111 protein-coding genes, 6 tRNA genes and 3 pseudogenes (2 of these 120 only partly in view) are annotated in these 115343 nt (G+C 64.1%); 53 read left to right on the forward strand and 67 right to left on the reverse strand.

What is annotated here, in order from left to right; genetic code table 11:
- The 4 genes from M9952_00545 to M9952_00560 form a co-directional block, all read left to right on the forward strand.
- Positions 1-431: the final stretch of a UvrD-helicase domain-containing protein gene (locus tag M9952_00545; protein MCO5311421.1), read on the forward strand. It extends 3100 nt beyond the left edge of the window; 431 of the gene's 3531 nt are visible here — the last part of the coding sequence; the start codon falls outside the window, past its left edge; the stop codon is at positions 429-431.
- The gene (gene recD / locus M9952_00550) at positions 428-2320 is read left to right on the forward strand and encodes an exodeoxyribonuclease V subunit alpha (protein ID MCO5311422.1); all 1893 of its coding nucleotides are present in this window, start codon (positions 428-430) and stop codon (positions 2318-2320) included. Before M9952_00545 ends, recD begins: the two co-directional genes overlap by 4 nt.
- Before the next feature lie 81 nt (positions 2321-2401).
- Entirely contained in the window at positions 2402-3694 is a 1293-nt protein-coding gene (locus tag M9952_00555) for an exonuclease SbcCD subunit D (GenBank protein ID MCO5311423.1), read from the forward strand.
- Positions 3691-6771 carry an SMC family ATPase gene (locus M9952_00560; protein MCO5311424.1) on the forward strand — a complete coding sequence of 1027 codons (3081 nt, stop codon included), beginning with the start codon at positions 3691-3693 and terminating at the stop codon, positions 6769-6771. The genes M9952_00555 and M9952_00560 overlap by 4 nt, the downstream gene beginning before the upstream one ends.
- 55 nt (positions 6772-6826) lie before the next feature.
- Here M9952_00560 and M9952_00565 read toward each other — a convergent pair whose 3' ends face one another.
- The 5 genes from M9952_00565 to M9952_00585 all read right to left on the reverse strand — a co-directional run bounded on the left by M9952_00565 (position 6827) and on the right by M9952_00585 (position 10819).
- The gene (locus M9952_00565; GenBank protein MCO5311425.1) at positions 6827-7126 is read right to left on the reverse strand and encodes a hypothetical protein; all 300 of its coding nucleotides are present in this window, start codon (positions 7124-7126) and stop codon (positions 6827-6829) included.
- 94 nt (positions 7127-7220) lie between these two features.
- The gene (locus tag M9952_00570) at positions 7221-8294 is read right to left on the reverse strand and encodes a DUF2804 domain-containing protein (protein ID MCO5311426.1); all 1074 of its coding nucleotides are present in this window, start codon (positions 8292-8294) and stop codon (positions 7221-7223) included.
- Between the two features lie 112 nt (positions 8295-8406).
- Positions 8407-8479, reverse strand: a tRNA-Thr gene (locus M9952_00575).
- Positions 8480-8553: 74 nt separating this feature from the next.
- Positions 8554-9519, reverse strand: coding sequence for a polysaccharide deacetylase family protein (locus M9952_00580; protein MCO5311427.1), 966 nt, complete (start codon positions 9517-9519; stop codon positions 8554-8556).
- Positions 9520-9628: 109 nt separating this feature from the next.
- On the reverse strand, positions 9629-10819 hold the full coding sequence (locus M9952_00585; protein ID MCO5311428.1) for a CoA transferase: 1191 nt from the start codon (positions 10817-10819) through the stop codon (positions 9629-9631).
- Between the two features lie 138 nt (positions 10820-10957).
- Between M9952_00585 and M9952_00590 the strand changes: the two genes are divergently transcribed.
- Both M9952_00590 and M9952_00595 read left to right on the forward strand, forming a co-directional pair.
- Complete coding sequence (locus tag M9952_00590; GenBank protein ID MCO5311429.1) at positions 10958-11371, forward strand: DUF3293 domain-containing protein; 414 nt, start codon at positions 10958-10960, stop codon at positions 11369-11371.
- Positions 11372-11384: 13 nt separating this feature from the next.
- On the forward strand, positions 11385-12218 hold the full coding sequence (locus tag M9952_00595) for a thioesterase family protein (GenBank protein ID MCO5311430.1): 834 nt from the start codon (positions 11385-11387) through the stop codon (positions 12216-12218).
- A gap of 4 nt (positions 12219-12222) precedes the next feature.
- Here M9952_00595 and M9952_00600 read toward each other — a convergent pair whose 3' ends face one another.
- The 3 genes from M9952_00600 to topA are packed head-to-tail and all read right to left on the reverse strand — an operon-like array spanning position 12223 to position 16750.
- Positions 12223-13290, reverse strand: coding sequence for a hypothetical protein (locus tag M9952_00600; GenBank protein ID MCO5311431.1), 1068 nt, complete (start codon positions 13288-13290; stop codon positions 12223-12225).
- A complete protein-coding gene (tmk, locus tag M9952_00605; GenBank protein MCO5311432.1) occupies positions 13287-13952 on the reverse strand; it encodes a dTMP kinase in 666 nt (221 codons plus the stop codon). Before tmk ends, M9952_00600 begins: the two co-directional genes overlap by 4 nt.
- Positions 13952-16750 (reverse strand): type I DNA topoisomerase, encoded by a 2799-nt coding sequence (gene topA / locus M9952_00610; protein MCO5311433.1) that lies wholly within the window; start codon positions 16748-16750, stop codon positions 13952-13954. Before topA ends, tmk begins: the two co-directional genes overlap by 1 nt.
- Before the next feature lie 136 nt (positions 16751-16886).
- Between topA and M9952_00615 the strand changes: the two genes are divergently transcribed.
- Together M9952_00615 and M9952_00620 are read left to right on the forward strand one after the other, a co-directional pair.
- Positions 16887-18092, forward strand: a complete 1206-nt coding sequence (locus M9952_00615; GenBank protein ID MCO5311434.1) for an acyl-CoA dehydrogenase family protein — start codon at positions 16887-16889, stop codon at positions 18090-18092.
- Between the two features lie 3 nt (positions 18093-18095).
- On the forward strand, positions 18096-20474 hold the full coding sequence (locus tag M9952_00620; GenBank protein MCO5311435.1) for an HAD-IC family P-type ATPase: 2379 nt from the start codon (positions 18096-18098) through the stop codon (positions 20472-20474).
- On the opposite strand, the gene M9952_00625 is transcribed toward M9952_00620, so the two are convergent.
- The 18 genes from M9952_00625 to M9952_00710 form a co-directional block, all read right to left on the reverse strand.
- A complete protein-coding gene (locus tag M9952_00625) occupies positions 20423-20881 on the reverse strand; it encodes an ATP-binding protein (protein ID MCO5311436.1) in 459 nt (152 codons plus the stop codon). The genes M9952_00620 and M9952_00625 overlap by 52 nt on opposite strands.
- The gene (locus M9952_00630) at positions 20878-21225 is read right to left on the reverse strand and encodes an STAS domain-containing protein (GenBank protein MCO5311437.1); all 348 of its coding nucleotides are present in this window, start codon (positions 21223-21225) and stop codon (positions 20878-20880) included. Before M9952_00630 ends, M9952_00625 begins: the two co-directional genes overlap by 4 nt.
- 74 nt (positions 21226-21299) lie before the next feature.
- The gene (locus M9952_00635) at positions 21300-21668 is read right to left on the reverse strand and encodes a pilus assembly protein (protein ID MCO5311438.1); all 369 of its coding nucleotides are present in this window, start codon (positions 21666-21668) and stop codon (positions 21300-21302) included.
- Positions 21669-21705: 37 nt separating this feature from the next.
- Positions 21706-21939: a hypothetical protein gene (locus M9952_00640; protein ID MCO5311439.1), complete on the reverse strand. Its 234-nt coding sequence runs from the start codon at positions 21937-21939 to the stop codon at positions 21706-21708.
- A 64-nt stretch (positions 21940-22003) separates the two neighbouring features.
- On the reverse strand, positions 22004-22702 hold the full coding sequence (locus M9952_00645) for a hypothetical protein (protein MCO5311440.1): 699 nt from the start codon (positions 22700-22702) through the stop codon (positions 22004-22006).
- Positions 22699-23448 (reverse strand): type II secretion system F family protein, encoded by a 750-nt coding sequence (locus M9952_00650; protein MCO5311441.1) that lies wholly within the window; start codon positions 23446-23448, stop codon positions 22699-22701. The genes M9952_00645 and M9952_00650 overlap by 4 nt, the downstream gene beginning before the upstream one ends.
- Positions 23445-24518 (reverse strand): Flp pilus assembly complex ATPase component TadA, encoded by a 1074-nt coding sequence (gene tadA, locus M9952_00655; protein ID MCO5311442.1) that lies wholly within the window; start codon positions 24516-24518, stop codon positions 23445-23447. The genes M9952_00650 and tadA overlap by 4 nt, the downstream gene beginning before the upstream one ends.
- Positions 24515-25180 (reverse strand): hypothetical protein, encoded by a 666-nt coding sequence (locus M9952_00660; protein MCO5311443.1) that lies wholly within the window; start codon positions 25178-25180, stop codon positions 24515-24517. Before M9952_00660 ends, tadA begins: the two co-directional genes overlap by 4 nt.
- Positions 25181-25344: 164 nt before the next feature.
- Entirely contained in the window at positions 25345-26283 is a 939-nt protein-coding gene (locus tag M9952_00665) for a sigma-70 family RNA polymerase sigma factor (GenBank protein ID MCO5311444.1), read from the reverse strand.
- A 205-nt stretch (positions 26284-26488) separates the two neighbouring features.
- Positions 26489-27055: a hypothetical protein gene (locus M9952_00670; GenBank protein ID MCO5311445.1), complete on the reverse strand. Its 567-nt coding sequence runs from the start codon at positions 27053-27055 to the stop codon at positions 26489-26491.
- A 45-nt stretch (positions 27056-27100) separates the two neighbouring features.
- Complete coding sequence (locus tag M9952_00675) at positions 27101-28102, reverse strand: PASTA domain-containing protein (GenBank protein ID MCO5311446.1); 1002 nt, start codon at positions 28100-28102, stop codon at positions 27101-27103.
- The gene (locus tag M9952_00680; GenBank protein MCO5311447.1) at positions 28099-29172 is read right to left on the reverse strand and encodes a PASTA domain-containing protein; all 1074 of its coding nucleotides are present in this window, start codon (positions 29170-29172) and stop codon (positions 28099-28101) included. The genes M9952_00675 and M9952_00680 overlap by 4 nt, the downstream gene beginning before the upstream one ends.
- An 83-nt stretch (positions 29173-29255) precedes the next feature.
- Positions 29256-31283: a Stk1 family PASTA domain-containing Ser/Thr kinase gene (gene pknB, locus M9952_00685; protein ID MCO5311448.1), complete on the reverse strand. Its 2028-nt coding sequence runs from the start codon at positions 31281-31283 to the stop codon at positions 29256-29258.
- Between the two features lie 79 nt (positions 31284-31362).
- Entirely contained in the window at positions 31363-32913 is a 1551-nt protein-coding gene (locus M9952_00690; GenBank protein ID MCO5311449.1) for a penicillin-binding protein 2, read from the reverse strand.
- Between the two features lie 11 nt (positions 32914-32924).
- Positions 32925-34301, reverse strand: coding sequence for an FtsW/RodA/SpoVE family cell cycle protein (locus tag M9952_00695; protein ID MCO5311450.1), 1377 nt, complete (start codon positions 34299-34301; stop codon positions 32925-32927).
- Positions 34298-35653, reverse strand: coding sequence for a Stp1/IreP family PP2C-type Ser/Thr phosphatase (locus M9952_00700; protein ID MCO5311451.1), 1356 nt, complete (start codon positions 35651-35653; stop codon positions 34298-34300). Before M9952_00700 ends, M9952_00695 begins: the two co-directional genes overlap by 4 nt.
- Entirely contained in the window at positions 35653-36204 is a 552-nt protein-coding gene (locus M9952_00705; protein MCO5311452.1) for an FHA domain-containing protein, read from the reverse strand. Before M9952_00705 ends, M9952_00700 begins: the two co-directional genes overlap by 1 nt.
- The gene (locus M9952_00710; GenBank protein ID MCO5311453.1) at positions 36204-36863 is read right to left on the reverse strand and encodes an FHA domain-containing protein; all 660 of its coding nucleotides are present in this window, start codon (positions 36861-36863) and stop codon (positions 36204-36206) included. The genes M9952_00705 and M9952_00710 overlap by 1 nt, the downstream gene beginning before the upstream one ends.
- A gap of 106 nt (positions 36864-36969) precedes the next feature.
- Between M9952_00710 and M9952_00715 the strand changes: the two genes are divergently transcribed.
- A tRNA-Leu gene (locus M9952_00715) sits at positions 36970-37056 on the forward strand.
- Between the two features lie 141 nt (positions 37057-37197).
- Here M9952_00715 and M9952_00720 read toward each other — a convergent pair.
- The 3 genes from M9952_00720 to M9952_00730 form a co-directional block, all read right to left on the reverse strand.
- Positions 37198-37884 (reverse strand): RES family NAD+ phosphorylase, encoded by a 687-nt coding sequence (locus tag M9952_00720; GenBank protein MCO5311454.1) that lies wholly within the window; start codon positions 37882-37884, stop codon positions 37198-37200.
- Entirely contained in the window at positions 37881-38471 is a 591-nt protein-coding gene (locus M9952_00725) for a DUF2384 domain-containing protein (GenBank protein MCO5311455.1), read from the reverse strand. Before M9952_00725 ends, M9952_00720 begins: the two co-directional genes overlap by 4 nt.
- Positions 38472-38947: 476 nt before the next feature.
- Entirely contained in the window at positions 38948-39640 is a 693-nt protein-coding gene (locus M9952_00730) for a hypothetical protein (GenBank protein MCO5311456.1), read from the reverse strand.
- A gap of 125 nt (positions 39641-39765) precedes the next feature.
- Between M9952_00730 and M9952_00735 the strand changes: the two genes are divergently transcribed.
- The 3 genes from M9952_00735 to M9952_00745 all read left to right on the forward strand — a co-directional run bounded on the left by M9952_00735 (position 39766) and on the right by M9952_00745 (position 42253).
- Complete coding sequence (locus M9952_00735; protein ID MCO5311457.1) at positions 39766-41469, forward strand: class I SAM-dependent methyltransferase; 1704 nt, start codon at positions 39766-39768, stop codon at positions 41467-41469.
- Positions 41470-41584: 115 nt separating this feature from the next.
- Positions 41585-41830, forward strand: a complete 246-nt coding sequence (locus M9952_00740; GenBank protein ID MCO5311458.1) for a hypothetical protein — start codon at positions 41585-41587, stop codon at positions 41828-41830.
- A gap of 48 nt (positions 41831-41878) precedes the next feature.
- Positions 41879-42253, forward strand: coding sequence for a type II toxin-antitoxin system VapC family toxin (locus M9952_00745; GenBank protein MCO5311459.1), 375 nt, complete (start codon positions 41879-41881; stop codon positions 42251-42253).
- A gap of 88 nt (positions 42254-42341) precedes the next feature.
- On the opposite strand, the gene M9952_00750 is transcribed toward M9952_00745, so the two are convergent.
- On the reverse strand, positions 42342-42758 hold the full coding sequence (locus M9952_00750) for a hypothetical protein (GenBank protein MCO5311460.1): 417 nt from the start codon (positions 42756-42758) through the stop codon (positions 42342-42344).
- 195 nt (positions 42759-42953) lie between these two features.
- Between M9952_00750 and M9952_00755 the strand changes: the two genes are divergently transcribed.
- The 4 genes from M9952_00755 to M9952_00770 all read left to right on the forward strand — a co-directional run bounded on the left by M9952_00755 (position 42954) and on the right by M9952_00770 (position 48716).
- A complete protein-coding gene (locus tag M9952_00755) occupies positions 42954-43760 on the forward strand; it encodes an ABC transporter ATP-binding protein (GenBank protein ID MCO5311461.1) in 807 nt (268 codons plus the stop codon).
- Between the two features lie 70 nt (positions 43761-43830).
- The gene (locus tag M9952_00760) at positions 43831-45087 is read left to right on the forward strand and encodes an ABC transporter substrate-binding protein (GenBank protein MCO5311462.1); all 1257 of its coding nucleotides are present in this window, start codon (positions 43831-43833) and stop codon (positions 45085-45087) included.
- A gap of 43 nt (positions 45088-45130) precedes the next feature.
- On the forward strand, positions 45131-47980 hold the full coding sequence (locus tag M9952_00765; GenBank protein ID MCO5311463.1) for an ATP-binding cassette domain-containing protein: 2850 nt from the start codon (positions 45131-45133) through the stop codon (positions 47978-47980).
- A gap of 232 nt (positions 47981-48212) precedes the next feature.
- Entirely contained in the window at positions 48213-48716 is a 504-nt protein-coding gene (locus tag M9952_00770; protein MCO5311464.1) for a hypothetical protein, read from the forward strand.
- A gap of 612 nt (positions 48717-49328) precedes the next feature.
- On the opposite strand, the gene M9952_00775 is transcribed toward M9952_00770, so the two are convergent.
- From M9952_00775 to M9952_00795, 5 genes are all read right to left on the reverse strand, one after another.
- On the reverse strand, positions 49329-50405 hold the full coding sequence (locus M9952_00775) for a beta-lactamase family protein (GenBank protein ID MCO5311465.1): 1077 nt from the start codon (positions 50403-50405) through the stop codon (positions 49329-49331).
- Positions 50406-50428: 23 nt separating this feature from the next.
- Positions 50429-51316 carry an endonuclease/exonuclease/phosphatase family protein gene (locus tag M9952_00780; GenBank protein ID MCO5311466.1) on the reverse strand — a complete coding sequence of 296 codons (888 nt, stop codon included), beginning with the start codon at positions 51314-51316 and terminating at the stop codon, positions 50429-50431.
- On the reverse strand, positions 51316-52461 hold the full coding sequence (locus tag M9952_00785) for a hypothetical protein (GenBank protein MCO5311467.1): 1146 nt from the start codon (positions 52459-52461) through the stop codon (positions 51316-51318). The genes M9952_00780 and M9952_00785 overlap by 1 nt, the downstream gene beginning before the upstream one ends.
- 231 nt (positions 52462-52692) lie before the next feature.
- Positions 52693-53391, reverse strand: coding sequence for an iron-sulfur cluster repair di-iron protein (gene ric / locus M9952_00790; protein ID MCO5311468.1), 699 nt, complete (start codon positions 53389-53391; stop codon positions 52693-52695).
- 72 nt (positions 53392-53463) lie between these two features.
- Positions 53464-53895 carry an Rrf2 family transcriptional regulator gene (locus tag M9952_00795; protein ID MCO5311469.1) on the reverse strand — a complete coding sequence of 144 codons (432 nt, stop codon included), beginning with the start codon at positions 53893-53895 and terminating at the stop codon, positions 53464-53466.
- 24 nt (positions 53896-53919) lie between these two features.
- On the opposite strand from M9952_00795, the gene M9952_00800 reads away from it, so the two are divergent.
- A complete protein-coding gene (locus M9952_00800) occupies positions 53920-54078 on the forward strand; it encodes a hypothetical protein (protein MCO5311470.1) in 159 nt (52 codons plus the stop codon).
- Between the two features lie 62 nt (positions 54079-54140).
- Entirely contained in the window at positions 54141-54578 is a 438-nt protein-coding gene (locus tag M9952_00805) for a group III truncated hemoglobin (protein MCO5311471.1), read from the forward strand.
- 18 nt (positions 54579-54596) lie between these two features.
- Here the strand turns inward: M9952_00805 and M9952_00810 are convergent, their stop codons facing one another.
- Both M9952_00810 and M9952_00815 read right to left on the reverse strand, forming a co-directional pair.
- On the reverse strand, positions 54597-55523 hold the full coding sequence (locus M9952_00810) for a M23 family metallopeptidase (GenBank protein ID MCO5311472.1): 927 nt from the start codon (positions 55521-55523) through the stop codon (positions 54597-54599).
- A 60-nt stretch (positions 55524-55583) separates the two neighbouring features.
- Positions 55584-56861 (reverse strand): class I SAM-dependent rRNA methyltransferase, encoded by a 1278-nt coding sequence (locus tag M9952_00815; GenBank protein MCO5311473.1) that lies wholly within the window; start codon positions 56859-56861, stop codon positions 55584-55586.
- 54 nt (positions 56862-56915) lie between these two features.
- On the opposite strand from M9952_00815, the gene M9952_00820 reads away from it, so the two are divergent.
- Positions 56916-57395 carry a CAP domain-containing protein gene (locus M9952_00820; GenBank protein MCO5311474.1) on the forward strand — a complete coding sequence of 160 codons (480 nt, stop codon included), beginning with the start codon at positions 56916-56918 and terminating at the stop codon, positions 57393-57395.
- Positions 57396-57423: 28 nt separating this feature from the next.
- Positions 57424-57678 (forward strand): pyrophosphohydrolase, encoded by a 255-nt coding sequence (locus tag M9952_00825; GenBank protein MCO5311475.1) that lies wholly within the window; start codon positions 57424-57426, stop codon positions 57676-57678.
- Between the two features lie 19 nt (positions 57679-57697).
- Here the strand turns inward: M9952_00825 and M9952_00830 are convergent, their stop codons facing one another.
- Together M9952_00830 and M9952_00835 are read right to left on the reverse strand one after the other, a co-directional pair.
- The gene (locus M9952_00830) at positions 57698-58729 is read right to left on the reverse strand and encodes an aspartate-semialdehyde dehydrogenase (GenBank protein ID MCO5311476.1); all 1032 of its coding nucleotides are present in this window, start codon (positions 58727-58729) and stop codon (positions 57698-57700) included.
- A gap of 69 nt (positions 58730-58798) precedes the next feature.
- The gene (locus M9952_00835) at positions 58799-60022 is read right to left on the reverse strand and encodes an aspartate kinase (protein ID MCO5311477.1); all 1224 of its coding nucleotides are present in this window, start codon (positions 60020-60022) and stop codon (positions 58799-58801) included.
- A 454-nt stretch (positions 60023-60476) separates the two neighbouring features.
- Between M9952_00835 and M9952_00840 the strand changes: the two genes are divergently transcribed.
- Entirely contained in the window at positions 60477-60962 is a 486-nt protein-coding gene (locus tag M9952_00840; GenBank protein ID MCO5311478.1) for a peptidylprolyl isomerase, read from the forward strand.
- A 9-nt stretch (positions 60963-60971) separates the two neighbouring features.
- On the opposite strand, the gene M9952_00845 is transcribed toward M9952_00840, so the two are convergent.
- Positions 60972-61664, reverse strand: a complete 693-nt coding sequence (locus M9952_00845; GenBank protein ID MCO5311479.1) for a Type 1 glutamine amidotransferase-like domain-containing protein — start codon at positions 61662-61664, stop codon at positions 60972-60974.
- 93 nt (positions 61665-61757) lie between these two features.
- Between M9952_00845 and M9952_00850 the strand changes: the two genes are divergently transcribed.
- From M9952_00850 to M9952_00860, 3 genes are read left to right on the forward strand one after another with little or no spacing between them, the layout of a single operon-like run.
- Positions 61758-62609 (forward strand): 3-hydroxybutyryl-CoA dehydrogenase, encoded by an 852-nt coding sequence (locus tag M9952_00850; GenBank protein ID MCO5311480.1) that lies wholly within the window; start codon positions 61758-61760, stop codon positions 62607-62609.
- A gap of 51 nt (positions 62610-62660) precedes the next feature.
- Positions 62661-63356 (forward strand): leucyl/phenylalanyl-tRNA--protein transferase, encoded by a 696-nt coding sequence (gene aat / locus M9952_00855; protein ID MCO5311481.1) that lies wholly within the window; start codon positions 62661-62663, stop codon positions 63354-63356.
- Positions 63357-63406: 50 nt separating this feature from the next.
- Complete coding sequence (locus tag M9952_00860; protein MCO5311482.1) at positions 63407-63961, forward strand: VOC family protein; 555 nt, start codon at positions 63407-63409, stop codon at positions 63959-63961.
- Here the strand turns inward: M9952_00860 and M9952_00865 are convergent.
- The 9 genes and pseudogenes from M9952_00865 to M9952_00905 all read right to left on the reverse strand — a co-directional run bounded on the left by M9952_00865 (position 63946) and on the right by M9952_00905 (position 72238).
- Positions 63946-64656, reverse strand: a complete 711-nt coding sequence (locus M9952_00865; GenBank protein ID MCO5311483.1) for a class I SAM-dependent methyltransferase — start codon at positions 64654-64656, stop codon at positions 63946-63948. The genes M9952_00860 and M9952_00865 overlap by 16 nt on opposite strands.
- 420 nt (positions 64657-65076) lie before the next feature.
- The gene (gene dnaB, locus M9952_00870; protein ID MCO5311484.1) at positions 65077-66432 is read right to left on the reverse strand and encodes a replicative DNA helicase; all 1356 of its coding nucleotides are present in this window, start codon (positions 66430-66432) and stop codon (positions 65077-65079) included.
- Positions 66433-66672: 240 nt separating this feature from the next.
- Entirely contained in the window at positions 66673-67125 is a 453-nt protein-coding gene (gene rplI / locus M9952_00875) for a 50S ribosomal protein L9 (protein MCO5311485.1), read from the reverse strand.
- A gap of 158 nt (positions 67126-67283) precedes the next feature.
- Positions 67284-67526, reverse strand: a pseudogene (gene rpsR / locus M9952_00880) (30S ribosomal protein S18).
- Positions 67526-68008, reverse strand: a complete 483-nt coding sequence (ssb, locus tag M9952_00885; GenBank protein MCO5311486.1) for a single-stranded DNA-binding protein — start codon at positions 68006-68008, stop codon at positions 67526-67528. Before ssb ends, rpsR begins: the two are co-directional and overlap by 1 nt.
- Positions 68009-68020: 12 nt before the next feature.
- Positions 68021-68356 (reverse strand): 30S ribosomal protein S6, encoded by a 336-nt coding sequence (gene rpsF, locus M9952_00890; GenBank protein ID MCO5311487.1) that lies wholly within the window; start codon positions 68354-68356, stop codon positions 68021-68023.
- Between the two features lie 212 nt (positions 68357-68568).
- The gene (panB, locus tag M9952_00895) at positions 68569-69450 is read right to left on the reverse strand and encodes a 3-methyl-2-oxobutanoate hydroxymethyltransferase (GenBank protein MCO5311488.1); all 882 of its coding nucleotides are present in this window, start codon (positions 69448-69450) and stop codon (positions 68569-68571) included.
- Between the two features lie 139 nt (positions 69451-69589).
- A complete protein-coding gene (locus M9952_00900; GenBank protein MCO5311489.1) occupies positions 69590-71689 on the reverse strand; it encodes a transglycosylase domain-containing protein in 2100 nt (699 codons plus the stop codon).
- 144 nt (positions 71690-71833) lie between these two features.
- Positions 71834-72238: a DUF5318 domain-containing protein gene (locus tag M9952_00905; GenBank protein ID MCO5311490.1), complete on the reverse strand. Its 405-nt coding sequence runs from the start codon at positions 72236-72238 to the stop codon at positions 71834-71836.
- Positions 72239-72364: 126 nt separating this feature from the next.
- Between M9952_00905 and M9952_00910 the strand changes: the two genes are divergently transcribed.
- The gene (locus M9952_00910; protein ID MCO5311491.1) at positions 72365-73162 is read left to right on the forward strand and encodes a class I SAM-dependent methyltransferase; all 798 of its coding nucleotides are present in this window, start codon (positions 72365-72367) and stop codon (positions 73160-73162) included.
- An 18-nt stretch (positions 73163-73180) separates the two neighbouring features.
- Here the strand turns inward: M9952_00910 and M9952_00915 are convergent, their stop codons facing one another.
- Positions 73181-74458 (reverse strand): CCA tRNA nucleotidyltransferase, encoded by a 1278-nt coding sequence (locus M9952_00915; GenBank protein MCO5311492.1) that lies wholly within the window; start codon positions 74456-74458, stop codon positions 73181-73183.
- A complete protein-coding gene (locus M9952_00920; GenBank protein MCO5311493.1) occupies positions 74455-75459 on the reverse strand; it encodes a histone deacetylase in 1005 nt (334 codons plus the stop codon). The genes M9952_00915 and M9952_00920 overlap by 4 nt, the downstream gene beginning before the upstream one ends.
- 96 nt (positions 75460-75555) lie before the next feature.
- Here M9952_00920 and M9952_00925 point away from each other — a divergent pair, with 96 nt between their 5' ends.
- The 10 genes from M9952_00925 to M9952_00970 all read left to right on the forward strand — a co-directional run bounded on the left by M9952_00925 (position 75556) and on the right by M9952_00970 (position 85026).
- Positions 75556-76266, forward strand: a complete 711-nt coding sequence (locus M9952_00925) for a GNAT family N-acetyltransferase (GenBank protein ID MCO5311494.1) — start codon at positions 75556-75558, stop codon at positions 76264-76266.
- A 71-nt stretch (positions 76267-76337) separates the two neighbouring features.
- Positions 76338-78326: a DUF6049 family protein gene (locus M9952_00930; protein MCO5311495.1), complete on the forward strand. Its 1989-nt coding sequence runs from the start codon at positions 76338-76340 to the stop codon at positions 78324-78326.
- A gap of 63 nt (positions 78327-78389) precedes the next feature.
- Positions 78390-79928: a protein kinase gene (locus M9952_00935; protein ID MCO5311496.1), complete on the forward strand. Its 1539-nt coding sequence runs from the start codon at positions 78390-78392 to the stop codon at positions 79926-79928.
- Positions 79925-80533: a sigma-70 family RNA polymerase sigma factor gene (locus M9952_00940; GenBank protein MCO5311497.1), complete on the forward strand. Its 609-nt coding sequence runs from the start codon at positions 79925-79927 to the stop codon at positions 80531-80533. Before M9952_00935 ends, M9952_00940 begins: the two co-directional genes overlap by 4 nt.
- Positions 80530-81399 (forward strand): hypothetical protein, encoded by an 870-nt coding sequence (locus tag M9952_00945; GenBank protein MCO5311498.1) that lies wholly within the window; start codon positions 80530-80532, stop codon positions 81397-81399. The genes M9952_00940 and M9952_00945 overlap by 4 nt, the downstream gene beginning before the upstream one ends.
- A 54-nt stretch (positions 81400-81453) precedes the next feature.
- Positions 81454-81765 carry a hypothetical protein gene (locus M9952_00950; protein ID MCO5311499.1) on the forward strand — a complete coding sequence of 104 codons (312 nt, stop codon included), beginning with the start codon at positions 81454-81456 and terminating at the stop codon, positions 81763-81765.
- The gene (trxB, locus tag M9952_00955; protein ID MCO5311500.1) at positions 81762-82718 is read left to right on the forward strand and encodes a thioredoxin-disulfide reductase; all 957 of its coding nucleotides are present in this window, start codon (positions 81762-81764) and stop codon (positions 82716-82718) included. Before M9952_00950 ends, trxB begins: the two co-directional genes overlap by 4 nt.
- Before the next feature lie 24 nt (positions 82719-82742).
- Positions 82743-83591 carry an enoyl-CoA hydratase-related protein gene (locus tag M9952_00960; protein MCO5311501.1) on the forward strand — a complete coding sequence of 283 codons (849 nt, stop codon included), beginning with the start codon at positions 82743-82745 and terminating at the stop codon, positions 83589-83591.
- Positions 83592-83676: 85 nt separating this feature from the next.
- The gene (gene trxA, locus M9952_00965; GenBank protein ID MCO5311502.1) at positions 83677-84003 is read left to right on the forward strand and encodes a thioredoxin; all 327 of its coding nucleotides are present in this window, start codon (positions 83677-83679) and stop codon (positions 84001-84003) included.
- 57 nt (positions 84004-84060) lie between these two features.
- Positions 84061-85026: a peptidoglycan-binding protein gene (locus M9952_00970; GenBank protein ID MCO5311503.1), complete on the forward strand. Its 966-nt coding sequence runs from the start codon at positions 84061-84063 to the stop codon at positions 85024-85026.
- Positions 85027-85221: 195 nt separating this feature from the next.
- On the opposite strand, the gene M9952_00975 is transcribed toward M9952_00970, so the two are convergent.
- From M9952_00975 to rpmH, 7 genes are all read right to left on the reverse strand, one after another.
- Positions 85222-86238, reverse strand: coding sequence for a ParB/RepB/Spo0J family partition protein (locus M9952_00975; GenBank protein MCO5311504.1), 1017 nt, complete (start codon positions 86236-86238; stop codon positions 85222-85224).
- Complete coding sequence (locus tag M9952_00980; GenBank protein MCO5311505.1) at positions 86120-86923, reverse strand: AAA family ATPase; 804 nt, start codon at positions 86921-86923, stop codon at positions 86120-86122. Before M9952_00980 ends, M9952_00975 begins: the two co-directional genes overlap by 119 nt.
- 1292 nt (positions 86924-88215) lie before the next feature.
- Positions 88216-88848 (reverse strand): class I SAM-dependent methyltransferase, encoded by a 633-nt coding sequence (locus M9952_00985; GenBank protein ID MCO5311506.1) that lies wholly within the window; start codon positions 88846-88848, stop codon positions 88216-88218.
- Positions 88849-88942: 94 nt separating this feature from the next.
- The gene (locus tag M9952_00990) at positions 88943-89791 is read right to left on the reverse strand and encodes a Jag N-terminal domain-containing protein (protein MCO5311507.1); all 849 of its coding nucleotides are present in this window, start codon (positions 89789-89791) and stop codon (positions 88943-88945) included.
- Entirely contained in the window at positions 89788-90873 is a 1086-nt protein-coding gene (locus tag M9952_00995) for a YidC/Oxa1 family membrane protein insertase (protein MCO5311508.1), read from the reverse strand. Before M9952_00995 ends, M9952_00990 begins: the two co-directional genes overlap by 4 nt.
- Positions 90874-91050, reverse strand: coding sequence for a membrane protein insertion efficiency factor YidD (yidD, locus tag M9952_01000; protein ID MCO5311509.1), 177 nt, complete (start codon positions 91048-91050; stop codon positions 90874-90876).
- Positions 91051-91447: 397 nt separating this feature from the next.
- Entirely contained in the window at positions 91448-91582 is a 135-nt protein-coding gene (gene rpmH / locus M9952_01005) for a 50S ribosomal protein L34 (GenBank protein ID MCO5311510.1), read from the reverse strand.
- Between the two features lie 243 nt (positions 91583-91825).
- On the opposite strand from rpmH, the gene dnaA reads away from it, so the two are divergent.
- The 11 genes from dnaA (at position 91826) to M9952_01060 (ending at position 104344) form a co-directional block, all read left to right on the forward strand.
- A complete protein-coding gene (gene dnaA / locus M9952_01010; GenBank protein MCO5311511.1) occupies positions 91826-93322 on the forward strand; it encodes a chromosomal replication initiator protein DnaA in 1497 nt (498 codons plus the stop codon).
- A 277-nt stretch (positions 93323-93599) separates the two neighbouring features.
- A complete protein-coding gene (gene dnaN / locus M9952_01015) occupies positions 93600-94694 on the forward strand; it encodes a DNA polymerase III subunit beta (protein MCO5311512.1) in 1095 nt (364 codons plus the stop codon).
- 4 nt (positions 94695-94698) lie between these two features.
- A complete protein-coding gene (locus M9952_01020; GenBank protein ID MCO5311513.1) occupies positions 94699-95793 on the forward strand; it encodes a DNA replication/repair protein RecF in 1095 nt (364 codons plus the stop codon).
- On the forward strand, positions 95790-96107 hold the full coding sequence (locus M9952_01025; GenBank protein MCO5311514.1) for a DUF721 domain-containing protein: 318 nt from the start codon (positions 95790-95792) through the stop codon (positions 96105-96107). Before M9952_01020 ends, M9952_01025 begins: the two co-directional genes overlap by 4 nt.
- Before the next feature lie 163 nt (positions 96108-96270).
- Positions 96271-98214: a DNA topoisomerase (ATP-hydrolyzing) subunit B gene (gyrB, locus tag M9952_01030; protein MCO5311515.1), complete on the forward strand. Its 1944-nt coding sequence runs from the start codon at positions 96271-96273 to the stop codon at positions 98212-98214.
- 14 nt (positions 98215-98228) lie between these two features.
- Positions 98229-100787, forward strand: coding sequence for a DNA gyrase subunit A (gene gyrA / locus M9952_01035; GenBank protein ID MCO5311516.1), 2559 nt, complete (start codon positions 98229-98231; stop codon positions 100785-100787).
- Positions 100738-101076 carry a hypothetical protein gene (locus tag M9952_01040; protein MCO5311517.1) on the forward strand — a complete coding sequence of 113 codons (339 nt, stop codon included), beginning with the start codon at positions 100738-100740 and terminating at the stop codon, positions 101074-101076. Before gyrA ends, M9952_01040 begins: the two co-directional genes overlap by 50 nt.
- 423 nt (positions 101077-101499) lie before the next feature.
- Entirely contained in the window at positions 101500-101892 is a 393-nt protein-coding gene (locus M9952_01045; protein ID MCO5311518.1) for a DUF3566 domain-containing protein, read from the forward strand.
- A gap of 38 nt (positions 101893-101930) precedes the next feature.
- Positions 101931-102004 (forward strand) — tRNA-Ile (locus M9952_01050).
- 235 nt (positions 102005-102239) lie between these two features.
- On the forward strand, positions 102240-103226 hold the full coding sequence (locus tag M9952_01055) for a hypothetical protein (protein ID MCO5311519.1): 987 nt from the start codon (positions 102240-102242) through the stop codon (positions 103224-103226).
- Between the two features lie 227 nt (positions 103227-103453).
- Positions 103454-104344, forward strand: a complete 891-nt coding sequence (locus M9952_01060) for a FliA/WhiG family RNA polymerase sigma factor (GenBank protein ID MCO5311520.1) — start codon at positions 103454-103456, stop codon at positions 104342-104344.
- Between the two features lie 2 nt (positions 104345-104346).
- Here M9952_01060 and M9952_01065 read toward each other — a convergent pair whose 3' ends face one another.
- Positions 104347-105111: a hypothetical protein gene (locus M9952_01065; GenBank protein MCO5311521.1), complete on the reverse strand. Its 765-nt coding sequence runs from the start codon at positions 105109-105111 to the stop codon at positions 104347-104349.
- A 213-nt stretch (positions 105112-105324) separates the two neighbouring features.
- Here M9952_01065 and M9952_01070 point away from each other — a divergent pair, with 213 nt between their 5' ends.
- From M9952_01070 to M9952_01090, 5 genes are all read left to right on the forward strand, one after another.
- Positions 105325-105621 (forward strand): hypothetical protein, encoded by a 297-nt coding sequence (locus tag M9952_01070; GenBank protein MCO5311522.1) that lies wholly within the window; start codon positions 105325-105327, stop codon positions 105619-105621.
- Between the two features lie 41 nt (positions 105622-105662).
- Positions 105663-106154: a DUF4395 domain-containing protein gene (locus M9952_01075; protein ID MCO5311523.1), complete on the forward strand. Its 492-nt coding sequence runs from the start codon at positions 105663-105665 to the stop codon at positions 106152-106154.
- A gap of 36 nt (positions 106155-106190) precedes the next feature.
- A complete protein-coding gene (locus tag M9952_01080; protein ID MCO5311524.1) occupies positions 106191-106943 on the forward strand; it encodes a carbon-nitrogen family hydrolase in 753 nt (250 codons plus the stop codon).
- Positions 106940-107458 (forward strand): type II toxin-antitoxin system PemK/MazF family toxin, encoded by a 519-nt coding sequence (locus tag M9952_01085; protein MCO5311525.1) that lies wholly within the window; start codon positions 106940-106942, stop codon positions 107456-107458. The genes M9952_01080 and M9952_01085 overlap by 4 nt, the downstream gene beginning before the upstream one ends.
- A gap of 129 nt (positions 107459-107587) precedes the next feature.
- The gene (locus M9952_01090) at positions 107588-108820 is read left to right on the forward strand and encodes a cytochrome P450 (protein ID MCO5311526.1); all 1233 of its coding nucleotides are present in this window, start codon (positions 107588-107590) and stop codon (positions 108818-108820) included.
- A gap of 31 nt (positions 108821-108851) precedes the next feature.
- Here M9952_01090 and M9952_01095 read toward each other — a convergent pair whose 3' ends face one another.
- The 8 genes and pseudogenes from M9952_01095 to pheA all read right to left on the reverse strand — a co-directional run bounded on the left by M9952_01095 (position 108852) and on the right by pheA (position 113676).
- Positions 108852-109841 carry a magnesium transporter CorA family protein gene (locus M9952_01095; protein ID MCO5311527.1) on the reverse strand — a complete coding sequence of 330 codons (990 nt, stop codon included), beginning with the start codon at positions 109839-109841 and terminating at the stop codon, positions 108852-108854.
- Between the two features lie 148 nt (positions 109842-109989).
- Entirely contained in the window at positions 109990-110859 is an 870-nt protein-coding gene (locus tag M9952_01100; GenBank protein MCO5311528.1) for a hypothetical protein, read from the reverse strand.
- A 190-nt stretch (positions 110860-111049) separates the two neighbouring features.
- Positions 111050-111238, reverse strand: a pseudogene (locus M9952_01105) (transposase).
- 211 nt (positions 111239-111449) lie between these two features.
- Positions 111450-111523: transfer RNA gene (locus tag M9952_01110), tRNA-Arg, on the reverse strand.
- 63 nt (positions 111524-111586) lie between these two features.
- Positions 111587-111820 (reverse strand): annotated as a pseudogene (locus M9952_01115) (transglycosylase family protein).
- A gap of 603 nt (positions 111821-112423) precedes the next feature.
- A tRNA-Ser gene (locus M9952_01120) sits at positions 112424-112514 on the reverse strand.
- Between the two features lie 54 nt (positions 112515-112568).
- Positions 112569-112656, reverse strand: a tRNA-Ser gene (locus M9952_01125).
- A gap of 60 nt (positions 112657-112716) precedes the next feature.
- The gene (pheA, locus tag M9952_01130) at positions 112717-113676 is read right to left on the reverse strand and encodes a prephenate dehydratase (GenBank protein MCO5311529.1); all 960 of its coding nucleotides are present in this window, start codon (positions 113674-113676) and stop codon (positions 112717-112719) included.
- 109 nt (positions 113677-113785) lie between these two features.
- Here pheA and M9952_01135 point away from each other — a divergent pair, with 109 nt between their 5' ends.
- Positions 113786-115036 (forward strand): aminotransferase class III-fold pyridoxal phosphate-dependent enzyme, encoded by a 1251-nt coding sequence (locus tag M9952_01135; GenBank protein ID MCO5311530.1) that lies wholly within the window; start codon positions 113786-113788, stop codon positions 115034-115036.
- Positions 115033-115343 carry the beginning of an MBL fold metallo-hydrolase gene (locus M9952_01140; GenBank protein MCO5311531.1) on the forward strand. It continues 409 nt past the right edge of the window, so only the first 311 of its 720 coding nucleotides appear in the window; the start codon lies at positions 115033-115035; the stop codon falls past the right edge of the window. Before M9952_01135 ends, M9952_01140 begins: the two co-directional genes overlap by 4 nt.

Here is a 115343-nt window from a genome sequence, read left to right on the forward strand (position 1 = left end):
TCGACCTCGCCGGCCACCTCACCGGCTCGATCGACGCCATCTTCCGCATCGAGTCCGCCGAGGGCTCGCGCTTTGTCGTGTCCGACTACAAGACGAACCGTCTTGGCGCCTTCGATGCCGAACCCGACCCGTTCGACTACCTCGGCACCAACCTCGATCGGGCGATGACCCAACATCACTACCCGCTCCAGGCGTTGCTGTATTCGGTGGCGCTTCACCGTTACCTGCGCTCCCGACTCGCGGGGTACGACCCCGATCTCCATCTCGGTGGCATCGCGTACCTGTTCGTACGCGCCATGATCGGGCCGAACACACCCGTTGTCTCCGGAGCCACCGCGGGCATCTGGACCTGGCGGCCATCCAGCGCACTGATCACCGAGCTGAGCGACCTGCTCCACGACGACGTTGCCAGCGCCGGAGGCACCCGATGACTCGCACCTCAAGAACCGTGGCACTGCCCAGCGGAGTTGGCTCGCTCGCACCCTTCGTCGACGCCGGCGTGTTCCTCGACAGCGAGGTGCAACTCGCTGCGGTCGTTCAACGCCTCGCTGTTCGCTGCGGTCACGAGGCTTCCGACCTCCTCATACTCGGCGTCGCCGTGGCGGCGCGCGGGCCCCGATTCGGCCACGTGCGGGTCGATCTCGACACGATCGCCGACCTGCACCTCGACGACCACGACGAGCCGGCCGAAGTTCCATGGCCGGATCCGCAGGACTGGCGCGACGCGTTGAACGCCGCCCCATGGGCGGTCGCCACTCCGCACGACGCGCACCTCGCCCCACTTCGTCCCCTCGTGTTCGACGGACGCAATCTCTACCTTCAGCGTTACTTCATTCAGGAGCAACGGGTCGGATCGGACCTTCTCCGCCGGGCCGGCACGGAAGGACTACTCGGGTGGAGCGAGCAGGCGATCGACACGGCGATCGACCGCTTCTTCAAGCCATCCGACCAGGACGCCGACGCCGAGACTCCCGATTGGCAGCGCAGCGCCGCGCGCGGTGCCCTCAGCAGCCCCTTCAGCGTTCTCGCCGGCGGGCCGGGCACCGGAAAGACCCGCACGATCGCACGCATGTTGGCCACGGCGCAGTCGCTGGCGCTCGATGCCGGCCGGCCGCTCCTGGTCGGTCTCGCGGCGCCATCCGGCAAGGCGGCGGCACGGATGAACGAGGCGATTTCGTCCGCTATCGCAGAATTGACCTCCGACGAACTCATCAGCGACGAGTTGGCCGAGGTGTTGCGCTCCGCTCAGGCGACCACGATCCATCGGATGCTCGGCGCGAACCCGCGCAAGGGGTTCGCTCGGGATCGATTCCACCCGGTGCCCTTCGACATCGTCGTCGTGGATGAGACGTCCATGGTGTCGCTGCCGCTGATGGCCCAGCTGCTCGACGCCGTGAGTGATCGCACCCATCTCGTCCTCGTCGGCGATCCCGATCAGCTCGCCTCGGTCGAAGCGGGAACGGTGATGGGCGACGTCGTGGGCCCCTGCGTGGACGACCCGACAACCGGGGGCTCGGGCACCGTCGCCGCGAACGGTCCGCTGCAACGCAACGTGACCGTGTTGCGGGTTGCCCGACGCTTCGGAACCGATTCCGGCATCGCCAAGCTTGCGGCCGCGGTTCGCCGGGGCGACCCTACAGAGGTCCTCGCGACGCTTCGAGACGACCGAAACGATGTGGGATGGATCGAACACGCCGACAGCCCGTCGCTCACGGCGCTGATCGACGAGGTGACCGACACCGCCCGCCAGGCGGTGCTCGCCGCCCAAGACGGCGAGGTGGAGGTCGCACTCGAAGCCCTGTCGTCGCTCAAGGTGCTCGCCGCCACGAACCGGCAACAACTCGGCGTCGCCGACTGGCGGGGCCGCATCGAGGAGCGTCTGATCGCCGAGGGACTCGACGTGCGATCCAACGAGCGTTGGTATGTCGGCCGACCGATCATCGTCACCCGGAACGATCGTCTCAACGGCCTCGCCAACGGCGACGTCGGCATCACCATCGCAACCGACGACAGCCTTGCGGTCGCCTTCGAGGGCAACTCCGGTGAACGCCGCATCATTCCGACCGCTCGCCTCGACCACATCGACACCTGGTGGTCGATGACCATCCACAAGAGCCAGGGATCCGAGTTCGGCCATGCGATCGTGTCGCTTCCGCGCCCGTCGGTTCCGATCCTGACCCGTGAACTGCTCTACACCGGAATCACCCGGGCGCGAGACCGGGTCACCATCATCGGTTCGGAGGAGTCGGTGGTCGCCGCCACCCAGCGACGGGTGGCGCGCGCCTCCGGACTGCGGGAGCGACTGTGGCCGGAGCCGTGACGCACACCGCCACCGTCATCGCCGCCACGATCGAGGACATAACCATTCTGAGTGTCAGCGGTCGCTTCTAGGTTGTGACCCATGCGGTTCCTGCACACCTCCGACTGGCATCTCGGCCGAACCTTCCACGGCGGCTCACTGCTCGACGAACAACGCGCCATGGTCGACGCGATCGTCGAGATCGCCGAACAGCACCATGTCGATGCCGTCATCATCGCCGGCGATCTGTTCGATCGCGCCATTCCCCCGGTCGAAGCGGTCGAGCTGTGGGAGTCCGCTGTCGCGCGGCTGCGTCTGACGGGCGCTGTCGTCATCGCCATCTCCGGCAATCACGACTCCGCCCGTCGCGTGTCGGTGCACAGCAGATTGCTTGAATCCGGCGGCGTGTTCCTGCGCGGATCCATCGAATGCTGCGACGAACCGATCCTGGTGGAATCGCGACACGGGGCCGCACCCGTCGCGGTGTACGCGGTTCCGTACCTCGACCCTGTGGCCGCTCGCTCCGTATTCGGCGAGGCCGCCTTTGAGCCACTCGAAGCGGGTTCGATTGTCGCAGACGATGCCAGCGCCAGCGACGGCGACGGCGACGGCGACGGCGACGGCGCCGACATCGACGCCGAGACCGACGCCGAGACCGATCGACCCATCCGGCGTCGACGCGTCACCCACCGCAGCATCACTGCCGCGGCGATGGCGAGCGTGCGCGCCGACCTCGAGACGCGCGAGGTGTCGGGAACGGTCGTCGTGGCGCACACGTTCGTGGGTGGTGGCGTCTCCTCGGAGTCCGAGCGCGACATCACCCTCGGCAACGTCGAGCAGGTTCCGCTCACGGTTTTCGAGGGCATCGGATACGTCGCGCTGGGCCACCTTCACGGACCCCAGGTCTTCGAGGGTGGGCGCATCACCTACTCCGGTTCACCGCTTCCCTATTCGTTCTCCGAGGAGCACCATCGCAAGTGCGTGCGAATCATCGACCTCGACGCCGATGGAGCCGTCGATGTGGAGACGGTCCAGTTACCCGCGATCATGCGTCTCGCCACACTGAGTGGCACACTCGACGACCTCCTCCACGACTCCTCGTTCGCAGACCACGAGGGGTCCTACGTTCGGGCACAGCTCACCGACGTGCACCTACCGCTCAACGCGATGGCCCGCCTTCGCTACCGGTTTGCCCGGGCCGTCGAGTTGCGCCACACCCCCACCGGCTCAGAGCTCACCGGTTCGGCGACCATCAACGCAGCACAACGGCGCGAGCTGCCCCCACTTGAACTCACGAGGTCCTTCTTCAACGATCAGGAGGGTCGCGACCCCACCGACGACGAACTCGAGTGGTTGGACGCCGCGCTCGCACAGGCGATGGGAGTGCAACGATGAGACCGCACCGACTTCAGGTCACAGCGTTCGGCGCCTTCGCCGAGCATCAAGATATCGACCTCGACCGACTCGCCGAGGAAGGGCTGTTTCTCATTCACGGTCGCACCGGCGCGGGCAAGACCACGCTGCTCGATGCGATCGTGTTCGCGCTCTACGGCGAGGTCGGGCATCGGGGCTCCGATCGCCTGGTCTCCCATCACGTCGAGATCGGCACGACGCCGAGGGTTGAACTGGAGTTCACCATCGCAGGTCACCGTTACCGGGTGACGCGATCGCCCTCCTACGTCGCACCCAAGAAGGGCGGAGGAACCACCCAGAAGGCGGCGTCGGCGACGTTGGTCCGCCTCGAACCCGACGGAACCGAGACCGTGCTCGGCTCAAAGCAGACCGACGTCAACCATGAGATCCAGTCGTTGGTCGGACTCAATCATCTTCAGTTCAGTCAGGTCATGTTGTTGCCCCAGGGCCGCTTCGAGCAGGTGTTGCGAGCCAAGTCCGACGAACGTCAGAAGTTGCTCGACACCCTCTTCGACACCTCGCTGTACGCGAGTGCCACGCAGTGGCTCGAAGCGCGAGCAGGAGAGCAACGCAAGATCCTCGAGGGCGCGGGCCGAGACCTCGAAGCCGTAATGCAGCAGGCCCTCGACCTTCGAACCGCGCTGCTTCAGCGCGAGGACCAGTTAGATCTCAGCGAGCCCGACGACTCGGGGCCCGACATCACCTGGCTCACCAACGTCGTTCACGAGGTCGACCAGGCCGCGACACTCGCGGTCGCCGACGCCGAGTCCGCCAGGGCCACCGAGGCCACGGCCGCCAGCATGCTGACCGACGCCAAGCTGACGCTCAGCCAGTGGGATCAGGCCGACCGGGCACGCAGCAACCTCCGCCAGCTCGCCGCAGCGCAGCCCGAGATCGATCAACTCGAGGTTCGACTCGCCGAGTTCGACGCCGCAAACGCCATCGCGGTTCCGCTTCGCGACGAGCACAACGCGAAGCGGCGCCTCGACACTGCCTGGCAACGACTCACCGAAGCGGTCGCCACCATCCGCACGGCACTCGATGAGGCAACCGTCCTTGACGAGGGTTTCGCGACGCTCTCGATCGACACCGCCGTCGACATCGCGAACTTCGAGGCCGGTCGAGTCGAGCCGTTTCATCAGCAGGTCTCCTCGATCGTCGCAATCGCTCGCGCTGGGCTCGAACAGCGGGCTCGGTTGAGTGCCGAACTCGAACAGGCGAACGCTGCACGAACGCACACGGCTCAGGAACTCGCGGATGCCGAACAGCGCGAACGCTCGACTATCGACACGATCTCCGACCTTGAGCAGCGTCACCGGGAACTGAGCGCACAGCTCGACACCGAAAGCGAGGTCGCCGCCCAACTCGAGCTACGACAGGCGGACCTGAGTCGCCTCGAAGCGCAACTTGGTGCCGCCAAGTCGATCGCCCGACTCGAGCAGCAGCGCCAGACCGCCGAGTCCACTCGTCAGGCGGCGGTCGACGCCCATCAGGCCGCGGTCGACGACGCTCAGGCATTGCGCGGGCGCTATTTCGACGGAATCGCGGCGGTGCTCGCCGCGTCGCTCACAGACGGAGAGCCCTGTTCGGTATGCGGTTCGCTCGATCACCCGTCGGTCGCGCAATCGAGCGACGATGCGGTCCGGCCCGACGATCTCGAAGCGGCCGACGGGGTCGTGGAAACACTCGCCGCCGAACGTGAGCAGGCCACGACCGTCGTGTCACAGCTCACCACCAAGATCGCCGAACAACGCGGCATCCTCGGCGAGGTATCCGAAGCGTCGTCGTCCGTCGAGGTGCTCTCCGACCGGCGAGCGGACCTTGAGGCCTCCGTTCAGGCCGCCGAGCGGGCGGGAGGCACCGCAACACGCGTCCAACGCGAACTCCAGGAGGTGGACGGCAGCCTGATAGCCGCCCGAGCGGAGCGCGCCGAGGCGACGGCGCTGCGAGCGGAACTCGCGGGGCGTCAAGCCACCGAAGGCGACCAGATCGCCCAGGCACAGGCGGCCCTGGATCAGCTCGGCGACATGGGAGGCCTCGATGCAACCCGGGCACAGCAGTTGCTCATCGGCGTCGACACCGCATCGCACGCACTTCGCAGTGCGGCGACGCAACACCGCGACGCAGCGAGCGAGCTCGATCGCGCCCGCATCGACGCGGAAAATGCCGTGCGGGGCTCGACCTTCGCCGACCGTGCCACCCCAACCGCGATCCTGTCGGCATATCAGCGCGAGGGCGGCGACCGCGACGTTTGGTTTGCCCGGATCAACGACCACCACCATGGCCTCGATTCCGCGACCGAACTGCTCGCCCATGACTGGGTGACCGCACTGCCCCAGCAGCGCCCCTCCGTCGCCGACGCCGAAAGCGCAGCGCGTTTCGCCACCGACGCCTCGCGGCGCGCCTCCACCAGAGAAACGCACCTGAAGGCTGCACGCGACGACCTGCGCAAGCTGTCAGAACGATTCGACACCCAACTCGCCCAGTACGAGGTTCAACGATCGACGGTCGAGTTGTTGAGCCACGTCGCCGATCGGGTCGCAGGCAAGCGCAAGCCCCGTGTCTCGCTACAGCGTTGGGTGCTTCGCAGCTATCTCGAAGAGATCTGCGAGTACGCCAACCAACGCCTTGTGACGATGACCTCAGGGCGCTTTCGCCTTGAGGTGCGCGAGACTCCGACCTCGGGCAACAGCCAAGCCGGACTCGACCTCGACGTGTTTGATGCCCACACCGGCCAGACCCGCAATGTCACCACGTTGTCGGGGGGTGAGACGTTTCAAGCGTCGTTGGCACTCGCGCTCGGTGTCGCCGACACGGTCTCGGCCCACCACGGTGGAATTCGACTCGACGCGCTGTTCGTCGACGAAGGGTTCGGGTCGCTCGACCCCGAGTCGTTGCAACTGGCGATGGACGAACTCGACCGCCTCCGCGAGGGTGGGCGCATGGTCGGTTTGATCAGCCACGTCGGAGCGCTTCGCGAGCGGATCGGTTTCGGCGTCGAGGTCATCGCGACGCCGAAGGGGTCGCTGGCCCGCCTGGGAGAAATCACCCCGGTCTGAGCGCGCTCGACCGCTCGGCCTGGCAGCGTCGGCGAGGCGACACACGCCGGGTGCGTCAGTCCGCTGAACGGTCCGCCACGATGTGGGCGGCCGTCGCCGCCGCGGCCGACACGGTCAACACCGACGGCCACGCGCCGATCTTCTTCGCCAGCGGATGCGAACCGCCGAAGCCAACGAGATATACCGCGAGCAACAGCAACGCCTTAGCGGTGCCCACCGACTTCACCCAACTGCGAAACGCCGTCACCCCACCCACAGCGAGGACGATCCCGCCGAGTTCACGCTTCTTCGTTTCCCGGGCGACAAGGTATCCGCCGACCAGTGAGGCGGCGACGATGGGTGCAGTGCGAGCCATCTCGTGAGCCTACCCACGCCCCGCGACCCTGCCGGGTCACGTCCGTTGCGGACTCCACGGAGCGGGCCGTGCGGCGCCTAGCCGCCACACAGACCTACAGGCGGATGAGCTTCTGCTCACCCATGCCAAAGAACCCGTCGAGTTCCAACCGGGCCGTACCGGTGTCGATCGCTCCTTCGAACCATCCGTACGGCGCGTAGTACTCGGCGAGGCACCGTCGAGGGCCGAGGTGCAGCGAGTTCCGCACGGTCGGGGTGAACGTCACGTCCACTGCGCCCGAACGATCGCGGGCGTGCCATTTTCCCCACGGCCCGTTCGGCCGTTCGACGGTGATCGCGGGAAGACGGTGGACCGCGTTGGCGATCCACAGCGCGTTCTCGTTGAACACTTCCCGATCCCGAACCTGATTGGCGGTGAGGTTGAACCCCTCGATGAGTCCCGTCGGACTCCTTCGAACCGCGGTCAGCCAGTCGTAGCGCTGGGGTCGGGGGTACTCGCCGTGATGATCGTCGATGATCAGGAAGCCGCGGTCTTCGGCCAGTCCGATTTCGTCAGAACCGACCCGAACCGACGCGTCGAAGGGCATCATCGTCTTGTGCGAGTACAACGCGCGGCCATCGGCGAAGGGGTGGACGATGACCAGGTGCCCGGCGTCGTTCGCACCCCACCGTCCAACACCGTGGAGTTCGAGCGGCGCAAGGTCGCCTCGACCGGGATGGGTTGCGTCGATGCGCACGACGCCGTCGTCGAACTCGTTCGTGAACGTGACGGAGAATCCACCGGCATGACCGTGAGAGCGCGTGCCGGAAAGCCCATGGGCGACCGCCGGGACCCAGCCCGGCACCAGCTTCTGCCAGCGCTGAATCGTCGCGGCGGCTTTGTTCACCACCAGCACCTGCAACAGGCCGGACACCTTCGCGGTGTACACGGCACCAAGAATGAACGTGTCGTCGTCGCCCGCCTGAAACGCCTGCCACTCCTTGGTCCGCAGGCCACGCAGCGCCCGACGCACCGGGCTCGAGCCCGCCGCGTCCAACAGGTTCACCACGGGAATCGCCGCGCCGTACGTACCGAACCGATAGCTCCCGTCGATCACCACCGCTGGCGGAGGTGCCACCGGATCGGGCGGCAACGACGGGTTCACGGTCGCGACGGCGTCGGCATTCATCGAGCCACCCTATCGAACCACCTCGCGGGAACGCCGCGTCGGCCGACCCCTCCGACATCGCCGACAGGCCTCGAAAACGGACGAAACCCCCGTGTTTACGGGGGTTTCCGTGAGCCCAAGAGGAGAATCGAACTCCTGACCTATTCATTACGAGTGAATTGCTCTACCGACTGAGCTACTTGGGCGTCGGCCGACCAAGATACCAGCACCCACCGCGGACGCGGCAAAGCCGTTCCGGGCGAGACGCGATCCCGGGTGATCAGCACACCGCGACGAACGTGAATCCCCGATCGCGCAGCCCCTGGATGATCCACGGCAGCGCCAGAATCGTGGCGGTTCGATCGCCGCCGCCGTCGTGCATCAGGACCACGCTGCGATCCTGCGCCCCGTTCAGCACTCGACCGACGATCGTGAACCAGTCCGGCTTTTCCCAATCGAGGGTGTCGATCGACCACATGGCGGTCGCTAATCCCTTTGAGGCGACGAGGTCGAGGACGTACTGGTCGTAGCTGCCGTACGGCGGACGGAAGCAACGCACCGTTCCCGGCCCAGTGATCGCTTCCAGCTGGTCGATCGACCCGACGATCTGGTCGATCTGCGTGCCGGGGTCGGCGTCGGCGAGCTTCACATGATTCTTCGTGTGAACCCCGAGGCGAAAGCCGTCGGCCTGCATCTGACGAACGAGATCGGCCCGCTGCTGCGACTGTGGTGTGAGCTGGAAAAAGGTCGCCGGAACTCCGTAGAGCTTCAACAGGTTCACGATCTGTGTCGTGTACTGGCTTGGACCATCGTCGAAGGTGAGCGCCACGACCGGCCCCATCGGGGCCAGCGACTCGTCCGCCACCAAGTCGCGAAACATCGACCCCGGAGCCGGCACCCCGTTGGGCAGCCACGCCGCGGCCGGGCGAACGACCGGGGGCTTCATCGGGGCTCCATTCGGCCCCAACACCGTCGGCACCGGAGGTGGCTGCCAAATCGTCACCGGGGCCGTGTCCGGGGGCGTCACCGGTGTCGTGTCGGTCACGATCGTGGTCGTATCTTCAACGGCGGTCGATGTCGTTTCGATCGTGGCGACGGTGGTCGACACGCGCTGAATCGAACCGTCATCGATGACGTCGGCACGAGTCGTTCCGGTGCACGCAGCGAGCAGGGCCGAAACCCCGAAGACGCCCGCCGTGAGAACTCCATACCGACGCACACTGCTCAATGCCGAGGTGCGACGCATAACAGAAATTCTACGTGTGTCCGCCGACATCTTCGGCGCGGCCGGGGAATTTGCCTGCCGCCCGCAGCACCCCACGTCGGCACCGTCGCGGCTTGGACACGGTGCCATCTCAGATGATGCCGCGGCCGCGGAGTGCCTCGAGTTCGCCGTCTTCGAGGCCGAGCACCTCGGCGAACACCTCGTCGGTGTGTTGACCGAGCTCAGGGCCCACCCAGCGCACGGCGCCGGGGGTGTCCGACAGCTTCGGCACGACGTTGTGCATCGCGAAGTCGCCGAGCAGCGGGTGGGCCAGCGTTACGATCGCCTGGCGCGCGGCGAAATGAGCGTCCGCCAACATGTCGGGGGCGGTGTAGATCTTGCCGTTCGGCACCCCGAACTCGTTGAGCACTTCCTCGAGCCGTGCCGAGGTCAGGGTGCGGGTCCACTCCGCGATCAATCCGTCGAGCAGTTCCTGGTTCTGTCCGCGGGCGTTGTGCGTGGCGAAACGCTCGTCCTCGGCGAGATCATCACGACCCATCGCCGCTGCCAGCCGGCGCCATACGGTGTCCTGATTGCCGCTGATCAGATGCTCACCGTCCGAAGTCGGATAGGCGTTGGCGGGAGCGACGTTCGGCAGAATCGACCCGGTTCGCGGTCGCACGTACCCGGCGACCGTGTACTCGGGAATCAGCGACTCCATCACCCCGAGCACCGCCTCGTACAGCGCTGAATCCACGATCTGACCTCGACCGGTGTTGTGGCGATGATGGACCGCCACCAGCGTCCCGACGCACGCGAAGATCGCCGCAAGCGTGTCGCCGATCGAGATGCCGGCACGAGCCGGAGGGCGGTCGGGTTCGCCGATGACCGCTCGAAGCCCGCCCATCGCCTCGCCGATCGCACCATAACCGGGGCGATCGGCATACGGTCCGGTCTGGCCGTATCCCGAAACACGAACGACGATGAGTTCGGGTCTCGTCGCCCGCAGATCCTCCGGATCCAGCCCCCACTTCTCCAGCGTTCCCGGCCTGAAGTTCTCGATCAGGATGTCGGCCTCGCCGATCAACTGCCTCGCAAGCTCCTGCCCCTCGGCCTCGCGCAGATTCAGGGTGACCGAGCGCTTGTTGCGTGCCACGACGGGCCACCACAACGACGCTCCTTGCGCCTTTTCGCGCCCCCACTCTCGCATCGGATCACCGGTTGCCGGGGCCTCGATCTTGATGACGTCGGCACCGAAGTCCGCAAGGAGTTGTCCGCAGAAGGGCCCGGCGAGCAGCTGTCCCATTTCGATGACCCGAAGATCGCTCAGCGGTCCGTTCACCCGTGTGTCCTCCGATGCCGTGCTCCGGCCTGACGCTCAACGCGACGACCAACGATACGTCGCGCGACATGACACAGCAGGGCGCAACGAAACGACACCGCTCCCACACGGCCGTAGTCGGTCTGCTGAACTGGCGCCATGACGAGCGCGTACGGAACCGAGGCCATCTGGGACATCTTCGACGAGTCGATCGTCACGTTCACCGGCCCCGACGGATCGTCGGTCCGCTACGGCTCCGATGCCAACCCGTACCCCGAGCCGCTCTTCGGAATCACCGCCTGGAATCCGGGCGAGGAACGACCACACGAAGAAAACGTCGCAGCAAATGAGCGCCTCAAAGCCCACCTCACACAAAGCGCCATTCGATTCGTCGACGCCGAGGGCGCCTCGCCCGATGGCACCTGGAACGAGCCGGGCTACGTGCTGATCGGCACCGACCGGGCGACCGCCGTCGCGGTCGCCCGTGAATTCGGGCAGCTCGCGATCCACGAGATGGCCAACGGGGTGCTTCGCGTGGTCAAATCCGCCGGCAACTCCGACACCACGACGTAGGACCCCGCATCCCATGGCAACGAACGTTCTCGACAGCACTCACCCCACGATCGACCCCGACCGGCCGACCCGAACCCATGCCACGATCGGCGAGGAATGGCAGATCATCTACTCACAGGGCGGGATCGTGATGTCGACCATGCTTCGTGCCGCAACACGGGTTCTCGCTCGGCCCGACCTTCAGCTCTCCGCCATGTCGGCGACGTTCATCAAGCCGGTACCGATGGGCGACGTGGTGATCGACGTCGAGGTTCTGCGCAGCGGGCGCAATGGCGCCCAGACATCGATTGAGCTGCGCGACGCAACAAGTGCCGCCAACGGTGATGGTCCCAACACCGTGATCACCGCCGTCTTCATCGCCGCCGACGACAACGCGCCAACCGTGCGCTCGCTCAGTTGCCCTCCCGAGCTTCTCGGCACGCCAACCCCCGAACACGTCGCCGCCACGGCGCCACGAGAACAGGCGTTTCTGGAGCGCACCGACTGGGTCCTCACCCCCGAACAGCCCGATGATACGAACCGGCAATTGATGTGGTTTCGCTTTCACGAGGCCCCGCTCACCGACGACGGAACGTGGGAGCGTTCCACCCTCGTCGTTCCGGCCGACACCCTCGGCACCGCCATTCACTCGGCGATGATGGCGAAGGGCGACCGCGAGGTGTTTTCGGTGTCGTTGCAGATCACCGTGCAGTTCCACGCCGATGCCCACGGCGAGTGGGTCGGTGTCGACTCATCGGTCTGGGACATCTCCAACGGTCTCGCATCAGGGCCGGCGTCGTTGTGGGACACCGACGGAACCTTGGTCGCCACCGTCACCCAGACCGCCAAGCTACGCCTCGAGTGGTAGCGGGCTAACGGCGCGGAAGCTGCAGGAACAGCGCCTGAATCGCGAGTTCCTCGTTCGCGTTGTACACCAGTCGTTCGGTGAACTCGCCAACGAGTTCGGCAGCGGCGACGAATGCGTCGGGGGCCGTCGCGGCGTCGCGGCGATACCCCTCCATCAGCGCCGCAAGACCGGCTCGAAGCTCGTCGCTGCGCACCCGACGCTGCTCGCGTTTGTGACGCGCCTCGACCTCAGCCTGTTGCGACTTGCGTAACCCCAACCGTTCGGCCTGTTCGGCGAGCTTGGTCAGTTCTCGGCTGTGCAGCTCCGCGAGCGGTTCGAGCACCTCATCGACGCGGCCGATGACCTCCGACGCGAGCTTGGCGGCGGTCGCTCCGGTTCCGTCGAGTCGGCCCGGAAGATCGATCCAGAACTGTCGCCGGGCAACCACCAGCGGATCGGTGGCCAACAGCCGCGCGCGGTCGATGTTTCCCGCGGCGCCCGCGGCCGCGGCGTCGGCCACGTCGCCGCTCACCCCGTCGCGTCGCAGACACTCCGCGATCAGCGCGGTCGACAGGATCGGAAACTCGAAGGTGACACAGCGCGACGCGATCGTCACCAGATCCGGCGGCACCTCGTCGGCCAACACGATGAACACCGTCCCCGACGGAGGTTCCTCGATCGATTTCAACAGGATCGGGGCAGCCGTGCTCACCAGGTGAAAGTCGACGAGGACGATCACCTGCAGGTCGCCCTCGGGCGGACGCATCTGCGCCTGACGCACGATCTCGCGCGCCTGATCCGCCGAGATCGACGCCCCCGTTCGCTCGACGAAGCGAATCGCCGGGTGGTGCTCTGCCTTCGCGAGCGCGCAATGCCTGGCGATGTCGACGGAGTCGGCGCCGCCGCTCAACAGTTCGGCGGCGAATGCACGGGCCGCGGCGCGGGTCCCGACCCCGGCAGCGCCCACGAACAGATACGCATGAGTTGGATCGGCCGCGGCGCGGCGCAGTTGTGCGACGAGTTGGTCCTGGCCGACGACTTCGCTCCACAGGTCATCGAGGTCGTCGGAGGTCGCCTCCATGCCGGTCGTCATTGCGTCACCATCGGCAGTCGGGCCACCGCATCCCAGATCTGTTCGGCCACCTCGTCGATCGACCGGCTCCCGTCGATGACCACCCAGCGCGACGGGTCCTCGTTCGCCTGGGCCAGGAACCCCCGGCGAACCCGTTCATGAAAGTCGGCACCCGCCTGCTCGAAGCGGTCGAGTTCGCGCTGCAGGCGGGCCGACGCCGTGTCGAGATCGATGTCGATCAACACGACCAGGTCCGGCAACAGCGCGGCGGTCGCCCACTCGCTGATTTCAGCGACCTTCTGCGCGTCGAGGCCTCGCCCGTAGCCCTGGTAGGCCACCGAACTGTAGAGATAGCGGTCGCAGATCACCCCCACCCCCGACGCCAGGGTCGGACCGATGAGTTCGCTCGCGTGTTGCGCACGATCCGCCGCCATGAGCAACGCCTCGCAGCGGTCACTCAATTCGGCATTGTCCACGTCCAACAGGATCGAACGCAGCCTGGCCCCGATCGCGGTGCCGCCCGGTTGGCGGGTCACGATGGCTTCGATTCCGACACGATCGGCCAGTCGCTCCCGCAACAGGGCCGCCTGGGTGGTCTTGCCGCCTCCCTCTCCACCCTCGAAGACGATGAACGGCGCTGTGCGGTCCACACGGCCGGTTCCGCCGGTGGCGGTCGAGGACATCAGAACGGCTCGTCGCCGTCCGCAGCGATGAACGCGTCCGCCACCGCTTTCGGAGTGACCGCCGCGGTCGGCGACTTCTTGGCCGCGGCCTTCTTCGCCGGAGCCTTCTTCGCCGCGGTCTTCTTGGCTGGAGCCTTCTTGGCCGCGGTCTTTTTCGCGCCGGCCTTTTTCGCCGGAGCCTTCCTGGCGGAGGCCTTCTTGGCCGGATCCTTGCCCGCGGCGATGTCCTTTTCGCGACGATCGGCCAGTAACTCCATGGCGCGTTCGACCGTCAACTCCTCGACGCTGTCACCCTTGCGAAGCGAGGCATTCGTGATCCCGTCGGTGACATAGGGGCCGAACCGACCGTCCTTGCACAGGATCGGACGCTCAGAATCCGGGTCTTTGCCCAGGTCCTTCAACGGTCCCTTCACCGCCTGGCCGCGGCGCCGCTTCGGTTCGGCCAGAATCCGCAGCGCCTCATCCAGGGTGATGGTGAGCAGCATCTCCTCGTTTTCGATCGTACGGCTGTCGGTGTCCTTTTTGATGTAGGGCCCGAACTTGCCGTTCTGAGCGGTGATCTCGACCCCGTCCGCCGGGTCGACACCCAGCACTCGCGGCAGACTCAGCAGCTCCAAGGCGTCATCGAGGCTCACCCGTTCGAGCGTCATCGTCTGGAACAACGACGCCATCTTCGGCTTCTCGCCGGTCTCGTCGTCGTGGTCGCCAAGCTGCACGTACGGACCGAAGCGACCGTTCTTCACGTAGATCGGCTTGCCGGTCGCCGGATCATCGCCGAGCTTGCGCTCCTTGGGCGTGTTCAACAGCTCGACGGCCTTGTCGGGGGTGAGTTCGTCGGGGGCGAGATCGTCGGGAATGTTCGCCGTATCGTCGCCGCGCTGGATGTAGGCCCCATAACGCCCCACACGGGCGACGATGAGCTCGCCGTTGGCATCCGCTCCGATCGGAATCGAGTTCACCGCCCGAGCGTCGATGTGTTCGATGTCGGTGACCATGTGCTTGAGCCCGGGACGGTCGCTGTCGACCCCATCGCCGAAGTAGAACGAACTCAGCCACGGTGCCGAGGAGGCGTCTCCGGTGGCGATCCGGTCGAGATCGTCCTCCATGTGTGCGGTCAGCGCGTAGTCGACCAGATCCGGGAAGTGCTGCTCCAGCAGGGTCACCACCGCGAACGCCGTGAACGACGGCACGAGCGCGGAGCCCTTCTTGCGCACATAGCCGCGGTCCTGGATCGTCGAGATCGTCGACGCGTACGTCGAGGGCCGGCCGATGCCGAGCTCCTCGAGACGCTTCACCAACGAGGCTTCGGTGTAACGGGCGGGTGGCTGGGTCTCGTGGCCCTTGGCGTCGAGTTCGGTGCTGCGCGCACCGTCGCCCTCGGCCATGTCGGGCAGGATGCGTTCCTGATCTTCGAGTTCCGCATCCGGGTCATCCGCTCCCTCCACGTACGCCCGAAGGAACCCCGGGAACAGAATCGTCTTGCCGCTCGCCGCGAAGCGGGCACGACGACCGTCGCTCGCGTCGACGTCGATGCGCACCTGCATGCTCTCGCCGCGGGCGTCGGTCATCTGCGAGGCGATCGTGCGCTGCCAGATGAGTTCGTACAGACGGAACTCCTGGGTGCCGAGAACGGAGCGCACCTCCTCGGGGCTGCGGAAGGTGTCGCCCGCGGGCCGGATCGCCTCGTGGGCCTCCTGGGCGTTCTTCGACTTCTTCGCATACACCCGGGGGGAGTCGGGCAGGTAGGCCTCGCCGTACTTGGAGGCGATGAGACTTCGCGCCGCGTTGATCGCCGTTTCCGACAACGTCGTGGAGTCGGTACGCATGTAGGTGATGAAGCCGTTCTCATACAGGCGCTGGGCCAGCGACATCGTCTGGCTCGAACTGAACCTCAGCTTGCGGCCCGCCTCCTGTTGGAGTGTGGAGGTCATGAACGGTGCGTACGGCTTGCGGGTGTACGGCTTGCGTTCGACCGACGCGATCGTCGCAGGGCGACCCTCGAGCGCCGCCCGCAGCGCGCCTGCGGATTCCTCGTCGAGCAGGACCGCACCGTCTCGGGTCAGGCTGCCGGTCTCGTCGAAATCGCGTCCGGTCGCGACGCGCAACGAATCGACCTCGATGAGGTTCGCTCCGAAGGGGGTCGTGTCCTTGCCTGCACCGGTGAGCTGGAAGGTTGCGGACAGATCCCAGTAGCTCGCCGTGCGAAAGCGCATACGTTCGCGTTCGCGTTCGACCACGATTCGTGTCGCGACCGACTGCACGCGCCCAGCGGAGAGCCGCGGCATGACCTTCTTCCACAGCACGGGGCTGACCTCGTAGCCGTAGAGCCGGTCGAAGATGCGCCGCGCCTCCTGGGCGTCGACGAGGCTGCGGTTCAGGTCGCGGGGATTTTCGATCGCGCTTTGGATGGCGTCGGGGGTGATCTCGTGAAAGACCATGCGCCGCACCGGCACTTTCGGCTTGAGCACCTCGAGCAGGTGCCAGGCAATCGCTTCCCCCTCGCGATCCTCATCGGTCGCGAGATAGAGCTCGTCGGCGTCCTTCAGAAGGTCCTTGAGTCGCTTGACCTGCTCCTTCTTGTTCGGCGAGACGATGTAGAGCGGCTTGAACCCGTCGTCGGGGTCGACCCCCAGCTTTGCGAGCACCGTTCCCTTGTACGCCGCCGGAACCTCTGCCGCCTTCGAGGGCAGATCGCGGATGTGCCCAACCGACGACTCCACGACGTACTCGTCGCCGAGAAATCGCGAAATGGTACGTGCTTTGGCAGGAGACTCGACGATGACGAGGGGTTGGCCCATGGGCTTCACTCAATATCCCGATTCCCGGGTATGTCAAACACCCTCGCGAGATCGGGAGAACGATTAGTCCCGGGACGGGTACGAAATCCGAACCGGTGCGACCGCTACGGTGGCTCCAACGTCGTGAGGAGATGGCATGGATTTTCAGCTCAGCCCAACCGCCACCGCGCTGCAGGAACGGCTGCTCGAGTTCATGGACGACAAGGTCTACCCGGCCGAGGCGACCTACCACGACCAGATGGCGAACCTCGATCCCCACGACCACCCACCGGTCATCGAGGACCTCAAGGCCGAAGCGAAGGCGCGCGGGTTGTGGAACCTGTTCCTTCCCCACAAGACCCAGTGGACCGACGGTCTGTCCAACCTCGACTACGCCCCGCTCGCAGAGATCACCGGGCGGTCGATGCACCTTGCGCCCGAGGCGCTGAACTGCTCCGCACCCGACACCGGAAACATGGAACTGCTCACCATGTTCGGCACCGACGCCCAAAAAGAAGAGTGGTTGCAACCCCTCCTCAACGGTGAAATCCGCTCGGCCTTCGCGATGACCGAACCCGACGTCGCCAGTTCCGATGCCACCAACATCGAGTTGTCGATCACCCGGGACGGCGACTCCTACGTGCTCAATGGCCACAAGTGGTGGACCTCGGGTGCGATGTCTCCCCGCTGCACACTGTTCATCGTGATGGGAAAGACCGATCCCACCGCAGCGAAGCATCTGCAGCAGTCGATGATCCTGGTGCCCCGCGACACCCGCGGCGTCACGGTCGTTCGCAACCTGGAGGTCTTCGGCTACACCGACCGTGAGGGGCACGCCGAGGTGCACTTCGACAACGTCCGTGTTCCGGCCACCAACCTGCTGCACACCGAAGGGTCGGGGTTCATGATGGCCCAGGCCCGCCTCGGCCCCGGGCGCATTCACCATTGCATGCGTGCCATCGGTATCGCCGAACGGGCCCTGGAACTGATGTGCCGACGCGTCACCCAGCGGGTCGCGTTCGGCCGGCCGCTGGCCGAACAGGGCGTGATTCGCGAATGGATCGCCGATTCGCGCATGGAGATCGAACAGGCGCGCCTCCTCACGCTGAAGGCGGCGTGGCTGATGGACACCGTCGGCAACCGCGGGGCGGCGATCGAGATCTCCTCTATCAAAGTCGTGGCACCCAACGTCGCGCTGCGCGTCGTCGATCGGGCCATCCAGGCCCACGGTGGCGGCGGGGTCAGCAGCGACTTCCCGCTCGCGGCCATGTATGCCGGCCTGCGCACGCTGCGCCTGGCGGATGGCCCCGACGAGGTCCACCGCCGACAGGTCGCACGAACCGAACTCGGTAAGTACTCCTAGCCCATGGACGCTATGTCGCAGCGCATCACCGGACTCAGTTCAACCGAGGTCAGCGAACGCATCGCCGCCGGACTCGTCAACGAGGTGCCCCCGGCCCCGAGTCGAACCATCCCCGAGATCATCCGTGCCAACGTGTTCACCCGGTTCAACGCGCTGATCGCACTGCTCGCAGCCATCGTCATCGCTGCGGGATCACCGATCGACGCCATGTTCAGCGGCGTGATCGTCGCGAACATCTTCATCGGGATTTTCCAGGAGGTCCGCGCCAAGCGAACCCTCGACCGGCTCGCGCTCCTCAACGCGCCCCACGCCCACCTTCTACGCGACGGAGAGGTGCGAGATCACCCGGTCAACGACATCGTGCTCGACGACGTCATCGAATTGCGGCCCGGCGGCCAGATCGTGGCGGACTGCGTGCTCGTGGACTGCGACGGCCTCGAAATCGATGAATCGATGCTGACGGGCGAAAGCGACGCCGTCGTCAAAGGGACCGGCGACGAACTGTTGTCGGGATCCTTCGTCGTGACCGGATCCGGCTACGCACGCGTCACCAAGGTCGGCAAGGACGCCTACGCGGCGCGGCTCGCCGAGGAGGCGCGCCGCTTCACCCTCGCCAACTCCGAACTGCGAGCCTCCATCGAACAGATCGTCACCTGGGTGTCGTGGGCCCTCATCCCGGCCGCGATCGGCTTGGTGTGGTCGCAGATGCGCAGCAACGACGACATCCGGGCCGCCCTCGTCGCCATGGTCGCCGGTCTCGTCGGCATGGTGCCCGAAGGCCTGTTGTTGTTGACCTCGGTGGCGTTCTTCGTCGGCGTCGTTCGTCTCGCCCGCCGGCGCACGCTGGTGCAGGAACTGCCGGCGGTGGAGATCCTGGCGCGGGTCGACGTCGTGTGTCTCGACAAAACCGGCACGATCACTGAGGGGACGATGGTCGTCGATTCCGTCACCGCGCTCGGCGGCCACGACGATGAACTCGGATCCCTCGCGCTCACGGCGATCGCTCACTCCGACCCGAACCCGAACGCCACCCAACAAGCGCTCATCGAACGGTTCTCCGAGCCGTTGGCTTCGGGGTGGGAACGACTCGACGGCGTACCGTTCTCCTCAGCGCGCAAATGGAGTGCCAACCGGTTCGAGGGCCAGGGATGGTGGGTGCTCGGAGCGGCCGAGATGATCCTCGACGACGCAAAGCTCGCCGGGGTCAGCGAGCAGATCGAGGCGGCCTCCGGTAACGGTTTGCGGATTCTGTTGCTGGCACACACCGACTCGCCCGTGTCCTCGGACCGGGCCCTGCCCGGTGACATCGTCGCGGTCGCGCTGGTTTCGCTCATCGACAAGATCCGACCCGACGCCGCGGAGACGCTGCGGTATTTCGCCGATCAGGGCGTCACCCTCAAGGTCATCTCCGGCGACAACCCGACCACGGTGGGTGCGGTTGCTGAACGAGCGGGGCTTGAGGTCGACAACCACCTCGTCGACGCCCGAACTTTGCCGGATTCCGATGGAACCGACGACGAGTTCGCCGATCTCGTCGAGGCCGGAACGGTGTTCGGTCGAGTGACACCTCACCAAAAACGCGCCATGGTCACCGCGTTGCAACGCCGCGACCACATCGTGGCGATGACCGGCGACGGGGTGAACGACGTCTTGGCTCTGAAAGATGCCGACTGCGGTATCGCGATGGCCTCGGGATCCGAGGCCACTCGTGCAGTCGCTCAGGTCGTCTTGTTGGACTCGTCGTTCTCGGGCCTTCCCGCCGTCGTCGCCGAGGGCCGTCGGGTCATCAACAACCTTCAGCGAGTCGCCTCGTTGTACCTGACCAAGACCACCTACGCCGTGATCTTCGCGTTCGTCACCGGCATCTTCGCGATGGACTTTCCGTTCCTGCCTCGACACCTGACGCTGATCAGTTCACTCTGCATCGGAATTCCCTCGTTCTTTCTGGCCCTCGCACCCAACACGGCTCGCGTGCAGGGCAATTTCCTGCGCCGCGTCGGTTGGGACTCCGTACCGATGGGAATCCTCTGCGCGGCCGCCACGATGGCCGCGTTCGTCATCATGCGTTCAACAACTGGCACCACCCTGGAGGAACAACAGACCGCGGCGACGCTCACGCTTGCGGGATGCTCACTGTTGGTTCTCGTGAGAAACGCACGACCGATTCGCGGCTGGAAGCTCGGGTTGATCGCGACGATGGGGTTGGGCGTCGTGGCGGCGTTCACGACTCCGCTCGGCAAGGAGTACTTTCAACTCACCCTGCCAGCGGCAGAATCGGTGTGGATCTGTCTGGCGATCGTTGGCCTGACGGGTTTGGCCATGTCCATCGTTCACCGAGTTGTGGATGTCGATTCCCGCGTGCTCGAACACCCAGGTCGGTAAACCACGAGGCGCACCGTCGTGCCCCCGTCGGTGTTCACGAAATGCGCCTCGTCCGCTAGCGCCTCGATCAACGGCAACCCGAACCCGCCCTCGCGAGAAAGTTCCGGGTCGGTGTGGATGTCGAGGTGGGCCGGGCGTTCGAACCCACCAGCGCTGTCGGCGACGCTGAACTCGAAGCGATCGGAAAACAACATGCACCGGACGCAGATCTTGTCGCCGACCTCCGCGCGACGTTGGGCACGCAGCGCATTGGTCACCGCCTCTGAAGCCATCAGCCGCAGATCGTCGAGGTGTTGCTGATCCATCCAATCGGCTTTGCCGGCAACGTCGGTGATGAAGCGACGCGCCGTGGCGACAAAGCTGCTCTCCGCTGGGATCATCAACTCGACGAACTGCTCATCGGTCACGGCGCCAGAACCTCCCCCGGGTCCGCAGACTGCACCGAAGGGGCGGTCAACGGGAGGATTTCGTCCAGGCGGCATCTCGTCATCAGCCGCTGCACCGGTGGCGAGGTGACGATTCGGACCTCGCCGTCGCGATCCCACACCCGTCGCACCGCCCCGATGGTGACCCCCAGACCCGTGGAGTCCATGAAGTCGCATTCGCTGAGGTCGATCTCGAGGGGTTTGGCGCCGGCGACCGCATCGTGAAGTTCGCGTCGGTACAGCGGCAGTGCGGCGAGATCGACATCCCCGGTGACCAACACCGAGGTCCATCGTCCGCGATCGACGCTTCGGACCCGAAAGTGCACGCTTCCAGGCTACCCACGACGTCGCTGTCTTTTGCTACACCAAACACAGCATTTACATAAATAACTCCGGCGAATCACTCCTTCCTGACCGTGAATCGCTCGGTCAACGTGACATCCCCGACGAATCGACCCACGACCGCCAAACCGGTGGGAGACCGGTACGTCGCGGAAACGGTGATCAACTCACCGGCCGCGGCAGTGCCGCTCACCTCGACCCGCAGGCGTGATCGGTCGAGGTGGCGCTCATGAAGCGCCGCCTCGACCGGGTCGTCGTCGACCATCGCCGCTCTCGCAGCCGCTCGGGTGGCGGCGGTCAACGACGCCGCATCACGAGCGACGAGCAGGATCTGCAACACGATCAGGATTCCCAGAATCAGCACCGGAAGGACCAGCGCCATCTCGACCGTTGCCTGACCACGCTGGCCGCGCCGTGCACGCGTCACGATGCGCCGCCTCCGATGAGGCACGACAACCGACCGCTCATCCGCCCACGAGATTTCGCATCCTCGCGAAGGCGGCGGAGAACAACGCGGTGATCGTGCCGCCACCGTCGCCCGCGAGATAGGCGATCACCACACCCACCATCACCGTCACCGCGACGAGTATCAGCGCGTACTCGACGGTGCTTTGGCCCCGTTGGTCGGTCGCGGCGCGCCACGCGACGCACCGGAGACGACGCGACCACGACGCCGAACAATGAGGTTGATTCAACATAACTGACTCCCGAATGTGCAGGACGACGGCAGCGAGGGCTGCGATTGCGCTACCCGGTGGCCGTTCACGGCTCCCAGGACAGCGACTGAAGGCTCACCACGAGCAACGGCACCACGCTCAGCGCCACAAACGACGGCAAGGCACAGACGACGAGCGGCACCAAGAGGCGCACCGGAAGGCGCCGAGCAGCGGCCAGCGCCTCGTGACGACGCCGGGATCGCAGCGAGTCGCTCCGATTGGACAACCGCTCGCTCAGCGCTGATCCACTCACCAGGCTCACGTTGATCAGGGCCGACAGCGCCCGTCGATCATCGCCCCCCTCGGCCCCCCACACATCGAGCGCGCGATCGATGCTGGGTTGTCGGCGCAGCTCGCGACCAAGCGGCGCCGCCCACGACATGGCGGTGGTCGCCCGTTCCACCGCGGTTGCCACCGTCGACCCTGCGGCACACGACAACGCGACGAGGTCGATCCACTCACTGAGCGCGTCGAGCTCCTCGAGTTCACGGCGCCGGCGACGAGCGCTAGTGCGCAGGCGCGGCCCGATATCGCTCACCACCGACCGCGCTGGCCGTTCGACAAGCACACGGCGCACTCGCGACCCTGCATGCGCCGGTTCTCGGCCTGACGCCACCGGCAACGGCGAAAGCCGCTCGACCGTCGACTGCCGCCGCACCCGCACTCGCCGGACACCCTCGACGACGACCAGTACCCACGCGAGCGTCACCACCGACGCGGCCCCGAGCGCGCCAAGGTGCGTCATCGTCCCGCTCCAGCGATCATCGAACGCATCCAGAGCCAACCGCATGCGTTCCAGGCGGTTGCCCCGGCAGCGAGCACGACCCCGGTTGAGGTGGTGAACAAGAACGCAAGGGTTCCCGGTTCAATGGCTCCGAGCGCCGCGACTCCCGCGACGGGAAGCAAGGTCATCATCAGTGCCGACATCCTCGCCTGGGCACTTGCCGACACCAACTCGTCGTCGAGTTCGGTTCGCGACCTCAACACCGACGCGCACCGATCCAGGGCCCGAACGCCGTCTGCCCCGCCGTCGGCGACCGCTTCGAGTACGGCTGCCACCATTCGCCGCTCTCGTGGTGCCTCATCGACCCAGTGCTGAACCGCGTCGCCGACCGTGCGCCCCGACTCGAGGCCGTGACGCAGCCTCGCGCAGGTCGGCGACGGGACCGCCATCAGTGCGGCACGCAGCGTCCCCTCGGCGGCCAAGGCGATCGCCAACTGTTCGCACACATCGATCAATGCCGCCAGTTCCGCTCGACGTCGACGACGACCCGCGCCTGGCAACCATCGGAGCCCCGCCGACCGCGTTGCGACGCGGCGGGGAGAGACCGACGGTAGCCCCGCCAGCGAGCCGGGGTGCAGTTCATGAGGTAGGCCCGCGGCCACGGGTTGGCGACGAGGTCGGCGCTGGGCGCGAAGCGCATCTCGTACTGCGATCACGAGGACCGACACGGTGATGAGCAGTGCTGGACCTCGGAGGTGTTCCATCATCGGTCGACCTGCCAGATCGCCTCGACGCCGGCAGCGTCGGAGTGGTCATCGACGACCCGATGCAGCGAGGAGATGCGCCGGTTCTCTCCGTGCCGTTCAACGCCGATCAGGAAGTCGAACGCCGAGCGCACCTGTGCCCGAATGACGTGATGTGGCAGGCCGGCATCGCCCATGGCCACGAAGGTTTCGAGGCGTTGAAGTGCGCCGGCGGCCGATGCTGCGTGACAGGTCGCCAGCGATCCTCGATGGCCCGACGCCAGCGCCCACACCATGTCGAGGGCCTCGGCACCACGCACCTCGCCCAACACGATGCGGTCCGGTCGCAATCGGAGTGACGCCGCCACCAGATCGCGCAACGTGACCGCCCCGCGCCCTTCGGAGTTCGCCGGTCGACACTCGAGCGCGACCACGTGCGGATGATCGATGCACAACTCGGCGGCGTCCTCGATGGTGAACACCCGCTCCGAGTGGGGGATCAGCGACGCCATCTCCGCCAGCAATGTCGTCTTGCCGGCCCCGGTAGCGCCGAACACCAAAACGTTGCGGCGCGCCGCTACGAGTTCTTCCACGGCGGTGGTGATCGTCGCGACGCTGAACGACTCGAGCGTGATGGCGCGTTCCACTCGGCGACGTAATGCCACCACCGGGCCATGCACCGCGAGCGGGCTGAGCACCGCCGAGATCCGCGTCCCGTCTCGTAGGCGCGCATCGCCGATCGGGTGACTTCGATCGAGGCTTCGTCCGGTTCGGTGAAAGACCCCTTGCAGGAGTCGGTCGATGTCGGTCGAGGTGAGCGACACCGAGGTGGGAACCAGACGACCCGAACGTTCCACCCATGCCGGACCGGGACCGTTGATCAACACGTCGGAGACGTCGGGGTCTGCGAGGAGCTCGAGAAGCGGACCGACACCTTCGAGGGTGGATCGAAGGCGCTCCACCTCGCCGCGCACCGCATCGTCGGTGGCGAGCGGTGCCTGCTGTCGAACCAGCCTGAGAAGCTGGGTGTCGATCGCCTCCCCCGGCGACTGCGCGACACATTCGCGCACCCATGCGTCGTCGAGCGGGATCATGGCGCCACCAGATCGGCGAGTTGACGATTCAACAACCGCGGGACCCGACGCACCATCGAGCCGGAGTCGATGGCGCGGGCGACCGCCGGGTGAACATCGACATCGACGACCTCCGACGCCGCAAGCAGGCGCGAGACGTCGAGTCGATCGAGGGATCGCCCGTTCTCCCGGATGAGCGCCACCCGCCCGATCGACAGGTCGAGTTGAACCGCCCGATGAAGCGCCAGGTAGCACGCCCTGGTCACAAACACGCTCGTCGGCAGCGCCGCAAGCTTGCGACGTATCGGTTCGATCGGGGTCCGGACCGAGTCGACACAGCCGACGTCGACAACGACGAACGTCTGAGTCGAGCTGAGTGCATCGATCAGGTCGTCGGCGCGGGAACGCTCCCATTTGTGCGACGACCCGATCCCCACGAGCTCGACTCCGACATCGGAGACCCGCGTCGCCAGACGTTCCAGCGCCTCGGGCGAGCCCGAGCTGCTCGCGAGCCAATCCGTGACGCCGACCATCGGCTCGGCAATCCCCGCCGCGGCAGGGAGATCGCCGTCGAGGTCGATCAACAAGCAACGGCCGTCCAAACGCGCGACGCGAGCCGCAAGGGCGAGTGAGAGGGTGGTACAGCCCACGCCGGCTTTCGCCGACCACACGGGAACCAACATGTCGAGGAACTCCGGAATTGGCGCACGCGCCGTGACGAACCGGAGGGGAAGAGCCCTCGAACCTATCGAGCGAATTCCAGACCGTAAGGGGGTGAACCTACCCAGCCTCCGCGGCCGCGCCGTGCTGCACCGACCGAGCCGCGCTCACTGCGCCCCGACCTCGATCAGACCTCGAGCAGGTCGCGCGCCCCGGTATCCGAGGACGGATGGCGAAGCTTCGACATCGCACGGGCCTCGATCTGGCGAATCCGCTCGCGGGTGAGGTTGAAATGCTCCCCGACGTCTTCGAGGGTTCGTGCCTCACCGCGGTCGAGTCCGTAGCGCAGCTTGAGAATCTCGCGTTCGCGATCGTCGAGCGGAGACAACAAACGCGAGACCTCCTCGGGCAGCATCGAGGTCGCCGCCGCGTCGAACGGCGAGGTCGCCCCGCGGTCCTCGACCACATCGCCGAGTTCCGCATCGCCGTCTTCGCGCAACGGCTCCGACAACGACAACGGTTCCGAGGCGAATCGCAGTGCCTCGGTCACCTTGTCCTCGGGCAGCTCGACCTCAGCTGCCAACTCCGCCAGGGTTGCGGGTCGGCCGTATTTCAGTTCGAGGCGTGCTCGTGCCTTCTGTACGCGGGTCAGCGTGTCGCCCGCGTGCACGGGAAGGCGAATCGTCCGCCCCGTATTGGCGATGCCTCGAGTGATCGCCTGGCGAATCCACCACGTGGCATAGGTCGAGAACTTGAACCCCTTGCGCCAGTCGAATTTCTCGACCGCGTGCATCAGCCCGAGATTGCCTTCCTGAATGAGGTCCAACAGCGGCAAACCCGACGCCTGATACTTCTTGGCGATCGACACCACCAATCGCAGGTTGGACTGGACGAAGGCCCGTTCGGCCTCCTGGCCGGAACGCACGGCGCGCCGTAACTCCCGGCGCTTCGCGGCGGTCACCTTGACGGTTGGGTCTTCGAGTTCGGCGGCCGCCGCCGTCCCCTGTTCGATCGCCTTGGCCAGGCGAACCTCGTCATCTTTCGTGAGCAACGGATACTGACCGATATCGGTCAGATACAGCCGCACCAGGTCTTCTTCGTCGCGATCGATACGGTCCTTCGCCACGGTGAGTCCCTTCCTTCCACTCGTCCGCCCCGTGTCGGAGCGGTGGAACGAAACGCACTTTCACGATACGAACCGCGTCAAGTGGCGGCCCGAATCCGGCGCACCCGAATCGACGCCGAACCATTCGACATCCAACGAGTCGTTCCGATGAACAAGAAGAACCTTCGACAACCGCCGAACATTCCTTGAGGGGCCGATGATCGGCTCAGGTCGCCGTCAGCGGTCCGAACTCGAGGCGATGCGCATTCAACCTCGTGACCAGACCTTCACCCGCGCGGAGGTCGTCGGAATCCTGCGTCGCCGACGACGCCACCATCGAGGCGGTCGCCAGATCGGCGCTGAGGTCGTCGATGACAAACCCCACCGTGCGAATGACCGCAGCGTCCGCCACCGGCGACCGCCCGGCCCGATACGCGACATAGGACCCCAGCAGTTGCGGCAGCACCCATCGGGCGTACGCACCGAACCATGCTGCCCGCGAGATGTCATCGGCATCGTCGAGCGCTTCCACCACCGCGACCGCTGCTCGCGTCCCGACCGTTTGGGCTGCCGGCGACAGATCGCGCACGGTCGGCATGCGTTCCGCAAGCATCTCGCCATGCCACGCGTGGTGTTCGGACAGATCCGCGCACAGCAGTTTCAACTCGTGATTCTCGATATGTGGCACCGCGGATCCAAGCAGGCGATGCAACTCGAGTTCCCAATAGCGCAACGAACCCAACGCGACCGCCGACTCGGCGATCGTGAATCCGCCAGACGACTCGATCTTCAACGTGTCTCCTTCACCCGTCGCGCTGCCCACACTAGTGCCGGGCCTCTACGGCGCCGCTACCCCGACGGTGATCGACACGACCGAGCCTCGGGGAAGACGAACGGCGGGCGCGGTTCCTTGGACCGTGACACGTCCAGCCAGTGAACTCCCCGGCGGAACCTCGCTCGTGACGACCTGCGCAACGAGTCCCGCGTCGCGAATCATCTCCTCGGCGGAGCTGCGCAACAGCCCCGTGAGGTACGGCACCGGTCGCATGTCCTGAGCTACCGACACCGTGATATCCACCGGGGTGTCGCGCGCCAGCCCGGTGCCCGGAGCTACACCCAACTCGACGATCGTTCCCGGGGCGAGTTCAGGACGTGCGACCTCGGTGATTTTTCCAACCATCAACCCGGCTCGTCCGATCGCCACCAGCCCCTGTTCGATCGGCTGATTGACGATCTCGGGCACGATTCGCGGCGCGGGTCCGGCCGACACGGTGAGGCGGAGTTTCGTGGTGGGTCCGACCCGCGAGCCCTCTGACGGCATCGACTCGATGACCTCACCGTCGGGGATCGTCTCGTCATGCACGTCGTTGATTTCCAACGCGACCTCGACTCCGCCGAGCGAGATCAACGCATCTTCGACCTGAAGCCCGACGATGGACGGAACCGTCCAACCGAGTGGTCCGTCGCTCACCAAGATGGTGATGAGGTCCCCCTGATCCGCTTTGTACCCGGCGGTCGGGCGTTGGCCGATGACCTCGCCTTTGGGCTTGTCCTCGTTGGGCTGATACAACACCGTCACTGTGAAGCCGGTGTCTTCGAGTCTGGCCGTTGCATCAGCCAACGAAAGCGCTTCGACCGACGGCACGGCGAGCCGTGGGAGCTGGACGTCCTCAGCGCCGACCAGGGAGTCGGTGAATCCCCACAGCGCCAGGGCCATCGCCGCGACGACCGCTGCCAATACCGCGGCAAACCGCAGTCGCGTACGGCGCTCATCGACGATCTCAGGCCGGCCGACGGCCGAACGGGGCTCAACTTCGCGTACCGTCACGTGAGAGTTCATGGGCCCCCCGGAATCGTTTCGACGGGTGCGACGGGAATGGTCGTGGTCGTGGTCGTGGTCGTCGGAGGTTGGGTGGTCGGCGGCACCGTGGTCAGCGGCACCGTCGTCGGAGGCGGTAGCGCTCGCTTCACCGTGATCGTCACCACCTCCCCCGGGCGCAACACCGTGCCCGAAGCCGGCACCTGACTACTGACGGTGCCGGTACCTGGATCGCCGAACGGGACGAGTTCGCTCACTTCACCGACGACGAACCCAGCCGCGGTCAGCGTCTTGACCGCGTCGGCCTGGGCGCGGCCCAGCACGCTCGGCACCGGACCCGCCGGTTTGCCGCTCGAAACCACGAGACTGACCGGCGCATCCCGTTCGAGTTCCACACCGACCGCCGGGTCGGTTGCGATGACCGCCCCCGAACGAACATCAAGACTGTCCTGATAGGTCACGGTTCCGATCGCAAGCCCGGCGCGCCCCAAGAGGAACGCCGCACCATTGAGGGTCATGCCGGGAACTGCGGGCACCGCACGAATCTCCGGACCCGTCGACACCGTCAGTGTCACTTTCTGGCCGCTCTGCACGATCGTCCCGACACTCGGTACCACCGAAATCGTCCGATCGGCGTCGATCTCCTCACTCAGCTGCTCCACCTCGACCACCTTGAGATCAAGGCTCTTGAGTTGCGTCACCGCATCGCCTCGCTTCGCTCCGATGATGTCCGGCACCGGAACAAACGCCGGCCCGCGACTCACGGTGAGAACCACGATTCCGCCCCGTTTGACGGTCTCGGAGGGCGCCGGCTCCTGACGAGCCACACTGCCGACCGGGACCTCCGCGTCGTACGCGAACTCCACCTCACCTGCGAGTCGATCACGGGTGAGTTGCACCAACGCCTTTTGTTGGGTGAGGCCTCGCACGTCGGGCACGGCGACTTCGAGAAACCGACCCGCCAGCAGATCGAATGGATTCAAGCTCGGAGAAAACGTGAACAACACGGTGCTCAACAACGCGAATGCGAGCGCCCCGACGACCGCGACCGTTCCGGTCCGGCCCGGGAGATCATTCGACGTTCGGTTCATCAATTCGCTTCACCAGCTCGGTCGTCACACCCACGAACAGTCGGGCCGCGGGTCGCGGCGACGCCGCGAACCGCTCCCCTCGATCACGGAGACCCGGCCACCGTGGTCGAGGTCGTCGCCGGGGTGGAACTCGTGGTCGTGGTCGCCGCCGCGCTGGCGACGCCGATCGTGATCGTCACGGTGCTGTCGGCGCCGACATCGGTTCCTTCGCTCGGCGACACCTCAACGACACGCCCATTGTTCGCGTCACCAGCAGGAAGTTGCCGCGTCCTCGACGACACTCGCAACCCGAGTGCAGTGATTTCAGCGCGGGCGTCGGCCTCGAGCGAACCGACCACATCGGGGACCTTCACAGGTGCCCGCCCCTCGGAAACCACGAGGTTGATCGTGGCGTTCTTGGCGGCCTGCCCAGCAGGGTCGGTGCGAATCACCCGGTCCTTGGCGACGTCGTTGGATGGCTCGGTGGTCGTGGTGCCGACGACGAACCCGGCATCGCTGAGCGCCCGACGCGCCTCGTTGACGGTCCGGTTCGAAACGTCGGGGATGTCGACGGGGGCGGGACCGGCGCTGACCTGCAATTCGATCAACGCTCCCGGCTGCACAAGTTCGCCTTCGGTCGGAGTCGCTGCCACCACGGTTCCGACGGCGGCATCGTTCGCGACGTCGGTGACGTTGGATTTCAACTCCGCCGCCGTCAATGCCGCCTGCGCCTCCGCCACCGGCAGCCCGATGATCTTGGGCACCTCGATGCCATCGGGTCCGCTACTCACGAACAAGGTGACGTCCGAACCCTTCTCCGCCATCGTTTCGCCAGCGGGGTCGGTGCGAATGACGATGTCTTCGAGAACGTCGTTTGAGGCTTCGCGTTGAATGACCGGGTTGAACCCCGCCGCTTTCAACAGCTCGACCGCTTCCTGTTCGGTCCTGGTCGCGACATTCGGAACCGCGACTTCCTCCACGTCGGATCGCGAGGACCACACGACCCAGGTGATGAGCCCACCGAGCACCAACAACAACACCACGACCGACGCGATGAACGCCTTGTTCTTCGTGCCAGTGTCTTCGGGCTCCTCGTCGGGATACCACTCCTGGTCCTGGGGGACCGGCTCGTGGGAACCGTCGCGGAGATCTACCACCGGAGGCTGGCCGACCACGGTCGCCTCACCGGCGTTCGGGGTCGTCCCAGCGGCCAGCCCGGCCGCCGCGCCAGCGGCCGCTGCCACGGCCGGGCCGGCAAATTCCTGTTCGGCCACCGTGATCTGCCCGTCGAGGAACCGGCGCAAGTCGGCGCGGACGTCCTCAGCCGAGCGGTACCGCTGTTCGGGCTTCTTCGCGAGCAACTTCAGGATTACCGACTCGAGACCGGCGGGAACACCACTCACGAATTGACTGGGGCGCGGCGGCCACTCCTGGACGTGCTTGTAGGCGATCGCTACCGGTGAATCACCGACAAACGGCGGTCGACCACACAACATCTCGTACAGCACGACACCAAGCGAATACAGGTCGCTTCGCTCGTCCACGGCGAAGCCCTGCGCCTGCTCCGGCGAGAAGTACGTCGCGGTGCCCATCACCGACCCCGCCTGGGTGAGGTCGTCGGTCGGAGACGACAGCGCACGGGCGATCCCGAAGTCGGTGACCTTCGCTGCACCGCTCGTCGACAGCAGCACATTTCCGGGCTTCACGTCGCGGTGGACCACTCCCCGCGAATGCGCGGCCCCGAGCGCGCCCGCCACCTCGAACGCGATCTCCACGGCGCGGCGCGGCTGCAGCGGGCCGTTCGAGCGGATCACCTCGGCGAGGGATTGTCCCTCCACGTACTCCATCACGATGTAGTACGTGCCCGACTCCGCGCCCCAGTCGTAGACACCCACGATGTTGGGGTGCGACAGGTTGGCCGCGGCCTGGGCCTCGCGCCGGAAGCGTTCGACGAATGCCGGGTCGGTGGCGTATTCCGGAAACAGGATCTTGACGGCGACGGGCCGATCGAGCGCCTGGTCGCGCGCCAAAAAGACCTCCGCCATTCCGCCTCGGGCGAGACGGCGGTGTACTTCGTATCGACCGCCGAGAACGACCGGTGCGGGATTCGCCGTGGGATCGGATTCAGTCATGGGAGCCTCAGGTTAGTGAGCGAACTTCTGGTGAACGCGGCACCGCCACAGCGCCGCGACGGATCGGTGGTCGGGGTCATCAGTCTCCCCCCTCGCCGATCGGGGGGTTCGGGGTGGTGCCGGCCTGCGCACCGAGTGCCGCCTCCATGACGGCCTTGGCGATCGGAGCAGCCACCTTGCCGCCGGTTTGCTCGCTGGCGCCCGGCTGGCCCTCGACCAACACGGCGACCGCAACGGACGGCGCCTGGTTCGGCGGCCCTGCATAGCCGATCACCCACGCATGCGACTTCGCGGGTGTGGTGCCAAGCTGTGCCGTACCGGTCTTTCCGCCGACGACCGCACCGGGAATATTCATAGCGGTCGCCGTACCTTGGGCGACCACACCCTGCATCGCACGGCGCAGGATCTCCGCCGTGGCGGGCGTCATCGATTCCTTCCACACCGACGGCTCCCAGGTCTCGACCGTCGCGCCGGTGCGATCGAGGATCCGATTCATCACATGCGGAGTCATCACCCGACCATCGTTGGCCACCGAGGCCGCGACAAGGGCCATCTGGAGCGGGGTGGCGGCCACCTCGTATTGGCCGATTGCCGACTGCGCCAACTGCGGCGTCTTTTCGTACAGGTCGGCCGCTCCCGGCTGAGCGCCCGACCCGATGCGCGCTCCGAAATCGGTGGGGAAAACCGAGCGAGCCGTGCCGGGCAGATCGATGGGCGCAGCCTCGTTAAAACCGAAGGATTCCGCGGCGGCGATCAGCGGTTGGGGCCCCATGAGTTCGGCACCGATTCGAGCGAATGGCGCGTTGCAGGACACCTCGAGAATCTCCAGCAGCGATCCACCGCAGCTCGATCCTCCGAAGTTGCTGATCGGCCGGGAGGTGAGTGGAGGCGTGTAGCTGGTCGTGACGGGAAAGTCCGGAGAGGTCTCGGTGATCTTGGCGGCGTCGAGGGCTCCGGCGGCGGTGACGATCTTGAAGGTCGAACCCGGGAAGAACCGTTCCCGAAACGTCCGGGCCAACAGCGGTTTGCCGGGAGCCGCATCAAGGGCTTCTTTGAAGGCCTTGGCCGCCTCGGCATCGTTGGTCGCCGTGAGGTTCGGGTTGTAGGTCGGATACGACCACATGGCGAGCACAGCGCCCGTCTGAGGGTTGATCGCGACGACCGAACCGTTACGAGTACCGAGCGCGGCACGCGCGGCCTCCTGCACCGAGGCCACCAGACTGAGCTCGACGGTTCCGACGTTGGGTGTCTCGTTGAACGGATCGAGAAAGCCACCGACACGAAAGTCGGTCGTGTTTCCCGACAGTTCGTCGGTGTAGCGGCGTTCAACCCCGTCGCTTCCGAACATCAGCGAATACGAGCCGACCACGTGTGCGTACAGGTCGTCGAAGGGGTAGGTGCGCTGGTAGAGAAACTTGCCGTCGGTCTCGACCGAGTGCGCGACCACCGTTCCGTCCGCCAGCACGATGTCGCCGCGGGGCCGGTCGAAGTCGCGGATCATCTCGCGGGTGTTGTCCTCACGCTTGTTGAGCTTCTTCGCGTCGAAGACCTGGATCTGGTTGAGGCGGGCGAACAACGCCACATAACAGACCATCAGCCCGGCGACGAGCTTGACGATCTGGCGATTCATCGTCGAGGTCCTCACACGCCGACCCCGATCGTCGTGGTGAGACCGAGGTCGGCCGCCCGGTCGTCCTCGGCGACCCGTTGCGCCTCTCGCGTCTCGGCCTCATCGGAGAGGCGCAACAACAATGCGATGAGCATCCAGTTGCTGACCAGCGAGGATCCGCCGTAACTCACAAAGGGCAACGTCAGCCCGGTCAGCGGCAACAGTCGGGTGACGCCCGCCATGATGATGAACGACTGAAAGCCGATCAGCGTGGTGAGTCCGACGGCCAACAACTTGTTGAACGGGTTCGTCGAACGCATGGCGATCCGAAATCCGCTGCCGATGATGGTGAGGAACAACACGATGACCGCCGTCGTGCCCAACAGGCCGAGTTCCTCACCCATGATGGCGAAGATGAAGTCACTTTCGGCCACCGGGACCCGATTGCCGAAGCCCTGACCGAACCCGACGCCGGTCACCCCGCCCCACGCAAAGGCGTAGGTGGCTTGGGCGATCTGGTAGCCAGAATCCAGCACGTCGTCCCATGGATTGAGCCACACGTCGACTCGGGTGCGGACGTGGCCGAAGGAGTTCCACGCGAACACCGCGCCCACGGCGAACAGCATCGAGCCGATCGCGACGTAGGAGATTCGGCCCGAGGCGATCCACAACACCGACATGAACAGGGCGAAGAACAACAGCGCTGAACCGAGGTCGCGTTCGAACACCATCACGACCAGACTCGTCCCCCAAGCGAGCACCACGGGGACCAGATGCTTGGGTTCGGGGATCATGAACGGTCCGACTTTGAACGTCGCGGTACCCAACAACTCGCGCCGTTCGACGAGGTAACCGGCAAAGAAGATGGCCAGTGCGAGCTTGGCGAACTCACCCGGCTGGAAGCTGATCGGACCCGCCCGCACCCAGATCCGCGCCCCGTAGATCGTGACCCCCAGGCCCGGCAACAGCGGCAGGATCAACAGGATCACGCCGACGAGGCCGACGGTGAATCGCAGGCCCTCCAGGGTGCGAACGCGCCGGATCACCGCCAGAACGCCGATGAACCCGACCACCCCGACGGCGGTCCAGCCCGCCTGTTGCGCCCCGAGGTCGGGGTCGAGACGCATGATGAACACATACCCCAAACCGTTCAGCAGCACCGCCGAGGGCAACAGCAACGCGTCCGCTCGCGGAGCGAGGCGGCGAACCCCGATATGCGCAGCAGCGAACAGGACGAAAACCCCCACCAGAAACGGAACCAGGTCGGCGGGCAACGCGCGGGACCGTCCGAGGCTGACGAGAACAAATGCTGCAGCGACGATCAGTCCGGCGAGCACCAACAGTCCCGCCTCGACCGAACGCGGCGTACGAATTCGAGCGGGCGCGCCGCCAGACGTTGGAACGCTCATCCGCTCGGTGCCGTCGCCTCGGGTGGAACGGTCTCGGACGCGACCGATTCAGGGGCCACCGACTCGGGCGCCGCGGTGGTGGAGGGCGACGAGGTCGTTGTGGTGGTCGTGGTGGTGGTGGTCGTGGTCGTTGCGTCGCGATACTGCTTGAGGATGTTGCCCGCCTCTTCGGAGGTCAGGTTGTCGATACCGTTGCGCACGCGATCCTGTTCGGCTCTCGGCAGATCGGCGACGAGCAGATCCTCATCCGGATTCTTTACCTTGGGACGAAACCACAGGAACGTCACGTCGCGGGGCCCCTGCCAGATGGCGACATACGGTCCATTCGCAGCAACCGAGTAGGTGTGTTTGTAGTACCAGTCCGTCGCCCCCAACGCGGCTCCCAACAGCGCGAGCACCGCAAGGACCATGGCGATGGTGCGCCAGGTCAAACGACGCGGCCGGGCGGCGGTCTTCGTCGGGGCATCGACCACCTCTGCGTCCGTTTCGGAGGGCTCCGACACCGGTGCCGCGGAGGGTGCCAGACCGGTCGGGGCGATCACGGTGGCCTGATCAGCGGTTTCCACCACCCCGCCACTCGGCAGTTCTGCAACCTCGAATCGCTCGATCGGGCGGCCGATCGGTTCGAGGACCTCGGGGGAGGTCGTCGACTCGGCGATGTCGGCGACCACGACGGTGATGTTGTCGCGACCGCCGCCGATGTTGGCCAGGGTGATCAGGCGACCACAGACCTCAACCGGGTCGTTGAATTGGCGGAGCGCGTCCTCGATCGTCTGCTCGGGAACCTCGTTGGTCAGCCCGTCGGAGCACAACACGATGCGATCGCCGTCTTGCACGGGGACCGTCCACGCGTCGACCAACACGTCCGCTTCGACCCCGAGCGCACGGGTGATGACGTTTTTTTGGGGATGCACTTCGGCCTGGGCCCGCGTCAGGCGGCCTTCGCGAACGAGGGCCTCGACGAAGCTGTGGTCTTCGGAGATCTGCCTCAGTTCGCCATCACGCAAGAGATAGATCCGAGAATCGCCAACGTTGACGGCAGCGATCTCTCCATCGCCGATGACCGCCGCCGCGCACAACGTGGTTCCCATTCCGGACAGTTGCAGGTCGCTCGACGCGTGTTCGAACACCGCGGCGTTTGCCGCATCGACCGCCGCGACCATCGCTGCTTCGTCGCGGCTGGAAAAGGCGAGCTGAAAGGTCGACAGCGCAAGCGCGGATGCAACCTCTCCGGCGCGGTGCCCGCCCATGCCATCGGCGACGGCGACGAGGTCGGCAGCGACCGCGTAGCTGTCCTCGTTCAGCGTTCGAAGCTGGCCGACATCGGTGGCCGCGCCCACGTTCAGACGCATCAGACGACCTCCAACACGACATTGCCCATCTGGATCTGGTCACCGAGGGAAAGCTCGACGATGCCGGTGACTCGAACCCGATTGATGTACGTGCCGTTGGTCGACCCAAGATCCTCCGCAAACCATCGACGACCGGTTGCGGTGATGCGCAGGTGCAACGTCGACATGAACGCGTCGTCGAACACCACGGCCGCGCTCCCCCCGCGTCCGAAGATCAGGTTGTCGGCGAGCGGGTAGTCGACGCCCGCCAAGTGAGGTGGGTCGATCACCCGCAAGGCATTCGGGGTGCCGAGACGTCGAGACGTCGTCGGCGAAACAGTCGGCTCCGGAGGCGGACTCGTCGTGATCGGCGCCGGCGGTGCACCAGCCCCGTCACCGGGTGCCGACCGAATCGCCTTCCTCGCCTTTCGCGACAGCTTGGGCGCAGGACCGTCGAATGGAGCCGGCACCGAATTCACCTCGGTCCAGATCGCTCGTAGCACCCGAAAGAAAAACAGGTAGAGCAGCACGAGGAAACAGAGCCGGAAGATCGTGAGCAACTGATCGGGCATCAGGCCCTCTCGTATCGGATCGTGGTCTGGCCGAAGGTGATGTCGTCGCCGTCGTTCAAGATGTGCTCAGCGACGCGACGACCGTTGACGAGTGTGCCGTTCGTCGACGCCAGGTCGACCACCGCGTAGCCGCCCTCCACCGGACGGATTTCCGCGTGACGCCTCGACGCGTTCTGGTCGCCGAGTTGCACCGTGCAGTCCGGAGAACGTCCCACCGAAACCGCTTCGACGCTGAGTGGCACCCGTTGCCCCCCAGGCAACAGCAGATGGGCCATGACGTCACCGGCATTCGGCTGACGAAACCTGGAGTCGATGCCGACCACTCCGGGACGTTGTTGCTCGTCCACCTCGAAGCTCACCGCGAGCGGACCCACGAATCGGTATCGCTCGTCCTTCGCGTGCTGCTTGAGCAGTGCCATCAACTCCCCGGACAGCGGGTCGACCATGTCGGCGAACTGCTCGTGATCCGATGGACTCACCACGACCAGGTAGCTGTTCGGTACCAATGTCTGACCGTTGACGCCCACCGTACGGGCGACGTCCATCTCCCGGACGAGCTTGCGGCCGATCTCGACGGGGCGAACCTCACTGCGAAAGACGCGGCCGAAGACGCCTTCCACACCGCGCTCGAGCTTTCGTTCGAAGTTCGACAACCCCACGGCGCGAAGGCTACTTGGCCACCATGTCGCGATCGGGCCACGACGGGAGGCCGATCTCAGCTACCACTTCCTCGTGAGCGCGGCTATTGTTGCGACGCTTACTCTTGCGGGAGTGGCGGAATTGGCAGACGCGCAGGATTCAGGTTCCTGTGTCCGAAAGGGCGTGGGGGTTCAAGTCCCCCCTCCCGCACCAGATGTTCGTTACATGAACTCAGACTGTTGAGAGTCGCCGAAGCCACGAGAGTGGGTCGGCGACTCTTGCATTTCAAGCCACCTCGGTGGCCGGTGACGCGCTCACTGAACTGCTCAGCGCCGAGCTTCTGAGCCTCGCTGGTCAACGCCTGCGGACTCGTCCCTGGGCACGTTCAGCGAGTGCCTCTGCGTTGTCAGCGATCAGTCGATGGCCTGAGCCCGGGTGCCGCCTTGCTGGTGCCATGTTGTGGTCGTTGAGGAACCTCGGTGACAGCTCATGGACTTCGGTCGCTGCGGTCGATGTCTGTCCCGCGGGACCGAACAGCGCGTAGCTGGATGCGCCAAAGGTTCGTGACGCGACGTAGGCCACACCATCGAGTCCTTCTTCAGCGAACGCGTCGGCCCACTGTTGGGGGTACAGATAGCTCACTGAGGTGTTGATCTCGCTGTTGAACCCGAAGGCCTGTGAGATCCGGGTGCCCTTCGCGAACGTGAGGTCCGCACATCGGTAGTCACGCTCGAGGGTGACTCGGACAGCGCAGTAGTTTGCGGCTTCCTCGGCTGTGATGTCGGGAACGATGTCGGGGTCGCCCGTTGGTTCTCTGTCACGCCACAGCGTTTCTGCGACGCAGGGTTCGGCGTCGTCGGCGAAGTAGCAGGTTCCTTCGGGTCGAGGAAGGACGAGGTTGAACCGGCCGTTGGCATCAGTGGCGAAGAACCACGGTTCCGCTGCAAATTCTCGTTTGGTGACGCGCCACAGCGCGGTGCCTTCGGCCAGCACCATCACTGGAAACTTCGAGATGTCGCGGTACGGGTCCCGTAACGTCACCGGCCGCTCCACGCAGCGATCTGACGCTGTGCGGCCGCGATGACCGCGTCGCTGTCGCCGTCATCGATCGCATCCCACGGGGCTCGGCCCTCGAGTTGTCGGTTAGGCGTCGCCAGCCAGCGCACAGCGCCACTGTGGCTGTTTGCTTCCACAAGGGAGGGTGCAAGATGCTCCACCGTCGGGTTCACCACGAGTCCGGACCCATCAACATCGAACTGCGCGAGGGGGTACACCCAACGGTTCGCAACGGTTGGCACCGCAAGCACCTTCGCGCCTTTGCGTCGCTTGTCCAACGCCTGGCGGGAGATACCCAACAGCTCACATGTGACCTTCGGGGTGAGCACTGCGCCAACGAGGCGTTCCCACTCGTCTGCCTCTGCGCCCCGGTCATGCTCGATCACGTCGCGCACCATCGTCTCGATGAGTTCGATCGTCTTCGGAGCCAGGCTGCGATCGGCGACGTCGTCGAGTGAAACCTCGACGACTTCACGAAGCGAGTCCGGTCGCTTGACGACCGAGCGCGAAGGAACGGCGCCCTTGCCCGCTGGAACCTTCCTCGGCTTGGCCTTCGGCTTCGGTGTCGTCATTGCAACCATGCCAACCAGTATGCCGAAGTAGTTGCAGGTACGGTAGGCGCAGTCAGGTGGCGGCCCGTGGCGCCACGTCGACCACCTCGACGTGGCGCCCGTGATGGAGGGGCACGATTCGGTACCCAGTGGTCGGAGCTGCACAGCTGATCGCCGATCTCATGACCTGACGGACTGCTTTCTACGGAGTCGGGAGTTCGTAGAAAGCGTTGACCGGCGGGCTGCTCGGCGACCCACTTGTTCGAGCGGTGGAGGAGGGGCGGCAAGCTCACGATGCCTTCGAACTTGTCGAGTTCAAGCTGCTCCACTCGTCGCAGATACTCCTCGAGGCGAAATGTAGTGAAGACCCTCGATTCCCACCTGCCGCTCCAGATGCGCAATCCGGAACTGTCGATCCACGCTCGGGCGGCGCATTGAGCTCGATCGGTGGTGTCTCGACCGGCGGTCGAGGAAGAGCCGCACGCTCAGGTCGTCGGTCATCGTGCGCTCCTCTTCGCGAGGCGGTCGGCCAGACGTTTCGTCGCAAGTGCTGCGACTCGCTGATTCGAATCGTCGGTCAACAGCTCGAGGAGGTCGGTGGCGAGTCGACGCCTGGCGATCTGGTATCGCACGGTGTCCCACTCGCTGTGGCGAATGAGCCACTCGATCTGCTCTCGGCCTGGTTCAGCGTTCTCGAGGAACGACAGCACCACGAGCGGGTCGTCGTCGCGGGTCAGCGCCCATTGGACTCTGGCGTCGACGCACAGGCGGTTCACGCTGATCGCGGCGCGAACGCTGGGCCGAGGGTCGGTGGCGCACACGGCGAGCAGCGCCGCAATGGACTCGACGTTGCCGGCAATGGCCGCCCGTTCGCCTTCCCGCAGGTTGGAGCGGACCTCCAACGCCCAGGCGATGGCCTGATCGCGGAGGCCGAGGTTGCCCGCTGTCTGGTGGAACGCGTTCGCGATGCTGTCGTTGACCAGGGTCAGCGGCGCCTGCGCCACCCAATCGGCGACCTCGTTGCGCAAGGCGAGAGCGACCGCCTCGACCTCCGGATCGTCGATATCGATGTCGAGGATTGCGTCGACGTCCCATGCCTCCACGTCGTGTTGACCGCTTCCGAAGCACTCCCCGACGTGTGAATTGTCGGTCCATGAGGCGTCGGCGTTCGATTCGTTGAAGTCGTTCATGGGATCCCCAGTCGTTGATGTCGTGATTCGGTGGTGCAGTTCCGGTCGGCCTGCAAGGAGCACTGAAACAGCACAACTCAGTTGTGTTAATACACAAAAGTGAGATGAACCGATAGATTGTTGAGATGGTTGCAAACGACGGCGAATCACCCACATCCACCCCTGGTTCGCACCCGTCAACCTCCGAACTCAAGGGGTACGGCAGGGCAGGCCTCGACCGCGTCGCCGCAGGTGAATGGCACCGCGCCGGCATCGACCACTACGCCGCAGAATGGCATCGCTCCGAAGGGCGTTCGCTCGAGGATGCGGTCCGAGTACAAACGGCCGAGCAACCGCCGAACGCCGAGCGGCGAGCGTCCTTGTCGACCTTCGACGAGTTGACCGGCGACGTGTTGGTCTCGCTGTCCGACATCGCCGACCTCGCCGAACGCGATCTGCCGACCGTTTCGCGGTGGTCGAAAGAAGAGGGCTTCCCGCGACCGGTCGTCGGCGGGCGCAGCCCGAGATTCGCCGCCGACGAGGCCATCGAATTCGTCACCCGGCGACGTGTTGATGGCGATGAATTTCGGCCAATCCACCGGTGGGCCTGGAGTCGCGCCGTTCTCGTCATGTCGAGCGACAACGACTCATTCGAGTTGGCGGCGGTACTCATAGCGCTCGCCGTGCAGCGCTCGCGCTCAGCGGGGGCCCAGCGTCTGCACACCGTCTACGAACACAGCACCGCTTCCAAACTCGTCCGGACGTTGAAGTCCTCATTGTCGGCGCTGCGAGACGTCGACGGATATGGCGACCTCGTCGGTGAGACCGGATCCATCGCACAGCGGCTCGCCGTGGTGCCCGCCGCGCTCGTGCGCCGCCTCGACGCCGGACTCGACGCCGGCCTCGATCCCGCGCCGCTACTCGACGATGCGCTCGAGTCGCTCAGCGGCGTCAACCGCTCAGGCCAGGCGAACATCACGTCTCACGAGCTCACCGACCTGATCGTCGAGTTGGGGGCGAGCACTACAGCCGGCCATCACGACGGGCCAATGGTCATCTCCGATCCATGCGTTGGGATCGGAGAGTTGCTGCTGTGGGCCTCACGACGTCATGGCGTGACGGCTGACATCGCGCTCTGCGCCAACGAACTGGATCCCGCCGTCGCGCGGGTGACCCGGATCCGGTTCTGGCTGCGGTCACTGCCGATCGAGCTTCGGGTTGGCGATGCCTTGAAGCAAACCGGGCACGCCGGAACCGCTGACGTCATACTCAGCGACCTGCCGACGACGGCTGGCAAACGCGACCTGTTCCGGTGGATCAGGACGGTCAACGAGACGCTGCGGCCGGGAGGGCGTGCCGTCATCGCAACGACATCGGCGATCCTGCCCGACTGGGGCAGCACCTTCCGGGGATCCGCTCTCGAACTCGGGTTCGGACGTCTGGAGGCGCTGGTGTTGTTGCCGGCTGCGGTGAAGACGGGGAGTCGTTTCGACCCGCTGATCGCGGTGCTTGGAACCAACCGGACCGCGTCTGCGGTGGTCATCGACCTCCGAGACGCCGGTTCGCAGCGCCCGAAGTCACGTCGCGACTGGTTCGATTCGGGCAGGATCGCCAAGTTGATCGACCAGTTCCGTGCCGGCACCCTCGACGAGGCCGCCGGTGTGCGCATCATCGGGGTCAACGATCTTCCTCTGGTCATGTTGCCGGTTGCGTTCACGACCTCCACTGGTGAGCACGTCCCAACCGACCGAGCGAAACAACTTGCCGCGAACCTGCTGAACGAACTCGCCGAACATCCTCAACGTCGTGCGATCGAGCGGGCGCTCACCGACGGCGGACTGCTCGACTGAGCCGAGAACCCTCCAGCTCAGCGCTGCGTCCGACACCGTCGATGACGGCGTGGTCGACGCCTTCGTGGCCCGAACCACCGATTGGAGATGCAATTCTGCATGTTAAGATGCAGTTGTGTCGAAGACCGTCCAAGTCCGAGACCTCGACGATGAGGTGTACGCGGCGCTCGCCCGACAGGCGGCCGAATTGCAGATGTCGGTTCCTGAGCTGTTGCGACGCGAGATCACACGGATCGCTGCGAGACCGTCGCTCACCGAATGGCTGAAGCGGACCGAGCGACGGCCCTGCGACATCCAGACACATGACGTCCTGGCCGCCCTCGACGAACTTCGAGGGCCGTGGCCCGGCGACCAAACATGAGCCTCAAGACTCCGCAGCTCCGGTTCCGTGATCGTCGTTGACGCAAGCGTGCTGTTCGAGGTCGTAGCGGACACCCCTCGGAGTCGTGACCTGCGAACCTTGCTCGCCGCCGGCGAAGCGCTCAGCGCTCCGCACCTCATCGACGCCGAGGTACTGGCGGTGATCCAGACTCACCTGCGCCGCGGCCACCTCGACCAGACCGCTGCGTCGCAGGCCGTCGACGATCTTCGCTCCTGGCCGGGAGAGCGTTGGAGCCACCGACTCCTGATGCCACGGGCCTGGGAGCTTCGCAACAACGTTCGAAGCTACGACGCTTTATACGTGGCACTCGCGGAGGCCCTCGACGCACCGCTCGTCACGCTCGATGCCCGACTCGCCGCTGCGCCCGGGCCGCTCTGTCGGATCATCGTTGCCGGCCAGTAGGTCGGCTCACCATCGCCGACAGCGTTCACCAGGCGTTCCAACAGCATCAGTGCGACACCGTCAGTGCGACACCGTCAGTGCGGCGGGGTCAGTGCGGCGGGTTCGGGGCATTCACCGCCGTGTGGCCATCCGGATCGAGCGGGGGGATCGGTGCCTTACGGCTGATCAACGCGAGGACCTCGGATTCCTCCTCGCTGCTCAACGGACCGTATTGCATGGTGAGCGTTCCTGAGGTTCCACAGGACGGACAAGTCGTCGGCACTACCACGGCCATATCCGACGGGTCGGAGGCCCCTTCGATCCGACTCGCTGCGTCTGCATCCACCAATTCGGCGGAGAACTCGCTGCGGCACTCGAAGCACAGCACCATGCCGCCCTTGCGCGCACCGAACTGCCCTACGAAGCCATGGCGGTCGAGGGCCTGTTCAACTTCGATCTGCGTTGCTCCGCTGAGGTTCTTCAACCCCGGGGCAGATGTCGTGTCGGAATTCGGTGCTGCGCTCATGGCTCCTCCATCCCCGCTCAGCCCACATCGTAGAGCCACCGACAAAGCAGAACCTGGACGGAATGATCGACACGAACGCGACGAATGTGTCGCCTGTCTCGATAGCATGCAGCCCACGTTGTCACCCGTACGGACCGAACGCTCACGTGTGCGAGCGGCCCGACCGGGACCTACGTCAACTTGAGGGGAGGACGAGTGAGCAATGCCACGACCAACGCAGCGCCGACCACGGCGTCACTCGCCGTCGAGTCGGTCAGCGTGAACTTCGGTGGCGTCATGGCTCTCACGGAGGTGAGCTTCGCCATCCCCGCGGGTCAGGTCTGCGGGTTGATCGGCGCCAACGGCGCCGGCAAAACCACGCTCTTCGACGTCATCAGCGGTGTTCGCGTTCCAAACGCGGGTCGTGTGCTGCTCGATGGGGTCGACATCACCCGTTGGTCGCCACATCGCCGGGCGCGTGCCGGAATGCGACGCACCTTTCAACGGCTGCAACTTTTCGGGTGGCTGACCATCGAGGAGAACCTCCTCGTGGCCACCGAATGGAAAGGCGGTGGCGGCGGGGTGCTCGCCGACCTGATCGCTGCGCCGACCCGGCGCCATCGCGAGCGCGAACGGCGCGAACGGGCCGGCCATGTCCTCGAACAGTGCGGCCTCGCCGATCTTCGCCATCGATCCGCGGCTGCGCTGCCCATCGGAACCGCTCGACTCGTCGAACTTGCCCGCACGCTGATGGACGAACCGTCGGTGCTGCTTTTGGACGAACCGACTTCGGGGCTCGATCACGCCGAGGCACAACGCTTCGGCGACCTCGTCGCTGAGGTCGCCGAACGAAACAACACTGCGGTCCTGCTCGTGGAACACGACGTTCCCTTTGTCATGAACCTCTGCTCCCGGGTGCTCGTATTGCACCTCGGCGAGCTCATTGCCGACGGCCTTCCCGACGAAGTCCGCAACGACCCCAAGGTGCACGATGCGTACCTCGGGACCACAACCTCGGTGTAGGCGTTCACAACGTCCGACGCGAGGCACCCAACCCGGCCCTTCGGCCGACCACTCCAGGAGACCACCACCCATGCTGAAACGAACCCACCGAATCGGCGCCGTCGCACTCAGCGCCGCGATGATGTTCATGGCCGCCTGCTCGGAATCGGTCGATGACACCGCATCATCGAACACGACCGCCAAGAACGACTCGACCGAGTCCACAGCGCCGCAGACGCGCACCACACGCGGCATCACCGATACCTCGATCAAGGTCGGCGGCGTCCAGTACGGCGTGTACTTCGGCGACGCATCGGTCGGTGTCGAAGCCCGGATCAAGGAGGCCAACGACGCCGGCGGGGTCCACGGCCGCACCCTCGAGTTCATCGGGGCCCAGGAGAACAACAACGACGCGACCAAAGACCTCGACCTGGTTCGCGCCCTCGTCGAACAAGACGAGGTCTTCGCGCTGTTGCCGGTGATGGCCGGAACGTTCGGGGCCACCGACTACATCGTCGACAACAACATCCCGACCTTCGGTTACGGCATCACGCCGGCGTTCTGCAACAACGAGATCGCCTTCGGTGTCACCGGATGTGTCACCAACCCGGACCTCACGGTCGGATCCAATGCGCTCGGCACCGTGCTGGCCGACTACTTCGACGGAGACACCAACAAGACGATCGCGTTCATCGGTGAGGACAACGATGCCGGGCGCGGCGGTCTGGCCCTGCTGGGCGCGTCGGTCGAGGACAAGGGATTCGAAATCGTCTATTCCGAGCCGGCGATGCCCGCACCGCCGGAACAGGTGGGTGACGTGAGCCCGTTCGTGTCAGCGTTGCTCGCCGAAGACCCCGACGTGATCTACCTGCAGGCGACCCTGTCCGGAACGAAGATCGCCGATGCGCTGCAACAGGCCGATTACGACGGTGTCATCATCTCGCCGTCGTTCAGCCCGCTGCTGCTCGGTCAACCCGGATATGAGGGCATTCTGATCAACACCCAGGTCGGCGTCGATCCGGAAATCGAAGGGCTCGCACACCTGCTCGAATCGGTGCACGCCATCAAGCCGGATCAGCAGCTGAGCCTGGCGCTGATCACCGGATACCTCGCTGCCGACATGTTCATCAAGGGTCTCGAGGAAACGGGTGAGGACCTGACGGTCGAGAACTTCCTGGCAACCATGAACGATGGGTTCACGTATTCAGTCGACGGTGTGGTCGGCGAGTCGACCTGGCCGGACAACCACTCCAAGCCGGTTCCATGCAGCGTCTTGACCAAGACCGAAAACGCCCAGTTCGTGCCGTTCCAAGCACTGCAGTGCGGCACCAACATCGACGTGAAGTGACCGTGATGCCCGACGACCCCACCCGCCGCCACAAGGGGGCGACGTGATCCAATTCTGGAGCCTCGTCATCGCCGGCGCCGTTTCCGGCGGCCTCTATGCCGTCATGGCATCGGGCTTGGTGTTGACCTATCAGGCGTCGGGCATCTTCAACGTAGGGCAGGGGGCGGTGGCCTTCGCCACCGCCCTCACCTACTTCCAACTGCATCAGCCGACCGAGGCGGGTGGCCTCGGCTGGCCGATCCTTCCCGCGGCGATCGTGTCGATCCTGATCGTCGCACCGCTGCTGGGCGTCGCGCTCGATTCGCTCATCTTTCGGCGTCTATCCGCTGCTCCCGAGGCCGCCCGGCTCGTCGGCACGGTCGGCATTCTGATCGCCCTGCCGGCGGCAGCGTTGTGGCTCATCGACGTCATCAACACCATCGTCGGCTCCGACATGGCCAACGTCGCCGGCGATGCCGGGATCGCCCCGCCCGGCATCGGACCGACTCCGGCTCGCACCTGGTCGCTCACCCGCGGGGTCGCCATCAACTCCGACCAACTCGCGGTCCTCATCCTGGCCGCCCTGGCGGCCGGCGGTCTGTGGTTCCTGTTGCGCCACACCCGATTCGGCCTCGAGACCCGCGCCGCGGTTGACCGGCCGACACTGGCCCGACTCCGCGGCATCGACACCGACCGCTCATCGCGAATCGTCTGGGCACTCAGCACCCTGCTCGCCGGTTGCGCGGGGGTGTTGATCGCCCCGTTGTTCGACCTGTCACAACACACGTTCCACACGATCGTGTTCATCTCGTTCACCGCAGCGGTGGCGGCGAGGCTGACCTCGGTCCCGTGGGCCTTCGTCGCCGGTATCGCCCTCGGCATCATCCAGAACCTCGTCTATGGCTACGCCCCGGCGGCTCTCACGTCGATCTCCGGATTCCGATCCTCGGTGCCATTCCTGTTGATGTTCGTGCTGTTGTTCTTCGTGCAGGGCCGCGGCCGGGAGGCCGGATCGGTTGCCGAGGAAGCACCTCGACCCGACCCGCGCGACGACCTCTCGCCGTGGCGCCGCCGACTCCCCTGGATCATCGCCGGCGTTCTGTTCACCTTCTACACGGTCGCGATCGCCACCCCGTACTGGACCGGGATCCTCACCCGAGGGCTGGTGTTCGCCCTCATCTTCTTGTCGTTCGTCGTCGTCACCGGCATCGGCGGCATGATCAACCTGGCCCAAGCCACCTTCGTCACCGTCGGCGGCTTCACCGTCGGGTTCCTGGTCAACCACCAGTGGCCATCCACCGTGCCAGTGCTGATGGACAACGGGCGCATCGTGTTCTGGGTTGCGGTCATCCTCGCCGTCGTCGTGACGGCCGCTGTCGGCATCCTCGTCGCCCTGCCGTCCATTCGACTCGGCGGCTTGACGTTGGCCCTTGCGACACTCGCACTCGCCTTCGTCGGCGACCGTCTTGTCTTCCAACTCGAAGGTGTTCGCAACGGTTCGCGAGGCTGGTCGGTGCGCAAGCCGGTCTACGGCCCGATCGACCTCAACGACGACAACACCCTGTTCCTCGTCGTACTGGTCATGGTCCTGGCCGTCGTCGGGCTCATCGGCAACCTTCAGCGTTCCGCGACCGGGCGCACGTTGTTGGCGATTCGATCCTCTGCGGTTGCCGCCGCAACCTCGGGCGTCGCGCCCATGCGGGCAAAGCTCATGCTCTTCGGGTTGTCGGCCGGACTCGCCGGATTCGCCGGAGCGTGGTTCGCCCTGGTCAACAGCCCGATGACCAACCTCAGCGCGCCGCCGCTGCTCGGCATGATCTGGCTTGCCGTCGCCGTCACCTTCGGTATCCGTCGCCCCGGCGGAGCCGTGATCGCCGGCATCGTGTACGCAGCGCTGCCGGTCGTACTCGCCGGCATCGGCGGGCGATGGACCGGCGCACCCTGGTCGTCGATTCCCGAGTCGGTACGTCACCTCATCGCCAACCCCGAACTCGCCGCGCTGATGTTCGGCCTCGGAGCCATCAGCCTGGCCCGCGAACCCGACGGCGCGCTCGCCGAGGTCGCCACCGCGATGCGTGAACGCCGACGCAGTCGGGCGGAGCGAGCGGCACCCTCACCGGGCGCTGACTCACAAGCCGCGACAACCGAGACAGCACGCGACGCAACGGAGACTGCACAGAAGGCTGCGAGTGGCGAGCCCGACCCGCGTTTGGCAGTCCAGGCCGACGACGCCGTCCTCGTCGTACGCAACGTCCATGCCGGATACGGCGATGTCGCAGTGCTGCACGGCGTTGACCTGGCGCTACGCCCAGGCTCAGTCGTCGCCGTGCTCGGACCAAACGGGGCCGGCAAGTCCACCCTGTGCGGGGTGATGAGTGGCACCGTCGCCGCGAGTTCGGGCAGCGTTGATTTCGACGGTGCTGACGTCACAGCTCAGGCTCCCCATCACCGCTCGGGTGCCGGGCTCGTGCTGGCTCCGGAAGCCCGCGGCGTGTTTCCCGGCCTCAGCGTCGACGACAACCTCGCCATCCGGTTGCGTACCGACGAGCAACGGCTCGCGGCAAAGCAGCGATTCCCCATCCTTGCTGAGCGTCACCGACAACTCGCCGGACTGTTGTCGGGCGGCGAGCAACAACAGTTGGCAATGGCCGTCGCGCTTGCGAATCCGCCGAAGGTGTTCATCGCCGACGAACCGGCGCTCGGACTCTCGCCCAAGGCATCACAGATCGTCTTCGACGCACTCGCAGAGCTTCGCGACCTCGGAACGGCGCTGGTCCTCGTCGAGGAGCAGGCCGGAGGAGCGCTGCGGCTGGCCGATCAGGTCGTGTTGATGGAACTTGGCCGGGTGGCGTGGCACGGTCCGGCCGACGAGGTGGACATCGGAAAGCTCGGCGCCTCCTACCTCGGCGCCTGAGCCTTCCACAGGATCCCACCCAAGCGGCCGCCGGGCGGTGTCGGTATGGCTCATGGCCCCGTGTCACCACAATGGCCCGGGCAAGGGGTATGCGGTGTGGCCGCCAGCACGGCCGAGTGGGCGGGTGAACCTCTGATGGGGACATGTGACTGATCGTCGTTTCGTAAGGTGGATGACGGTGAACGCGCCGCGGACAGCCTTCCTTCCCGCAACCCGAATGGAAGGAGCCACAGTGAGCACACCAGAGGACGTCGATGTCTGGATCCGACTCGATGTCGGTAAGGAAAGACGCTTCCGCGAGGACGGCGAATCGCTGTTTGCAGGGTCAGTCACAAACGATCAGGCCAACTTCATCGCTGTGATCAACGAGCCCAGAGCACGGCGTTGCGGGGTTGCGGGGTTGGTGATCGACCAGCCGGGTCGGATCGCGCAACTCCCAATCGCGGTGGCGAACCGGCATCATCCTCGCCATACCCGCAACATCGAGCCCTACCGGGCGCCTGCGACACCGCCAGCAACGAGACCGCCCCGATCGCTGCCTGAACCCCTCGACAACAACTGGGACACCCCAGTCCCTGACAATGCCGGACGACTTCTCGACACGCTCAGGACGATCCTTCCTGGCTCAGATTTTCCGACGCTGGAGAACTCCAAGGTACGTTCAGGAACCTTCTGCGACGGCCATCACCAACTCGTGTCGGCAGGCTCGAAGTTGCTCCAGTCGCTCAATCGCTAGTACCCGTTCACTCATGTTGACAATCGAGTCTCGAAACATAGCTCCGACTACGTATCCGATAATCCCGATCTCTCCGGAGCATTCCAACAGCCCCCGAGCGACTGCGGATTCGAACGCCAAGTCACCTGACAGGCACCCAGCAATGGTGTCCAAGTCGCAGGCCAGCGTCAGATCGGGACCTTGGACATGAGCCGAATAGTCCACACGGCAGACCAGTCCGCTAGCGATCTCGACTACAATTTCTACGATCTCGCCCGGTCCAACGTCGACCTTCAGCAGAACTATCGCTGTGGATGCCGGAGCACAGTAGCTGCCTCTCAGCAGTCCTAGGCCCAAAGGATCTTGGGCTCCTATGCTCTCGACACCGTCAGATGCTAGCGACGAGAGACTGCTCCATGCCTTCTGCGCGGTGGCCCAGACTAAGGCGACGCTACTAAAGTCGCTCGCAACGACGGAGATGTCCATCGCTGGCTTGCCACAACTCGCAACAAGCTTCGGCCGACCGGTCGCAGCGAGCCGAAACCTAATCGTCGTCACCTCTTCGCCATGAGGCGCAACCAACCGAATTGAAGCGTACCACACAGGCCCGACTTCGGGATGATCTGTCACGGGTCAGCCGCCGCCGATTGGGAGGTCAACGACCTCGTCCAAAACCGCACTGGCGAACTCGCCGACCAGCTCCCTATACGCGCGTTGGTCGGTGATTAGATTGTTTATTACTACGGCGATAACTACTTCTGCATCTGGGAGAATAAGAGCGAAACAGGTTGAACCACTTCCCGTATGTCCAAATGACCTCACGTGATGCAGGCCCATCCGAATCTGACCGACCGGATCCTTCATCATGCCATCAACGAACGACACTGGTCGCCGAAGGACAGGGTCGTATTCAGTCACCCGAGCGGTGCTTCCGATAGTTCGAAGCGTCACGCTACCTGGCCGTTCCTGATTCCGCCCTGAAAGGCGATCGCAGATAACCGCGTAGAGCCGAAGGGCGTCAGCAGCGCTGCCCTCGCAACCCGATGCCAGCATCTCCCCGTTCGGACGATCCAACTCTGAGAGCGCTGGTATCCATCGGTGTGGAAGCCCCCACACGCAGACACCCCTGCGCGTCATCTGAGATTTCGATTCTCTCTTCAGCTCGTGAGCACCCGAAGAACTATTCCACAATCGGTGAGCTCCGAGCACCTCCCAGGCGTCGCCGTCGGCGACAGAGCGAAGGACACACTCCAGCAGGTACCATCCGACGAACTCGGAGTAACCTTGTGAGTCGCTCCTTACGAGGTGGCCCAATCTGACTAACGACGCGAATTCCCTCCGTGTGTCTTGATCAGCCAAGCGCCACTGCAGAAGCGAAGGTGTCCGATACGGGTGGCCGTGGTTGAGCAATTCACCTACCGTCACTTCTCCCAGTTCCAACCCCACCGTGATACCGAGTTCGGCGAGCGTCGTTGACCGATCCAACATCCCATCATCGATGCACACAATGACCGCCAGTGCTATTGCGGGCTTGAGAAGGCAATGCAGCTGATGCACCGCTTCGTGCGTCATTGGCGAGCCGTCGTGCAACGAACCACCAGCCTTCTGCCAGACGTCGCCACTGTTGGATACTGCAACCTGGTATCCAGGAATCAACCCCGCGTTCACGAGTTGCTCCCCGAACTTGAAGTAATGGTCGCCGAGATCCAAGCTCGCCCGACGGCGCCGCTCATTCATTTCGGGATGAAATGACCCTCAAGCAAGACGTGATCGGACTCGGAGGTCAACCAGCGCGTTCCAGACGAGCCAGAGGCCCACACGCTCGACACGACGCCGTAGTCAATCTTGCGAGTCAAGTTGGGGTTGGGAGTGACTTTCCACGTGTCCAACTTGTCCGGATCCGCAGCGATGCGGTTATTGTACGCAACGTTAGGCGGAGACATCTCCCCTGGTTCAATATTGAAATCGCCACCAAAATAGCGCCACGCAGCGGAAGTATTATTAAACCAATCGTCGGCCTTCCCTAGTGCATCATTCAACTGGGCGGCTGCATCAGCGTTATCGTTATTGGTTAGGTGGGTCGAGCAAGCAGCGATCGTGCCGAACAGATCCGAACGTTCGCACAGAACGCCCCTGTCCTCCCCCGCATCGGGCGATAGAAGCAACGAAAGCCGGCCACCAGTCGCCGATCCGTAGGAACCAACAGCGATACCGTACTGTTGGCAGTTTTGGGTAGTTGTGTCAGCCAACCAGAAGAATTCCCATTGGTACTGAGGAAGAAAGGACTTCACTCGTCCGAACTGGGATGAGTTTTCATCGTTTGGGTTTCGACACACCTCTTGCAGGGAAATGCCGATCGGCAGGTGGCCATTCTGCTCCATGAACCCTTTGTGGTTAATGACCCTGTTCGCAGGGGCGAGACCTCCCCCGTTCCCGAGACGTCCGTACATATTGTACTGAAAGTAGTGGTTCCGATTAGCATGAGCGCTTGCCTCACGCATGGGTATTAATAGCGACACTGCCACCGCGACCACCCAAATCGCCACTCCAGCGCCCAGCGCTCGAAGCCGCATTCTCAACGTCACCGTGGCGCGGCCAGGAATTTCCATCGCGTCGTTCATCACTTCACCTCCCGGATCGTAAACCCATCTGACGAGGCGACGAAGACCAGCGCTGCGTCCTGCGAAAGTGCAACTCGGCCGGTCTGAGCGACACCCCGCTTGACTTCGAATACGGAACCATCCCGCCCAGTGACTATCACCCGGCCCGTTGGGAGTTCTGGGGCAGCCCCGACTCCCTCATCGAAGTCCCCGGGAATACCAGCGCTAGCGATCGGGGCGACCAAGTCCGAGAATACCCCGCCTTGGGCGGCACTGTAGACGACGAGCTCATCATCCAAAACTGATTTCCTATACAGCGCTTTCCCCGAGACGAGACCGCTCAGGTCAATTCTGTATTGAGTAACCGTGCCCCCCGAGCGACCAACTGTACTTAGTCCGCTGTCGTCACATGCTAAGGATGCAGCGGACCGTTGCACGCTCTCACCAATCGAAACGGACGTGGCCCGCCGATCATCCAAAAGCTCAATCGACGTGAGCGAGTCGTCGCCTTGTTGATTACCCTCAATCACCGCTGGCGCCGTGAGTACCCAGACCTTAGTTGGGGCTACACAATACGATGTTCGTGGAATATCGAACTTGTCGGAACTCTCGGCTTCGTTGGCCTTCGCTCGAATCTCGCTCGAGGAGTAAATAGGCGGTCTCCACTCAAGCTCTTGGACGTCGCCCGTCATAGAATTGACCAAGACGATTCTGCTGCCATGGTCACCGAGTACGCTGACGACTAGTTGCTCGCCAACTGCGCCAACTAGTTCTGCCTCACCCGAAGGGTCGAAAGCTGCTAATAGATCGGCGGTCTCACGTCCATTCGACACGGAAAGAATGTTGACTGTGCCGTCTTCACACGGCTTAGATTCTTCAAAGCAACCCGGCGCCAAGACATACCAGCCTTCGCCGTCCACTTCGATTGCGCTGGGTGCGTATTGATCGCTCACTGGCAAATCGAACGAAATCGTTGAGACATCGCCAGCCTCGTAGGCCAAAACTAGTCCAACCGTACGACTACCGGACTCGGCGCTCGCGAAAAAGGTCGTTTGCCCACCAAATGTCGAAAGCACACGATCGACCTTTGGAACACCCGCGAGTTCGGCAGATGGTGCTCCTTGTGCCCGTTCAGGCTCGACCGAGCCGCACCCGGAAAGCAACACCGTCGCTGCGACGCAACTGATGAGACCTATGAATCTCAAGCGACTGTCCCCTCTATTCGATTTCGCCAGGACCCTAACGCAATCCATCAGCCCTGAGGGTGTCGTAGCGTCACCCGCCCTGTGCTTCTGTGGGTTTCGAACCGGTCTCGACAGTCGGGGTTATAGACACGCTGTGGCACCCATCTCAAGGCTTGCCAAATGAGTTCCCTTGGATACTGGGTTCGCGTTGGTTTAGCCGACCGCTACCAACGACAACGCCTTGGGGAACAACACGTTGTTCTCCTTGTGGATGTGCATATGTGTGTCGCGTTCGACGTCGGCCAACCCGGCATAAAGCGCCTGATAGCTGCCGCAGGCGTCGCCGGGCGCCTCGTAGCCACTCGTCACGTTGCGGAGCTCTTCGAGGATCTCGCCGGTTGCCTCGTGTTCCATCATCATCATCGCCACCGGACGGTCGACCGGCATCGTCGGCCCGGTGCTCGGCTCGCCGGTGACGAGCGAACGGATCAGAGGAAACAACACGTTCTCCTCTTTGAGCATGTGCGGGGTGAGGTCGTCTCGCAGCGCTGTACACAACTCGCGGACCCGGTGCAGTTCGGGATGACGGTCACCGTGAACTCCTTCGACCTTGATCGCCAACGCCTCCAAGCGGGGCAGCTCGGCATCGAGGTAGCGGTGATGTGTCGACAAGATGTGGTCGACCAGTTCGACGGTGTCCTCGGGAAGGTCTGCTGCGGCAGGATCACGGGAGAATTCGGCAGAAAGTTGGTCGATGACCTCGCCGAGGTTCAACGAGGCCTCGGCACAGGCATCGGCCAGGCTGCGGTTTCCGTGACAGCAGTAGTCGAGACCGAACCCCTCAAGGATTCGGGGTGCACCGCGAACCCCAGTGACGATGGTCGCGAGCGTGGCGTCCGGTGTGATCTCCATGATGTTGCTCCTCGGTAGGTGGTGATGTTCTGTCGTTGGGAATCCGTCGGCTCCTGAGGGCTTTGGCCGTGGTCAGAGCGCCGTGCGACCGGGGACCGGATTGGCGAGGGTGTCCAGGCTGTCCAGCGACGCCGCCGAAAGCTCTTCGAGAAGTTGTGTTCGAGCGCGGGTCCACGGGAAGTGCAACGCGCAGGTGCCGCTTTCGCCACACGGACGATCCTGCAACACGCACCGGCCGCCATCAGAGGGTCCCTCGATGGCCTCGATCACATCGAGCACGCTGATCGAGGACAGGTCGGCGACGAGTTGATAGCCGCCGGAAGGCCCCGGCTCGGATCGAGCCCACCCCTTGGCCACGAGCGGGGTCATCGCATGGGAAAGGAACCCCGGCGTCGTGCCGACCGCCGCCGCAAGGTCGCCCGCTTTGGTTCGCTCGCCGCGATGGGCCAACTCGATGAGTGCCCTGGTGGCCAGATCGGATCGTCGGGTGATCTCCAATCGCATAGTCGTATACTATACAATAGAATGATGAGTGACCAGACCCCTCCCGATCGATCCGACGACCGCACGCGTCGGCCAAACGACCCGGTTCCGCGCCCGCAGCACCCGCGCGGTGCCGCGATCGCCGTGGTCGTCGTGATGATTCTGCTCATCGTTCTCCTCGCCGTCGCCAGCACCTTCGGATAGCCCGAAACAACGCCGCAACAGCGTCGGCCCATCGCCCACCCTGACTTCAAGGAGCCGCGGACATGACATCACTCGCCCCGACCACGGTCGAGCCGCCCACGCCGAACGGGGATCTCGACAGCATCGACGAAGTCGCCGAACTCGTCCGCCGCTTCTACGCGGACGTCGCCCAGGACGATCTGCTGGGCCCACTGTTCAACGACGTCGCCCAGGTCGACTGGTCACTGCATCTGCCGAAACTGACCGCGTTCTGGTCACGGGCGTTGCTGCAACAGCCCGGCTATGAGGGCAACCCCTACCGGATGCACCAACTCATCCACGATCAGTCGCCGTTCACCGTGGCGCACTTTCATCGCTGGCTCGACCTGTTCACCGAGACCATCGCACTGGGCTGGGCTGGGCCTCGGGCCGATCACGCAAAGGCCCTCGCGCTTCGTGTTGCCCAAGTTCACTGTTCTCACATCGTCGGCGAGGAACTCGACCTCAGCGCGTACGCGTAGCGAATCACCTCGAGTCGGTCAGGCCACCGTCACGGTCGCGCAACCCGTTCGGGAGCCGCCACCGGGTCCGGGGTTGTGCAACACCACGCACACCTCGTGTTGTCCGCTCACGACGCCGGGGATGGTCGCCGCAAAGCCGTGGTTCGGGCCGTACGTCGGGTAGACCGCGGCAACGTCGGGGCGAGGCGTCGAAGCTTTCGCGTTGTAGGCAGGATTGCCGTTGAGATACACGGAGTAGCCGGCCGCATCATCGGTCCCTGGAGCCAGCGCCCAGCCCGCCACCGAAATGGTGTTCGCAGCGGTGGAACTCACCGAATCGAGCGATCCGAATGTGCGGGTCGAGGACGTGTCGCGCATCCACACCGGAGCGGCCTTCAGGTAGCTGTAGGAGTTGACCACCCCGAGCGTGGGATGATGCGCCTCGAAATGCAGGTGCGGTGCGGTCGACTCGGCGTTTCCAGAGTCACCGACGAACCCGACGGGTTCACCCGCCCGTACCCGTTGGCCGACCCGAATGCCGTCGACGAAGGCCTGGTCGTAGCGATTTGCGCCGTCGTCGGTGCCGGGCGTGTCGTTGTTGAGATGGATGTAGTAGTAGGTCCACCCGTTGTCGCCGGTCAGTCGGAGCTGATTGCCCGCCAGCCCGTCGTTGGAATGCTTGATCTGGGTGATCGTGCCGTCGACGACCGCAATGGCGACCGTACCCTTCGAGGCCATCAGATCTTGTCCCTGATGGCTGCGCCCACCCGAGCGAGGTGCGCCGTGGGTATCGGTGAACGAGATGGGGATCGCCAGCGGGAACACGGCGATCTCCTCGAGCCCGGTGATCGCCGGCGGCTGCGCATTGTCGAGGCAGGCCGAGGTCACCAACACGGCGGACACGGAAAGGGCGGCGGCGAGGCGGCGCGTAGCGCCTCGTGAGATCGACGGCATCGGATTCGACACTCCCAGCTTGAGATCGGACCCGAATTGCTTCGGCCTTCACCGACCGAAAACTTGAATGAATCAACGCCGACCGGCGTCGCCTCGCTCCGCGCGCGGTTCGAATCTCACCACGATCGTCTTGAGGTAGGCGCCCTGCTCGAACCCGATGGGGTGGTCGACCGCGTGACCGTGTTCGGACTGGATTTCGACTCGCCGGCCGGTGGCGTCCGCTGCGTCGAGCACCGCCTCGCGGAGCTCCTCCATCGTGATCCGGCTTGAACACGACGACTGCAGGTACAGGCCCCTGGGTGCCACCAGGGCCATGGCGAGATCGGCGAGGCGTCGATAGGCACGCAGCGCGTTGGGTCGATCCGCCTCGCGCTGAGCGAACGACGGCGGATCGACGATGACGAGATCGAAACGACGTCCTCCGTGAGCCAACCGAACCAGTTCCTCGAACGCGTCGCCGATCTCGATGTCATGGTCGCATTCCGCGACAGCGGAAAGCTCGGCGTTGAGCGACATGTTTTTCTTCGCGAGGTACAGCGCCGACGAACTCAGGTCCACGCTGAGCACCGAGGTCGCCCCGCCCGCCGCGGCGTTGACGGAAAACCCGCCGGTCGAGCTGAACACATCGAGCACTCGACGGCCTCCCGCGAAGGACCTCACCATGAGTCGATTGTCCCGCTGATCCAGAAAATGCCCGGTCTTTTGGCCGCGGACCACATCGACGTAGAACTTCAACCCGTTCTCCAGGAACACGACCGGCTCCGATGGCTCGTCACCGAGCACCACCGCCCCGTCGAGGTCCGGCATCACGGATCGGACCTGGCGACTCGCACGGGTGACCACACGGTCGATCTTGAGTCCCGCCCGCCCACAGCGGTCGAGCAGCACCAACAACACGTCGTTGAGGTGCGGTAGCCACGCCTCGCTGTAGATCTTCACCACCAACGTCGTGTCGTAGCGATCGACGGTGAAACCGGGCATCAGATCGTTCTCGCCATGCACGAGGCGCATGCCGGTGGTCGCCGCGCTGTGGATCAGTCCACTACGCAGCGCCAGCGCCGCGTCGATGCGCTCGGCCCAGAACTCGTCGTCGATCGCCCTGGGCTTTCCGGCGTGCAGCATCCTGATCCGGATCGGAGAGTTCGGATCCCACAGCCCGATTCCCGCGAAATTCCGCTTCGAATCGAAGACCACCGCCAGGTCGCCCGGACTTCCCGGCAGCGAGGTCGACTCGATGCTGTGATCGAACACCCACGGGTGACCCGCACGGATGTGACGAAGCGCTCGCGGAGCCACCCGAACGGCCAAACGCTGCGGATTTGGGGACGGCAACTCGTCGAGAACACTCATCGAAGGTGGAAACTTACTCAAGGCTCGCGGCGACCGTGACCGATACCACGGGCCATGGACCGCTTGAACACCTCCAAGGATGGCTGGGGCCGTTCCGCACGCCGGACGGCAAGCATCATCACCGCACTGTTTCTCCTCGTGGGATTCGCATCGGGTTGTGAATCAACCGATGCAGAACGAAACGAGGTGGTTTCCCTGGTCAACCAGACCAGGGCCGCCAGCGGACTCGGTCAGCTGGCGGGCAACGCCACGCTCGACATCAAGGCCGACAACTGGGCTCAGAAGCTGCGCAATGAGTGTCGCCTCAGCCATTCCCGACTTGCCGACGGAGCACCGGGCGAATGGCGAAAGCTCGGCGAAAACGTCGGCTACGGCGGCACGATTGCCCAGGTACATACCGCATACCTCAACAGCCCCGGGCACAAGGCCAACATCCTCGACCCGTCGTTCACCTCGATGGGCGCGGCGGCGGTGTGGGGCATGTGCGACGGCCAGTACCGCGTGTTCACCGTCCAGGTGTTCATGAAGTCGTAGCGACACCTGTCGCCTAACGTTCGACGCTGTGGAGATCGCAGCGTTCCAGCAACTGATGGACGACCTGTACGGCCAGGCCGACCGTGAGCGGGGAATTCCCGCCACGGTCGCCTGGCTGTGCGAGGAACTCGGTGAACTTGCCCAGGCCGTGCGCAAGGGCACCACCGAGGAGCAACTGCACGAACTCGGCGACGTCTTTGCCTGGCTGGCCTCCCTCGCCAACCAGATCGGTCTTGATCTGGAAACGGCCGCACGTCGCTACGTCGACAACCCACCGCTGTAACGACGGCAACCGCCTTCGGTCAGCCCCTGCGGCGCAGGATCTCCTCGGCGATCTGGATCGTGTTGAGTGCCGCTCCCTTGCGGAGATTGTCGTTCGACAGGAACAGTGCGAGGCCGTTGTCTGTGGTCGGATCGCGACGGATGCGACCCACGATCGTCGGGTCGATGCCGGCCGACTTCAGCGGGGTCGGCAACTCGTCCAGCACCACCCCCGGGGCCTGGGAGAGGATCTCACGGGCACGCTCGGGGGAGATCGCCCGGTCGAACTCGGCGTTGATGCTCAGGCTGTGGCCGGTGAACACCGGAACCCGCACGCAGGTCCCCGAGACCAGCAGGTCCGAAAGACCGAGGATCTTGCGACTCTCGTTTCGGAGCTTCTGTTCCTCGTCGGTTTCCTCGGAACCGTCGTCGACCACCGAACCACACAGCGGCACGACGTTGAACGCGATCCGATCGGCGAACTTCGGTCCGGCCGAGATCTTGACCGCTTCGCCATCGAAGGTGAGTTCCGCCAAGTTGTCCTGAGCCGTCGCTTCGGTCGCCTGCCCCGCCAATTCCTCCACTCCGGCGAGCCCGCCGCCGGACACCGCCTGGAACGTGCTGACGATCAGCCTGCGCAGCCCCGCCTCATCCGACAACGGCTTGAGCACCGGCATCGCTGCCATCGTCGTGCAGTTCGGGTTGGCGACGATGCCCTTCGCGATGTTGTCGAGCGCATCGGCGTTGACCTCGGGGACCACCAGCGGAACATCGGGATCGAGACGCCAAGCCGAGGAGTTGTCGATCACGATCGCCCCGGCCGCCGCAACCTTCGGCGCCAACTCCTTCGAGGTCGCGCCCCCGGCGGAGAAAAGCGCGATGTCGAGCCCCGCGAAGTCGGCCGTGGCGGCGTCTTCGACAACGATGTCTCGACCCGACCAGGCGATGGTGCGACCCGCTGAACGCTTCGATGCGAACAACCGGAGGTCGTCCACCGGAAACGCCCGTTGCTCGAGCAGCGTGAGCATGACGCCGCCGACCTGGCCTGTCGCACCAAAAACACCGATGTTCATGGGGCCCAAGGCTAATTCTCGACGGCGGCCACCACCCAGTCGATTACCGGGAGGCGACGTCGGAGGCGATCAGTACTCCGACTGATCGAGCCGATACACGTCGTGCAGCACCATGACGGCACGCTCGGCGTCCTCCTCGGCCACCGCCGCCGAGATCCGAATCGTCGACGTCGAGATCATGTCGATGTTGATCCCGGCCTCCGCCAGAGTTTCGAACATCGTCGCCGCAATACCGGGGTTGTTGCGCATCCCGGCGCCGATGACGCTCACCCGCGCCACCGAGGGATCGCCGATGACGGCACGAATTCCGAGTTCGTCCTTCAGCGCCTCGGCGGCCGACACGGCGGTGGCGAGTTCGTCGTGGGGCACCGTGAAGGAAATGTCGGTGGTGCCCTCCTCGGACGCGTTCTGCACGATCATGTCGACATTCACCCCCTCGTCGGCCAGCGCACGAAACAGCCGTGCCGCAACCCCGGGCCGGTCGGCCACACCGGTGACGGTGACCTTGGCCTCGTTGAGTTCGTGAACGATCGCTCGGACGGTTGCGTGCTCCATGTTCGGGTCCTCCTCGACCACCCAGGTGCCGGACTCCCACGTGAAGGCCGAGCGAACGTGCAGTTTCACGCCGTGGCGCACGGCGTATTCGACCGACCGCATCGCCGGCTTGGGGCAGCCGTTCGCGGTCATCTCCAGCAACTCATCGAAGCTGATGGAGTTCATCTTGCGGGCGGTCTCCACCAGACGAGGGTCGGTCGTGTAGACGCCCGACACATCGGTGTAGAGCTCGGCGGCATCCGCATTCAGCGCCTTGGCGAGGGCCACCGCCGTCGTATCCGATCCGCCTCGCCCGAGAAAGGTCACATCGTTGTCGGTCGACACCCCTTGAGCCCCGGCGACCACCGGTACCTGTCCGGCTTCGAGCGCTTCGCGGATCCGATCGGCGCGAACCTCGAGGATCTTCGCGTCCTCGTGTTTGGTGTCGGTGATGAACCCGGCCTGGCTACCGGTGAAACTGGCGGCCGGAACACCGAGATCGGCCAGGGCCATGCACACGAGCGCGATCGCCTTGCGCTCCCCGGCGGTGATGAGCATGTCCATCTCGCGTCCGGGCCGGGTGCCAGACACCTCCTTGGCCACGCGAATGAGATCGTCGGTTTCCTTGCCCATCGCTGAGACGACCAACACGACTTCGTCACCGCGTCGACGGTGCCGGGCAACGTGATCAGCGACGTTTCGGATCCGTTCCGGATCGCCGACCGACGTGCCCCCGAACTTCATTACCAAGCGGGCCACGGCACAACGATACAGGAGCCATCCCACCCCACTTTCAGCTCGATGGCCGAGACGGACGGGGCTGGATTGGTAAGGTTCGGCCGCTATGGGTACCGACAAACGCGCACGTCAAAAAGAGCTCTCCCGTTCCCGGGCCGAGGCGGCCCGCAAGGAAGCGGAACGAGCCGCAACCAAGCGACGGACACTCAACATGGTGTCGATCGTGGCGGTGGCCGCGATCATCGTCATCGCGATCGCCGTGTTCGTCGGTGGCGATGACGATGCCGACGTCGCGACCGACGGCGACACGACATCGACCACCGTCGCCTCCGACGATTCGACGCCGAGCACCGATGCAGCTCAAACCGGGGCCACTCCCACGACGGCGGTGCCCAACATCGCGAAAGCGGGGGTCGGATGCCCCGAAGCCGACGGTTCGTCGCCGCACTACACCGGCTTCAGCGAGGCACCCGAGATGTGCATCGACGTCGACAAGGCCTACACCGCCGAGATGCAGACGAACCTCGGCACGTTCACGATCGCCCTCGATGCCAAGCGCGCTCCGAACACGGTGAACAATTTCGTGTTCCTCGCTCGATACCACTACTTCGACGGCCTGGCGTTTCACCGCATCATCGAGGACTTCATGTTCCAGGGCGGCGACCCGACCGGCACGGGCATGGACGGCCCGGGCTACGAGTTCGACGACGAGTTGCCCGAACAGGGCGACTACCAGCTCTATTCGGTCGCCATGGCGAACTCCGGGCCGAATACGAACGGAAGCCAGTTCTTCGTCATCACCGGAGAAAACGGTGTTGCGCTGCCCCCGAGCTACTCGCTGTTCGGCCAGGTGACCGAGGGGACCGACGTCGCCGACGCCATCGGCGCGGTCGAGACCGACTCCGGCGACCTGCCACTCGAGGCGGTCGTGATGGAGAAGGTGACCATCACCGAATCCTGAGCAGGGCGCTCACACCGTGGTCGAGAGAGGGTCGAGCTGATCGGGCTCGATCCTCTTTCCATTTTCGAACGCCGTCACCGCGCCCGAACCCTCGACCCTCCAGGCCCCGTCCCAGATGAGTGCGGTCGCCTCGTCGATGCCGACGATGTCCATCCCCGTCGGAGCGAGGGTGATCGTGCGGTGCAACTTGTCCTCCGACCAGGTATTGAACCGCGGTATCACCGTGAGCCCGTCGAGGAAATCGAGTCCGACCGTGTAGGCGCCACCACGGCTGTCCACCATGAACGTCGACAGTACCGAGGCCCCTTCCGCCGTGCCGGCGATGATCCCGCCACGCTTCCACACCTCGACGATCGCATCCCACACCGGGCTGGCCTTGAGCACCGATCGCAGATGCATCGGCGAGCCACCCGCGATGTAGACGAACTTCGCGTCTTTGAGGACATCGGCCGCGCCCGGAGCCAACGCATCGGCGCGTCGATAGACCTCCACGACATCGACGGTGACGCCGTACTTCGCAAAATGCCGCGTCGCAGCGTCGATCGTGTCCTGGGGTCGTTCGTAGGCGGCCGCGGTGGGGATCAACACGACGCGGTCGGTCCCCGATGCCTGCAGCAGCTTTGCGTCGAACGTACAGCCGTCGGTCCACTCCGCCCCGCCAACGAGCGCAAGAATCCCACTCATCTCGACCTCCTTCGTCATGGTCCGACCCTACCGACCCCGACGTCGTCGACGCGCCTCGGACCCTCGGGTCGGTTTTGGTCACCGAATGCTACCGACGGGTAACTTGTGCGGATGATCAAGCGAGTAGGCATCTGCGGTTCAGGAATCATGGGCTCGGGCATCGCCGAGGTCGCCGCGAAGGCGGGCTTCGATGTGGTGTTGCGCTCCCGTAAGCAGGAGACGGCCGACGCGACCATCGCCAAGCTCGAGAAGTCGTTGGCGAAACAGGTCGAACGAGGCCGGCTCGAGGCTGCCGACAGCGCAGCGATCCTCGCTCGGGTCAGCGGCACGGCAGATGTGGCCGACCTCGCCGATTGCGACCTCGTGATCGAGTCGGTCGTCGAAGACCTCGAGACCAAGAAGGCGTTGTTCCGCGAACTCGACGCTGCGGTGAAGCAGGGCGCGATTCTCGCGACGAACACCTCCACGCTGCCGATCGTCGAACTCGCGGTCGTCACCGAACGCCCCGAACTCGTCGTCGGCGTGCACTTCTTCAACCCGGCACCGGCGATGAAGCTCGTCGAGATCATCTCGCCGATCACCGCCGCCGCCTCGACCACCGACGCGGTGACCGAGTTCGCCGCTACCTGTGGCAAGAACCCCGTGGCAGTGCAGGATCGCGCCGGGTTCATCGTCAACGCGCTGCTGTTCCCGTATCTCAACAACGCCATCCGGATGCTGGAAAACGGCACCGCCAACCGCGAGGACATCGACACCGCGATGAAGGGCGGCTGCAACTTCCCGATGGGCCCCCTCGAGTTGCTCGACCTCGTCGGCCTCGACACCTCGCTGTCGATCCTCGACGCCCTCTACGAGGAGTTCCGCGACCCCAACTACGCCGCCGCCCCCGTGCTTCGCCGCATGGTCGCCGCCGGACAGCTTGGACGTAAGTCCGGCAAGGGTTTCTACGACTACAGCCGCTGACACGACGTCCGGGTAACGTCGCCGCGAGGGTTCCTTTCGGAACGGACGCGAATGACGATCACCCAACGACATCTCGACCGGCTCCGTCTGGGTGCGTCGCCTTGGAGATTCCCGCCGCCGGAGGTTGCGAACCCACACGGGTTCGTCGCCGCCGGCGGCGATCTCGCGCCGGAGACCCTCGTCACCGCTTATTGCTCGGGACTGTTTCCGATGCCGCTCGGCCGTCGCCGACAGATCGGATGGTGGTCACCCGACCCGCGTGGGATTCTGCCACTCGACCGACTGGTGGTCTCGCGTTCACTGCGCCGATCCTTGCGACGCTACGAAGTTCGGGTCGATTCAGCGTTCGTCGAGGTGATGAGCAATTGCGGTGACCCTCGGCGACCGCACGGGTGGATCAACAAGGCATTCATTCACGCGTACGAAACCCTGCATCAGTACGGCGTCGCCCACAGCGTCGAGTGCTACGACGACGGTGGACGACTCGTCGGCGGACTCTACGGAGTCAGCCTCGGTGGATTCTTCGCCGGCGAATCGATGTTCCATCACGCCACCGACGCCTCGAAAGTGGCGCTGGTCGCCTTGGTCGAGACCCTCGCCGAGGTCGACGGTGCCCTCCTCGACGTCCAGTGGGTGACTCCACATCTGGCGTCCCTCGGTGCGATCGAGATCCCAAGATCCGACTACTTGGACCGCTTGACGAGGTCACTCGAGGCCCCGACGCCGACCTTCGCCCGGCTGCCTTGAATGCCAACTATGGCAAGCTGTTTCCAAGTTCGATCGAGGGGTTCGTTCACATGGCATTTCATCACGTGGCGTTGGCGACCAACGACGTCGCCGCAACACATCACTTCTACACCGAGGCCATGGGTTTCACGTTGGTGAAGGCGTCGATCGGCCCGACCCCCGAGGGCGGATGGGCCAAGCACGTCTTCTACGAGACCGGCGGCAACGGCCTCATCGCCTTTTGGGATCTCCATGGCGACTACGGCGACGTCAAGGGCGCGATGTCACGCGACGTCGGGTTACCGGAGTGGGTGAACCATCTCGCATTTCACGCCCCCGACAACGACAGCATTGATGCCGCCATGGCCCGGTGGCTCGACTTGGGCCTCGACGTGGTCGATATCGATCACGACTTCTGCCGGTCGGTGTACACGACCGATCCGAACGGCACGATGGTCGAATGGTGCTGCGACACGCGAGCGTTCACCGAGGCGGAACTCGAACACGCCAACCGCATGATCCACAGCGACAAACCCGGAGAGTTCGAGCCGGCGCCGACCGTGCGGTTTCATCAGGGGGACCGATCCAAGCGCCCCGTGTGGGGCAAGGATCAGGCCTCGGTCTGATCCCGCTCGGACACATCGGTCGACACCGACGTTTCGGAGTCCTCACCCGACTCCGCACCTGCACCCGATTCGGGTTCGGGTTGGGGTTCGGGTTCAGGGAATGGCCGACGGTGGACAAACACCGCGTAGCCGCTGTCGATCATCCAGGGGTCGCGCGACCACGACGAGAACCTTGCCTCGGCCACGAGGCCCGCTGCCGCACAGTCGGCATCGAACTGTTCGACCCCATACCCGTCGGGGTGCAGCTGGAAACCGGTGATCAGCACGCCGCCGTCGACGAGGTGCGATGCCATGCGCTCGACGACGAGCGCTTCGGTTCCGGGCTGCACGAAGATCATCACGTTGCCCGCGCACACCACGGCATCGAACAGGCGCTGATGGTCGGCCCGCGTCGGGTGGGGTACGACGAACGAAGCGAGGTCAGCTCGAAACCACTCGACCTCCGGCGCCTTTTCGACCGCGGTTTCGAGCATGGAACGATCGAGGTCGACCCCCACCACTCGACACCCGCGCCGCAGGAGTTCGATCGCGATTCGACCGGTACCGCAACCGGCATCGAGCACGCGGCGAGGCGCGTAGCCCATCACGAAGCTGGCTTCACCATGCACGTCGTGGCCCGCGCGGGCGAGACGTTCGAACCGTTCGTCGTACTCGCGCCCACGCGGGGCGCCGCTGTGAGACCAACGCGAAACCACCTCGCCATTGTGACCGGTTCGAACCGATGCGTGGGCGCACAAACCCGCGAAATCGGTGATTCATTCGGCCCATTATCGAAGGCCAACGGGCTCATTCGGTGATCAATACCTTGACCTTCGGGTCGCTCGGTGGTTTCGTACCGGTCACGAGGTCAACTCGTCAACGGGGAACGTAGATCCATCGGACGTACTGGTCGCTGAGACCGATGGGGAGTGAAGCGAAACCGGCCCCTCCGCATCTCGGATTGGGTGGTGCCGATCGCAGAGATGCAGACACGGGTCACGCCGGGTCAGCAAAACTCCTGGAAAGCGCAGAAGGGCCGAAGCATCAAGCTTCGGCCCTTCGCTTTGTTCGTGTACGGCTCAACCATCCAGAACCGATTCGTCGATCGCCGGCAGTTCGTCGCGTCGGCGTTGAGGTTACGGAGCGGCCTTCGCCATGTTCTCGAAGCGGGTGCAGTAGTCGAGAAAAGCCAACCGGCACACGCCGGTGGGGCCGGCGCGGTGTTTGGCCACGATGATCTCGGCGGTGCCTTTGTCTGGCGAATCGCGGTCGTAGACCTCGTCGCGATACACGAACATCACCACGTCCGCGTCCTGTTCGATGGACCCCGACTCGCGCAGGTCAGCCAACATCGGGCGCTTGTCGGCTCTGCTCTCGAGACCACGCGACAACTGAGACAGTGCCATCACCGGACACTCGAGTTCGCGGGCCAGAATCTTGAGACCACGCGAGATCTCCGAGATCTCCACCTGGCGGCTCTCGGCATTGGCCCGCCCACTCATCAGTTGGAGATAGTCGATGACGATCAGGCCGAGGTCGCCGACTTTCGACTTGAGGCGACGGGCCTTGGCACGAATCTCCATGATCGTCAGGTTCGGGTTGTCGTCGATCCACAACGGGGCATCGCCGAGACGGGCCATCGCACGCGAGATCTTCGACCAGTCCTGTTCGTTGAGCTGGCCGTTGCGAAGCCGCGTCGCATCGATGCGCCCCTCCGATCCCAAAATACGCTGGGTGAGCTCCAAGTGGCCCATCTCGAGAGAGAAGAAGAGCACCGGACGACTCGACCGCAACGCCGCATTCGCCGCCGCACCGAGCGCGAACGAGGTCTTGCCCATCGCTGGCCGGGCACCCACGACGATGAGCGCGTTGGGTTGCAACCCGGCGGTGAGCTCATCGAGTTCGGTGTATCCCGATGGGGTGCCGGTGATCTGGTCGCCACGCTCGTAGAGCTGTTCGAGTTGGTCGAGGCTGGCGTCGAGCAGGTCGCGCAGCTCGACCATCGTGTCGCTCACCCGCCGTTGCGCCACCTCGTACATCATCGACTCGGCCGCATCGAGAGTCTTGGAGACATCGTCGAGCGGTTGGTACCCGAGCTCGGCGATCTCGGTGGCGGTCGACACGAGCCGGCGCAGGAGTGAATTCTCTTCGACCAGGCGGGCGTAGTGCGCCGCGTTCGACACCGCCGGTGTCCTGGTCTGCAAGGACAACAACACCGCCGGGCCACCGATCGCGTCGAGCAGGTTCGCCCGTTTGAGTTCGGCGGCAACGGTGACCGGATCGACCGGTTCGCCCGCCGCGTACAACGCCGAGATCGCGTCGAAGATGTGCCCGTGAGCGGGCTTGTAGAAATCGACGGTGTCGACGATCTGAACGGCCTCGGAGATGGCGGCCTGCTTCAACAGCATCGCGCCCAGCAGCGACTCCTCCGCCTGAAGGTTGTGCGGTGGGACTCTGCTGTCGCCGGGGGGTGGGGAAAAGGTGTTCACCATCGATACCAGCCTGTCGTTGGTGGGCTGTGAGGAGCCAGTGGATGTCGCGGGGAAATGTTGGGGATTTCTGGTGGAACTCAGCGAAATTCCGTGGTTTCTCTTGGGGAGGAGCTGGGGACAAGTCTGACAGTGACCACCGACAGTGAGGGCGCGTAAACGCGAAGGTGCCCCGACCGGCAACGCCGGCGGGACACCTTCGTCGGAGTGTGCTCGCTCGGATCTACCGAGCGATGCGGTGGATCAGGAAACGACCTGGATCGACACCGGGAACTCGACGTCGTGGTGGAGGCGAACCTGCACCGAATGATCGCCGGTGTTCTTGATGTGCTCGTCGAGGCGAACCGCCTTGCGAGGAATCTCAATTCCAGCCTGATCCGCGATCGCCGCGACGATCTCGGTCTGGGTGATCGAACCGAACAACTTGCCACCGGAACCGGCGCGAGCCTTGATGGTGATCGTGCGGCTCACGAGGCCCTTTGCCACGTCCTCGGCCTGCTCGCGATCGCGGCTGTCCTTCAGGGCAGCCGACCGTCGCATCGCCTCGGCCTGAGCCTCGATGCCATCGTTGGCCACGATTGCCATGCCGCGGGGAACGAGATAGTTGCGGGCATAGCCCGGAGCCACCTCGACGACGTCGCCACGCTTACCGAGGCCGTCGACGTTGTCGCGAAGTACCAGTTTCACGTTGATCATTCCGCTGCCTCCGCCGTCTGTGACTCCTCGGCGGCCTCGGACTCAGCCGTTGCATCCTCGTTCTCGATCGCCTCGAACTCGGGGCTCTCCTCGTTGCGGCGCCCACGGCGATCGCCGTCACGACCGCGGCCACCACGCTGAGTGGTGACTCGGCTGGTGTACGGCAACAACGCCATTTCGCGGGCGTTCTTGATCGCCCGGGCGATCTCGCGCTGCTGCTGGGTGTCGTTACCACTCACCCGACGGGCGCGGATCTTGGCACGGTCCGAGACGAATCGACGAAGAAGGTTGACGTCCTTCCAGTCGATGTACTCGATCTGCTCGGAAACGAGCGGGCTGACCTTTTTCTTGCCACCGCGTCGCGCGTTGTCGCGAGGCTTGGTGGAACGCTTGGGCTTCATCAGAACGGCTCCTCTTCGTAGTCGTAGGTGGCAGCAGGGGCATTCGGTGTGGGTGCGGGTGCGGCGTTGAACGAACCGCCGCCTCCTCCACCGCCACCATCGAACGAACCGCCGCCTTGACGCTCGTTTCGAATGACAGATGCGGTCGCCCAGCGCAGGCTGGGGCCGACTTCGTCGGCGATGACCTCGATTTTTGATCGCTTCTCGCCTTCCTGGCTTTCCCAGGATCGCTGCTCGAGACGACCGGTCACGATCAAGCGAGTACCGCGAGCGACGCTCTCGGCGACGTTCTCACCGAGTTGGCCCCAACAGACGATGTCGAAAAACGACGTCGATTCTTCCCATTGCTGGTTCTGTCGGTTCTGCCAACGACGGTTGACGGCGAGGCCGAACGTGGCGACCGCTTGCCCCGAGGGGGTGAAACGAAGTTCCGGGTCGCGAGTGACATTGCCGACGAGGTCGACATTGTTTCCATTGGCCATGACTGAAGCTCCTTAGTCTGCGGCTGCGGCTGAGCCGAGCAGACCACGTCGCTCAGCCTCGTCCTCGGGCAGCCGGATCACCTTGTGGCGGACAACGTCGTCCGCGAGACGCAGGAAGCGGTCAAGTTCGTCGAGGTTGGACGCCGGAGTCGAGATTTCGAACACGACGTAAATGCCCTCGTTCTTGTGGTTGATCGGATAGGCGAAGCGACGACGGCCCCACAGGTCCGTCTTGGCGATCGAGCCGCCATCGGCTTCCACCAGTTCCGCAACCCTCGTGTTGACGGCGGTGACTCCAGCGTCTTCGACGTCGCCGTCGATGATCACCATGAGTTCATAAGCGCGCATGTATGAGGTACCTCCCTGTGGACCTCGGCAGGCCGAGGGCCCCGGACGGTCCGGGGCAGGGTGTCTGTGAACAGACTGGTCGAGACTACTCGCCGGGAATGGTCGGCCAAAAATTCGGTGACGACCTCGACGAATGATTCGACGAAACGGTGACGTGCTTCCTGGTGCCCATCATTGCCGGAACCACCGACAGCGACGCCGCGAGCCTCGACTCAGGCGGGCACACTCCCGTACAACGCCATCGCTTCTGCCTGTTCGGCGCTGAGGTGATAGCTCTCCTCCGCATTCGGAAATGCTCCGGAGCGAACATCTGCGGCAAAGGCCTCGATCGCGTCGACGGATGCACCGGAGATGTCGGCATAGCGGCGGACGAATTTGGGCAACATCCGATCCTCGATGCCCAAGATGTCGTGATAGACGAGGACCTGGCCGTCACAACGCGGCCCGGCTCCGATTCCGATGGTCGGAACGTCGAGCGCGTCGGTCACCATCGCCGCTACCTCGTCGGGGACTCCCTCGATCACGATCGCGAAACACCCGGCGTGTTGCAACGCCTTCGCATCCGCGATCAATTGCAGTGCCGCCTGCGACTCGCGGCCCTGAACCTTGAACCCGCCCATGGCATGAACCGACTGCGGCGTCAGACCGATGTGGCCCATCACCGGAATCTCGGCATCGACGATCGCCTCGATCATCGCCACGCGCTTCACTCCGCCCTCAAGCTTCACGCACTGGGCACCCGCACGAATCAACTCCGCAGCGTTGCGCACGGTCTCCGAGGCCGAGACGTGATAGCTCATCCATGGCAGATCCCCCACGATGAGCGCCTTCGGCTTGGCCCGAGCGACCGCGGCGACGTGATGGGCCATGTCGGCCACGGTGACCTGGAGCGTGTCGTCGTAACCGAGCACCACCATTGCGAGCGAGTCGCCGACGAGAATCATGTCGACGCCGGCCGCGTCGGCGATGCGCGCCCCGGGGGCGTCATAGGCGGTGACCATGACCATGGGATCAGCACCGTTGCGCACCTTCGTGGACGCGACCGCGGGAACGGTGACGGGTCGGCGAGACTCGGTGTTGGGTGAAAGGCTCATGGTGAGCACCTCCTGGTTATGAGGTCCGGTGCCCTTCAGCTACCGGCCGATAAACGCACTCTAAAACGACTTGACCTGTCAGCGCTAGGGGTGATTTTGCTCGTCCGGTTCCACGTCGAGGTTCTCCCCCCGTCGCTGCTCAGGGATCCGTCGCCGCGCCCGCGCTCTCGCCCGCCGGGGCCGCCGGCTGCGCCGCCACTGTGGCACCGGGAGTCGTGACCGGTGCGGATTCGGGCGGAATTTCCGGTGGAGCCGTCGTCGTGGTCGTGGGAGCGAACCGCTCATCGGGCGGATCGACGACCGTCCCGTAATCGACGTTCGGGAAATCGCAGCCCGGCTGACCGTCGACCGCGTTGTTCATGTAGGTCTTCCACATCTGTGCCGGCAACCCGCCGCCGGTCACCCCTTTGCCCGTCGACGGGTCGACCATGGGTGTCTGAGACTCGGCAAACCCCAACCACACCACCGTGGAGACCTTGCAGCTGAACCCTGCGAACCAGGCGTCGACGCTGTTGTCGGTCGTACCGGTCTTGCCCGCGGCGGCCGCCTTGATCTGGGCACCCTTGCCGGTGCCTCCGGTGATCACGCCCTTGAGCACACCGGCCACCGTCTGGGCCACACCCTCCTCGATGACCCGTTCCGGCCCGTAGGCGGCGTCGGTCGCGGCGTCATAGAGCACGTTCCCATCGGCGTCCTCGACTCGACGAATGATGTGGGGTCGGAACCGCTCGCCTCCGTTCGCGATCGTCGAGTACGCGGTGAGCAACTCATAGACCGACGTTTCCGAGGTGCCGAGCACCGCCCCGAGCTCCGGCTTCGGATCCTCCAGCAACCCCAACTTCTTGGCCATCTCGGCGAAGGCCTTCACCCCGATCTTTTCCATGATCTGAATGAACATCGTGTTGGCCGAATGGATCGTGCCTTCCCGCACGGTCAACAGCCCCAGATCCTCGTCGTTGAAATTCCGCACCGGGTAGGGCTTGTCGCCCTCGAGCACGTTCGGGTATTCGATCAACGGCGGGGACCAGAACTGCGACGTGACCGAATGGCCGGCAGCAACATACGCGGCCAGCGCGAACATCTTCGCCGTCGAACCGGGTTGACGCCCCGAACCACCGCCGGCCTTACCGAGCGCCAGATTCACTTTTGAGGCCGCATGATCCTGCCCCCCGATCATCGCCTTCACCTGACCATGATCATCGACCGACATCAGCGCGGCGCTCGGTCCGGGGTAGGCCGTGAGCACCTGTTGGGTGGCGAGTTGCGCCGTGTATTGCAGCCGTTCATCGACCGTCAGGTAGATGCGAAGACCGCCGCCATACAGCGCTGAGCTCCCGAGGTACATCGACGCCGTCTCATCCTCGATGAGTTGCTTGCGCACCCAGTCGATGATGTAGCGACCGCCCATCGATTCGAAATCCGCACGCACCTGCGTGCCGTCGAAGCTCGGCGCCGACGCCAACACGTGATCCTCGAACGCTTCTGCATCGGCGGCGGTGAATTCTTCGTCGGTGATGTAGCCCAACTCCCGCATGCCCACGAGCACCGTGCGGCGGCGGCGCTTCGCCTCGGTGGCCTCGTCGGGCTTCGACGGATCGGTCGGCTCATCGGCATAACTCGGCGCACGCAACAATCCCACGAGATAGGCGGCCTCCGAGATCGACAGCGAACCAGCGTCCTTGTCGAAATACGAGCGGGCCGCCGCCTCGATACCGACCGCACCACGCCCGAACGGGGCCTCATTGAGATACGCCTCAAGAATCTCCCGCTTGGACATCGTGCGTTCGATCTTCAACGCGATCGCCGCCTCGCGCAGCTTTCGCGTGTAGGTCCGTTCGTTGGACAGGTACACCATCTTCACGTACTGCTGGGTGATCGTGGATGCGCCCTGCCGGGACGCAGACCCGACGATTCCGCGATACGCGGCCCGACCGATGCCGAAGAGGTCGACGCCGTCATGTTCGAAGAAGGATCGGTCCTCCGCAGCGACCACGGCATTGATCAGATTGGGTGAGATCTCGTCGATTCCTATCTGGATTCGCTTGTTCCCACCCTCAGAGAACTGCGCCTTTGAGTTCGCCGCGGTGCATTCACCATCTGCGACGTCGCCGAGACACACGAACGAGGTGGTCTTGATGTTGCGTTCGACATCGGGCACGTCGACGGAGTTGAGAAATGCGAAGGCCCCACCGACCGCCGCGACCAGCACCAACACCGCTGCGAAGCTGATGCGGCGCACCCATCCGGTTGCGCCGACCGGTCGACGACGCGTCGGCGACGCCCGGCCGCGGCGTGGCGGTGTTGACGGCGCGGGCCGCGAACCTTTGGAGGCCTGGCGCTTCGGGGGCCCGGACGGACGTCGCGAATCTTCGGACACGAGCGTCTAGGCGCTTCGCTGTGCCCCGAGCGGCGACGCGCTCAGAAGGTGGTTCCAGCGACACGACATGCACACCTCCACGAGGTAGCAGCGATACTCGCCCGTACGTTGCGACAGTCGTTCGAGTTCTCGTTTGGAGTTGATCGCCCGCCCCTCCTTGGGCAGCCGCGGGCCGAACACGAACCGTACGTGGCGCAACTTGCGCGTCGCGCACAGTGGGCACGGCGTCGGTGCGGCGGTGGAGTAGTCGCGACCGACTCGCAACAACTCCAGTTGGGCATCGCACACCTCTTCGCGATCGACCTCGCCGGCCCTCACGGCGCGAAGCAACCGTCGACGGTCGAGTCGATAGTCGACCGTGCCCGGATGGGCACCCGGGCGGCCATGGCCACGCGACTGGGGAAACTGCACCCCGCAAGACTACCGACCCTCACTGACACGACCACGGCGCCGAACCTGAGGACCGTGTCATCGCACGACGCCGCCGATCGGCGAGGGGTCCCCGACCGAGCAGGTTCCATCGGGCAAAGTGAGAACGTGGCTCAACGACCTCAACGACGACGTCACCCCTCCGCGGGAAACCTGAATGAACCGCCGGAGGTCGTGGCCGCCTCCGTGCCCGAGACATCGCTGAGCACCCTGACCTACCCCGTGGGCGCACCGTTCAATCCGACACGGGTTCGGTTCGGTCCCGGCCTCGCCGACGAGGCGCTCGACCGGCTGATCGGTACCCCCGAAGGAAAGCGCATCCTCGAACTCGGGGCGGGCGACGGTTCCAACGCCATCGCCCTCGCTCGCCGCGGTGCGCGCGTTTTTGTCGTCGACTCCTCGGCCGAACGCCTCGCCGTCGCGAGGGCCAACGCCGACACCGCAGGGGTACGGGTCGAGTTTCGCCACAGCGACCTCGCCGAACTCGCCGACGTTCGTGCCGATCGTCTCGATGGGTGTCTCGCGGTCTATTCGCTGGCGCGCGTCGTCGACGTCGCCCGCGTTTTTCGCCAGGTGCACCGACTCCTGCGCACCGAGGCGCCCCTCGTGGTGTCGCTGCCCCACCCGCTCGAACTCCTCACCCACGACTCGTCGCCGAACGAAGGTCCGCCGACCCTGACCCGGTCGGCGTTCGACGACTCGCGGATATTCGTCGGACCTGAACAGATTCCCGTCGAGCCTCACCACACCGCCGACATCGTCACCGCCCTGACCCGCTCGAGCTTTCACGTCGACGCCGTGCTCGAACCACCGATGGGCTCCGCTGACGGCGACGTGTTTCGCGCTCCGCGCCACGACTACATCCCGGCGACCGCCATCTACCGAGGTCGCAAGCTCGGAACGTAACCGGGGCACCCCGGGCGGTTATGACTCCGACCGCCGGGCGAGCCATTCACGCAACACCTCGGTCGCCTCGGCACGATCAAACGGACCCACCTCAAGACGGTGGGCCGTCAGGTGAGCCAAGGCGTCACCGACCTGTCGTCCCGCCGCCAAGCCCAGGTCCTCCATCACCCCGCGACCGTCGATCGGAATCGACATCTCCGCAAGGTTCTCCCGAACGGACAGTTCCCGAATCGCCGAGTCGAGTTCCGTCGCTCCAGCGGCGCCGAGCGCGCCTGCCACCTCGACGATGTCGCCAACCAGGTCGAAGCGACCGGCCACGAAACGTCGCACATCGCCCGCACTCCAGGGCCCAGCGTGGTCGATCAGGGTTCGCACCCCGCGAACAACGCCACCGACTCGCTGCACCGTTGTCTTCGAATGGCGCAGACGCCGTAGCCGGGCGGTGGCGTCGACTCGCGGGTCGACCGCCAGGATGGCCGCGAGGCGAACGTGCGGGTCACGGCGCAACAACGACCAGTCGATACGCCCGAGCACCGATTCGGTGAGTTCGGGCACAAAGCCATCGGCCAGCGAGTGGTCGATCAGGAACGCAAGGCCACGCTGCGGATCGCGCAACGACAGCAGCTTTTCGAACTCGTCGCGAATCCGCTCGACGCTCACCACCGAAAGACGGTGGTGCATCGACTCGACGGCATCGACGAGCTCCCGCTGGGCGACGAGATCGAACCGGGCGACGAATCGAGCCGCTCGCATCATCCGTAACGGGTCGTCAGAAAACGACTCCTCAGGCGACAGCGGCGTGGCAAGACGACGAGCGCACAGATCCGCGAGCCCGTGGAATGGATCGATGAGCGCCGGTTCTGGTTGAGTCACCTCGATCGCCAACGCGTTGATCGTGAAGTCGCGACGACCCAGATCGACCGCCACCTCAGTGCTGTAGGCCACATTCGGCTTACGGCTGTCGGGCTCATAGGACTCGGCGCGATGCGTCGTCACCTCGACGAGTCGATCATCGACATGCGCAGCGATGGTGCCGAAACGCTCACCCTGTGTCCACAACGATTGCGCCAACGGAGCCAACAACCGTTTGGACTCCGAGGGCAGCGCGTCGGTGGTGAAGTCGAGGTCGGGCTCGACACTCGTATCACCCAGCAACAGGTCGCGAACGCTGCCTCCGACGATGTAGAGACGGTACCCGGCGGTCGCGAACGCTTCGCCAAGCGGTCGGCACTGTTCGAAGAGTTCGGTGGCTGCCGGGGTCGAGAGGGCGGTGACCTCGTCGAGCGGCGAGGTCATTGGTATCCCTGTGTCGTCTCGATCATTCGAATGAGGTCGTTCGGATCGAACTCGTGATTCGAGGTCGGTGCCTCAGGGTGATGGCGAAGACCCAACAGCGCCGCCATCGTCGCCTCCGCGCTCAAGGTCAACGCGTCGAGGTCGTAGCCGCCCTCGAGAAACGCGATCGTGTGGCGTGGCTTCACCACCTGCATCAGGCGCATCGTCAACTCACCGAAGTCGCCTGAGCTCAAGCCCATGTCGCTCAACGGGTCATCGCGATGAGCGTCAAAGCCCGCCGACAACAGCAGCCACGTCGGGTCGAACCGTTCGATCAGCGGTCCGATCACGCGATCCAGGGTTTCGTAGTACGCGGCTCCCGTCACCATGGGAGGCAACGGCACGTTGACCGTGGCCCCGAGCGCGTTCGGCCCGCCGATCTCATCGAGACGTCCCGTGTGTGGGTACAGCGGAGACTGGTGCCACGACACATACAAGACGTTCGGATCGTCATAAAAGATGTCCTGGGTGCCATTGCCGTGATGGACATCGAAATCGACGATCGCCACGCGATCGCCACGGTCGCGAAGCGCGACTGCGGCCACCGCCACGTTGTTCAGGAGGCAAAACCCCATCGATTGTGCCCGCGTCGCGTGATGGCCGGGAGGACGAGACAGACAAAAAGCCGCCACCGCCGCGCCGGAATCGAGCAGATCGATCGCCGTCAACCCGGTTCCGGCACTGCGAACCGCTACGTCGACCGAGTGAGGTGAGGCGACCGTGTCGGAATCGAGTTGAACATGGTGCCCGCGGATGTGTTCGAGGCGTTCGAGCATTGCCTCGTCGTGAACCTTCGCCAGTTCGATCGGTCGCGCCGCACGCGGCGCTGCCACCAGAACTGCGTCACGCACCATCGGCGAACGCGCCGCCGACATCACCGAGTCGTAGCGCCGCGGCGACTCGGGGTGATAGCGGCCGGTCTGATGGTCGACCGAGCTCGGATCCGTGACCAAGACCAACATCGGCCACCAGCGTACGATGGCTGGGTTCCCTCCGGGAACTGCTGGCGCACATCGCCTGCACCGACGACCCAACCGCGCACGAGGCCCCCACCCGACATGACACGTCGAACGCTCAACGTCGGCAGCGACCGCTTCACCGTCGGCCCGTGGCACGAGCACCCCGACGTTGCCTACATCACGGTGGCGCCGTCCGCGCACCAGCTGACCAACCCGTACGCCGTCACCCAATGCCTGGAGCAGCTCGGCGAACTGGGGTACCGGGCCGCCGTGACCTCCGCGCTTCGCGGTTCCGATGCCCACGTGTTCGAGGCGGCCGGATTCGTTCGGCGCGAACGGCTGCACGTGCTGCGCCACGAACTCGGCAACCTCCCACCGATCGACCGAACAGGTGCTCGGCTGCTGCGTCGCGGACGTCGACGCGACCGTCGGGTCGTCCTCGACGTCGACGAACGAGCCTTCGAACGTTTCTGGGCTCTGGGAAGCGACGGGCTCGACGAGGCACTCAACGCGACGGCGTCGGTGCGCTTTCGCGTCGCCAGCGATCGCGACGTGTTCGGCTACGCGGTCACCGGACGCTCCGGCGAGGTCGGCTACCTTCAGCGACTCGCCGTCGATCCGGTCCGCAGCGGCGGCGGAATCGGTACAGCCCTCGTGCTCGATGCGCTGCACTGGCTTCGCGATCGTCACGGTCGATTCATGCTCGTGAACACCCAGGAGTCCAACGCCGCGGCCTTACGGCTGTACCTCCGCCTCGGGTTCAACATGGTCGACGAACACCTGACCGTCCTGCAGTGGCCGGGCGAATGAGGCGCTCATCTCGTGCGTTATGGCGCGTGGCGGCGATCATCGCCGCTGTCACCTGCCTGTACCCCTCACCCGTGGGCGCGCAGCCGATTCCAGAGGGCGAAGGCACCGAGCCGTCGACGTCGGCCATTCAACTCGAGTCGGTGACACCCTGGGTGACCGAAAGCGGCACGTTTCGGGCCGTCTTCGACGCCGATGGTTTCCCTGAGGGCGCCAAGCTCACCTATCGCATCCGCCAACCGGTTTCCGGCACCGAGTCCGACCGTCGAGAGCAGTTGATCGACCTGTGGAACGGCACCGCCCGAACGAACGTGTTGCACGCCAACACCACCGTGGACGTTGCCGATCTCATCCAAGGCGACCGCGTGCTGCTCGACATCCCGATTCGCGCCCGCTCCACTCGCCGCTCGGGCGCGGTGTTGATCCCCGGGCCGGGCACCTATGCGGTCGACGTCACGATCCGGTCCGGGTCTTCGGTGATCTATGAGACCCAACTTTCACTCAACGCACTGCCGGCCCCAGAACGTCAAAGCACACCGTTTCAATTGGCCGTCGTGGCGAACCTGTCCGGGCCGATCGGCTCCGATGAGTCCGGCACGATCGACGACACGGCGGCGGTCGAACGAACCCTGCAGCGCTATCGAGATCTCATCGAAGACGCCGCGGGCGCGCCGATAGCGGTGTCGATCTCGCCACAACTCCTGGTCACCGCCCCGTCCGATGCACAGCCGCCGCGCCTCATGGACGCCCTCACCAGTGCCTCGACCGTCGAACGCCCGTGGGCCGACCTCGACCTGGAAGCCTGGGCGAAAATCGACGCTGCGCAACTCGTGCGAACCTCCCTGCTCGACGGAGCACAAGCGTTGAGTGCACTCGGCGTCAGTGCGACACAGCGAACCATGTGGTTTGATGGCGCAACCGTCGGCACGCAGGCGCTCCCGTTGTTGGCACGGCTCGGCTACCGCATCGTTTCGCTCGACGACGGACGCATCACGGGCTTCACCGCTCCCACCGGCGAGTCGGGATACACACGACCGGTACAGCTCGCGTCGAGTCCGCCCATGTCCGCCCTCGTGACCGACCCCGTGGTCGCCGACCTGTTGTCGGGCGACCTCCGCGACTCCGTCCTCGCCGCCCATCGACTTCTCACGCTGTTCAGCACAGCGCATCTGGCGGGCCAAGAGCCCCGCGGCGCCTCGATCGTCGTCGGCGACGATGTGGATCCGGACGTCGTCGCCGCGCTCTACCGCGATGTCGCTGAAGGCACCGACGCGCTTGAGCACCCGATCGACGCGTCGGCCGACACCAACTCGACGACCACCACAACACGCCAACCGACGGGCGACCCACCGATACGCGCCGCCGTCGAACTCGTCCTTCCCGACCAGTTGAACACCCTGTCGCCACTCACCAGCACCGATCAAGGCCAACCGACGGTGACACCCGTCGACTCGCCGTCGGTGGCGTCGGTGGCGTCGGTCGTCCCTGAAGCCCGGGCGCTCATCGACGACTACGCCACGATCATCGGCTCCGGCACCGACGATGCCCGCCGAATCTCCAACGTCGTGCAACGGTCACTCGACCGTCGGATCGAGCCATCGGTCCAGGCTGGGATGCTCAACGACGTGATCGACGAGATGAACCAGGCGCTCGGCGCCATCACGGTCTCCAAGCCCCGCGCGCTCAACGTGACTGAGCGCAACACCACCATTCCATTACGGGTCGTCAACGACCTCGACCGCCCCATCAATGTCCGGCTACGCCTGAAGAGTTCGAGAATGAACTTCGTCGACGGCGACGTTCAGGCGCTGAGCCTGGAACCCGGGGTCAATCCCATTCCCATCCGGGTCGAGGTGTTGACTTCCGGGCAGTTCACGATGGAGGCGGAGGTACTCGCGCCCGAGTCGACTCGTGTGATCGCTTCGACACGCCAGCACATTCGCTCTACGGCATTCAGTGGGGTCGGTCTGGTCTTGTCCGGCGGAGCACTCATCTTCCTAGTGGTGTGGTGGCTACGAACTCCGCACCGCAAAAGGCCGGCCGATCAACCCGACGAACGGTGAACCCGGGACCGTCACCCACCCGGCGCCGGACCGACACTGAAGCGCCCCGATAGCCTCACACGCGTGAACTCGGAGTCACGAGGACCAGTTCTCGCCTCACCCGGCCTCCTCATCGGAGGTCGCTACGAACTGCGGGCGAACGTCGGCGCGGGCGCAATGGCCCAGGTGTGGAGTGCTACCGACCAGGTGCTCAACCGAGTCGTCGCGGTGAAGATTCTTCATCAGCATCTGATCAGTGATCCGGCTTCGGTCGAGCGATTCCGTCGGGAGGCGTACGCGATCGCCGCGCTGGCCCATCCCAACATCGTCGGTGTCTACGACACCGTCTTCGACGGCGCCATCCAGGCGATCGTCATGGAATACGTCGACGGGGTCACCCTTCGACAACTCCTCGATGAACGCAAGACGCTCGCCGAACCCGAACTCGTCGAACTCCTCGACGGCATCGCCATGGCGCTCGACCACGCCCATCGCAACGGCATCGTGCACCGAGATATCAAGCCGGCGAACATCCTCGTGACCCGATCCCACACGCCCAAATTGACCGACTTCGGAATCGCCAAAGGTCCCGAAGACGCAGATCTGACCGTGGTCGGAACCATCATCGGCACCGCGGCCTATCTGGCTCCGGAACAGGTGCGATCGGGTCCCGTCGATCGTCGCGCCGACCTCTACGCGCTTGCGACCGTCGCCTATGAGGCGCTCACCGGTCGTGCGCCCTTCGTCGGTGGCGACCCTGCCGCCGTCGCACTCGCCCGGTTACATGAAGCCCCGCGCGACCTCACAGAACAGGGTGTGTCCCCCGGCCTGGCGTCGGTGATCATGCGCAATCTCGAGGAGTCACCCGATCGCCGGCACCAGTCGGCCGCCGACTTTCTCACCGCCCTGCGCAACGCTGCCAGGGACCCCCACCGCGCGGTACTCAACGCGCAACTCAACCCGGCACCGACGTCGATCGCCAGCGAAACCCGACCCGATAGGCCGACGGTCCCGAGACAATCCGTCAACACCGTACCCCGCCGGCGATCCGTCATCGGCACCCTGGTGACCACGCTGCTCCTCGTCGCGCCACCAGTCCTCGTGGTCGCGTTACTGGCCACATCGGCCTCGACCACCAAGATCACCTCCACCACGACCTCCCCGCCTTCGGAAATCGGACCTGTCGAGATCGCCTCGGTGTCGACCTTCGACCCCGAAGGCGACGGCACCGAACACGACGAGGAGACTTCCAACCTCGGCGATGGCGATCTTGATTCGGCCTGGCACACCGAGCGCTACGAAGCACGCGACTTCGGTACCAAGTCCGGCGTCGGTCTCATCATCGACCTCGGCACCAGTCACGAGCTTTCCGAACTGCAACTCAACGGGTCCACCGGCTGGGTCGGTTCCGTCGCGGTGACCGAAACCGACCCGCGAATCGCGGGGGAAATTCCCGGACCCAGCCGGCCGATAGCGATGACTTCCTCACCGATCGGCATCCCGCTCGACGGCACTTCGGGCCGCTTCGTCACGGTCTGGATCACGGAGTTATCCGCCGTCGAACAGGGCCGCCATCAGGTCGCGCTGTCCGAGGTCGCCGTCATCGGAAGGTCGGCTGCATGAACCGAAAGCCCGAGGCCGCCTCGAGCGTTCCGCTCCGCGACGAAGACGCGGAACTGGAGGATCTCGCACGCCGCAGCGCTCAGGGGGATCGGCGGGCGCTCGAAGAGTTGCTCGGCGCACTTCACGCACGGATCGCGACGGTATGTCGCCGAATCTGTGGGCCCGACTTCGACGACGCCGCCCAACACGCCATGATCAACGTCGCCCGCGGCATCGAGGGTTTCGACCAACGAGCGTCGGTCACCACGTGGGCGTATCGCATTGCCACCAACGCTTCGCTCGACGAGCTGCGGCGCCGGCAACGTCGCGGTACGTCCGTCGACCTCGACCACGTCGTCATCGTCGACCGGTCGACGCCGCATTCCGATTCGATCACCGACCGGATGGTGATCGAGGCCGCCCTCGACGATCTCGAACCGGAGTTCCGCTCCGTCATCGTCATGCGTGAAACCGTCGGGATGGACTACGCCGAGATCGCCGCTGCCCTCGGTGTTCCGATCGGTACGGTGCGCTCGCGCCTGTCCCGTGCCAAGGGTCACCTGGCGGCAGCGCTGCGGGCGGGGAACCAATTCGACGCCGCCGACGTCCAAGGTGATGTCCTATGACCGTTTCACCCGATTCCACACCGAGCGACGATCGGGCTCGCGCCGACGACCTGCTCAATGAGCGGGTCCTTGCGGTGCTGCGCTCATCGGAGGAGTTCAGCGACTCCGACCGGGATCGACATGTTGCACTCGCGATGCGCGCGTTGAACAAGGCCGAGGAACTGGGTGATTCGTCCGGTTCGCAGTCGATCGACCTCGCCGAACAACGATCGCAGCGACGGCCGGGTTCGACGCGCTCAACGCGTCTGCTCGCGGCGGTGGCAGCCCTCCTCATCGGCTGTCTCGCTGCGGCGATCCTCGTGACGAACACCGGTCGCTCCGATGACCTCGCCGACCGGGCGGACTCCAACCCCCAAAAAGAGGCGACCGCCGACAAGTCATCCGGGGACGGCGCGGCCGACGGGACAGCACACGCACCAGCTACTGCCCCGCCGCCGGTTCCTGACGCCGCTGGGGGTGCCGAATCGACCGAGGAAGCGTCCCGGGCGCTCGGCCAACGGCAACTCGGCGACTTCGCAACCCTCGAGGGCTTCGCCGCTGCGGCCATGTCGACGCCAACCTCGGCCGACACCGACGCCCAGGAGTCTGGTTCCCTCGACGACGGGTTCCGCGACTCGACCACCGCGAACGAAGCCGCACCAACCGGCGCTCCCCAGACCACTCCATCCGACGCAGCGGATGCAACGTCAGGTGGACCTGGGTCGAATCCGACCAACTGCGATGCCTCCTCAATCGCCGGCGTCGTCGATCCAGCGCTGCTGAGTTACGGAACCGTTGCCGGAGTCGGACATCTCGCCTGGATCGACCAGTCCGACGGTCGCCTCATCACCCTCAATCTGGACGATTGCACGACCGTTCGACACTGACGGTTCGGTGGTGTTGTAGCAGCCCCATCGGCTGATTGCGTAGAGTCACTCGCTATGGCCAGCCCTCAGGTGACCCCACCGACGTCCTCGGAGCCCGATTGGACCGATCAGGTCACCGGACTCGTCGTCGACGTCGTCGACTCGATCCGCGACAAGACCACCGGTCCGGTGCTCAACGCCGCCCGCGGTGTGGTTTTCGGTCTCATCGCCCTGTTCGTGATCATGATCGTCGCGACCATCGGGCTGATCATGTTGGGTCGAGCGCTGTCGTTGCTTCCAGGCCCCGTCTGGACGCTGTATCTCGGACTCGGCGTGCTGTTCAGCGTCGCCGGTCTCGCCGTCATGCGAATGAGGTTCCCCAAATGAGTGAGCATCGTGAGGTCGTCGTCATCGGTTCCGGACCAGCGGGGTTGACCGCCGCTGTGTACACGGCACGGGCGAACCTTCATCCCGTCGTGCTTGAGGGTGAGCCCTCCTCGACCAGCGATCAACCCGGCGGGCAACTCATGTTGACCACCGACGTCGAGAATTTCCCCGGTTTCCCCGATGGCATCACCGGACCTGAATTGATGAGCAACATGCGCGCCCAAGCGCTGCGATTCGGTGCCGACATTCGCACGGTGAAAGCCTCCAAGGTCGATTTCTCCGAACGCCCCTTCAAAATCTGGGTCGGCGCCACCGACGCCGAACCCACCCTCACCGCCGATGCCGTCATCGTTTCGACCGGCGCCCAGTCGATGATGCTGGGGCTCGAAGCCGAACAGCGTCTCATCGGCCGCGGCCTCTCGACCTGTGCCACCTGTGACGGATTCTTCTTCCGCGACCGTGAAATCGCGGTGGTCGGCGGCGGCGATTCGGCGCTCGAAGAGGCGATGTTTCTCACCCGGTTCGCCTCGAAGGTCACGATCATCCACCGTAGAGACGAGCTGCGCGCCAGCAAGATCATGCAGGACCGTGCGCATGCCAATGAGAAGATCGAGTTCATGTGGGACACCGTGGTCACCGATATCAACGGTGAGAACTCCGTCGAATCGGTCAGCGTGAAGAACCTCAAGACCGGCGAGGAGCGAGACATCGACTTCGCCGGAATCTTCGTCGCGATCGGTCACCGGCCCGGTTCCGATCTGTTCCGCGGTCAACTCGAACTCAAGGACAACGGCTACATCGTCACCGAGGCGAAGAGCACCAAGACCAGCGTCGAAGGTGTGTTCGCCTGCGGCGATGTTCAGGACGACTACTACCGACAAGCGATCACCGCGGCCGGCTCGGGCTGTAGCGCCGCCATCGATGCCGAGCGGTGGCTCGAGTCCATCGCCTGATCCTCACCGACCCTGAAGGCACACATGTCTGACAACGACACCGACGCGGTACGCGACGTCGACGCGCTCATCCACTACGAACTCGCCGACGGAATCGCCCGCATCACCATCAACGCCCCGAACAGAGGTAACGCTCTCGCCGCTGACATGCGCGATCGGCTCACCGAACGGTTCGACGAGGCCTCTGAGGACCTAAAGGTCCGAGCGGTGGTTCTTCGAGGAGCAGGCGAACGTCATTTCTGCACCGGGGCAGATCTCGGCGGGCCACAAAAGCCCGGGCCCCAACGCCCCGAAGACGCTCCAGACCGGGCCCCTGGCGATGCCGCTCGCCTCATCCGGCGCGGATGGCAGCGCCTTGTGGCGTCGGTACTCGACTGCGAAAAGCCAGTCATCGCTGCGGTCAACGGGACCGCCGCCGGCGGCGGGGCTCAGCTGGCATTGGCGTGCGATCTCGTCGTGATGGACGAAGGTGCGAAGTTCATCCAAGCGTTCATCCGACGCGGGATCATGCCTGACGCCGGAGGTGCCTACCTCCTGCCGCGACTCGTCGGTCTGCACCGAGCCAAGGAACTCATGTTCCTCGGCGGCGACGTGAACGCCGCCGAGGCCGACAGGATCGGTTTGGTCAATCGAGTCGTACCGACCGATGAACTCGCCGCCACGGTCGACGAGTTGGCCCAACGGCTCGCGGCACTTCCGACCCGATCCATCGCCTACACGAAACGGCTGACGAACCGGAGTTTTGAATCCAGTCGCGAACAGTCATTCGACGACGAAGCGATCTTTCAGGAAGCGATCACGAACACCGAGGACTGCCGAGAAGGCCTCGCTGCCTTCGCTCAGCGGCGCGACCCGCAGTTCAAGGGCTGGTAGACCGCGGCCAACATCGGGCGATACGGAATGGTTCCGCCCCGACGGTTGTTGTTGACAATCGATCCCCCCAACGAAAGGACCACCGATGGCAGAGGGACTCGCACAACTCACTGAGGCAACGTTCGCCGAGGAAATTGGATCCTCAGAGGTACCCGTACTCGTGGACTTCTGGGCGACTTGGTGCAAGCCGTGCCTCATGGTTGCCCCCATTCTTGAGGAGATCGCCGACGAACAGGCTGACCAACTCAAAATCGTCAAGGTCGATGTCGACGCGAATCCGACGCTCGCTCGTCAGTTCGATGTCATGAGCATTCCCACGATGATCCTGTTCAAGGACGGTCAGCCTGAGCTCAAACTCGTTGGGGCAAAGGGCAAGGCGCAGCTCGTCCAGGAGCTCTCGGCACACCTGTAATCTCATTGTCGGTCGGTGTCGTCGCCACCGGCGACGCCGACGCCTTGAGGTACCAACATGTCGCCACGACCGATGAGCACCGATACCAGCCTCACCGGCGCCGAGCTCACCGACCGTCTCCAACGTCTCGGCATGCTTCCGACCACGGGAACGCCCGACGATGCCGTCCTGCGCGACGGCATCGCAGCATTTCAACGCTCGCGTGGACTCGACGTCACCGGGGAGGTCGACCCTGTCACCTTGGGCGCGCTCGACGAGGCCACCTACAGCTTCGGCGACCGGCCGCTCTATCTCACCTCACCGATGCTTCGTGGTGAAGATGTCTCCTGGCTCCAATTGCGCCTCGGTTCCCTGGGATTCGACGCCGGACGGGTAGATGGAATCTTCGGCCCGAACACCCAACAGGCGCTTTGCGAGTTTCAACGCAACGTTGATCTCGTCGTCGACGGAGTCTGCGCCAGAGACACGGTCGCACAGCTGAACCGCCTGTCCTCCAGGATGGGAAATCTCTCCGTCGCCGGTCTACGTGAACGAGAGTCGTTGTCGAGACGTACCACCGATCTCAGCGGCCTTCACATCGCGGTCGTCGCGCTGGGGGACGATCCGCAATTGACCGGAGCGATCGCATCATCGCTCAGCGATTCCTCAGCATCTGTATCGGTCCAAACCGCCCACGACTGGTCAGATCTCGCCGCCTACACGAACAACGTCCGGGCCGATGTATGCATCGCAATCGAACTTGTGTACGAGTCGGTCTTGGATCTGGCGTACTTCGGAACCGACGGGTTCGAGTCTCACGCCGGCCGCGCTCTCGCAGAGACGCTCCTGCGTCAGCTTCCCCAGAACCCCGCCTGGGGACCCTGCGTCGCTCAGGCGATGAGGCTCCCGATACTTCGCGAAACCCGCTGCCCCACCGTCCGCCTCCGCCTCGGCCCGAGCGAGGACGTGACCGAACAGAGTTCGCTTCTTGTCGCAGCCGTCGGGCGGAGTCTACGGCTGTGGGTCTCACGCGATCACGACTAGCGCCGTGGCAAGAGTGCCACGAGCTGGATCCATCACAGCGGCGTGAACCCACCAGCTGGGCTTGAGTGAAGCACAGCGAAACGACATCAACCTGAACTGACGGGTCAGCTTTATCCCCAGTTTTACCCACAACCTGTGGATGAAGGTGAGTGGTTCAACCCTCAGGCTCTAGTACTACCTCATCTTCAACCCTGATCAGGACGTGGATGCGATGATTCGGTAGATGCGCTCAAGGTCTTCCAGGTTGGCAAACTCGATCTGCATCTTGCCGTGCTTCGCGCCCATCTCGACCTTCACTCGAGTGTCAAGCCGTGAGGAAAGCAGTTCTTCCAACTCGAGGAGCCCGGGGGGTCGGAGCTTCTTCGGGGACGGGTTCTTCGACCCACCACCGAGTTGAGACTCGACCTCCTCCCGCTGGCGGATGATCTCCTCGGTCGCCCGCACTGACAGGTCCTCCGCCACGATACGTTTCGCGAGCGCCTCCTGGTACGCGCGATCGGGGGTCGACAGGAGGACCTTCGCATGGCCGGCCGACAACTCCCCGTCAGAGACCGCGCGTTGAACCACGGGAGGAAGCTGAAAGAGCCGCAGCAGATTCGTAACGGCGCTACGCGATTTACCCACCCGGTGCGACACCTGCTCCTGGGTCAACCCGAAGTCGTCGATCAGTTGCTGGTAGGCAGCCGCCTCTTCGAGTGGATTCAAGTCCTGCCGATGGAGGTTCTCGACCACCGCCTGCTCGAGTGCACCCAACTCTTCCACCGTGCGGACAATCGCAGGGATGGTCTGAAGTCCGGCGCGGCGAGCCGCACGCCAGCGGCGCTCGCCGGCAATCAACTCAAACTGACCCGGATTCTCTCCCGGTCGCACCAAGATCGGCTGCAGCACGCCGAGCGATCGAACAGACTCCACCAACGAGCTGAGCTGCTCCTCGTCGAAGACCGAACGTGGCTGATGACGGTTCGCCTCAATACTCGAGACGGGAAGTTCTCGCAGACCCTCAACTGAACCGTGAGCCTGTGAGCTTTCAGCTGCGGTTGCGCTCGCCGCGCTCTCGGTCGGAATGAGCGCTTCGAGCCCTCGACCTAATCCACTACGACGAGACACGATGGACCTCCCTGGCCAGTTCTCTATAGGCGACGGCTCCACGCGAACTCGGGTCGAAGGTCGTAATCGGTTGACCGTATGACGGCGCCTCCGACAACCGGACATTTCGCGGTATCACGTTACGACACACGACGCTGCCAAAATGCTCGCGGACTTCTGCGGACACCTGCTCGGCGAGCTTCGTCCGACCGTCGTACATCACCAAGACAATCGAACTGAGTTCAAGCGATGTGTTCAGATTCTTCTGAACGAGGTTGATGTTCCGAATCAGCTGACCCAGACCTTCCAGGGCGTAGTACTCGCACTGAATCGGAACCATCACCTCGTCGGCCGCCGCAAGCGCGTTCACCGTCAACAGTCCTAGCGAGGGTGGACAGTCGATCAGAATGTAGTCGTAGTCGTCGCGGACCTGATGAATCGCGTTGCGAAGCCGCAACTCGCGACTCATCACCGGCACCAACTCAATCTCCGCCCCGGCGAGGTCAAGTGACGCGGGGGCGATGAACAGGTTGCGCACCGCGGTCGACTCAACGCAGTCCTCGAGTGGTACATCAGCGAGGAGAACGTCGTAGATGCTGTAGTCGAGAACGCGCGAGTTGATTCCCAAACCCGTCGTCGCATTGCCTTGGGGGTCGAGATCGATCACCAGCACGCGGTGTTCGTCTTCAGCGAGAGCCGCCCCGAGATTCACTGTCGTCGTGGTCTTGCCGACGCCACCCTTCTGATTCGCGATGGCAACGACGCGCGGAAGTGGTCGTCTCGGCCGGTCGTCCTCCACTGGAGGCTCCATGACCGGTGGTGCGGGTGCGTCTGGGTCAGCATCCTCGGCCTCTGGGTCGAGTACCAGCGTTCCTCCATGGTGTTCCACCACCACGGCCTCGTATTCCGGCACCGGCCCGATCGACGGTGGCGCCTGGTACATCGTTGGAGCGTCAGGAGCAACGAACGGCGTCGTCGTCCGGAAGTCCGGTGTCGACACCGGCTCGGTCGGCGACTCCGTTGACGGTCGTTCCACGACAGGCGGTGCCCAACCCCCGGCCGTCTCTCGCGTCACGGTCTCCAGTACCACGTCCTCACGAGGCTCAGACATCGGGAGTGGAACCCGGCCGAGAGGCTGCGGGGCCGATTCCGAGAGTGTGCTTGAAGCGCCCAGATCCGCCGGCTCCGGCTCTGCGGGCACGGGAGAAGGATCTGAAGGTGGCACCCACGACTGTGGCGCCGGGTTTGATTCTGTATCGGAATCGGTGTCGGGTTCGGAGGTCGGGACCGGGCGTTCCCAGGTTCGACGCCACCCGAAATCGCTCGGAGACTGATCGTTGGTCAAGATTGCTCCCCACGGATGGTTCACGCGTGGCCGGGCAACCCCTGCCGCGCGTAGACATACTTCCCCCTCAGACGTCGCGAGTCAAGGACCCTCAGAGGAGCCGTGTGCCTCACACCCTGCTCACCAAGCCGATGTTCCACGTGGAACATTCACCGCCAACTCTGAGGTCGACGGAGGTCATTGCGCGATCCTCGGTTGGTGATCTCCGATTCGTCGCCTGGTGTTGATCTCAAATCCGAGTCACAGACCCCGCCGTTCAGGACCCGCCTTTCCTGAGCAACATCGGTCTGCGATGGTCGCCTCGATCGTACCGTCGGGCCGAGAGGCTGGTTCCCTGCACGACCCGCTCGTTGTCCACTCGGTGGCTCCGCCACCTCGGAACCTCCACGCGTCCCCGCATGCTTCCGCGCCTAGGACTGTCCTGTGTTGAGGTCCCCTCCAACTCCAAACGCGACGTTGCCGCGAGGTCATGGTATTCGTCCGCAACTTCCTCACTGTCGGTCAAGGACCTGACCCACAACACAACCACCATTCAGGCGTGGTTGTTCGGCACGTGTGGTCCAGGAGGCAAGCCGCCCAGCACCTCGGCTATCAGAATCCGAGCGCTCTGAGGGTTCTGTTTCGGGTAGTCAGAGATGTTCCACGTGGAACAGTCGCACCGCCTCGCGTCTGCACGATTCGCTCTGCGGTACCACTGCACCGATGTGTGTGCCGAGAGTCGTCTGTTCTCAACGATCCCGAATTCGGCTGTCCGCGAATCAGTGGCTCTCGAAGAGGGGATGGCGTGCCGGGACCCCAACCCCGCGGGGGTAGCTGTCCGGGAGAGGCGCAACTCGACGCAGTGCTTGAATCCTTGTGTGCTTGTAGTTGATCCCAGCCTCCGCAGCGAGGCCCAGTTGACTGAGGCCCTCCGTCGGCCAACGGTCGCGGCGATCGGTCGGTTCGCTGACCAACAACACACCACCGGGGCGTAGGAATCCAACCCCGCACTCGGCAGTGACGGCCGGTGGGGCGAAGCTCCGGACCACGACCACGTCGAAACTTGCGCGCAGCGTCGGGTCGTGGGCCAACTCTTCAGCTCGTCCCAATCGCGTACTCACTCGTTCGTTCCAAGCTCCAACCCGGACTGCATCGCGCAAGAATGCGATGCGTTTCGACATCGCATCAAGTAACACGACTCGTAGATCGTCGCGTTCCTCCGCCAACACAAGCCCAGGTACTCCGCCTCCGGAGCCGAGGTCCAACACGTCGGCGTTGAGCGGAATCAGTGGATCGAAGCAGCGGGCGTTGCGGACGTGTTGTTCTATGTCTCCAGGACCGAGAAATCCGAGTGAGCGGCTTCGCTCGAGCACCGACCGCAGCGATTCAGGGATGGGTGGTTCATCGGGCATTGGACCATGTTACGACCCCGACGGGTATGCCGACCCCTAGACGCGACGATGCCCCGCCAAGGCGGGGCATCGTCAGCAGGTGAGTAGCGGGCGGTTAGTCGTTGTTCGAGCCCGCCGCGATCGAGACGACAACTCGGCGTACGGGGTCCTCGCCCTCGGAATGGGTTGTCAGATCATCGGCCTGTTCACCCACGCGGTCGTGAACCAGCTTTCGTTCTCCGGACATCACCACGTCGAGCACGTGTGGCTGACCAGACTCGCGGACCTTGACGATCACGTCGTCAACGAAGCGTTCCAGGTTCGTGCGACGCTGAGCGCGATAGCCGCCCACGTCGACTTTGAACCGCGGTGTCGGGCCACCAGAGGCGACATGCTGAAGGCGGGTGCGAGTGAGTTCCTCGATCGCCGAGATGACGCCGCCACGCGGCCCGATGAGACGGCCGAGTCCGGATCCGTTGATTTCGGCAGAAAGGTCGCCGGCATCATCGACGGACATCGTGATCGTTCCCTCGACCCCGAACGTCTGAAGAATGCCCTCGAGGAAGGTTGTCGCCTCGGCCACCGCGACGTTGCTGTCGAGTCGTTCCGCCGCTTCGCGTTCCGGCACGGACTCCTGCTGGACGGTCTTCGACGGCTTCGGCGCCGCCGACCGTCGAGGCGCGTCGTCACCGTTCGTATCCGTGGGAGCCGCAGCGTCTCCCGAAGCCTTTTCCTTGTCCTTGCCCTTACGGCGACGACGATCGTCTCGCGACGGTGGTGTCTTCGGCTTCACCCGGGCACGGACTCGCGCCTGCCCTTTGGTTCGTCCGAACAACCCCGGCTTGGGCTCCTCCAGCACATCAAACTCGGCATCGTTCTGATCGACCCCGAGTTGATCGAGGAGCAGATCCTTCGCCTCGTCAACCGTTCGAGCGGTTGTCTCCACCCATTCCATCGTGTTCATCCCTTCTTGTTCTTCGAGGAGCCGGACTGCGAGCGTGAAGGCCCGCCCGAACGCGGAGCGCCCGACTTTCTTCCGGCTGGCGCACTACCACCGCTCGCTGCCTTTTTCTGGAGCGCTTGCGCCTTTGCTGACTTTGGTATGTCGCTCTTCGGCTTGTCGGCCTTCGCCGACTTCTTTGCTGTTGCCGTCGTGTCGACGGTGGCGTTCTTCGACGAATCCTTTTCGCTCTCGAGGCGAGCGTGGTGCGGTTCATACACTTGCTTGGTGATGTACGACTGGAGTCCGATGCGGCACAGGCCCTGGACGAAGTAGTACAGCGACAGGCCGGCCGGGAGACCCAGTGAGAAGATCGGGAGGAAGAACGGCATGATCTTCATCATCATCTGCTGCTGCGGATTGACGTCGCCGCTCTTGTTGCGACCCTGAATCTGTCGATTCTGGATCACTTGAATGACGAACATCAGAATGATCAGCACGATGAAGGGGAGGGACTTGAGGATGCCCAGGCTCAACGACTGTATGGGGCTGATCGCAAGATCCACCCCGAAGAAGTTCATGTCGGTCCGCGAGTGGAATGTCTGGTACAGCTTTGCGCTGCTGTCGAGGTGATCCGGACGGAACACCTGATCGGTGAGCCTCCACGGAACGAAACTGGTGTCGGTCGCAAGTTGCCCGGCGGCGCGCCCGATCGCACTCACCGTTCCGCCATCGCGTACGCCCACGCCGCGCAACGTGCCATACAACAAGATGAACACCGGGGCCTGGATCAACATCGGGACGCAGCCAGAGAGCGGGTTGATGTTGTTCTCCTTGTAGAACGCCATCATCTCGGTGTTGAGTTTTTCTTTGTCGTCTTTGTACTTCGCCTGCAGCCGGCGCAGCTCCGGTTGGTGACGCTGCATCTCCAACATCGAACGCGTGCTCTTGAGCGTGAGTGGAGCGGTCACCACCATCACCACGATGGTCAGGACGATGATCGCGCCGCCGTAACTGTTGGTAAAGCTGTAGAGGAGGTTGAGGAATTCGGCGAGGATGCCGTAGAACCCATCGAACGCACCAGCTGCGACTATGGCTGAGAACATCTAACTACCTCTCGGAGGTGGGACTGGATCGAATCCGTGACCGCCCCACGGATTGCAACGCAGAACACGACGTAGTGCGAGATATGTACCGCGGAGCGGACCGTGCGCTGTGATGGCCTCGATGGCGTAGGCAGAACAGCTCGGAACGAACCGACAAGGTGAAGGCCTGCCCGCCATAAGGTGTTGATAGGCCGTGATAGTGCTGACCAACGGCCACGAAGCAAGAGCTCGCAGTCGTTGTCGACCGCGAGACATCACCGGCTCCCGACGAGCTGGGAGACATGGGCACGGAGGTCATCGAAAGTTAAAGAAAGTGCCTTAGGTGACACGATAATCAGGTAACGGCCTGGGTTCACCCTCATTTCCGTATCCAACTGCTGCACGATCGAACGCAATTGTCTACGGATCCGATTCCGACGAACGGCATGACCTACGTGGGTTCCGATCGCGTAGGCGAACCTTGCTCCCGGCAATTCGTCATCGAGAACTACCCGAACACCGAGTGGACCGCTGCGTCGATACTGGCCGCGTTGTCGTAGGAGGGCGAACTCCCAGCGGTACCGGACCGAGTCGATCAAGCGCTGAGCTTGTGACGGCCCTTGAGACGACGCGACCGCAGGACCTTGCGGCCCGCTCGATCCGACATTCGGGCGCGGAATCCGTGCTTCTTCGAACGACGACGGTTGTTGGGTTGGAAGGTGCGCTTCACTGTGATCTCCTGCAGGGGTTCGCGGTCGGTGGGGAACGGACAATCGTCGACCGCTTCAGCCACGCGCGTCGAGGCATGGCAATGCCCGAGACACGGGCAACCTAGCTTACGGCGGCCATCGCGTCCGCGCCAAAACGGTTCGTTGGTCGCCTTCGTCTCGACCACACCGCATGGACGGTGCGTCATCGGCATTTCTCCACAGCTGTGGAGACTGCTGTGGATGGCGAATAGTGTGGATTCACCATGACCGTCGTAAACCCCGCCGAGATCCTGTGGACAGCGGCCAAACGCTCTCTGGCCGATCAGGTCAAGGAGAGCGTCTGGCTGACGTGTTTCGCCGACACGAACGGCCTGTATCTCGATGAGAACTGTCTGACGATTTCGGTGCCGAACTCCTTTGTTCGTGACCGGATCGACCAGCGCTACCGCGATCTCGTGCTCGGCGCGCTTGAAGACGCCGGACAACCCGGATTGAGTCTCGAGATTCGGATCGCCGATCCCGACCCCATCGAGCAGAACCTGACGTTCGACGACGACCTCGAACGGCTCGCCAGCGACGCCATCGGCACCCCTTCGGACCCGTTGTCCCCGCCGCTATCCCCGGCTTCGTCCACAGTTTCTTCCTCATCCGGTATCGGACCGACGGGGGTGGCCAACGGAACCTCGCCGTCACCGCTGCCGACCCCTGACGGTCCAGAGGTCGGCAGCGGAGACCGACCGTCGAACCTCAACACGAAATACACCTTCGAATCCTTCGTGACGGGGCCCTCGAACCGCTTCGCTCAGGCCGCCGCATTATCGGTTGCGGAGACCCCGGCGCGTTCGTACAACCCGCTGTTCGTCTACGGTGCGGCCGGGCTCGGCAAGACCCACCTCCTGCAGGCGATCGCCCACTACGTCAATCAGAACTACCCGGCCTATCGGGTGCGGTACATCTCCACCGAAACGCTGCTGAACGAGTTCATCGACGCCATCCGCCACAACAAGCAGGCGGAATTCAAACGTCGATATCGCGAGATCGACGTGCTCCTCGTCGACGACGTGCAGTTCATGGAAGGCAAGGACCAACTCCAGGAGGAGTTCTTTCACACCTTCAACACCCTGCACCAGGCGAACCGTCAGATCGTGCTGAGTTCGGATCGCCCACCCGATGCCGTGGCGACCCTTGAGGACCGACTGCGAAGTCGCTTCAAATGGGGCCTCGTCACCGACATCCAGCCGCCGGACTTCGAAACGAGGCTTGCGATCCTTCGCAAGAAGGCCGAGCAGGGCAACGTGGCGATTCCGTCGTCGGTGCTCGAGTTCATCGTCGAACACGTGACGAACAACATTCGCGAACTCGAAGGCGCGTTGAACCGCGTGACCGCCTACGCGGCGCTGCACCAGACCGATCTCACGATCGAGGATGCTCAGCGGGTGCTCGGCGACATCGTGAAATCGAACCAGCGCCAGATCACTCCGGATCTCATCATGGAGACGGCCGCTGCTCGTTTCGGTTTCACCGTCGAGGAGCTTCGAGCCCAGGATCGTCGACGTCCGCTGGTGATGGCCCGACAGATTGCGATGTATCTGTTCCGCGAACTGACCGAACTCAGCTATCCCGAGATCGCCAAGCAGTTCGGCGGACGCGATCACACGACCATCATCTACGGCTTCGACAAGATCAAGGCCCTGATGAAAGAACGCCACTCCGTCTACGACGATGTGACCTCGCTGATCAACGAGATCAAGGGTGGCTAGTGTTCCGAGTCCCAACGTCACCGTCGGTCGCGTCTCGTGTGGTTTCACGAGACCGGTGGATGAAGCTGGGGCCTGAGGGTGGACGAGCATGGGAGGAACCCATGGTCCTCCCCAACACTTCGTGAAATTACACGCTTGTCTGGGGACGGACGCGAACTTCCTCTGGACGACGAACTCCCGAAATTTCGGGCCGCGGACTAGGTTTTCCACAATCCACAGGCCCTACTACTACTAGTGCCTAGTGATACACATCGATGGGTAGAAAGAAGCAGACACTGTGAAATTCCGCTGCGAACGTGACGTCCTCCTCGACGGACTTGCCACAGCCGGTCGTGCGGTTTCGAGTCGAGGCGCGTCCCTACCGGTTCTGTCGGGCCTGCTGTTGACCCTTGAGGGCAACAACCTGCGCCTGACGGGAAGTGACCTCGATCTGACGATCTCGGTCGACCTGATGGTCTCGGGTGAGGTCGACGGCACCATCGTCATGCCGGCGAAGCTGGCGGTGGACATCGTCAAGGCGCTGCCGCCAGGGGCCGTCACCATCGATACCGAGGGTGAGGAAGCGAAGATCAGCAGTGGTCGCTCCGACTTCGCTCTGAATCTGATTCCTGCCGAGGAATTCCCGCACTTCACAACCCCGGCGGGTGAAGTGGTGACGATTGATGCAGCCGCGTTCACCGACGGGATCCGTCAAGTGGCGGCCGCCGCGTCGACCGACGATTCCCGTCCGATCCTGACCGGCGTGTTGATGGCGGCCGAAGGATCCGGCCTACGACTGGTGTCGACGGATTCCTATCGGCTCGCGGTGCGTGACCTCCCCGGCTCGGCGGTGCTCGAGGAGGGCCAGAGTGTGCTGGTTCCCTCGCGAGCCTTGCAGGAGGTCGTGCGGGTACTCGGTGGAGCCAGCGAGTTGACGCTCGAACTCGGCGAGCGAGAGGCCAGCTTCTCGGTCGAAGGCACCCGCCTGACCACCCGACTCATCGACGGTGAGTTCCCGAAGTATCGGAGCCTGATTCCCCAGAGCCAGCCGAACCGGTTGACAATCGGTCGTCAGGAACTCATCGAAGCGGTGCGTCGCGTGAAGCTGATGGCCCGCGAGGCGACACCGGTTCGATTGACGATGCGCGACGGGTCGGCCGAACTCGCGGCCATCACCCAGGACGTCGGTCAGGCGCACGAGTCGCTCGATGCAAGTTTCTCCGGGACAGAACTCACGGTGGCATTCAACCCCGATTATCTGTTGTCCGGGTTGGAGGTGACCGGAGGCGACGAGGTTTCGCTGGAAACGGTCGATTCGATGAAGGCGGCGCTGTTGCGGTCGAACGAAAGTACCGATTTCCTGTACCTGCTCATGCCGGTGCGGGTCTCGTAGTTCGGTGATCTCGGTCGACCGATTGCACCTGCGGGACTTTCGGTCATACGAGGAACTCGATCTCGAGTTCGCTCCGGGCCTGACGGTCGTCGTCGGCGAGAACGGCAACGGCAAGACCAACCTCGTCGAGGCGATCGGGTTTCTCGCCCGCCTTCGGTCGTTTCGCGGAGCGCCGAATGAGGCCCTGGTGCGCCGCGGTGCCTCCGAGGCCATCATTCGTGGCGACATCACCTGTGGCGAACGCCCGGTTCAGATCGAGGCGGCGCTGCCCCTCAGCGGGAGGATGCGGGTTCAGGTCAATAAGCAGCGACTCGTTCGACGTGTCGATATGGCTGAGTATCTGACGGTCACGGTGTTTTCTCCCGACGATCTAGAAATCGTCAAGGGCGGCCCTGGTCTGCGCCGGGATTTCCTCGATGATCTCCTGTCGGATCTGCACCCGAAAAACGAGGTTGCCACGAGCGACTTCGCGAAGGCGTTGCGGCAACGCAACGCCTTACTCAAGCAGATGGCTGGACGTCGCGATGAAGCGAGTGAACTGACCCTCGACGTGTGGGATCTGCGCCTCTGCGAACTTGGCGAGCGCGTCGCGGTGTTGCGTTCCAAGACCCTGGCGCAACTCGAACCGATGGTCGTTGAGGCGTACTCGGAGTTGTCCGCACGACGTGGTCACGCACATTCGGTGCAATTGCGCTACGGGTCGACGTGGTTCGAGGGTGGTCTCAGCGGTGCGCTCGCTGAGGCCCGAACCGCTGATATTCGCCGTGGCGTGTCGACGGTCGGCCCGCATCGAGACGACGTCGAGCTGTACATCGACGCCATGCCAGCGCGAACCCATGCGTCGCAAGGGGAACAGCGCTCGCTGGTGTTGGCGTTGCGGCTAGCGGCCCATCGGCTGGTGACCGTCGCTCGTGGACAGGCGCCGGTGCTGTTGTTGGACGACGTGTTCTCGGAACTCGACACGCATCGTTCAGCGGCGCTGCTCGCCACGTTGCCGCAAGGTCAGAAGATCCTGACCTCGGTCGGTGACGTTCCGCCGCAGGCCACGGTTGAGTCGCAGCTGACCATCGTCGATTCCACCGTTAGGGTTTCGCGATGACCAGTGGAGGTAGACCTGTCAGTTCGGTGTCGTCGAGCATCGATGCCTTGCGGCGTCAGTTCGGCTTGGGTCGGCTGTCGACCTACGAGACGATCACCCGTCAGTGGCCGGAACTCGTCGGCGAAGGTCCGGCAGGCGAGTCGGTCGTGGTGGAACTGCGCAACGGCATTCTTCGCGTTGAGGCCTACGACCCGGCGGTGGCCGAGGTCATCACGTGGTCGCGACAGGCGCTCGTTCAAGCGATACGGCAGGCGTGTCCAACGGAGCACGTAACCGATGTATCGGTACGCGTGAGGCCACGTCCGAAGCCCTGAGCTAGGGGGGTCTTGCGGCCAGGGCCAAGCCCTGGAAATGGTACAATTACGTCGTGCACATTGAACCCGCGGATCCTCGTGCTGAGAAGAAGGATCGGCGTCCCGGCATCGGCAGGCGCTTCGGGCGGGTTCCGCGATCGAGAACGGTCGGAAAGGGCGCTGCGTGACCCAGGAAAACGGCTCCTACGGGGCTGATCAGATCCAGATCCTCGAAGGATTGGAAGCCGTCCGGAAACGTCCGGGCATGTACATCGGTTCGACGGGTCCGGCTGGCCTGCACCACATGGTGTATGAGGTCGTCGACAACTCCGTCGACGAGGCGATGGCGGGCTTTTGCCGGCGAATCGATGTGCGGTTGTTGCCGGGGGGCGACGGCGAAGGCGACGGCTGCGAAGTGATCGACGACGGGCGCGGCATCCCGGTCGAAACCATGCCGGGACAGGACCTGTCGGCCGCGGAAGTCGTGTTGACCGTGCTCCACGCCGGCGGAAAGTTCGGTGGAGGCGGCTACAAGGTCTCCGGTGGCCTGCACGGGGTTGGCGTTTCGGTGGTGAACGCGTTGAGCTCGCGCGTCGAGGTGGAGATCGTCCGAGACGGTGGGCGGCATGTGATGTCGTTTGCCGACGGCGGTGTCCCTGTCGAGCCGTTGCATCGAGTCGGTGACGCGCCCGATGAGCGAACCGGCACCACCGTACGTTTCTGGCCCGACGGCACCATTTTTGACGAAACGACATTTCGCGCCACCACGCTTCTTGAGCGATTTCAGATGATGGCGTTTCTGAACGCCGGCCTGGAGATCACCTTCCGCGACGATCGCTCACCAAGCCCGGACGCGGACACGACGGTGTATCGCTATGACGGTGGAATTCGCGACTTCGTCCGCCACGTGAACGCGTCGAAGGAAGCCTTGTTCTCCGACGTCGGCTACTACGCGGTCGCCGAGGAGACGATGGAGGTCGAAATCGCGTTCCAGTGGAACACGGGCTACAACACCGACGGCATCCACAGCTTCGCGAACGGCATCACGACGATCGAAGGCGGCATGCACGAAGAGGGCTTCAAGAAGGCGCTCACCAACTGCGTGAATCGCTACGCAAAGGACAAGGGTCTCCTCAAAGACAAGGACCCCAATCTCCAAGGTGAGGACATCCGCGAGGGGATGACGGCGATCATTTCGGTGAAACTCCAGGACCCGCAGTTCGAGGGTCAGACGAAGGGCAAGCTCGGCAACGTGCCGATGCGATCACTCGTCGAGCGGGCAACGAACGAGAAGCTTGCGGAATGGCTTGAGGAACACCCTTCGGAGGGCAAGCGAATCGTGCAGAAGGCTCTCCAGGCCTCGCGTGCGCGTGAAGCGGCCCGCAACGCCCGCGAAGCGACGCGGCGTAAGTCGGCGCTCGACGGGGCGGGGCTGCCCGGCAAGTTGGCCGACTGCTCGTCGAATGAGCCCCGGGAGTGCGAGCTGTACATCGTCGAGGGCAACTCGGCTGGTGGTTCCGCCAAGGACGCCCGCAACCCGGCGACGATGGCGATTCTGCCGATCCGCGGCAAGATCCTCAACGTCGAACGGGCACGCATCGACAAGATGCTCAAGAACCAGGAAGTGCAGTCGCTGGTTCAGGCGATCGGGGCAGGCATCGGTGAGGAATTCGATGTCGACAAGGCCCGCTACCACAAGGTCGTCATGTTGTGTGACGCGGACGTCGACGGCAGTCACATCCGGACACTGTTGTTGACGTTCCTGTTTCGACAGATGCGTCCACTGGTCGAAGCCGGGTATGTCTACATCGCACAGCCGCCGCTGTATTCAACCAAGGTCGGTCGCGACACCATCTATCTCAAAGACGACGCAGCCAAGGCGGCGTTCCTCGAGGACCGGCCCAACCACAAGGAAGAGTTCGCTCGCCTCAAGGGTCTTGGAGAGATGGATGCCGATGAGCTCTGGGCGACCACCATGGACCCGGCTCGGCGAACGCTGTTGCAGGTGAGTCTCGAACAGGCCGTGATCGCAGACGAGGTGTGCTCGATCCTGATGGGTGAAGACGTCGAATCGCGCAAGCACTTCATCCAGACCAACGCCCATGACGTGCGCTTTCTCGACATCTGACGGACTGAATCGACATGCCTGACAACGACAACGAGAACCCCACCCAGCAAGCCGAACAGCCCAACGAGCCGATCGACAGCCTCGTGACACACGGCTCGATCGAACCGATCGAAATCCAAACCGAGATGGAGCAGTCGTTTCTCGACTACGCCATGTCGGTCATCGTCAGCCGAGCGCTGCCGGACGTTCGCGATGGGCTCAAGCCGGTGCACCGAAGAATTTTCTGGGCGATGCACGAGGGAGGGCTTCGTCCCGACCGACCCCATAAGAAATGCGCCACCGTCGTCGGTGACGTGCTTGGCAAGTATCACCCTCACGGAGATCAGTCGGTGTACCACGCGCTGGTTCGCATGGGTCAGGATTTCTCTGTTCGGCACGTGCTCATCGACAAGCACGGCAACTTCGGTTCGCCCTCCGATGAGCCCGCGGCGTATCGCTACACCGAGTGTCGGCTGTCGAACCTGGCCATGGACCTGCTGGCCAACATCGACGAAGACACCGTCGACATGGTGGCGAACTTCGACGGCTCCACCGAGGAGCCGACGGTCTTGCCGAGCCGGTTCCCGAACCTGCTGGTCACCGGATCACAAGGCATCGCGGTCGGCATGGCGACGAACATTCCGCCTCACAATCTCGGCGAAGTGATCGACGCGTCGTTGCACCTTCTCGAGAACCCTGAAGCGACTTCCGACGACCTGATGCAGTTCGTGAAGGGGCCGGATTTCCCTACCGGCGGGCTCATCATGGGTCGTGCCGGCATCCTCGACGCCTATCGCACAGGCCGTGGGTCGGTGAAGATCCGAGCGAAGGCCGAAATCGTTGAAGGTCCGCGCGGCGAGCAGATCGTCGTGAGTGAGATTCCGTACCAGACCTCGGTTGAACAGATCGAGACCAAGATCGCGGAACTGGTGAACAGTCGCGAGATCGAAGGCATCCGAGCGATCCGTAACGGATCAGCGAAGGGCAAGATCGAACTCGTCATCGAACTGAAGAAGGACGCACCGGCGCTCGTCATCCTCAACAACCTCTACAAGCACACGCCGATGCAGTCGAGCTTTGCGGTGAACATGGTGGCGCTTGTCGATGGCGTCCCACGCACGCTTTCGCTGCGCGACGTGTTGCACCACTACCTGCAACATCAGCGCGAGGTCATCCGGCGACGGTCGGAGTACCGCCTCGACCGTGCGGCGCGTCGGGCTCACATCGTCGAGGGACTCCTGAAGGCCCTCGACATGATCGATGAGATCATTGCGGCGATCCGGGCATCGGAGGATAAGGCGGCGGCGCGCGATGCGCTGCGAAACGCACCGTTCGAGTTCTCCGAACAGCAGGCCGAGTACATCTTGGACATGCAACTCAGCCAGCTCACCCGGTTGGGTCGCACCCGCCTAGAGGAAGAGCTGGCCCAACTGCGCGAGACGATCGCGGAGTTGGAGGAGATCCTGGCCAACGATTCAAAGCTGCGGTCGGTGATTTCGACGGAGATGAGCGAGATTCGCGACAAGTTCGCCGATGACCGCCGTAGTCCGATCACCTTCGATCCGGGCGATCTCGACATCGAAGATCTCATCGAGGACGAAGAGATCGTGGTGATGATGACCGCCGCGGGCTACATCAAGACCGTTTCCGCGGACGCGTTCCGGACCCAGGGTCGCGGCGGCCGCGGGGTGGCGGGAACGAAGCTGAAGGACAACGACTACGTCACCGACATCATTCACACCAGCGTCCATGCGTACTTGTTGTTCTTTTCGAACCGCGGCCGTGTGTATCGGTTGAAGTCGTATCAGATCCCGATGATGGAGCGCACTGCCCGAGGCACAGCGATCGTCAACCTGTTGCAACTCCAGCCGGACGAGAAGATCCAAACGATCATCGACACCCGCGACTACGAAACCAACCGGTACTTGTTCTTTGTGACCCGGCGCGGCGTCGGCAAGAAAACCCTGTTCAACGCCTACGACAACAACCGCCAGGCGGGGTTGATTGCCATCAACCTTCGTGACGACGATGAACTGGTTCGGGTTCTGCCCGTCAACGAGGGCGACGAGGTGATGTGCGTGTCACAACTCGGGCGCGGTATTCGTTTCGGGGAGGGCGACGTCAGATCGATGGGTCGTGACGCCACCGGTGTTCGGGTGATGAGACTGAAAGACTCCGACGAGGTGGTCTCGGCCGATGTGGTTCGCCCCGATCACCATCTGTTGACGATCACCGATGCCGGATTCGGCAAGCGAACCCTGCCCGATGCGTTCACCAAACAGGGACGTGGCGGCCAGGGTATCCGGGCGATGAAGATCAACGAGAACAAGGGAACGCTCGTTGCTGGATTGATGGTGGCCGACGGCGACCAACTGTTCCTGATTGCCGACTCGGGTGTCACCATCCGGGTTCCGGTGGATGGCATCTCCGAACAAGGTCGCGACGCGACCGGTGTTCGGGTAATGAACCTCGACGACAAGACCCATGTCGTGGCGGTAGCTCGCGTCCTCGCATCCGACGCCGACGGCGATGAGGGGATCGACGATGACGACGAGCCAACGAACGACGACGGCGGCCAGGCCGAAGCGGAGTGAACGGGGTTCGGCGACGCTGACCATGCTCGCCGGACTCCTCATGATCGGCGTTGCCGGCGCCGCGGTGGTGATGTTGGCGTTCGATGGGCTCGAGCGTGGCCGGGCCCAAGCGGTCGCGGACTTGGTTGCCCTGGCGGCGGCCTCCGAACCGGGAGTCGGCTCCTCGTTGGCGCAACGCAATGGTGCGATTCTGGATTCCATCGAGCTTCGTGGAGACGTCACCGTGGTGGTCGTGCGTCTCGGTGACTCGCGTGCGATTGCGGCTGCCCGACTTGAGCGAGCCGGGTGAGCACACCTTGTTTCAATGCGAGTGAACACGTACCGGGCAGTGCACAACGGTAGGATCCTCGGCGTGAATCCTCCCACGCCGGGTCAGTCAGACTCGAACGCGCGCCATCAAGCGACGCCGTCCGCTCCGATGACGAAACGACACGATCTCCCGGCGCCCGACGTCGCAGCGCGCACCGGTGCCGTACCGACTGGACCGCAGGCGTCAACCGCGCAGGGCTCAACCGCGCAGGGCGCGCCACAGCAGCGGAGTGCACAGCAGCGCCCAACTCGGGTCGGTGCACCCCAACCATCGACCGCTCAGCAGCCGGCCGTAGCGCCAACTGCCCGCCCGAGCGCAGTACCTCGTGCTCAGCAGCGCTCGGAGGCTTCATCGGGAGGCGCGATCGAGACAGTGCCACAGGCGACGGTATCTCGACGCGCCATGACGGGTAGGAAGCGTCGTTTCGAGGCCCGGCGAGTCCATCGAATCATCCGCCATATCGACCCCTGGTCGGTGTTGAAGCTTTCCCTGGTGTTCTTCCTGTGTATCTGGGTGATATTCATGGTGGCGATCGTCATCGTGTGGTCGATCGCCCAGAGCTCAGGAACGATCGGCAAGATCGAAGACCTGCTCGCGGAACTCGATATCACCAACAGCGGGTTCGACGGCACGTTCATTTTCCGTCAGTACGGGCTGTTCGGGTTGGTCATGGTGTTTGCGTCGACGATCGCCACGACGGTCGGAAGCATCGTGTTCAACCTGGTGTCCGATCTCATCGGCGGAATCTGGATCACGGTGATCGAAGAGGAAACCAGTCGTCCAGCGGCGGATTAGCGCCGCCTTGGGGCGTCTTGTAGAATCTTTCACCGCTTGGGGCTATAGCTCAGTCGGTTAGAGCGCACCCCTGATAAGGGTGAGGTCGCTGGTTCGATTCCAGCTAGCCCCACAGGCACCGCAAGCCAGGCGTTCAGTCGTCACGGCGCCCCAGCCCCGCGGCAGGTGCGTTCGAAACGGTCGTACGCATCGGAACCAGGCGAGGAGCAGTCGTTGCAAGCAATCCGCCGAGCCACTGTTGCGATGGTGTTGGGCGGGATCGCGGCTGCGATCATTCGCTTGCGCGGGGCGAATTCATCGCCTTCCGGCGGTGGTGGTTGGCGGCCGCTTACCGGTGACGACTTCCGATGAGGATTGGCGTCCTCGGCCTCGGCGTCGTGGGCCAACGGTTGATCGAATTGCTCGACGACGACTCGGTGTCGACACCGGTGGTGGTGACGGGCAGGGTTCACAAGGACCGAGAAGCCCTGCGGCGGATTCATCGGGATCATGTAGAGCTGGTTGAGTTTCGCATCGAGGCCGACGCCACGTTCGACGTCGACGTCGTGGTTTTGGCCTCGCCCGATGAACACCACGCCACCGCTGCGAGCGCAGCACTTGCCGGCGGGGCCCACGTGGTGTCGTTGGCCGACTCTGCGGCGACCGTGACGGAGCTGCTATCGCTCAATGAATTCGCCCGAGAGGTTGGAAGGTCGGTGGTCGTCGGCGCCGCGGCTTCTCCGGGCGTGTCGACGCTGCTGGCAATTCATGCAGGGACGCTCTTCTCACGCATTGATCAGGTGGATATCGCCGTGACCGGCACGGCGGGTCCCACGTGCATCGATCGTCGTGCTCGGGCCAATCGCACCGAAACCCAAGAGTGGCGCGACGCGATGTGGGTCGACTGCGGAGCTCGTTCAGCCCCGGAGTTGGTTTTCTTCCCCGATCCGGTCGGCAGCATCGAATGTGCCCGCGGCGACCTGAGTGAGTCGCTGGTACTTCGCAGGGTCATGCCGAACGTCGACCTGTTGTCGATCAAGGTTGCGAAAGAGCCGGTGAGTCCGGTTCAACGCGCTGGACGTCGCTCCCGCAGACCCGAGCGCGAGATCGAACCCGGCGCTCAGCGGATCATGGTCTCCGGTGAGATCGATGGGGTTCCGGAGACGGTGGTCTACGGGCTCGTCGCGTCGACCCGCGACATCTCGGCGGACCTCGCTCAGCTTTGTGCGTGGGCGGCATTGAGTGAACAACGAAGCGGAGCGATGACCGTCGGCGAACTGGTCGATGCACCCTCGACCTTGCGGATGCTGGCCGATCGCGGGTCGCAGATGTTGGTCTACGAAGACCTCGACTGAGGGCCTTGACCAAGGGTCGCGGTCGCATCCGTGTCCGGAGAAAAGTCCTCGAAGATGCTTCAGGTGAGCGGCGTTGGGGCCGATAGAACCGCATCATCATCGTGACGTGGATTCCGTCCTCCGCTGGGGAGTCGGGTTCGGTCTGAATATTTTTCGAAGAAATCTCTCAAGTTCTCTTCGGCGCGCTCCGATACCTCCTTCAGCTTGTTTGCGAAGGGGAGACTCACATGATGTTGAAGGCGACACAATCCGAGACGGTTACCCGACTCATCGAGGACAACCTCGAGTTGGTTCACCACATCGTCTTCCAAGTCGCCATCCACTTCCCTCGCCACGTCGACCGTGACGAGTTGGCGCGGGCGGGAGCCCTCGGACTCGTCGAAGCCGCCCGACGCTACGACGACGACAAGGGTGTGCCGTTCCAGCGATTCGCCGCCCAACGCATCCGCGGTGCGATCATCGACGCGGTTCGCGCCGCCGACTGGGCTCCCCGGTCGGTGCGCAGCTTGTCTCGGAAGCTGGAGGCGACCGAACAACGCCTCGCGAGCCACCTCGGTCGGCTTCCCAACAGCGGCGAATTGGCCGAGGAACTCGGCATGAGCCGCGACGAGTTGCATCGTTTGCGGGATCGACTGTTCCGTTCCGTCGTGCTGGCCTTCGATCACCTGTCGACCGACAACGCGGACGAGGAACTGACCCTGGTGGATGTAATCGAGGACCGCCATTCGGTTGAGCCGTGTGGCGAGCTGGAGCGTCGCGAACTGCACGCGTATCTGCGCGACGCGGTGGCCTTGTTGCCGGAACGGCAGCGGCTGGTCATCGTCGGGTATTTCCTGGAGGAGCGCACGAGCCAGGAGCTCGCTCGGTTCCTCGGTGTCACCGAATCGCGGGTCAGCCAGATGCGCACCGAGGCCCTCGAAGAACTCAAGCGGGGTATCGAGGCGCAGTACAACCGTGATACCGACGAGATCGACTTGGCGAACCCTCGAGGTCGTCAATCGAAGCGTCGGGCGCAGTTCGCTGAAGCCATCGGGTCGCGCCAGGACTTCAAGTCACGTGTCGGCGTCGCCGGTGCGTTCGACGACGAATCGGTACTTGCCGAGTTGCTTGCTGTCTGAAATCAGCGGTTGTTGAGGGCGTCGATGACTGCGTCGTGGATGACGCCGTTGGTGGCAACGAAGCTGGGATAGCTCGGATCGTCCGAGCCATCGGTGGTGCTGAAACGACCGCCCGCTTCGGCGATGATCACGGTGCACGGAGCGATGTCCCAGAAGTTGATGACGGGATCGACCATGGCCTCCACCCGACCGGTCGCCACCAGCGCGTATCCGTAGCCATCGCCCCAGGTGCGCATTTCCATCCCGCTCGAACGCACACCTTCGAGCATCGATGGTTCCCAGTAGTCGAACCCGGTGGTGGTGAGCAGCGATGCGTTCGGGTCGGCGGTGGTATTGACCCGACACGGTTCACCGTTGAAGAACGCCCCGAGCCCGACAGCGGCCGACACCATCTCCGCGATGGCGGGAACGTTGATAACTCCGACCCTGGGCCCGGTGGCATCTTCGAGATACAGCAGGTTGGTGTAGGTCGCCACACCCCGGGTGAATGCCTTGGTGCCATCGATCGGATCGACCACCCAGCGTCGCCCACTGGTTCCGACCTTGTCGGCGAACTCCTCGCCATGGATCGAGTCGTCGGGGAAGCGGTCTTCGATGAGACGCCGAACCAGTTCCTCGGCGCCGCGGTCGGCTTCGGTGACCGGCGATCCGTCGGATTTGTCGTCGATCGTCAGGCTGGATGAGCGGAAGTGTTTCAACGTGAACTCGCCCGCTTGGCGCATTACGGATTCGGCGAAGTTCAAATCGGTCTGGAGGTCGAAGGCCATGTCGCCAGTTTCGTCGCGAGCGACCCGTTGGGTGAAGTTCGACCCGGGCCTTTTCGCCTGTTTTGGACCCGGACGCTCATCGCGGCCGAGCCGGCACCGATAGGTCCACGTACCGTTCGGGAGATGAAGCGAGGCGGCGTGGCGAAATGTGATGACAGCCCAACAAGTTGGAGCCTGATCAGAACCACCTGTTGGCGTTGTGGGGTCTTCGAGGTGCCCTTGCGGCAGGTGGTGCTGCGTATCGATGAGCGAGACGCGTCCGGTCTCTGCGTCGTGCGATGCCCGTCGTGTTCGGCTCGGATCACCCAACATGCCTGTGACGCGATGATGACGGCGTTGGTCGCGGTTGGGATTGAGATCTCCCTTGCGGTCGGTGATGTCGGCGAACCCGACCCTGGAGTTCCGTTGACCGAAACGGAGGTCAACGAGTTTGCGGATCGGTTGAAGATCGCCGATGACGTGCTCGGCCTCGTCGGACGAAATGATCCACCAACAACATCGGTTCACTAATCCCGACTTGTTTGGTCGGAATTAGGCGCTATCATGGCTTCATGACCTCACGCCGATTCTCGTTCCCGGAGACCGTCGATGACTACGCGGCTCGTACCGTCGCCACCGGGGTGGCGTTGAGTGGTGTCGTGCTGTTGATCACGCGTTGGTATTGGATCGCACCGGTATTGGCCTTCGGCTTCGTCGCCCGAGTGATCGCCGGCCCGACGTTCAGCCCACTCGCCCAATTCGCCACAAAGGTTGCGGTGCCTGCGCTGGGGGGAGCAAAGCGTCCGATGCCCGGAAAGCCGAAGCGTTTCGCCCAGGCGATCGGCGCAACGTTCACGATCGCCGCGACGATCGCTCACTTCGCCTTTGGAGCGTCGGCGGTGGCCTTGCTGTTGATGGGCATGCTGGTCGTGGCCGCGTCGCTCGAGGCGGGCCTCGGGTTTTGCCTGGGGTGTTGGATGTTCGGTCGCCTCATGAAGTTAGGCGTGATCCCCGACGATGCCTGCGTGGAGTGCAACGACTTGTCCATGCGAGTGCCGTACTGAGCGCGTCGAGCACAGCGCGCCGGTAGCGTTGGGGCCGTGAAGGTCGCCGCCATACAACACGACATCTGCTGGCACGACCCTGAACCGACTCATGCGATCGTCGACCCGATGATCGACGAGGCTGTCGAAGGTGGCGCATCGTTGGTCGTGTTGAGCGAAATGTGGGCGACCGGGTTCTCCATGGACCCCTTTGCCGTGTGTCAGGCGATGGACGGTCCGAGCGTCGCGTTCATGATCGACCGCGCGGCACGACATGGCATCTGGGTGAGTGGATCGCTCGCAATCCACGATGACGGACTGGCCTACAACCGCTTCATCGCGGCCGGACCGAACGGGGAGTTGGTGACCTACGACAAGCGGCACCCGTTCAGTTACGCCGGCGAACACAAGGCGTACAGCGCTGGTGCTGACCTCGTCAGCTTCGAGGTGGATGGGCTGCGGGTGACGCCGTTCGTCTGCTACGACCTGCGCTTCGGCGACGATTTCTGGCGCCTGGGCCCAGATACCGATCTTTTCATCGTCGTGGCGAATTGGCCGAAGCGTCGGCGCGAGCATTGGCGGACGCTGTTGCGGGCCCGAGCGATCGAGAATCAATGTTTCGTGGTCGCGGCCAACCGCATCGGTCATGCGGACGATCTTGATTACTCGGGTGATTCGACGATCATCGACCCGTTCGGGAAGGTGCTCGCCGAGGCCGTCGACAATCCTTCGGTGCTCCTCGCAGACGTGACCGCCGACGAGGTGGCGCGGATTCGCTCGCAGTACCCGTTTCTGGCAGATCGTCGATGAAGTTCACCAAGATCCTGAGCGGGGTGGCTCAACGCACCAAGGTCACTCGTTCCAAAAGGACAAAAGGAACGGTCGGGTCGACAGCACCAAGATCGAAGGCGGGCGCTGAGAAGTCGTCCCCGAACCCGACGCCGCGGCGAGGTCAAGTTCAGATCAGTTATGAGCCGGCCTTCGACGGAGATGCGGATCCGGGCGAAATCGTCTGGGCATGGATTCCCTACGAGGACGACCCAGCCCAAGGTAAGGACCGGCCGTGCCTGGTGATCGGGCGCATCGACGACCGGCTCGCTGCGGTCGCGTTGACATCGAAGGAGTCGGGTCGGCCGGGGGATCGGCTGGCGGTTGGCACGGGGCCCTGGGACCACGAGCGTCGGCCGAGTTGGGCCAAAATCGATCGAGTTATCGCTCTCCGACCGGATCATGTACGTCGTGAGGGCGCGATCTTTCCCGCAGAGCGTTTTGACAGTGTGGTTGCGGCCACGGCGGGGCGTCGGGCAGAAATCCAGTACGCGTAGGCGCAGTGCGTCGCTGTTCGGACTCGCGTAGGGGGCGGACGAGAGATTGCAAAGCACGTTCTTGATTTCTCGGTATGCTGCTCGAACGCGATTCGGGGGTGAGATATGGGAACCGAGGTAGTTCCAACGGTGCCAGGCGCACACTTCATCGATCCGGCGATGTGGGCCGACATGGAGGCCTGGCACGAACAGGTCGGGCAATGGCGGCGTAACCACGGAGCCGTCTGGGTCGAACCGGATGGGTATCAGCCATTTCTCGCACTGCTGGGCCACGACGACGTCTTCAACGTGTCGCGCGACAGCGTGAGTTGGAACAACACCTCTCGTTCGGTGCTCGGACCGATCGAGCAATACGTGCAGATGGAGGCATCGGGGATGCCGGCGCCGGCGTCGCTCGTACACCTGGACGGAACGAAGCACCGCGACCATCGACAGGTCGCGAACGACTGGTTCAAGCCCGCATCGGTGGGCAAGCGCCAACCTCGAATCAGTGAACTGGCCGAACGCTACGTGCAGCGGATGGCCGACCTCGGGGGAGAGTGCGACTTCGCGAGGGATATCGCACAGCCCTACACCCTTCGGGTGATCATGGACATCTACGGGGTTCCCGAAGAGGACGAGCCCATGATGATGGACCTGACTCAGGGTGTGTTCGGTGCGGCCGACCCGGAGTTCCTCGGTGATGCCGACGACCCTCAGGCTCGGGTGTTGGGTTCGATCATGAACTTCATCCAGTACTTCAACGAGATGACGACCGATCGCCAGGCCTGCCCACGCGACGATCTTGCCTCGGTGATCGCGAACGGTCAGATCGACGGATGTCCACTCGGCGATGTCGAACGCCTCTGGTACTACATCATCGTTGCGACCGCTGGTCACGACACCACCTCGTTTGCGCTTGCTGGAGGGCTTGAGGCGCTGCTGGCGAACCCCGAGCAACTCGCTGCCCTTCAAGCGAATCACGAGCTGATCCCGAATACGGCGGAGGAGTTCATTCGTTGGACGACCCCGGTGCGGCATTTCATGAGATTCGCGACCGTGCCGATGACCGTCGCCAGCGTCGAGATTCCCGTCGGCGGGTCGGTGTTGTTGAGCTATCCCTCGGCCAACAGGGATGAGACGGTGTTCGTCGACCCCGACAGGTTCATCGTCGATCGCCCGGATGCGGACAAGTTGATGTCATTCGGGGTGGGTAGCCATTTCTGCCTGGGCTCGCAGTTTGCTCGGCGGGAGCTTCGATCCTTCCTTGCAGCGTTGCTGCCTCGGCTTAAATCGATCGAACCTGCTGGCGATGCATCGTGGGCACAGTCGCATTTCGTGTCGGGTGTGAAGCATCTACCGATCCGCTACACGTTCGCGTAGTCATCGCGGTGCGGTCCCGGATTTGATTCGGCTATAGCCAGTCCCTGAGTCGGAACCAGGTGACGAGGCCGGCGGTGGAGGCAACGATGAGACCGCCGGCGAGATAGACGCCCTGGTCTCGACCCGACCCGGGAAAAGGAACGTTCATTCCGAACCATCCGGTGATGAACGCGGGGACGGCGAAGATCGCCGCCCAGCTTCCGACCTTCTTCACGATCTGATTCTGGCGAAAATCGCGCAGGCTGAGGTCGGTCTCGACGATCGTGGCGACGAGTCCACGGAGCGAATCGGTGGAGTCGGCGATGCGCAGGGTGTGGTCGTAGACGTCCTGAAAGTAGGGGTACAGATCGTCGCTGACGAACTTGTGGTCACGGCGCATGAGCGAGGTCATGACCTCGCGCGTCGGAGCGACGATTCGATGGAAATGCACCAGAGCGCGGCGCATGTCGAACCAGGTTCGCTGCTTGAGCGGCGTGAGCGGCTGGTCATCGAAAAGGGTCTCACTCACCTCGTCGTAATAGTCGTCGAAGACCTCGATGACATCGAAGTACCCGTCGACCACGTCGTCGAGCAGTGCGTAGACGAGCGCCGAAACACCGAATCGGGTGAGCTCCTCGACTCGGTCCCACCGAGCGTGAAGTCGGTCGAGCCCGAACCCATCCCCCTCTCGAACGGTGAGGATCCAGCGGTCACCTACGAACGCGTCGATCTCGGCTGCGCGTAGTGCGATGGCGTCACGGTCGATGTCGACCGCATGACAGGACAGGAACAGGTGTGATTCGTAGTAGTCGACCTTGGGACGCTGGTGTTCATCGACGGCGTCCTCGATGGCAAGTTCGTGCAGCCCGAGTTCGTCGCTGAGTTGAGCGAACGAGGCTTCGGTTGGGGCCTCAAGATCGACCCAGACAATGGTGTCGGGGTCTTCGAGGTAGTCCGAGACGGCTTCGATGTCGAAGCCACGGGCGACCACCTTGCCGTTTCGCCAGGCGCGGGTGGATTCCGAGGTCGCTGGTTGTGTCACGGGTGTCGATGCTACGGGCAGCGGTGCTGCCAGCGACGTGTTGGCGGGGACGCGAGGCGTCTCGCGGCATCCGGTTTTGATGGACTCGCTCAGGACGACCCTGGCGGTGCGATCGAATCGACGATCCCCGATGCACCTATCGAGTGCTCTACCGCCCCGATTTCCGGTTTCGCTCCCATTCATTGAGAACATTGGTGTTCCACTTCCATCGGACATCGTCGCTCATGAAGGGACTCTGAGGCTGGGGCGGCTGCCCGGCTGCCGTTGCTTGCGCAAGCATCGCTTGTGAGGCTGCGCGCCGTTGTTCTTGAACAAGGCGTTCCGTCGCCGCTGCCTGGCGGGCCTGCTGTGCGACGAGTTGGCGTTGTATCGCGAGGGTTTCTTGATGACGTTCCCACTCGATCATCTCGTTGTAGGTGTCGCGATCGGTGGCGCGCAGGTCGGCTCGCCACGTCTGATAACGCTGTTTGCTCTCGGCCTTCAAGCGGTTGAACAGGCCCGGAACCTCCGACTCTGGGCCGGTCGCGATTCGCCACCAAGTCTCGTCCATCAACGGAACGTCGGACCACCATGGAGTGTCGGGCATCCTGAATTCTGGGCTTCCGGCCGCGCCCCACCGAAGCCTGAACGACTTCCAATACGGATGGTCTTCGCGAATTTCAGACAGCCGGGTTCCGAAAGCGATCCGGTGGTTGCGGGCGTCTGCCGCGTACTCGTCGCGTTGAGCACGTCGCTGTGCTTCCAGCGCTTGTTGGTATCGCACCAAGCTTATGTATCCCGCTACCAATAGCCCGAAGAAGATCCAGGCTGCGCCGATTCCCTGGGTGAGTCGTAGCAAGTCGTGAGTGTCGGAGCCACTGACGATCTGCGGTTGAAACCACAAGATGAACTGGGGAACGATGATCAACGACACGGGGATCGCCGACATCACCACTCGACGATTCAGAAGGCTCATGGGTTGCTCCTTCCACATACTCCGGGGGTGCGCCGCGGATGTCTCGTTCACCTCGATGCCCACGACAGTGAACACTTGACCACCGACAATCAAGCGGCCATACGAACCATCGGTGGGCAAGATGCCGAAACGACTACGTCGCCGTGGGTCGAACGACTGAACCGGGGCTTCGGGCACCAGTTCGGCGTTGAGTAGTTCAATACGTTGGGTAAACGCCCGACAGGAATGAGGGCTCTCCTGACTCAGGTGCGGGTCATGCGCCGGGTACGTGTGTTCGTTCGTGTGGGAGTTGGAGGTTGATGGGGCCGGCTCCCAGCATGACGAGCGCGAGGGCAGCGTCTGGGGAGTGGAAGCCGTAGGCGCGGCGGATGATCAGGCGGACTTTCGTGTTGAGCCCTTCGACGCGGCCGTTGCTGATCCAGTGCTCGACAGCGTTCAAGATGAGGTCGCGGCGGAAGTGGATCGTCTTCGCGGCCTTCACGAGGGGACATGCCAGACGGCGGCGGCGCAGCGCCACGGTCACCGTGACCATCGTCGCCAAGAATTCGACGGCGGTGACGTTCACCCCGTCGAGGCGCAACAAGCGCCTCCCGGACGCGCAAGAGGCGGCTCCCGATCACGAGAACCGCCTCGTACAGGCCTTTTCCACCTAGTGCGCTCGGAGGGACTCGAACCCCCAACCTTCTGATCCGTAGTCAGATGCTCTATCCAATTGAGCTACGAGCGCATAGCGCAGCCAGAGACTGTACTCGTCGAGATGAGTGACAGCCAACCGGATGCGCGAGTGGGATCAGATCCGCTTGCCGCACACCGGCCAGGGGCTACGGCCACGCGAGGCGTGCAAGGCGCGAGCCATGGCATCTTGCACGTGTGAGGGTGCCTTGGAGGGCTTCACCCCGACGTACTCGGGAAGCACCGACTTCGCCACACCATTCCACGTGGTCTGGTTGAACTGATACAGCCCGTGGTACTTGCCGCTCTTCGACACTGCGGCCGGGTTGCCCCCCGATTCGCATGATGCGAGCCGAGCGAGTTGAGCGTCCGACAGCGAGCTCATACTTCGAGTACTTGCGATCGCTGCTTCTTGTCTGGCGACGTGAGCGACGAAAGCTGATTGTTCCTCTGGTGTGCAGGCGGTCGTGAGGGCGGTGACCGCCAGAACACCACACGCAGCAGCGCGTGCAACAGTCTTCTTGATCGTCATGGGTAGCTCCTTCGCAGCGGCGGGGGGTGGTGCCGGATCGTGAGAGCGGACTTCCCGCCGAACATGTGCCGTCCCGACAAGAGGTGATCTCCGGGAGATGGCAGCACGTGGGCAGGGCCCTGCTGATGTCGTAGTTACGAAGGACATGATGACGAAGTTGTCATGGAATTGCAACACCTTCGTGGTGTGTCCTTCGACACAGGGTCACAAACCGGAGTGGGCCGATCGGCCCACAATCTGGCGTCCCGGATGATCGATGAACACCGAAATTTGGGCAATCGACGCAAAATGTTGCCATTCGAACGATGGTTCAACAATCGGCATCATTAGTGTCGATGTAATGGAACCGTCACGAGGACCCTCGGTGGCGTCGGCCAAAAACGTTCGAAGGCCCAGCCGGTTGGCTGGACCTTCGCGACACGGCGGAGAGGGTGGGATTTGAACCCACGGACCACCTCGCGGCAGTCACCTCCTTAGCAGGGAGGCCCGTTCGACCGGACTCCGGCACCTCTCCAGGCTCGAACAGTGTATACGTCGCCCCCCGCAAAGGAGACAACTCGCCCGCCAGTGGCGGAGGGAGGGGGATTCGAACCCCCGGAGGCTTGCACCTCAACGGTTTTCAAGACCGTCGCAATCGTCCGCTCTGCCATCCCTCCGGACGGCGCAGACTCTAGTGGGTACGCCCCCGACGTCACATCCGCTGGTCGACCAAACGGTCACTCGTCCAACTGTTCTCGAAGCGAGCGGATCCATGCCTTGGCCTCGTCGAGGTGCGCCTCGGCGGCTTCGCGTTCGGCATCGTCGAGGGCAACTCCCGCGGGATACGAACCCAGGAACTTGACGTCGTGTTTCATCTTGAGCGACCGGAGCGCGTCTGCGACGAGCGGGTCGGCGAGGTGGCCCACGATGTCGATGAGAAAGCAGTAGTCGCCGAGCGACTTCTTGGTGGGCCGCGATAACAGCAACGACAGGTTGATCTGTCGGGCGGCGAATTCCTGCAGGATGCTCAAGAGCGAACCGGGAACGTCAGCGCGTTGGAACACGACGATCGAGGTCTTGTCGTTGGCAGAGGGCGCGGGGATTCCCCGGCGAGCGACCAAGGCGAATCTCGTGGCGTTCTCGGGGTGATCCGCGATATCTCGAGCGATGATGTCGAGTCCGTGCAGTTCGGCTGCACGGGCATTGGCGATCGCGGCGATGGTCGCATCGTTGCCCGTTGCCACAATCTCGCTCGCGCCCGCCGTCGACGTGGCCGGAACCAACTCGACATTCGGCAGGTTGGCCCGCAGCCATTCTCGACATTGCGCGTAGGCGTGGGGAAACGACGAAACGCGCGTGATCTTGTCGAGCACCGCACCGGGTTTGACCTGCAGCGTCATCTCGATCGGAAGCACGACCTCGCGTTGGATGAGCAGGTCGACGTCGAACGTCAAGGTGTCGGCGGTGATGTTGACCTGACCTTCAATGGCGTTCTCCAACGCGACGAAGCCGTAGTCCAGTTCGCCGTTCTCGACCGAAAACAGCAACTCCGAGAAGTTGTCGAATTCGATGCGGGTCGCGGCGGCAAGGTCGGGCTGTCCGAGCAGCGCCTGTTCGGTGAAGGTGCCGATCGGGCCGAGGAACCCGACCGAGGCGCTGGGCGACACGGTGCCGGTGCGAGGCTGGTGAGAACTCATCGGTGCCGAGGCTATCGGGAGCCCATCACGCTCGGCGCGTGCGCCAAACTGCTGTGACATGCGCGCCGTCCAGCGCGGCACGCAACGACTCGAATCAAGGAGGTGCGCCGTGTCGCATCTGTCACCGGTGTGGACCAACCTGACGGACCTCGATGTGGTCTCGGGCGAGGGGTGTTGGATCACCTCGGCCTCCGGAGAGCGGTACCTCGACTTCACGGCGGGCATCGCGGTGACATCGACCGGGCATTGCCACCCGACCGTGGTCGAGGCGATCCGAACCCAGGCCGGTCGCTTCATCCACGCGCAGGTGAACTGCTATCGCCATGATCTACTCGAACCGCTTGCCGCTCGCCTCGCCGATCTCACCCCGGCGGGCATCGACACGTTCTTCTTTTCCAACTCAGGCGCCGAAGCCGTGGAGGCAGCGGTGAAGCTGGCGAAGCACGCGACGGGTAAATCGAACATCATCGTCATGGATGCTTCCTTTCACGGGCGCACCCACCTGGCGATGGCGATGACGACCTCAAAGACCGCATATCGCCGCAACTACGCACCGCTGCCAGCGGGAATCCACGTGACCCCCTTTCCACGCTCCGTCGGAGTCGGCACCCTCGACGAACGAATCGATGCGGCACTGGCGCAACTGCGACGGTTGCTCACCACACAAACCGCACCGCAGGAGACCGCCGCGATCATCCTGGAACCCGTGCTCGGCGAAGGTGGCTATGAGCCGGCCCCGGCCCGCTATGTGCAGGGGGTCCGTGCGATCTGCGACGAACACGACCTGTTGCTCATCGCCGATGAGGTTCAGACCGGGTTCGGTCGCACCGGAACCATGTTCGCCATGGATCAAATCGGGGTCACCCCCGACATCATCGTCATGGCGAAGGGGTTCGCCTCGGGCTTTCCGATCTCCGCCATCGGGTCGCCTCGGGCGCTGATGGATCGCTGGATCACCGGAACCCACGGCGGAACCTACGGCGGCAACCCACTCGGCTGTGCTGCCGCACTGGCGACGATCGAGGTTGTGACCACCGAAGGGTTCCTCGACAACGTCAACGCCCGCGGCGAACAGTTGCGCGCGGGGCTTCGTAGCCTGGCTGCGAAACACCCGAACCTGGTCGACGTCCGCGGGCCCGGGCTCATGGTGGCGGCCGAGTTCCGTACCGCGGAGGGCGAACCCGACGCCGCAACCGTCACCTCGGTCATCTCCCACGCGTTCAGCGAGCACCGGGTCCTGCTGATGAACGCGGGCACCGACGGTAACGTCATCCGGTTCATGTCGCCGTTGATCGTCTCAGCCGACGAGATCGACCTGGCACTCGCAGCGGTCGGTGCCGGTCTAGCCTCCGCATCATGAGCGGCGACCGTCTGTACTTTCGCCAACTCCTCGCCGGCCGCGACTTCGCCCAGACGGACGTCATCGCCGGGCAGATGGCGAACTTCTCGTATCTGATCGGCGACCGCGAGACAGGCGAGTGTCTCGTGGTCGACCCCGCCTATGACGTCGATGGTCTCATCGCTTCGGCGGCTGTGGACGACATGACGATCGCCGGTGCGCTGGTGACGCACTATCACGCCGACCATTGTGGCGGCTCGATGATGGGGTTCAACTTGGAGGGGATCGAGGCGCTGTTGAACCGGGTGCAGGTGCCGATTCATGTGCA

The organism is Microthrixaceae bacterium (genome assembly GCA_023957975.1).
Taxonomy (GTDB): domain Bacteria; phylum Actinomycetota; class Acidimicrobiia; order Acidimicrobiales; family Microtrichaceae; genus JAMLGM01.

Excerpts from the sequence above, each read along its gene's own strand:
- recD (MCO5311422.1), top strand. The coding sequence starts at position 428 with ATGACTCGCACCTCAAGAACCGTGGCACTGCCCAGCGGAGTTGGCTCG.
- M9952_00555 (MCO5311423.1), top strand. The coding sequence starts at position 2,402 with ATGCGGTTCCTGCACACCTCCGACTGGCATCTCGGCCGAACCTTCCAC.
- M9952_00560 (MCO5311424.1), top strand. The coding sequence starts at position 3,691 with ATGAGACCGCACCGACTTCAGGTCACAGCGTTCGGCGCCTTCGCCGAG.
- M9952_00565 (MCO5311425.1), bottom strand. The coding sequence starts at position 7,126 with ATGGCTCGCACTGCACCCATCGTCGCCGCCTCACTGGTCGGCGGATAC.
- M9952_00570 (MCO5311426.1), bottom strand. The coding sequence starts at position 8,294 with ATGAATGCCGACGCCGTCGCGACCGTGAACCCGTCGTTGCCGCCCGAT.
- M9952_00580 (MCO5311427.1), bottom strand. The coding sequence starts at position 9,519 with ATGCGTCGCACCTCGGCATTGAGCAGTGTGCGTCGGTATGGAGTTCTC.
- M9952_00590 (MCO5311429.1), top strand. The coding sequence starts at position 10,958 with ATGACGAGCGCGTACGGAACCGAGGCCATCTGGGACATCTTCGACGAG.
- M9952_00595 (MCO5311430.1), top strand. The coding sequence starts at position 11,385 with ATGGCAACGAACGTTCTCGACAGCACTCACCCCACGATCGACCCCGAC.
- M9952_00600 (MCO5311431.1), bottom strand. The coding sequence starts at position 13,290 with ATGACGACCGGCATGGAGGCGACCTCCGACGACCTCGATGACCTGTGG.
- tmk (MCO5311432.1), bottom strand. The coding sequence starts at position 13,952 with ATGTCCTCGACCGCCACCGGCGGAACCGGCCGTGTGGACCGCACAGCG.
- topA (MCO5311433.1), bottom strand. The coding sequence starts at position 16,750 with ATGGGCCAACCCCTCGTCATCGTCGAGTCTCCTGCCAAAGCACGTACC.
- M9952_00615 (MCO5311434.1), top strand. The coding sequence starts at position 16,887 with ATGGATTTTCAGCTCAGCCCAACCGCCACCGCGCTGCAGGAACGGCTG.
- M9952_00620 (MCO5311435.1), top strand. The coding sequence starts at position 18,096 with ATGGACGCTATGTCGCAGCGCATCACCGGACTCAGTTCAACCGAGGTC.
- M9952_00640 (MCO5311439.1), bottom strand. The coding sequence starts at position 21,939 with ATGTTGAATCAACCTCATTGTTCGGCGTCGTGGTCGCGTCGTCTCCGG.
- M9952_00645 (MCO5311440.1), bottom strand. The coding sequence starts at position 22,702 with ATGACGCACCTTGGCGCGCTCGGGGCCGCGTCGGTGGTGACGCTCGCG.
- M9952_00650 (MCO5311441.1), bottom strand. The coding sequence starts at position 23,448 with ATGATGGAACACCTCCGAGGTCCAGCACTGCTCATCACCGTGTCGGTC.
- tadA (MCO5311442.1), bottom strand. The coding sequence starts at position 24,518 with ATGATCCCGCTCGACGACGCATGGGTGCGCGAATGTGTCGCGCAGTCG.
- M9952_00660 (MCO5311443.1), bottom strand. The coding sequence starts at position 25,180 with ATGTTGGTTCCCGTGTGGTCGGCGAAAGCCGGCGTGGGCTGTACCACC.
- M9952_00675 (MCO5311446.1), bottom strand. The coding sequence starts at position 28,102 with ATGAACTCTCACGTGACGGTACGCGAAGTTGAGCCCCGTTCGGCCGTC.
- M9952_00680 (MCO5311447.1), bottom strand. The coding sequence starts at position 29,172 with ATGAACCGAACGTCGAATGATCTCCCGGGCCGGACCGGAACGGTCGCG.
- pknB (MCO5311448.1), bottom strand. The coding sequence starts at position 31,283 with ATGACTGAATCCGATCCCACGGCGAATCCCGCACCGGTCGTTCTCGGC.
- M9952_00690 (MCO5311449.1), bottom strand. The coding sequence starts at position 32,913 with ATGAATCGCCAGATCGTCAAGCTCGTCGCCGGGCTGATGGTCTGTTAT.
- M9952_00695 (MCO5311450.1), bottom strand. The coding sequence starts at position 34,301 with ATGAGCGTTCCAACGTCTGGCGGCGCGCCCGCTCGAATTCGTACGCCG.
- M9952_00700 (MCO5311451.1), bottom strand. The coding sequence starts at position 35,653 with ATGCGTCTGAACGTGGGCGCGGCCACCGATGTCGGCCAGCTTCGAACG.
- M9952_00705 (MCO5311452.1), bottom strand. The coding sequence starts at position 36,204 with ATGCCCGATCAGTTGCTCACGATCTTCCGGCTCTGTTTCCTCGTGCTG.
- M9952_00725 (MCO5311455.1), bottom strand. The coding sequence starts at position 38,471 with ATGACGACACCGAAGCCGAAGGCCAAGCCGAGGAAGGTTCCAGCGGGC.
- M9952_00730 (MCO5311456.1), bottom strand. The coding sequence starts at position 39,640 with ATGAACGACTTCAACGAATCGAACGCCGACGCCTCATGGACCGACAAT.
- M9952_00735 (MCO5311457.1), top strand. The coding sequence starts at position 39,766 with ATGGTTGCAAACGACGGCGAATCACCCACATCCACCCCTGGTTCGCAC.
- M9952_00750 (MCO5311460.1), bottom strand. The coding sequence starts at position 42,758 with ATGAGCGCAGCACCGAATTCCGACACGACATCTGCCCCGGGGTTGAAG.
- M9952_00760 (MCO5311462.1), top strand. The coding sequence starts at position 43,831 with ATGCTGAAACGAACCCACCGAATCGGCGCCGTCGCACTCAGCGCCGCG.
- M9952_00780 (MCO5311466.1), bottom strand. The coding sequence starts at position 51,316 with ATGAACGACGCGATGGAAATTCCTGGCCGCGCCACGGTGACGTTGAGA.
- ric (MCO5311468.1), bottom strand. The coding sequence starts at position 53,391 with ATGGAGATCACACCGGACGCCACGCTCGCGACCATCGTCACTGGGGTT.
- M9952_00795 (MCO5311469.1), bottom strand. The coding sequence starts at position 53,895 with ATGCGATTGGAGATCACCCGACGATCCGATCTGGCCACCAGGGCACTC.
- M9952_00800 (MCO5311470.1), top strand. The coding sequence starts at position 53,920 with ATGAGTGACCAGACCCCTCCCGATCGATCCGACGACCGCACGCGTCGG.
- M9952_00805 (MCO5311471.1), top strand. The coding sequence starts at position 54,141 with ATGACATCACTCGCCCCGACCACGGTCGAGCCGCCCACGCCGAACGGG.
- M9952_00815 (MCO5311473.1), bottom strand. The coding sequence starts at position 56,861 with ATGAGTGTTCTCGACGAGTTGCCGTCCCCAAATCCGCAGCGTTTGGCC.
- M9952_00820 (MCO5311474.1), top strand. The coding sequence starts at position 56,916 with ATGGACCGCTTGAACACCTCCAAGGATGGCTGGGGCCGTTCCGCACGC.
- M9952_00830 (MCO5311476.1), bottom strand. The coding sequence starts at position 58,729 with ATGAACATCGGTGTTTTTGGTGCGACAGGCCAGGTCGGCGGCGTCATG.
- M9952_00840 (MCO5311478.1), top strand. The coding sequence starts at position 60,477 with ATGTGCATCGACGTCGACAAGGCCTACACCGCCGAGATGCAGACGAAC.
- M9952_00845 (MCO5311479.1), bottom strand. The coding sequence starts at position 61,664 with ATGACGAAGGAGGTCGAGATGAGTGGGATTCTTGCGCTCGTTGGCGGG.
- M9952_00850 (MCO5311480.1), top strand. The coding sequence starts at position 61,758 with ATGATCAAGCGAGTAGGCATCTGCGGTTCAGGAATCATGGGCTCGGGC.
- aat (MCO5311481.1), top strand. The coding sequence starts at position 62,661 with ATGACGATCACCCAACGACATCTCGACCGGCTCCGTCTGGGTGCGTCG.
- M9952_00860 (MCO5311482.1), top strand. The coding sequence starts at position 63,407 with ATGGCATTTCATCACGTGGCGTTGGCGACCAACGACGTCGCCGCAACA.
- dnaB (MCO5311484.1), bottom strand. The coding sequence starts at position 66,432 with ATGGTGAACACCTTTTCCCCACCCCCCGGCGACAGCAGAGTCCCACCG.
- rplI (MCO5311485.1), bottom strand. The coding sequence starts at position 67,125 with ATGATCAACGTGAAACTGGTACTTCGCGACAACGTCGACGGCCTCGGT.
- ssb (MCO5311486.1), bottom strand. The coding sequence starts at position 68,008 with ATGGCCAATGGAAACAATGTCGACCTCGTCGGCAATGTCACTCGCGAC.
- rpsF (MCO5311487.1), bottom strand. The coding sequence starts at position 68,356 with ATGCGCGCTTATGAACTCATGGTGATCATCGACGGCGACGTCGAAGAC.
- panB (MCO5311488.1), bottom strand. The coding sequence starts at position 69,450 with ATGAGCCTTTCACCCAACACCGAGTCTCGCCGACCCGTCACCGTTCCC.
- M9952_00915 (MCO5311492.1), bottom strand. The coding sequence starts at position 74,458 with ATGACCTCGCCGCTCGACGAGGTCACCGCCCTCTCGACCCCGGCAGCC.
- M9952_00920 (MCO5311493.1), bottom strand. The coding sequence starts at position 75,459 with ATGTTGGTCTTGGTCACGGATCCGAGCTCGGTCGACCATCAGACCGGC.
- M9952_00925 (MCO5311494.1), top strand. The coding sequence starts at position 75,556 with ATGACACGTCGAACGCTCAACGTCGGCAGCGACCGCTTCACCGTCGGC.
- M9952_00940 (MCO5311497.1), top strand. The coding sequence starts at position 79,925 with ATGAACCGAAAGCCCGAGGCCGCCTCGAGCGTTCCGCTCCGCGACGAA.
- M9952_00945 (MCO5311498.1), top strand. The coding sequence starts at position 80,530 with ATGACCGTTTCACCCGATTCCACACCGAGCGACGATCGGGCTCGCGCC.
- M9952_00950 (MCO5311499.1), top strand. The coding sequence starts at position 81,454 with ATGGCCAGCCCTCAGGTGACCCCACCGACGTCCTCGGAGCCCGATTGG.
- trxB (MCO5311500.1), top strand. The coding sequence starts at position 81,762 with ATGAGTGAGCATCGTGAGGTCGTCGTCATCGGTTCCGGACCAGCGGGG.
- M9952_00960 (MCO5311501.1), top strand. The coding sequence starts at position 82,743 with ATGTCTGACAACGACACCGACGCGGTACGCGACGTCGACGCGCTCATC.
- trxA (MCO5311502.1), top strand. The coding sequence starts at position 83,677 with ATGGCAGAGGGACTCGCACAACTCACTGAGGCAACGTTCGCCGAGGAA.
- M9952_00970 (MCO5311503.1), top strand. The coding sequence starts at position 84,061 with ATGTCGCCACGACCGATGAGCACCGATACCAGCCTCACCGGCGCCGAG.
- M9952_00975 (MCO5311504.1), bottom strand. The coding sequence starts at position 86,238 with ATGTCCGGTTGTCGGAGGCGCCGTCATACGGTCAACCGATTACGACCT.
- M9952_00980 (MCO5311505.1), bottom strand. The coding sequence starts at position 86,923 with ATGGAGCCTCCAGTGGAGGACGACCGGCCGAGACGACCACTTCCGCGC.
- M9952_00985 (MCO5311506.1), bottom strand. The coding sequence starts at position 88,848 with ATGCCCGATGAACCACCCATCCCTGAATCGCTGCGGTCGGTGCTCGAG.
- M9952_00990 (MCO5311507.1), bottom strand. The coding sequence starts at position 89,791 with ATGAACACGATGGAATGGGTGGAGACAACCGCTCGAACGGTTGACGAG.
- M9952_00995 (MCO5311508.1), bottom strand. The coding sequence starts at position 90,873 with ATGTTCTCAGCCATAGTCGCAGCTGGTGCGTTCGATGGGTTCTACGGC.
- yidD (MCO5311509.1), bottom strand. The coding sequence starts at position 91,050 with ATGGCGGGCAGGCCTTCACCTTGTCGGTTCGTTCCGAGCTGTTCTGCC.
- dnaA (MCO5311511.1), top strand. The coding sequence starts at position 91,826 with ATGACCGTCGTAAACCCCGCCGAGATCCTGTGGACAGCGGCCAAACGC.
- M9952_01025 (MCO5311514.1), top strand. The coding sequence starts at position 95,790 with ATGACCAGTGGAGGTAGACCTGTCAGTTCGGTGTCGTCGAGCATCGAT.
- gyrA (MCO5311516.1), top strand. The coding sequence starts at position 98,229 with ATGCCTGACAACGACAACGAGAACCCCACCCAGCAAGCCGAACAGCCC.
- M9952_01040 (MCO5311517.1), top strand. The coding sequence starts at position 100,738 with ATGACGACGAGCCAACGAACGACGACGGCGGCCAGGCCGAAGCGGAGT.
- M9952_01045 (MCO5311518.1), top strand. The coding sequence starts at position 101,500 with ATGACGGGTAGGAAGCGTCGTTTCGAGGCCCGGCGAGTCCATCGAATC.
- M9952_01055 (MCO5311519.1), top strand. The coding sequence starts at position 102,240 with ATGAGGATTGGCGTCCTCGGCCTCGGCGTCGTGGGCCAACGGTTGATC.
- M9952_01060 (MCO5311520.1), top strand. The coding sequence starts at position 103,454 with ATGATGTTGAAGGCGACACAATCCGAGACGGTTACCCGACTCATCGAG.
- M9952_01065 (MCO5311521.1), bottom strand. The coding sequence starts at position 105,111 with ATGGCCTTCGACCTCCAGACCGATTTGAACTTCGCCGAATCCGTAATG.
- M9952_01075 (MCO5311523.1), top strand. The coding sequence starts at position 105,663 with ATGACCTCACGCCGATTCTCGTTCCCGGAGACCGTCGATGACTACGCG.
- M9952_01085 (MCO5311525.1), top strand. The coding sequence starts at position 106,940 with ATGAAGTTCACCAAGATCCTGAGCGGGGTGGCTCAACGCACCAAGGTC.
- pheA (MCO5311529.1), bottom strand. The coding sequence starts at position 113,676 with ATGAGTTCTCACCAGCCTCGCACCGGCACCGTGTCGCCCAGCGCCTCG.